Source organism: Lysinibacillus sphaericus (genome assembly GCF_005217585.1).
Classification (GTDB): domain Bacteria; phylum Bacillota; class Bacilli; order Bacillales_A; family Planococcaceae; genus Lysinibacillus; species Lysinibacillus sphaericus.
The window spans coordinates 1-115,343 of sequence record NZ_SZPT01000002.1; the positions used below are offsets into that span (position 1 = coordinate 1).

Below are 115,343 nucleotides of genomic sequence, written 5' to 3' on the forward strand. Positions count from 1 at the left end.
CGTATGTGACGATATATTAAAGGAGTAAAAAGTATGATACAAGATATAAACTATTATTTTACAAGTATTTTCTATCATCTCCATACAACACATGAAGATAATATTTCCCATCAAAGTGTGCGTATTTTACAGATGATTCAAAAGGAAGATGAAGTGACGGTTCGAGATATTGCAAAATTATTAAATATCTCGCAAAATACTGCTTCAGAGCATGTAAAAAAGCTAGAACGACATGGCTGGGTTGAGAAGATTCGAGCAGCCAATGATCAACGTAAAGTGAAGCTTTTTCTTACAGCGGATGGATTACAGATTGTAAAGAAAAATACGGAATTAGATGATAACAAACTAAAGCAGGCGCTACTTCTTTTATCAGAAAAAGAACAACAAAGTGTTTTAGAAGCATTTCAGCTATTAAGCGAGGTGTCGAAATGATTTATACAGTTGTAAAAATTATATGTTCTGCTGCGATTATTGCAGTTGTTACAGAAGTTGCTAGAAGATTTCCTACATATGGTGGTATGATAGCCGCACTGCCACTTGTCAGTATTTTAAGTATTATTTGGCTAACCGTTCAAAGTGAACCAAATGAGCATATACAGCGATTTACGGTTGGTGTAATAGTTGGACTTCCTGCGACAATGGTTATGCTATTTGTTATGTATTTGGCAATGAAATCGTCTATTCATATTGTCTTTGCTATAGGGCTAGGAGTAATGTCATGGGTAATATGTTTAGGTATTCAAAAAGCCATCGCTGGTGTATTTCATATTTCAATATAAAGTAGGTAGATTATTATGCCAATCATCCATCGTTCACAAGTTTCAAAAAAGGATGTTCAAGCGTTTTTTCAAACACATTGGGGAAGTACGGAAATGGTTATTTCCAGTGGTATTTATGATTGTAGTACATTAGAAGGTTTTGTATTTGTAAATGACAATCAAACAATAGTAGGTCTAATAACCTATGAAATTCGGGGAGCTGAATGTGAAATTATTTCCCTTGATAGTATGGAAGAAGGGAAAGGTATCGGCTCATGCCTTGTAAAAGCCGTGGAAGAACAAGCACGTCAGCATCACTGTACTGTTGTTTCGCTCATCACTACGAATGATAATTTACATGCACTAAAATTTTATCAAAAACGAGGCTATTCTCTCGTAGAAGTTCTACCAAATGCGGTAGAGCGAGCAAGAGCATTGAAACCGGAGATTCCTTTGATCGGCCATGACGGTATCCCCATTCGCGATGAAATACGGTTGCAAAAAACATCTGTCTCCATATAAGGCAGATGTTTTTTTATAGTTCACGAATGTATTAGTAAAAATTCTGTTCCGCTACGGTATTTGTCGTTTATACTAATGGTGAAGCTTGAAAGTGAGGAATCTAATGAAAAAAATAATATTTATCCTATTTTTTAGTGTGTTAGTAGTGGGAGCGGCTTTTATCATCTATTTGAAAAGCAATCCACCACTTGTTGTCAATGGTTATACAAACGCTGATGGAAATCCGTCTATTCGATTAATAGAAATTGAGAATAAAGGGCTAAGAGAGCTACAACTACAATCGATACTTGTCGATGAAAAGTTGCCAGACAATGCCAAGCTAGTCATTAGTAAATCAGAACCGTTTGAAGTTGGCGCAAAAATTGAGAACAATCCTAATATGACATTTCATAAACTAACACAAGTGAGTATTTTTCCTAGTCAATACATAGATCGTCAGTCAATTGGTAAACAAGCGCAACATTACGCATTACAAGTACATGCTACAGCAATTCAAAAGATTACGATTCAATACAAATATTTAAACATACCATTTACATTAACGGCAGAGCTTCAATCAAATGCCTAACAAAGAACGGTGACATATCGAAATCGGCATCTTTCAATGGGTTTATCCAATTGTTTTTTTCTCAAATTTTGTCATATCTATTAGGCGCTTGTCTTTTCATAAGATTGTTTGATGAAAAAAACCTGTTATTCCTAAATTGTGGTAATCTAATCGTAATAGTTATTGGAATGATAGGAGGGGTCTAATGGGTTTAGTCATTGTTGGCATCATAGCTGTTATTAGTATTTTAGTGTCCATCTTCATAATTGTTCGGAAACAGTCCAAAGGTGATATAAGGCTACAAGTGGAAGCGATATGTGAAGGAAAAAATGAATTAGATCAAGCAATAATGAGAATCTACTTTACATTTTCGATTGGTAAACTAGCTAGCAGAAGTAAAGAAATTATCGGTAGTATTGATTGGTCAGAAGGCTGGATGCCTGTTAGCTACAATTTGAAAGAACATGGCAGCTATCGAGAAGAACGTATCCTTACTTTGACAGAAGATAAGTACACTACTTTTGAAATAGATGCGACAAATGCGATAGATGACCAAGGGAGCGGTGAGGGTTACGTCGTTTTAGTGTTAGAGAAACCGACACAGACCATGCTATCAAGAGCTGGTGTGATGTTAGTCATAACAGCTAACTTAGTATCCTATCAATTATCAGATTCTATTAGTTGGCATAATGAAGTAATTGTGAACCATATTTAAATTAGAAAAGCTATTCGTAAGGATTAAAACTTATGAGTAGCTTTTTTGTTTAACAAAGTGGGTAATGACAAGGCGATAAAAAATTTTTTCAAAAAAATGTATGCGTTTTACATGTTGGTACGCTCATATTTCAGGGATTTCGAGAATGGAAAAAATTTTTTTCAATTATTGACAACTTTTGAGATGTCCGATATAGTGAATACCAATTTCATGAAACCATGAAAACAGCTATGATAAGGACGAGAGTTTTGATGAACGATTTACAGAGAGGGGAGCCTAGGCTGAAAACTTCCTAATGCAGCGTCAATTCTTACTACCTTTGAGCAGTGCTAGGAAACTTGCACCGTTATTTGCAACGTTACTGCAAAGACAATGAGCCGCTAGTGCATCTAGTGGGAATTTGGGTGGAACCACGGGTAAATGACACATACTCGTCCCTATTTTAGGGACGAATATGTGTTTTTTTTAATTTTTCAGTAAAGGAGAAAAGATCATGTCAAATCAAGTTATCAATATTCAGTTTCCAGATGGAAAGCAACAAGTATTTACAAAAGGTGTTACACTAACCGACATTGCACAAGCGATTAGTCCAGCACTGCGCAAAAAAGCAATTGTAGGAAGTGTCAACGGAACCATTACTGATTTGACGCGCCCTATTTTGGCAGATGCCCAAATCAACCTATTTGATGCTAGCACACACGAAGGAATTGAGGTTATTCGTCATTCCACAGCTCATTTAGTAGCACAAGCGATTAAACGCTTATATCCAGAAGCCCAATTTGGCGTAGGACCAGTAATCGAAAACGGTTTTTATTATGATATTGAATTATCACATTCTCTTGTGCCAAAGGATTTACAAAAAATAGAAAAAATGATGCATCGTATTGTGCAAGAAAACATTCAAATACAACGAAAAGAACTAACACGTGAAGAGGCAATCCGGTTGTTTCAACATGATAAACTGAAATTAGCATTACTAGCTGATATTCCAGAAGATGATTTCATAACGCTTTATGAGCAAGGTGATTTTTATGATTTATGTCGTGGCCCGCATGTATCCTCAACAGGTAAATTACAGCACTTTCAATTAATGCATGTATCAGGGGCATACTGGCGCGGCGATAGCCAAAATCAAATGCTTCAGCGAATTTATGGTGTTGCATTTGCTACAAAAGAAGAATTAAATGATTATTTTATCTTTTTACAAGAAGCAGATAAACGCAATCATCGTACATTAGGAAAAGAACTCGAATTATTCATGTTTTCAGAAGAAGCGCCAGGTATGCCTTTTTACCTAGCTAATGGCCAAATACTTCGAAATGAATTAGAATCTTTTTTACGCAAATTACAAACAAAATATGATTATCAAGAGGTTCGTACACCATTTATGCTGAACCAGCGTTTATGGGAACAATCAGGACATTGGGAGCACTATAAAGAGAATATGTACTTTACACAAGTAGATGCCCAAAGCTTTGCGTTGAAACCTATGAACTGTCCAGGACATATGCTGATATTTAAAAATGCAAGACACTCATACAGAGATTTACCGATTCGTATGGCGGAATTTGGACAAGTGCATCGACATGAGTTTAGCGGAGCATTAAATGGACTGCTACGAGTTCGAACTTTTTGCCAAGATGATGCCCATATTTTTGCCACACCACAGCAAATAGAAGATGAAATCAATTTAGCGCTGCGAATCATCGATCATATGTATCAAGTATTTGGTTTCCAATACGAAATTGAATTGTCGACGCGTCCTGCTGATTTTATGGGGCATATTCAGCTCTGGGATGAAGCGGAATCGGCATTGGAAAATGTCCTGAAAAATGCGGGTTATTCATATAAAATAAATGAAGGAGACGGAGCGTTTTACGGCCCTAAAATTGATATTCATATAAAGGATGCTATTAAACGAAGTCATCAATGTGCAACGATTCAACTGGATTTCCAACTGCCTGAGAAATTCGATTTAACATATTTAAACGAACAAAACGAAAAAGTAAGACCTGTTGTAATTCATCGCGCTGTTTTCGGTTCGATTGACCGCTTTTTAGGTATTTTAATTGAACATTTTGGTGGAGCCTTTCCGACGTGGTTAGCACCACAACAAGTTATTGTGATAGGGGTGGCTAAGATACACCAAGAATATGTTCAGCAAGTAGTACAAGCTCTTGAAAAAGAACATATACGGGTGCGTGAAGATAACCGCCAAGAAAAGTTAGGGAAAAAAATCAGAGAAGCTCAATTGAAAAAAATACCGTATATTCTCGTATTGGGCGATCATGAATGCAACAATCAAAGTGTAACAGTGCGGAACTATGGTCAACAAGTGTTGAATGAAAAACCATTACAGCAATTTATTGAAGAAATTAAGCTCGAAATTAGCGAAAAAGCGTTGCCTAATAATTAAATGCAATAAAATAGAAGCCTGATAAGATGTTCAATCAGGCTTTTATTATTTTTAATAAAATGATTTAGTATGCACATGTATTAAAGTAAGAATTTTCGTATAGATACAAAAGTATAATCGTTACTTCTAGATATGTTTTTTCATGCATATTATATAGTGTAGATAGAAGATTATTTCATTTATTATTATGGAGTATTGGCAGATTTTATTATTGGTGAGTAGGTACTACCCCCTATAAGTAAATTTTTTGTTTCTGCATCAATCACTGCATATTTATGAAATTCTTCTTGTGCATGTTGGCGATAGGAAGCCAAGAAATACACTTGTCTGTTTGGATGAATCATTGTGTGATTAGAGAGATCCATTTCTTGACTGACAGTATCTGTTTTCGTATAAAAAAAATTACGAGTTTCTGGCACGTCTTTAAATAATATTTTTTCACGCATGCTGAATGTTGCACCATGATATTCTTCATAGAGTGATTTATCTAATTGCTTATAAAATTCGTCTTCTACAAGAAAAGTTTGAAAGTGATTACTAGGGTATTTTAGCGTAGTGTTTGTTGTTGTGATTGGTTCACAAATAGTAGCAGTCGACTCTTTTGGTATAGACTGTGAGTGTGAAAATAGATTAGAAAAAACGACCAAGGTTAAAAGAAGTACTTGCATAATTTGGCCTCCTATAATTAGCGTTATAGGTAGATTTCCCAATTTCTTGTTATATATACGTTTCATTACAATAACATACAGAATTCTGGGAAAAGGCGATATAGCTTTTTAACGAGTGAAGAAATTGAATGAAAAGCCAGCCAAGAAAATACTCTTTTTGACTGGTTTTATCCAAAATGCGCGTTTTTTATAAAATGTATTGATAATGACCCCTCCTTTTTAGGAAGCTTGTTTAAAATATCTGTTTAGCAACACATCTAGCTCTTGGCTATAGTCAACTACAGCAGGGTGTGTAAATCCTAAATCTTTTGCCTTTTTATACATAATTCTCCTTTTAATCTCGATTTCAAACTTCAAGAATTGTTTAAACAATAAATTTACCAACTTTTTCTCCTCCTAATTTTTCTACATATTCTTGATTTAAAATTCTCATGGCTTCGATTCAGCTTTTTCATTTTATATCAGTTAAAACAAAAAAATTGTCACATTGTGTATAGGAAATGAAATTCGTAATTTAGTCACATATAAGTCTATGTATGGATCATACTAATAAATAATAGACTAGTTTCATTTCTCCTTATTTTCAGCTTTTAAGTTACATAATTAGCGCATATAACGAGATTTTCTTTAAGAAATCGTTAAGAACTTAACGCGTATGATATATGTCTTTTTTACTAGATGAATTATTCTTCCTACCTAGAAAAGAAATTGCTAATAGTTACATTCATTCATATATTGTCGCAATTTATCAAATCCTATTATTTGCTGTTTAATTATTAGGGATTTTTCTTTTTTAAAATATTGAACTGAACAGTTTATAAACAACTGTTCATAATGTGATGGTTTTGGGAATCGAAATGCTCAAAATACAAGTAAGTAGCAAATGAGTAACGCACACATTCATTATTTTGAATGTGTGCGCTTTTTTAGCTACGTGGGGGCCATTCTTCACGTAATAGGCCAAATAAGAGAATATCGTGAAATTTGCCAAAGCGGAAAATTTCATTCCGTAGTATCCCTTCTTTTGTAAATCCACATTTTTCATAAGAGCGAATGGCTCCTACATTAAAGCTGAACACTTGTAGTTTAATTTTGTTGATTGCAATGTAATCGAATATGAAGGTGATAAGTGTTTGCATTGCATCTGTTCCTAATCCTTTACCTTGCCATTTTTCACTTACTGATATGCCTACTAAGCAAGTGCTGTTGGTCCAATTGATAGAAAATACACCACATGATCCAATAAGCTGTTGCGTCGTCTTTTCAAAAATGCCGAAGAAAAATTCTTCTTTTTTTCCACTAATATTTCGAAAGAATGAAGAATGGTCTTCAACTGTATGTGGGAATGGTATCTCATCATTAGCAAGTAATAAAGTAGGCTTTTCATTCTCTATTTGTATATACTCTTCTAAATCAGAGGATGCCATTTGTTTTAATATAATTGATTGTCCATTTAGAAAATCTTTAAAATATTGTTCCATATAAAATCTCCCTTATCTAAGGGTGCAGTTTGTGTACTATCCCTTTGAAAATTAGTTTTTTTCAAACAACGTTTCTACTGCGTTAATTACAATCATATTCACAGCTCCTTTAATTTGAATAGTATAATAATAGCATAGTTTGGAATTTTAAGTAATTACATGAAAAAATAAAATGCAATCAAACTTTGTCAAATGATGGTTGGGTTTTGCTAGTAATTCCCAAAATAGGTTAGAATTTAATAATAAAAAATGTACTAGTTGGAAGAAGGGGTATAATGCGGTTAAAGTTTTATGATCAAACAGATTATTCATTAATTGAACAATATATGTTATCACAGGAGCAACTTCTCTATACAATGTCCCCAATGGCAAGTCTTAAACTCTCCGAAACCGATATCAATCGGCATGCCATTTTAGCAATGAAAGGTGAGAAGCTTGTCACTTTTTTTGTTCTTCACGAAAATGAAGGAGTAAAACCTTATTCAGAAAATAACCAAGCCATTTTAATTCGTGGATTTTCAACAGATATGCATGAACAAGGAAAAGGGTATGCCAAAGAAGCATTACAATTATTGCCTACATTTGTACGACTGCATTTTCCTACAATCAATGAATTAGTGTTAGGTGTTAATTTTCCGAATACAGCAGCTCAGGCGCTCTATAAAAAATGTGGCTTTGTCGATGAAGGCATATGTGCAGTAGGCATCAAAAGCGAGTTGAAAGTGATGAACTATTATTTACAAAGTGATCATTGAAGTGAGGAGGAATGCAGATGTACATAATAGAAGCAAGTATGGAACACTTCACTTTTCTCTGTGCATTGGATAAAGAAGTAATAGGTGACTATTCAAGAAGTGATCGCATTAAGCATGCAATAGTAGAAAGACGATGCATGATTTACAAAATACAAAGTTGTATTGCAGGATTTTTAATTTTTACAACGGATTTCTTTGATTGTAGTTTTATTTCATTAGTTATAGTCAAACCGTCTGAACGTAGAAAAGGTGTTGCTACCGCACTATTAGTAGATTTTATTGAAAGAGCACCCACTGCCAAAATTTTCTCGTCAACGAATCGTTCCAATACAAAGATGCAAAACATATTTAACGCTACAGGATTTAAAAGAAGTGGCTATATAGAAAACTTAGATGACGATGATCCAGAAATTATTTACTTTACATTAAAATAGCAATCTTCGTATTCTTATTCATGGACAGGAGGGGGGACTAGCGTAATTTGCTCCCTTTTTCTCTGTCATAATTTTGTAACATTATCTATTAATTAGGAAGGATGAGCTTCAAAAAGGGCACTTAATGTTTGGCATGACGTTCTATTATGGAGAAGCAATTTACAGCTTCTACAAAAAAAGGATGTTGGAGGTCGTTGTGTTGAGTACTGAAAATTTAATAAGCTTAAGTGGGTATTCGTTATTTTTTGCTTTTATCTTGCTGTTAATTGCGATTTTACCGTTAGGATTAGCAGTAAAATCTGCAAGGCGTTCGTTTAGGAGACTAGGTCTTATACTTACATATTCAGCTTTCATCTTGCAATTAGTGTATTTTATTTTAAGATGGATTGCAGTCGAGCATGCACCTGTTAGTAATATGTATGAGTTTATGACGTTTTTTGGCATTATGCTAACAGCTAGCTTTCTTATTATTCATTACTTATATAAACAAATTGTCGTAGGGTTATTTGTAATTCCAGTAGTACTAATTATTTTGGGCTATGGAAGTGTTTTTACAAATGAGGTGAGACCTCTTGTACCTTCGCTGCAAAGTAACTGGTTAACAATTCATGTTATGACAGTAGCGTTTTCAAGTGCTATTTTATCGATATCATTTGCAACAGGTATTATCTATTTACTGAAATCTTTGGATGTTCATAAAAGGACGAGTAGTACCGTTGCGTTAGAGTTTGTTATGTACTGTTTGATTGTGGTAATTGGATTTAGTGCTACAGCAACGGTATTTAGTGTAACGACGGAAGAAGTACACATTCAATTTGAAAATGCGCAAGGTATGAAGGAAAAGGCAGTCTATACGATGACACCACTTATTGTTAATGAAGGAGCGGTCACAGAAAGTGGAGAGACAATCGGCTGGTTGAAGATTACGCCATCAATTGATGCCAAAAAGTTAAATTCTATCGTATGGGCATTTATGGTAGGAACCATCTTGTATGGTGCCATCCGACTGCTCTTGAGAAAGCCACTCATCGTGCTATTAAAACCATTAACAAGCCGTGTACAACCAGCTTTAATGGACGAAATTTCATATCGGGCGGTAGTGATTGGCTTCCCATTGTTTGCTTTAGGCGGTTTATTATTTGCTATGATTTGGGCACAAATTGCATGGGGAAGGTATTGGGGGTGGGACCCAAAAGAAGTCTGGGCGCTCATTACGTTTTTATTTTATGCGGCATTTCTGCATCTTCGTCTGTCAAAAGGATGGGAAGGGGAGAGAACAGCCTGGCTATCTATTGTTGGCTTTGGCATCATTGTATTTAATCAAGTTTTCGTCAATTTAGTCATTGCTGGTCTGCATTCTTACGCATAAAAAATAAGGAAATGAAAAGAGACATCCGTAAAGGATGTCTCTTGGACTTTGAACTGTTAATTCTTGAACGAGAATTAAAGTTTTACAACGTTTGTAGCTTGAGGGCCACGGTTACCTTCTTCAACGCCGAATTCTACTTTTTGTCCTTCTTCAAGTGTTTTGAAACCTTCAGATTGGATAGCAGAGAAGTGTACGAATACATCGTTTCCACCTTCTACTTCGATGAAGCCAAAACCTTTTTCTGCGTTAAACCATTTTACTGTACCTTGAGTCATTTAAAAAACCTCCAAAAATAAATTCAACAATCATATTCCTTCAATCAGTATAAAATAATACCATAATCAGAAGCTCGCTAGAACACGTTACTATTGAATACGTGGTTTCATTGTTTACGATGAAGCAATTTAATTATTACTTTCATTATATAACAGATTCATACATTTATCCAGCAAATGCCGTTTTTTAGTAAGAAAAAATTACATAATATCATTTTTAACTATAATGATAATAAAAAATGCTAAAAAACAAAGGTATAAAGTGCTTGGTATACTAAAAAAAACACTAAAAATCGTTTTATATTACCATTTATTTGATTTTCGATATAACTTTATAAACGACATGTAGAAGTTATTGGAAAAATCCGAGTGACTGTCACCGCTCAATTAGTCAATCCATGCTTTTTCTTTGGCAACAATGACTGCTTCAGCACGTGATTCCACATGTAATCTGACAAAAAGTTTTGATAAATAATTTTCCACTGTACGCTGGGTAACGCCTATTGCAGAGGCAATGGCTTTATTGGTACATCCTTGTGCAACCAGCTGCAAAATTTCCTGTTCTTTATGACTTAGTAATACTTCCTGCTTAGCATTGGAACGATTCGAGTGCTGTTGGACAAAGTCTAAAAAATCTGCTGATAATAATATTTCCCCTCGCAAAGTGGCTTGGATTGTTTGAATTACCTGTTCTTTTGTAGCGAGCTTCGATAAAAGCCCATCTACTTTTTTTTCTACAAGAAGCTCGTAATAATCGGATAATTCGTAGCCTGTATAAAGAATAATTAGCGCTTCAGGCTGTTGTTTCTTAATCATTTCAGCTAGTTGAATGCCGTTTAACGGTTTCATATTAATATCAATTAAATAGAGCTGAAAGGGGTGTGATTCCATTCTAGCCAGTACATTGGCACTTTCTTGTTCTGTTTCAATATGGACATTTTCTAGATCTTGTAATAATGTTTTTGTTCCGTCTAAAACGACAGGATGATCATCTATTATCAATATTTCAATCATTTGTAGGGTTCCTCACATTCCTCTTGAATTTGAATATAAATATGCATGCCATCATTGGGTTTGGAGGTAATGGTCATATCTCCGTTAAAGGCTCGAACACGTTCTCGAATGCCGTTAATGCCCATAGAAGCGGAGGATTGCATTAAATCTTCAATATCACAGCCGATACCATTATCGTCATATTGGAGAACAAAACCGTGGTTTATAGCAAGTAGTTTAAGTGAAACTTTAGATGCATCGGCATGTTTAATAGCGTTATTTAGCAATTCTTGAACTAGACGATAGACAACTAAATGTAAAGTTGGATCTTGGAACTGAACTCGATCGATTTGTGTATTTAATAGAAAGTTTGCACGTATTTTCACTTTTTGTACGAGTTTTTTCAATGCCATTTCTAAACCAAAAGTATCAAGTAAAGGAGGGCTCAGATTTTCGCAATACTCCCGTAAATCTTTCGAGGCATTTAACAGTTGTTCCCGAATATCTAATACTTTCTTTTCCTCAATAATCGGAGAGCTAGCGATAACATCTAATTCTCTCGCTAAATGTAATTGCTCCTGTAAAATAGTGTCATGTAATTCCTGTGCTAAAATACTCTTTTCTTTCTCAATAATATTCCATAATAATTTATCAAGCCAAGGAAGTTGGGTGTTTTGGGTGTCTTTCATGTGCTGAATATCTCGTACTAAATCTTCAATTAGTTTTAAATTATCTATAAACATAGAGACGTATAATGCTAGTAACTCCAACCATAGAAGTTCTTCTTTTTGTAAAGTGTGTCTAATTCGTATAAGAATCTTTTCATCTACTGTATCATGGATCAGAAGTTGTGTCAGTTGGCTCTCTACTTGAATTTCACCACGAGAAAATGGGACATCTTCCATGATTGTTTCAAGCGTAAATGCAGTTGTCCCGAGTTTTTCGGTAATTTCATATTTGAGACTTGAAAGTAATTCCTGTTGGCTTTTAGCTTTACTAATACGTTTAACGGCTGCATATAAATTATGGACATAATCACCAGATGATGAAAATATAATTTTTCGATGTTTAAAGTCAAGTTGCTCTTTGACATAAAAACTGGCTATAAAACCAATGAAAATAATAAGAAAGACAATAATCATCAATTCAATTGAAAGATAGTCCAAAAACAGGATGGCTAATAAAGACGATAAAATAAATGAACTGAAAAAAGCGAGTGATGAATAATAGCGAAAACGAGATAATTGGTATTCAATATCAAATAAGCGTTCGTTCACTTGAATAAAAATAAAGGAAAAAGGTATAAACAAAATAAATAAAACACTAATTTCAGGTCGTATTATCGCGTTATACCCTAAAATTTCGGGTACAACAAACAACAATAGAAATGGCAAAAATGGGACGATACAAGAAATAGCGATTAAGCGTATTTTAGCTAATCGGGTTTGTAAATAGCTCGTTAATAATATATAGATTGCATAGAGTACCAATACCGCAAATAGACTGAGCGTTACAATCGGGGTAATAACCCTAAATTGTGGAAATAGCATTTCAATGATAAAGCAACATACAATAACAAACGGGAGCAAATAGAGCCACTTTACATCTATATACTTCCATTTTATGTGTAAAAAACGATAATATTGTTGTAGGAAATGAATGATAAGCACTAAGCACAAAACTAAACAAATACCGTTTACAATCATGCCAATGATGTTTCCTCTACTTGAAGCCCCTACACTTGTATAAGCTAAAGAGCAGGTTAATAAAAATAGCATTAGTAATTTCGTAATTAAAGTATGGTTATTTCGCTTCCATAAATAGATGGCAACACTTAAACAAAGGATGAAATAAAACATCGGAAAAACAATATGTAAATATAACTCTTCAGGTAAATCCCTATGTTTAATTTGGACTGTTCGAACAGTACCATCTGGTTTTAGTAGTGTTAGCTCTTTCGCCGATGTAATATAAATATCTGTTTGAGAAGTGCCAAAACCTTTAGCGGGCTTTTGATCGATTGATAGGATCATATCACCTTGCTCAATCTTTTTTTGTTGAGCCCATTCTGAGTAATAAGGATGAATAATAACAGGTAGTGTATTCGATGTATCGACTAAAATATTAATATAAGGACCACGAATGGCAACAACCAGAACATAAATGCCAAGAAGTAAATATGTTAAAAAAATACTAAAAGTTAATTTGCTCATAAAAGACGCTCTTTAAATATTATAATCATAGTATAGTGCTCCGTTTCATCATGAAGTATCTACTATATTATCCATAATTTTTAATTTTTTTGGAATACCGAAATAAAGTGTTTCGGAAAACCACTAACATTTTTTCGGAATAACGAAATAGTCTTTTCGGTATAAGCTGTGATAATGTGAATCTAGCCTAAGTGACGGAAAGGGGGAGCACTGTGTGAAATGGAGTGTGCTGTCACTCATCCTAATTTTCCTAGTCGCCATAGTGGCGTATCCCAAAACGACATTTGCTCAAACTTTTAATAAAGATGCAATAGAAGTAGATATTTGTATCATTGGAAGCGACAATCATTTTGTCTATAAGATTCCAAAACAGTTACATAATGATACGCCTTATTTTGAAATGCAAAATGATATCGAAGCTTCCTTAGCTAGCCATTGGAAAGTGCAAGGGGGTCATGTTGAAACAAATCATTCGAATATAGCGTATACTTTTTTTATCGAGGATTTATTTCAAGAAAAACAAGATGGTCATTTGAAGTTATCTATACCATATCGCACTTTAGTAGGCATGTTTCGTGAAGATGAAGCAATTCAATTGCGCATTATGGCGAGTAAATTAATGAATTGGCAAGTAAACGCAAAAGAATGGGCGTCACTAGGATTTGTTCAGCCACTGACTTTTTTGAGTGAAAGTGAATATGTCTACAATGGGGCTGTTAACGAATTGTTGCAACAACGAGTTGCCCATTTTGATGGGGCGATTGCTAAGCGTCAAATGTTGTTACGCAGTGTTATGTATTTTAGTTTTATTATTGTTCAAATTTTTGCGTGTTTACTATTATCCAGACGTTTGAAAAAACGAATCATTCAGCACCCTGAAGAAATGCATCAATTTAGAAAACTAAATTATATGTACCAAATCATTCCTTTATTTATTGTTATTGTGCAGATTATATATTTAGTGATGTCTGGTCTGCTAACAGCATTTGGCCTTTACTTTAGTCCTGGCATTGATTTGTTGTTTATTATTGGGCCAATTCTTTTTACAATTATATTGTTGCCGATGTTTTTTGTTCCGACTGAAAATGAAATTGCAAAAGAATTACAACATAATAAAATGGATTCACACTTAGAATAGTATCCCTGTTTGTAATTAATACAATAAAATGCGATGTAGCTGTTGGAAAGTAGTTTGTTTTTGTAATTCGACGTTCACTCCTCAATATAAGATGGTATAATGGTCAACAGCATATTTGAAGGAGCTGGTGACAAATTGACGCATCCAGAGACTGCGTATTTAAATTTACTACAACATATATTAGAAAATGGGATAAAAAAAGAGGACCGTACGGGGACAGGTACGTATAGCATCTTTGGCCATCAAATGCGTTTTGACTTAAGTCAAGGCTTTCCGCTTTTAACAACTAAACGCGTACCATTTAAACTTGTAGCTAGTGAGCTTCTTTGGTTTATTAAGGGAGATACAAATATCCGCTACTTATTACAACATAATAACCATATATGGGATGAGTGGGCGTTTAAAAAATGGATTGAATCCGATGAATATAATGGACCTGATATGACGGATTTTGGTCGTCGATGCTTAACGGACGAAGTGTTTAATGTTGTTTACCAAGCTGAGCTGGCATCATTTTGCGACCGTATTTTAACGGATGATGATTTTGCAAGAAAGTACGGCGATCTTGGGAATGTCTACGGCAAGCAATGGCGCAATTGGACAACGTCAAACGGGGAAAGTCTTGATCAACTACAAGATGTTATTCATCAAATTAAGCATAATCCAGACTCACGTCGTATTATTGTCAATGCATGGAACCCTGAAGATGTCATTAATGCAGGGGCAAAAGGAAGCAAAGCGGCTTTACCACCTTGCCATGTTATGTTTCAATTTTATGTGGCAGAGGGCAAATTAAGCTGCCAATTAATGCAACGTAGTCTAGATACATTGCTTGGCTGTCCATTCAATATTGCCTCTTATGCATTATTAACACATTTAATTGCGCATGAATGTGGGCTTGAAGTCGGCGAATTTATTCATAGTATTGGCGATGCACATATTTATGCAAATCATGTGGAGCAAGTGAAAGAACAGCTTTCACGTGAGCCGCGGGAACTACCAACCTTGAAAATAAATCCGAATAAAACGTCGATTTTTGACATAGAACTTGAGGATCTATCCATCGAGGGCTATAATCCACATCCAGCAATTAAAGCACCGATTGCGGTTTAGTCAAAAGTAAGCAGCAGCCATTTTGGTTGCTGCTTTTTTGATGGCGTGGACTAGGTCCAAATAATCTATTTTGATAAATAGGCAAGTTGGTGGATGTTTCGATAGGGGGCGTTCTATTATAGTATTTATGGTATTATAAGGTATATTTTCTAATAAAAGCTTTAGGGGTGGCTAGGTTGAGAGAAAGAATAGTGCTACAAACGACAACAAAAGCAAAGATTCTTCGATTGCGCGAAAATGGGGAGTCCTCGTTCCCAAAAAATCAGCAGCCTCAACAGGATAGTCCAGCTATTACCACTACATTAACACAAGAACAATTAGTAAAAATGATGCAAATTATTGAGGAAATCCGTGTGAATGGTACTAAATAAAAATGTAAGCGCCTTCGATAAATAAAGACAACGCTAATTACCTTAACTCTTGTCCGGTTGTATCATAAAAAGTAAATATGGCAGGAAACGTATCTTCTGCATCAGGAGGTAGTTTAAATGTTTTCATAAATGGCGCAGAAGTATCAACTTCGACTTCTTTTTCAAAATTCATCCAGTTTGTCAATTGTATTTTGGCAACATTGCTGTCTAATTCGTGTACATATAGTGTGCCATAGTTGCCTTTATTGGTTTTATATTGTCGATAGGTTTCTGAGGGATCTGTTGCTAAATAAATAAATTTAAGTTTGCCATTCCACCCTTTATTAAAACGTGCATGACCATACTGATCACCGTTAATTTTCAACTGGGCTAACCACATATTTGTTTCTTCTATTCGTTCAAAATGCATGATTTGTATACTACTGTCAATAAATTCTTCTAAAAATTCTTTCACTGTTGTTTCGGATGATTTTAGATGATAGTCGTTATAATAAGCATTTCCGTAAATGAAAAGTCCTAATAATAGTAATGGTGAAAATGAGCATATTACTATTAATATTAATTTGATTTTCATACTAAATATCCTCCTGTCTATAAAAGTTCTCACATTTAATCTTTATTCAATTATATCGATTTTTACTTTTACTCGTCTATCGATTATATTTTGATGATGATTTCTAACTTGTGTAGTAAGAAATCATCACTATAAATTCAAGCGCCTTCTAAGCTATAATGGCGAAGGAGGTGTTTTTAGATGAACGTAATTTTTATAGAAACAATGACAGGGACAGAGCTTTTACAGATGGTATCACATGATGTGGCTGGCATACTAGCTGCGGCTCAAGGAGAAAGTGTAACGTTCCCCGTTGGTCATTATAAATATGAATTTCACAATCTAGATTTCTATGAAGAAAATGGTCAAATCCAACAAGAGCTCGTTATTTATATGACTAAAATTTAAATTCGATAGCGGGTGTATTTTTGTGAATAATGAACAGGTTAAGATATGAGCATATGACTTGTAATTATCTTAACCTGTAACTATAATAGTTACAACAGGTGGTGATTCGTATGGTCAATAGTCGATTTTCAGTCGCTATCCATATACTTTCGCTCATTGCTACAACATCTGATAAAAGTCAGCTTACATCTGATTATATTGCAGGTAGTGTCAATACGAATCCCGTAGTCGTACGACGAATGATTGGGAAATTGAAAAAAGCAGGCTTGTTAACTTCTCAGTCAGGACTTGCCGGTTATGGACTTGTTATTGAACCAAAGGATTTGTCATTGTTGAGCATTTACCGTGCGATTGACGGTCCAGAGCAACTATTTGCAATACATGATGAACCGAATCCTGCATGTGCTGTCGGCCGAAAAATACAGCATACGTTGGAAACCGTTTATCTAGATGTTTGGCATGCAATGGAAAAACAGTTACAAGCACAAACGTTACAAGATGTGCTAGATCAACTTCGTTAAAAGTAACGAGGTCGGTCTTACTGTATTCAACCTGTAACTAAAATGGTTACAACAAATTATAGGAGGAATTTATAATGAAAATAGGCGTTATTGGAGCAACAGGAAAAGCAGGGCAAAAAATAGTGGAGGAAGCATTACAACGTGGTCATAACGTTACAGCCATTGTTCGTTCAGCTTCTAAAGTAAAAGAGGATATTCAAGTGATGGAGAAGGATGTATTGGATTTAACGCAAGAAGATGTAAAGGGTTTTGATGTTGTTGTGAATGCGTTTGGTGCACCACTTGGACAAGAAACATTACATGTTGCTGTAGGTCGTCATTTAATCGCTACCTTTAACGGCATTGCCACAAAACTATTCGTAGTGGGGGGAGCAGGCAGCCTATTTGTAGACCCAGAAAAAACGATTCGTGTTATGGAGACGCCTGATTTTCCGGAAATGTTTTTGGCAACTGCAAAAAATCAAGGTGAAAACTTGCAAGACTTACAAGCATCAAATATTTCGTGGACATTTTTAAGTCCTTCTGCCCTATTTGATCCAGAGGGGCCACGTTCAGGTAGCTATACAACAGGAATAGATCATTTGTTAGTGAATGCTTCAGGTGAAAGTTATGTCAGCTATAGTGATTATGCGATTGCTGTGTTAGATGAAATTGAAAATCCACATTATATAAATAGACGTTTTACTGTTTCTTCAACTAAATAATCCTACTGCCGAGCGTGTGAAATATGCTCGGTTTCTCGCTATTTATCGTCGTTTACGAAAAAAACTTTCATTTTACTGATAAATGACTGTTTACAAGACGGCATTTATTAGCTACTATCAGTGTGAGTATTAGTTCAAAGGAGACGACAATAATGTCCACACAACGTATAGAAAAAGATTTTTTAGGTGAAAGAGTATTACCAGCAGATGCTTATTACGGGATTCAAACGCTTCGTGCAACAGAAAACTTCCCAATTACAGGCTATAAAATTCACCCAGCCCTAATTAAAGCAATGGGTATTGTAAAAAAAGCAGCAGCATTAGGTAATATGGAAGTACACCTATTATCAAAAGAAATTGGAGAGGCTATTGTCGAGGCTGCACAAGAAGTCATCGATGGTAAATGGGATGCTGAATTTCTAGTAGACCCAATCCAAGGTGGTGCAGGCACTTCTATCAATATGAATGCGAATGAAGTTATTGCGAACCGTGCTCTTGAAATTTTGGGTAAAGCAAAAGGGGACTATCAAACGATTAGCCCGAACAGTCATGTTAATATGTCACAATCAACAAACGATGCCTTCCCTACAGCGATTCATATTGCTGTATTAAATTTAATCGATGAGCTTCTGGTGACGATGGAAAATATGCAAGCCGTATTCCATCAAAAAGCAGAGCAATTTGCACATGTTATTAAAATGGGACGTACGCACTTACAAGATGCTGTACCAATTCGCTTAGGACAAGAGTTTGAAGCTTATTGTCGCGTAATTAACCGTGATATTGTTCGTATCCGTCAAACACGTCCAAACTTATATGATGTCAATATGGGGGCAACAGCTGTCGGTACTGGGCTTAACGCTTTCCCAGACTATATTAAATCTGTAGACCAACATCTAGCTGAAATTTCTGGCTTACCATTAAAAGGTGCTACACATTTGGTAGACGCTACGCAAAATACAGACGCTTATACGGAAGTGTCAGGGGCACTAAAAATTTGTATGATTAATATGTCTAAAATTGCGAATGACCTTCGTTTAATGGCATCTGGTCCTCGTGCAGGTTTAGGAGAAATTATTTTACCAGCACGTCAACCTGGTTCATCTATTATGCCTGGTAAAGTAAATCCTGTAATGCCAGAAGTGCTAAACCAAGTTGCATTCCAAGTAATTGGGAATGACCATACAATTTCTTTAGCATCTGAAGCGGGTCAATTAGAATTAAACGTAATGGAACCAGTGCTTGTATTCAACTTAATTCAATCAATTAGCATAATGAATAACGTTTTCCGTGCATTTACAGAAAACTGTTTAAAAGATATCGAAGCAAATGAAGAACGTATGAAGGAATATGTAGAGAAAAGTGTGGGTGTCTTAACAGCAGTCAATCCACATATCGGTTATGAAGTAGCTGCTCGTCTTGCACGTGAAGCAATTCTTACAGGTCGTTCAATTCGTGAACTTTGTATTGAAGCAGGTGTCTTAACGAAAGAGCAATTGGATTTAATTTTAGATCCATATGAAATGACACATCCAGGTATCGCTGGTTCTAGTATGATGAAATTAAAATAATTTCTAAAGAGGCTGGGACAAAAGAGAAAAGGTGTTAGATTGATGGCAGTCAATCTAACACCTTTTTGTTGCGCCGATGTTGTTCGCTTCTGCGGTGCTTTGCGCGGGCACACACGTAAGCCGCAACCCTCGCTAACGCGGGGAAATGCCCGCGTCTTACGCTGTGTGCGTTCTGAGCAGAAGTCACCGCCTCCGCTACTAACAACTAGTGAACTCTTCTAATTTTTTATTTATTGTAAAAGCAAGAATAGCTAAGTTCTCCATATAGAAAAATTTATGAACACCTTTCCTCTGTTCCTTAAATTATTTTAGTTTTGTCCTAACCTTTATCTTTTTTTAGTATACCAATATACATATAAAAGATGGGCGTATTTCTATCAATCTTAGGATAAATAAACTATAATAATGGTATTATAGTAATATTATAGTTAGGGGATTTTGGTATGACTTTACGAAAAAAAAGTATTTTTGGGTTTTCATTATTAAATTTAATAATGATTGTAGTATTAATTATAGATCTTGCTAATTTAACAGCATTAGCATGGCTATCTACAATATTAACGATTATTGGTATCTCCATTACTTTATCCTATATCTTCTATGTTAAATATAAAGTGATTCAACCTATTAACCAATTATCTAATGCTGCGAAAGCAATTTCAGTAGGGAACTTTGACTCTGATGTCATTACTGTACAAGACAATAGTGAGATTTCAGAATTAGCAAAAGCTTTTATAGAGATGAAAGAGCAATTGCGTACGATGACACTAACAATTGCCAACAGTTCGACAGATTTATCTGCCAGTATCGAAGAGTTGTCTGCAAGTACAAATGAAATTACAATGGCTGTGGAAGAAGTTGACCATCAAATGGAAAAAACGTCAAATGGCCTTAAACAAGCCGCACAATCGGCAAACAATAGTGCTGTTGCAATGCAGGAAACAGTAGATGGCATTGAGCGTATTTCGATTGCCACACAGGATGTTTTCAACCACGCGAAAGAAGCGAATGATATCGCAGGAAATGGTGCAGAAATTTTGCATGTTGCGAAAAACCAGATGGAGTTTATTTCATCGTCAACAGATAAAACGAGTACCTTAATAAAACACTTATCAAATAAAATGACAGATATTAAAAAAATGACAGAAATGATTACAACGATTACAGATCAAACGAATTTACTTGCTCTAAATGCTGCGATTGAAGCGGCACGTGCTGGAGAACATGGGAAAGGTTTTGCGGTCGTTGCGGAAGAAGTTCGTCATTTAGCAGAGCAATCCAAGCATTCTGCTATTCAAATTGTGGACCTTGTAGTAGGTATTGAAAATGATACGAAACAAGTTGCTGTGGCTGTGGAAGAAGACCTAAAAAATGTTCAACAGGGGGTCTATGTCATTGATGAAGCAACAAAATCTTTTGGCAATATTTCGCAGCACGTGAGCCAAATGACTGACCAACTCGAAGGCATTTCGACAACTGTAAATTACTTGTCAAATCGTGCAAATGAGGTAGCTAATCTCGTGTCAACAATTGCAGGGGGTATGGATCAATTGTCCAGCTATACAGAAGCTGTGCTACAGTCAATGGATGAGCAAACGGCTTCCATGCAAGCAGTCAATCAAGTTTCACAGGAATTAACGATACAGGCTGATGATTTACAAAAGATTACAAATCAAATTCATGTATAAATTAACAACGGATAGTTATTTAGGTGATAGATAGTCATTTTAGCAAGTGCACATACATTTAGGCTGCTGTTTGACTTTAAAATACCACTACTTTACAATATAATGTAATAGTTTAGTAGGAATTTTCCAATAAATTCCTTAACAACTGAATAGCGTGTAGTAAGAGGTGTAAATTGCATGCAATTTACTTAAAAGGGAAGTCGGTGCAAATCCGACGCTGTCCCGCAACTGTGAATGTGAGCGTCTTTTCAAATTATGACCACTGTCAAACGACGGGAAGGTGAAAAGAAGCGATGACCATAAGTCAGGAGACCTGCCTGTTACGAGTACACACCATAAACCTACGAGGAATAGGAGGTGGCATGTTGACAAAACAGAATAATCTGTTCGTCACAGTACGTCAAACGACCAACACCAAAGGATATAAAGGGATACGGCATCAAGCCAAATCGCTTCCATTGGTGCACTGTTTGATGTTATCGGATGAATGATATTTTTTAAGTACGATAGCCATAATCACGGATTTCCTCTACATTTTTAGGAAATCCGTATTTTTTATGTAATCGATACCTTTGTTTTGAAAATATGTACGAGAAGAGGTGCAAGTATGACAAAAATTCAGGTATGTTCAACACGAGAAAAGAAAAATGTTGATATGAAGATTTGTAAGCAACCGCGCATGGAAGTTGCCAAGCAACGAAAAACGAGAATGGTCATTGAGGCGCTAGTTGATCAGTTTTTAGCCACAGGGCTTATTCCGCACGAACGATTGTTTGACTGCATTTTTTATAATAAAGACATTATTTGGATTCAAAATGATGTCTATGAAGGATACCTATTTGCAAAAGCAAGTGTGGCTGATGAATTGAAAACAAAAAAGAATGGTTTTATGATGTATATGCCGACCAATCCGATTGTTTATGAAGTAAATGAGGAGGCCTATCATTTAATTACACGCATCGATTCAATTCGAGCTAAACCCAATCTGGATCGCCTGAATGTAGAGCCAAAACCTATTTTAAGTGCAGCAAGAGTCAATGATTTACTATGTTCGATGGTAATGCGTTTTTATCAAACGTATTTGCAAGACTTATCGTTATTAATTCAGGAAAATCAAGATTATAGTAAAATACAACATTTAATAGACTATATAGAGCGTGAATATGCTCAGTTTTTACAAAGTGTAAAAGAATTAAATGATTATCATTTAAATTGGCATCCTCGTGGCAATGGTCATCAATTGTTGCTGCAACGCATTGAGCAATTACAGATTTTAAAAAGTAAACCTGGGTCGGTTCTTGTGGATTTCTCAAATCATCATGGGTATGTGATTGTGGAGTCAGCGAATTCTTTGAAAAGGAAAATGAAAAAAGCGTTGTAAATTTTTATATCTGTATCGATATGCATACTATGCAATATTCGATTTTTTTCTGAAAGGCATCGAGAAAATTCGATGCCTTTTTATTTTATAGACAATGCATGGCTGCTTTTGCCTCATACCATGGAACTGCATAGCCTTTTCCTTTTGCACAAAAAATACTCGACGACGTATAGTCAGGATCAGCCTGTTTATTATAATTGATTTGTGCGATTATTGCCTCGCTATTATGACATATATCATAGCCATCGAATTGTAAAGATAAAGAGCCTTTGCCGTTTGTGTAAGTAGCAAAAGTAGTACTATAGTGCATAAATGTTGCAACTGGTACACGTCCTGTTAAAATGACTTGCTCCTCTGACAAGATCGGTGAGTCAAAAGTACCGTCTGCTTGTTGGATATCGTTCATCATTCGGCCGATAAAATCATTGGATGCTTTCATTTTGAAGCGGTAATAGGGCTCAAGTAAGATATTTTCGGCTTGTTCTAGCCCTTGTCTTAATGCACGGAAAGTAGCTTCCCGAAAATCTCCTCCTTCGGTATGCTTGATATGAGCTCGTCCTGTCAACAGTGTAAAGCGAATATCAGTAACAGGAGAACCAGTTAATAAACCGTGATGCTCGCGTTCAAATAAATGTTTTTCGATAAGGCGTTGGTGACCTACTGATAAATCATCAGCATGACAGGCATTAACAAACGTATTCCCAGTTCCGCGGATGTTCGGCTCCATGAATAAGTGTACCTCGGCATAATGCTTGAGCGGTTCGAAATGTCCGTAGCCTGTTACAGTCGTTGCAATAGTTTCCATATACAAAATTTGAGGTTTATCAAAGGTAATAACAAGTGAAAAGCGATTTTTTAATACTTCAGCAAGTACTTCAAGTTGTATGATACCCATAATATGTACATGAATTTCTTGGAATTTTTCTTGCCAAACGACTCGTAACGATGGCTCCTCGGCTTCTAGTAAACGAAAAATCTGTAAAATTTCCTTTATATGCTGTTGCCCTTCATACAGTACTTTTGCTTGTAATGTAGGCACAAGTTCATAAGGTTTTGGGAGTAGTGTACTTCCTAAAATGTCTCCTATCTTCGCCATGCTAAGCCCTTTCACTGCAAAAATGTCTCCTGCTTGTACGGCTTGGGCTGTCTGAAAACGACGCCCATTATACAGCCTAATTTCAGTTATTTTTTCGGTAACATCGCCAAATGCAAAGTCATCACGAGTATGCAATGTTCCTTGTAAAGCTTTTATAAAAGTTAAGCGTTGTGTGCCATCATGGCGAATTTTAAATACTTCCCCTTGAAAGGGTGCTTGATGGTCGAAGTGTGTCTCTGTCAGGAGAGGAAGTTGTGATACAAATTCCTTGATCCCAATATCTTTTAAAGCAGCACCAACAAAGCAGGGAAATGCTCGCTCTTCGTTAATCATCTTTTGTAATTGTGACAGGCACGTTGAGGCATCGAGTGTATCTGTTAAAAAGGCCTCGAGTAGTTGTTCATCACGCTCAGCTAGCCACTCTGCAATATAGCTTTGTATAAAATCTTTGCGTAATGGGGCATCGATTAACAGGATGTTGTCGGAACAGTCTTTTTGTAATTGGTTCATCACCGCATTGATATCTGCCCCTTCGCGGTCGATTTTATTTATAAAGAAAAAGGTTGGTATCTGGTATTGACGGAGCAATTGCCAAACCGTTTCTGTATGACCTTGTACACCCTCTACTGCACTGACAATAATGATGGCATAATCCATTACACGTATAGCACGCTCCATCTCAGGTGAAAAGTCTACATGCCCGGGTGTGTCAATCAGCGTATATGTATCATTTTCTATTTGCATCCGTCCTTGTTCCGCAAAAATGGTAATTCCTCGGGCTTGTTCAATTGCATGATTATCTAAAAATGTATCTTGATGATCGACTCTTCCACGAGATTGGATACTATTTGTGTGGAATAATAATTGCTCACAAAAAGTTGTTTTTCCTGCATCGACATGTGCGAGCACACCAATCGTTTTATACATAAAAATCCTCATTTCTAATGTAGTCTCTTCTCATTGTACCAGAATGATCGCTCAAACATTTCGTGACAAATAGTTCGCATTCGTGCTTAAATAGTGATAGTTTATTAACAAGTATTATTTATGGATTTTTTTGTGTGATTGAAATCAAAAATACCTTCTGCTAGTCTATTTTTATAACTAAAAACTGCTATATATTGGTGCAAATGGCTTTAGTCATTTGCTTAAAAGGGAAATCGGTGAAATTCCGATGCTGTCCCGCAACTGTAAATGGGGAGTTTATACAATAGTCACTGTAGTTGAACTATGGGAAGACGTATAAGCGATGAACCTAAGCCAGGATACCTGCCAATATGTATTTTTTACTTAACACCACGAGGATGGTGATAGTGATTGTTTAAATACCCAATGTATTTATCACTATGACACCCTCTTGGAAACAAGGGGTTTTTTTTATGTGCTAGTAGCAAGGAAATCATTGATTTCTTCGTATACAAATCCAAATACATAACTAAAGGAGAAATGGAACCATGAACAAATGGAAAGGCATGTGGCTAGTTGTTGCCATTGCGATTATAAGCATTTTAGGCGCTTGTAGTGCGAAAGACAATTCGCAAAGTGCTGCACAAAGTGAGCATATCGAACCTGCACAAAGCGAAACGACAGAAGTAACCATTGACAATAATGGTACTACACAAGTTTATACAGAAGCACCTAAAAAGGCGATTAGTTTAAATCAGCATGTAACGGAAATTATGTTAGCTTTGGGCTTAGAAGATTCAATGGTTGGTACAGCCTATTTGGATGATAAAATTTATGAACCTTTACAAGCTGCCTACGAAAAAGTACCAGTAATAGCAGAGCAGTATCCAACAAAAGAACAAGTGATAGATAGCGAAGCCGATTTTTTATACGCTGGATGGAAAAGTGGCTTTAGTGAAAAGGGTGTTGGTACACCAGAAGAATTAGAGACACTTGGTATCCACACATATTTACATCAATCTTCAAGTATAACGAAACCAACATTAGATGATATTTTTAGGGATATTCGCAATATCGCAAAAATTTTCCGTGTTGAAGATCGAGGAGAAGCATTAGTCGATCAAATGACAAAAGAAGTTGATGCAGTACGTGCAAAGTTACCGCAAGGGGAAAAGGAGCTACGTGTGCTTGTCTATGATAGTGGAGATAAGGAAGTCTTTACTGCTGCTCAAAATTTTATGAATGAGCTTGTCACTGTCGCTGGTGGTAAAAACATTTTTGGTGAAGTTGAATCTGGATGGACAACTGTCTCAAAAGAAGAAACAGTAGAACGCAATCCGGAAGTAATTGTCGTGATTGATTATGGTTCTCAAAGTGCTGAAGACAAAATACATTTCCTGAAAAATGATCCTGCATTAAAGGAAACAGATGCTGTGCACAATGAGCGTTTTGTCATATTACCACTTTCAGCTGCTTCAGAAGGGGTTCGTGCGGGAGAGGCTATCAACATTTTGGCTAAAGGATTCTATCCGGAAAATTTTTAATAACTTCAGAGAGCTAGCTATATGCTAGCTTTTTTTAAGGAGAATAAAAAATGAATGCATTTCGTTCAAATATACCAGAATGTACATTTGAAAAATTAAATATAGATGGTCAATTTACTCGTCTAGCAGTAAGTCCTGGTATTATCAATAAACATTATACACCCGCGCAATTTCAAAAAATTGCAGAAGTCGTAGGGGACAGTGGGGCCATTAAATATTCAGCATCCTATAATCTATTGTTGTCTATCCCTACGCAAACAGTTCAAGACGTTATAAGTGAACTGCAAGAAGCGGGCTTATATATGACACCATCAGGCTCCATCGTTGCGTTCAAGGCTTGTGATTTTTGTGATGGAGAGAGAATGGAAGCGGCGGAGATAACAGAACAATTATACATTGAGTTGCAGGGACAAACGGTGCCTTCCAGACTGCGTTTAAATGTCAATGGCTGTGCATCCGCTTGCTATAATGCCGTCTATGATGATATTGGACTTGTCTATCAAAAAGATAGCTTCGATGTTTATTTAGGTGCTATTCCAATGGGGGCAAAAGCACAGGCGGGTACACTATTTGCTAAAGGCGTTTCCGCGCAAGAGATAGCCAGCTTTTTACAGCGTATAATTGGGGTATATCAACAACATGCACGGCCAAATGAGCCGTTCTATAAATTTTATCGCAGAACGAATACTGCTGAATATTGGCAAATAATGCATAATGTAAAATAAAGTAAAGTTATCCTTTTCGTTGTTTATGTACGATGACAGTATCGTTAGCCAAAATGATAGATAGACCCTATGGAGCGAAGAACGGGAAGCAACGTGTACTCAAGTGTTAGATTGACTAATGTCAATTTAACACTTTTTCTTTTTCTTAAATTGGACATATATACCGGCAGTTTAGTTGAATAAATCATATGTCATGTGCTCACGCTAAGTCGATTACATTTTAAGGGGATGTAGAAATGTTTAATCGTTTATCAGCACAAAATGGTGTGTTTCGATTACCGCCAATACAGCGCAAAAATAATAAAGAGTTAGATGTTGCTATTGCAGATCTTGAAGCAAGAGGATTTCGTTTAGTAAGACGCGGGATTCAAAATGAGAAAAAGCAACCCCATTCATCGTACAATAAAGTTTGGGCTATTATGGAAAAATTGATGACTTGAAATATAGGGAAAAATAACAAAAAGCTGCTTTGATTTCTCTCAGCAGCCCTATAAGTAGTGAAACACTACGAACTTATATTTTGTCTTTTTATTGTCATTCTATACTTTAAATAATGCATAGACATAATTGAAGATTTTGACAAACTGTTTTTGACTGATAGTAACTGTTACTAGAAGTATTAGATAAGGTATATATGTATACAGTTTTGTCAATCTAGTGCTATACGGGAATCCGCATAAGAAAGAATTGTATTGCTTGATGGCATGCCAAAAGTTAGCAGCATTAAAGCCTAATGTAATGATCACTGCTCATGGTGTACTAATGGTTAGTGAAGAATTGAGTGCGGCACTGCGAAAATTTTGTGAATGATTTCGTTCACATTGCCCACACTAAAAATTATAAGAATGAAGTGATAGGTCCCTAAAGATTGAAGATTTTAGGGGCTTTTATTAGTGCCAATTATTAACTTCATTTGTACTATTTAATTGAAGGTGTAATCGCTGTGACATTAGGGAATAATAACACAAACTTAGAGAAAGAAGGAATGATTATAAAAACCTATGAAGAGAATAATCGTTCAATGCTAAAAAATGGACATCCTTATGCAAAGCGAAATGTATGGTCAGGGTTTCTTTTTGGTATAGGATTAGTTGCATTTATAGATGAAACCTTTTTTCATCAACTATTACGCTGGCATCATTTTTACGATAAATCGACAACTGATATTGGTTTAATATCGGATGGTTTTTTTCACGCATTTAGTTGGTTTACGACAATTGCAGGTTTATTTTTATTTGCAGATTTACGTCGCAAAAATGGACTAAGGTTAGCAAGATGGCTAGGTGGTGCATTTTTAGGAGCAGGAGGGTTTCAATTATATGATGGTATTATTCAACATAAGTTAATGCGGACACATCAGATAAGGTATGTAGAAAATGTAATAACATACGATTTAATTTGGAATATCTTTGCTGCAATACTACTCATTATAGGGATTTATCTTACTATGCGTACTAAAAACGCTTATCACATACAAGAGGCTACATCTTATGAGCGCTAAACATAGTAATCATATTGCTCAGATGAATCAGGACGGCTTTCTACACGATTATGCACAACTATTTTTTTTATTGTTATTTAGTATTTTATTAATCATGTATATTAGTGCTATTGTTATTTCAAATCGTCATTATAAAACGTGGCCACTTTATCGCATTGTATGTTTTGTTTTAGGGATAGTATTAGCGGTTATAGCGGTTGCTGGGCCTTTAGCAAATCGTGCAACGATGGATTTTACGGCACATATGGTAAGTCATTTACTTTTAGGCATGTTAGCGCCATTGCTTATTGTGATGGCAGCGCCTATGACACTTTTACTAAGAACTTTGAGTACTTCATTAGCACGTGCACTTACCAAAATACTAAAAAGCTGGCCTCTCCGTATAGTTACACATCCAATAGTTGCGACTTTACTGAATATCGGAGGGCTTTGGTTATTATACACGACTAACCTATATGCACTTATGCATGACAATAGTTTCTTACATGTAGTTGTCCATTTACATGTATTTCTAGCGGGGTATGTATTTACGATCTCTATTCTTTATGTAGACCTCGTACCTTACAGAAAATCCTTTATATACAGAGCAATCGTTTTAATTATAGCATTGGCCGGACATGGAATTTTATCAAAATATATTTATGCGCATCCGCCTGAAGGTGTGCCAATAGCACAAGCAGAAATCGGAAGTAAGGTTATGTATTATGGTGGAGATGTAATTGATGCGATGATCATTTTCATGCTTTGCTTACAATGGTACAAAGCAGTAAGACCGCGAATAGTTGAACCGATGCAAAAAAGCGATAGTTTAGAAAATCGACAAATTGATTCGCACCATTTTTACTGAATATGTTTTCAGCGCATTCGCGTAAAAATTGTTGATAATGAAATGGGGAATGCTTATAAATTTGGCGTCTATACGTTCAAAAAAAGTGTTAGGTTGACTGAAGGAAGGTGATCTAACACTTTTATTTTTTTATGGATTGGTAGTCATAAAAAGGGAATAAAACTTTTACTTTCACTCTCGCTTTTAGATGTTGAGTCAAAGCTTTTGCTATGTCAGATAAAGAACTTAATGGAAGCTTGATTTAAGAAAAACTAGTAGACAAAGTTGAAAAATTCGACTTTGTCTACTAGTTTTGTGAGTGACTTTACTTAAGTCACACTTTTTAGTTTAGCTTTTGAATAAAAACAACTTTTAAGTAGTTGAATTCAGGATGCTCACGTGGCACACGGAAATCCTTTGGTAAACCGTATTCCTCCACAATTTTATAACGAGTATGCGTGTCATTAAATGCTTGCTCGATAAATCCTTTAAATTTTTTCATACCAAAGCTTGCATTATTCGTAGAAGCCACAATAATACCATTTTTTTCAGTAATTGCGATTGCATCCTTTAATAGCTTAGGATAGTCTTTAGCAGTTGAAAACGTAATTTGTTTTGTTCGAGCAAAGCTAGGAGGATCTAATACAACGAGGTCAAATTTCAACTGATGGCGTTGTGCATATTTGAAATAATGGAATACATCCATTACCTTAATATCCTGTGCTTCATAGTCAATATCATTGACACTAAATTGCTCAATTGTTTTGGCTAAACTACGTTTGGCTACATCGACACTTGTCGTTTTTATAGCTCCACCTAGAGCTGCTGCTACAGAAAACGCACCTGTATACGAAAATGTATTTAACACAGTTTTAGCTTTTGAATAGCGTTCACGAATAGCAAGTCGTACTTCACGCTGGTCGAGGAAAATGCCTGTCATAGCACCATCATTTAAATGGACAGCGTAATTCATGCCATTTTCCTTCACGATTAGTGGAAACTCACCAGGCGTGCCCATTACAAAATCGTCTTGTTCGATATATTGCCCTTTACTATCAAAACGCTTTTTCTCATATATCGCTTTATAGTTTACGGTTTCTGAAAGTGCCTCATAAATGACCTCTTTAAATGAATAAATGCCGGCACTATACCAACTCACCATATAATAGCCATCAAAGAAGTCAATTGTTATACCTCCGATGCCATCACCTTCGCCATTAAAGACACGAAAAGCAGTCGTATTAGGATTGTTAAAGAATAATTCACGATTTTGAACGGCTTTTTTAATTTTTTTTGCAAAAAAGGTCTTGTCAATTTCTTCATCGGCATCGGTTGTTAACAGCCAGCCAATGCCTTTATTTTGGATACCATAATAGCCAGTCCCAATAAACCGGTTATGAATATCTAATAGACGAAGTAAGGCACCTTCTTCAGAGGGTAGTTTACGTGTATCAACGGCATCTTTTAAAATAAGCGGATAACCCTTTTTTAATGGTCCTGCAAATTGATTGTTAATTTGTAAAGCAATAGTTTGTGTCATGTTGTCATCCTTTAAAAAACATTTTGCTCTATTATCGCATTGTTTAGTAGCATTACACAAACTTATTTCACGAATGTCGCAATTTTTTCAACTGTTTCAATTGTGGCTGCTTCAAAAAACGCCATTTTACTGAAGTAACTATGAATCAAACCAGCCATAGGGATATGTTCTACATAAACACCCGCCCTAGCTAATTTTTGAGCATATGCAAGTCCTTCATCGTAGAGTACATCTGCTTCTGCCGCAATAATCATTGTTTTGGGAAGAACGCTCAAGTTTTCAATGTGCAAAGGGGAGACAAGTGGATTCGTAAAGTAGTTTGTCTCCGTATATTGCCCTGCAAACCATTGCATCCCTTGTTTATCTAAACCAAAGTGTTCGCCATAAGCATTATAAGAAGCCGTCGTAAAATCAAGATTTACAACAGGGTAAATCAATGCTTGCGCAGTGATTTTAGGGCCATTAAATGTAGCAGCTAAATAGCTAACAACAGTTGCTAAGTTTCCTCCTGCACTATCACCAGCTACTGATAATTGGCTATTATCACCACCAAAAGTTGCAATATTATCAAAAACCCACAGTAAACCATCATAGGCATCGTGTAAAGGTATTGGGAATGGGTATTCTGGTGCTAAGCGATAATCAATGGATACGACAATGGCATGGGCTTTGTCTGCAAGTAGCCGACAACCTGCATCAGCGGATTCTAAATTGCCGAATACCCAGCCACCACCGTGATAATAAATAATTACGGGTAATTTTTCTGCCTGTTCCGGAATGTAAATACGAATATTTATTTCTTGGCCATCACGCACGCTAATTTTTTTATTTTCTATAGAAGCAAGTTGTGGTGAATGGCTAGATTGCCATGGTGGAACTGTACGTGAGTTTCTTGCTTCCTGTGGTGTCATTTCATAATAATGGGGTGTTCTAGCTGTTTCTTGAATATAGCGAATAGCCTCTTTTGTTAAACGTGTCATGATCATCATCCTTTAATCGTTTAAGTATTAATCCTTATTATAAACTATTCTTATAATTTTACTAGGTTTTAGTATTAATTAAGAAAATTATTTTAATAATGAGCAGAAATATTCCGATAGTAAAGTAAAAATATGTTTATAATAGAATGAAGGATATAACTTGGAGGGTAAGCATGATTTCATTAATAGTAGCACATGATCATAACCATGTTATTGGCTATGAAAACGGTATGCCATGGCATTTACCGGGAGATTTACAATATTTTAAGGAAAAAACGATGGGCAAGCCTATGATTATGGGACGTAAAACATTTGAATCGATTGGACGACCGCTACCAGGACGACGAAATATTGTCGTTACACGTGATGCAAATTATCGTGCAGATGGAATAGAAACGGCGACAAGTATTGAGGAAGCTCTTGCGTTAGCAGGGGACGTGCCGGAAATCATGATTATTGGCGGTGAACAAATTTTTAGACTATCTATGGAGCTAACGGATCGCATATACATTACAAAAATTAATCATGCTTTTAAAGGGGATACTTTTTTTCCAGCATATGAAGAAGAGTTTGTTTTAGTTGCGTCACAAGAACCAGAAACAGCACCTGAAGGTTACACATTTCAATATCAAATTTTTGAACGCAGACAATGACATGGGATTCTAATTTAATATCACACATTATATATAGAAATTAAAAGGATAGAAGAGCTTACATAAATTGGCTCTATCTATCCTCTTTTTTAACTCAGATGCCCCAAATTACTACAACATTAAATCAATCTAATGTTGCAGTAATTTAAAAGGAGCTTATATCAATTATTAATTGTACATTAAAGCCTAATTCTTAAACTTCTATGTAATAATATAGGTTGTTTTCTAAAAAATTGTTGCTATTCAACTAACAGTGCAGGTTAGTGGAAGAATGAAGTTGAAGCTGCTGTATAATTGTAAAATAGAAATAGTTTTTGAAATAAATTGCTATTTATTTTTATGAGGGGGAAGTATAACTATGAAATTTAGTAAAACATATATGGATAACTTTTTTAACAACATCAATGATTACCATTCAATGGTTGAATTATTTACTATTGCATATTTTAAATTAAGAGAACAAAGTACCTTACCTGATTGGTATGTTGAATTAAGAGAGATTATGAATTGGAAATCACAGTCCAATAGGTCGGGAGTTTGGACATATTATGAAATATTAGATGATACTTCAGCCTCTACACTTATAGGTAGACTTAAAGCGAAAGAAGAAAATAAAATCCTTACTATATATATGATGGGGATAAATAAATATAGTGATGAAACCATAATGGAACATATTGATAAATGGATTTGGGAAAATGAAGATAGAATTTACGGATATTTAACTGATGTATTTATAAGCAATAAAGACTGGTTCTATATGATTGACTCAAAACTATGAAAGTACAGCAGTTTTACGGAATTGTACTTAAACTAAAAAGTGTAAGAGCTTAAGAACAAGGTTGCTAATAAGCAGTCTTATTTTTACGATTAGCTTGGATGACTATGAATTATCCTTTGGTTTCATTAATAAATGGTGAGCAAACAGAATGTGGTTGTTAAAAATAAATAAGATTGATTATGCAAAACAATTAAAAAATTAGGATGCGTAAAGCTTAAACTAACGGCGGTTATACTTCAAGTTGGGATTTAACAGGTCTCATCTTTTTCTTCTTCAATTAACGGAGCAGGTTAGTTGAAGAGTGTTGTTAACTCTCACACAACAAACTTTCTATTTTTTCCTTTATTGGTATTATTGTTGGTTTCGCAACTACCATGAAGTACAATTAAATATGTGGGAAATTTAAACCGCATTTAAAGAAAAACATACGCAGGGAGGATATAATGATTAAGAATAAATTTCTAGAGATGATTGAACAGTCAAATATTGCAAATCATAAAGAGTATTTATCTCAAGTATTGAGGCCAGCAATTGATATACTTAGACATACAGATGCCGAACCACAATTGGGCTGTAGTCGTTTTGGTGGAGCACCTGATTTACCAATTGGTAGCGAATGGCCAACGTATGATAAGAAGCCTTATCGCTTCCTTGGCCAGATTAATTTCGCAGAAATCACTTCAACTGAAAGAGGTCTGCCATCGAAAGGACTCCTAAGTCTCTTTGTAGCAGATGATTATGATAATGAAGATGATGGTTATCTAGAGGCGTTTGAGGACGGATATATTCATGGTATCTATATTCCCGAAACAACGAATCTTGAGACGATGATGCCACCCCATTCAGATATTGGCAAGACCACAGTGATTGAGTTTCTCCCGACTATTGATATTCCTTATGACGAATACCAGTTGAAGAACTGGCCTTTCGATGATGCACAGAGCGACATATACACCGAAATCCGGGATTCTCTACATAAAAGTTCAGACTATCTTCTAGGTTACCCTTCGCATTCTACACTAGCATATGATCCAACGCCTGGAGCAGAATGGATCTCACTTTTAACCGTTGATTCGGACGAGAGTCTTGAGTGGTGTTGGCATGACGGCGATAAATTAATGATATTTATTGAAATAGAACGACTGAAAAACTTGGACTTTAGTAAGCTAAAGTCAGATGCAGGCTAAAGAGCAATTGGGAAAAAGAGATTTATGAAACATTTCACTTAGTGTAACGGGGTGCTTTAGTTGAAGAAGAGACAGCAATCGCTGTCTCTTTTTACTCCTTAAATGATTCAAAATAAGCTTTAACCCATTTATTTTCGTTTTCTGAAATATACTGTTCAGCAAGAATTAGTCTTTGTGCAAGTTCTTGCTTTGATAGTTTCATATACTTCCTATGAAGATTGTCAAGATAACGATTGGGTTTAAGTATTTGGAAACTAACGTCCAGATTCAAGTTGTTTGTTTTAATTCCTTTGTTTTTTTCTCTCTGTTTAAAGGTTTTACTATGTTGCTTGTAATATTCATACAACTCTTCATTTGACTGTATTGTATTTTCGTGAATCCCTTTACCTTCGGTATCGACTTCTTTAGACCATTGAGCAACATTGGCAAAAGAGACAGGTATACCCTTGTTTATTAACCAATCAATTGTTTCTTTGCCTATTCGTATCGCCCAGTCACTAAGTCTTTTATGATTTTCGGTTAGCCAAGGCCGTTTATTTTTTGAATTGAATGTCGGGGTCGTAGTCTTCCTCTTTTCTATACTGTTCAATCAACTCAATTTCCTTCAGTTCAGTACGAGCGTGTTGACTTCAGATTTTATAGTACCTTTCTGTTCAAACTCACTAACTGGAATCATTTTATTAAGTTTCAATAAATCAGATTCAATAACTCTCCAACCTTCTTTATCGCTATTTCTATATGCGTTAGGGAATTTGCCTGACCGTATCCAACGTTTAATAGTTTCTTCGTGGTTATCGAATAAGTCAGCCACTTCTTTTACTGTATATTCTTTCAGGCTATTGCCTCCAAATGGAATGTATGTTTCGGGAATATTCGTTCTGTTTTGCCATTAAATTTAATTACTGTAAATATTTGCTTATAAAGGGTAGAGGTGGTGATAAACGCGGTCTTTAGAGGTCTAACAAACAAAAAAGTACACCACTATATTATGAGTGATGTACTAATTATTTAATATAATGTGTGACATTAAAGACAACCTCTTGATATTACTGTTTAAATTTTATCGAGTAACACCGTGCGTTGTCTTTTATATTCGCTGTGGATGCATTAATTTATAAATACAGATACACACAAGCATACATTGAACCACACCCTGCTAACACAAAAAGATGCCAAATTGTATGATTATAGGGCAGTGAGCGCCACGCGTAAAAGATAGCGCCAATAGTATAGAACAAACCACCAGCTAATAAATAAGCAAAACCATGACTTCCTAAGTACAGATAGATTGGCTTAATGGCAAAAATAATAAGCCAGCCCATAACAATGTAAAAAACAAGAGATAGGATGTCAAAACGATGAATAAAAAAGCATTTAAATAGTACACCAAGTAAAGCAAGTGTCCATATAATACATAATAGTGTTATTCCCAATGTACCCCCAATTGCGATTAATAAAAACGGTGTATAAGTCCCAGCAATTAAAATATAGATAGAGGCATGGTCAAGAATAGAGAAAAAATATTTATATTTTTCAGGCAGACTATGGAGTAAGGTTGACATCATAAACAAGATAATGACAGACGCACCGAAAATACTAAAAGTTGTAATATACAGTGCTCGCCCGTTGTGAACAGCCGTTAATAGTAACATTACAAGTGCTGGAATACTTGCGAGCAACCCTACCCCGTGAGTAATGGCATTCCACAATTCTTCCTTCCGTGTTTTATAGTCAAATGAATTCATCATTGTACACCCTTCCTTCGTTCTATATTTACAATAGCCTATTCAGTGGACTATTCCTATGTATGTTTGTCATATATTTACTTATCTAAAATGTCATGTCGATTTATAGAGGAAAATGTTAGACAAATTTAATGAAAAAAGGCTATAGTATCCAAGGTAGCGTAAATGAAAAGACTTGAAATAGACAAGTCAGATGACAAATGTCATGTTTACATATGGAAACATTAGTCTATATAATAATTTCAATGAAGTAAAAGGATGTGTCGAAGTGGGACGAATTCATATTGTAACGGACTCAACTTGTGATTTAACAAAAGAAGAAGTAATGCAACACGGTATACATATTGTGCCGTTAACCATTCAAATTGATGGGAAAACGTATATAGATGGAGTGGATTTAGAGCCACAAACTTTTTTAGGTTTAATGAAAAATGCGAAAGATTTGCCGAAAAGTTCTCAACCTGCACCAGGGAAATTTAAAGAATTGTACGACGAGCTTGGAAAAGATGGAGATCAAATACTTTCCATTCATATGACAGGTGGCATGAGTGGAACAGTCGAATCAGCTCGACAGGCGGCACAAATGACAGATGCAAATGTAACTGTCATTGATTCTCGCTTTATTGCAATTGGGCTTGCGATACAATTACGAGAGGCCATTAAAATGCGCGATGCAGGAGCGACTGTGCAAGAAATCGTCGCACGTTTAGACAAAGTACGTGAAAATACACATTTATATGTGATTGTTGATACACTTGAAAATTTAATTAAGGGCGGTCGAATTGGTAAAGGAACAGGCTTTATCGGTTCTTTGCTCAACATAAAAGTAATTGCGAACTTAGAAGGTGGCGCATATAATCCTGTGTCTAAAGTTCGTAGTCACAAACAGGTTGTCAATTACTTATTCAAGCAATTCCAAGCTGATACTGCTGGTAAATCAGTAAAAGCAGTAGGAATTTCACATGCTGACGGTTTAACAACAATGGGTGGTCCCTTAAAAGAATTAGTAGAAGGAACAGGCTTTGATGAGGTAGAAATTGCCTTTACCTCTCCCATTATTTCTACACATACCGGTCCAGGTGCAATTGGTTTTATTTATTTTGCCGAATAATTGATAAGAGCTGCTACATAAGTAATTGTAGTAGCTTTTTACTGTTCTTAGTCAGCTTGGAAAATGGTTAACAAGTATTGAGATGAATATGCTTAGATTTTTCTTGATAAATTGGAGCATCGTCACTTTTCTTTGTCGTGACAACTATCTATAATAGAACTAACAGCAAATGATGGAAGGTGGTCAAATGGGCATCTGGCGAATTATTTTGTCATGTTTGACCGTCTTAATACTAAGTGGTTGTGCAATATCAATAGATGAACCGAGTCCGCAGGCTGACGATAAACATGAACAGTCAGGGACGGAGCAAGATATGAGACAGGATGAGCAACAAGCAGAGGAAGAGACAAAGCACTCTAGTAATGTATTGACGCAAATTTTTGAACATTTTTTTGAGCCTACACCAGAGGATTTACGGCAAATTGATGATGACAACGCAAAACAACTACATTACTTGGCACTTGGAGATTCATTAACAGACGGTGTCGGGGATGAGTATAGTCAAGACGGTTATGTTGGAAGATTAGCAGATTCAATGTTAGCTTGGACTTCGATATCAGAAGTTAAGGTTGAAAATCGGGGAAAAAGAGGAAGACGTAGCGATCAGCTATTAAAATTATTAAAAAAAGGGCATTATGATGAAGAGTTACAACAAGCACAGCTTATTTCATTAACAATGGGTGGCAATGATGTAATGAAAGTCGTCAAAAAGGACTTGTTTAACTTAAAAAGAGATGCCTTTGATAAGGAATTATTAACCTATGAGAATCGTTACAGTAAAATAATTGGCAATATACGTGCAAAAAATCCAACTGTACCGTTATTACTTATCGGGTTTTATAATCCCTTTTCAATTGTCACCAATGAGGCCAATGAATTTGATACGATTATTACAGAATGGAATAGCGTTATCAAAGAAATAGCAAGTAAGGATTCAAACGCTTGTTATGTCTCTGTAGAAGACTTGTTTGATTCAAATGAAGAACTGGTCTATCACACGGATTTTTTTCACCCCAATGCAAAGGGGTACGATAAAATGACGGAGCGAATTTTAGCAGCAATGGAGCAATGTAAAATGGAACAAAAAATTAATAAGGAAATAGGCTTCGGGGAGTGAAAAAATGAATAAATGGAAATTCGCATTTTTTGCGTTAGCAGGTATGGTTATTTTTTCAATTCTCCTCGTCGTTTATTTAGCAACGAAGCCAGTTGAAGGATTTGAATTAGCAAAGAGTGCAGACAGTGAAGAAAACGTAACAGGTAATGTTCTTGTAGTACAAACGACTACTAAAGAGTTGGAGTCAATTACCAAAAAATATTTAAAGGACACAGCTAAAGGCTCACCATTGCCATTGGATTTTACCATTGGAGATGATATTGAATTACGAAGTAAATTAACTGTTTTTTATACAGAAATTCCGATTTCAATGAATTTTGACCCGATCGTTGATGAAAAAGGCAATATTATCTTAAAGCAAACAGGGATGAATGTAGGGCTTTTAAACATTCCGCCGGAGACGACCATGAAAATTATGCGAGATTCGGTGGATTTCCCCTCATGGATTACGGTCAATCCAAATAAAGCTGAAATTTATATTGATTTATCGCGAGTAAATATTGCTTCAGGTTCGAGGGTTCGTGCGAAGGAATTAGACTTACCGAACGATAAGATTTTATTGGAAATTATCGTCCCAGGAAAATAAGGAGTGAAAATAAATGGCAATACAATATGCGACATTTGCAGGCGGCTGTTTTTGGTGTATGGTCAAGCCATTCGATGAAACACCGGGCATTAAAGCTGTCGTCTCTGGTTACACTGGTGGACATGTTGAAAATCCAAGCTATGAACAAGTCTGTTCGGAAACAACAGGTCATGTAGAAGCGGTTCAAATTACATTTGATGATGACATCTATTCATACGAGCAATTATTAGCTACATTTTGGACATTAATTGACCCAACGGATGCTGGTGGGCAATTTTTTGATCGAGGACAATCCTATACAACGGCCATTTTTTACCATGATGAAGAGCAGCGTGAATTAGCTGAACGTTCAAAGGCAGATTTAGAAGCTTCTCGTAAGTTTGATAAGCCGATTGCTGTAAAAATTTTACCTGCAAGCACATTTTATGCTGCGGAGGACTACCATCAATATTATTATAAAAAAAATCCAATGCACTACGAACGTTATGCAGTAGGTTCTGGTCGCAAGGCATTTCAGGAACAACATTGGGGGCATAAAAAATGAATAAAGAGCAACGTTTAAAAGAACTAACAGATATGCAATACTATGTAACGCAGGAAAATGGGACTGAGCCACCGTTTCGTAATGAATATGATCAACATTTTGAAGAAGGAATTTATGTAGATATTGTTTCAGGAAAGCCACTCTTTAGCTCCCATGATAAATTCAATTCTGGTTGTGGATGGCCAGCATTCGCAAAACCAATTGCACAAGAGCATGTGACGGAGCATTTTGATACTTCTCATGGAATGCGTCGTGTAGAGGTAAGAAGTAAGGAAGCTGATTCTCATCTAGGACATGTCTTCCCAGACGGTCCTCAAGAGTTAGGTGGTTTGCGTTATTGTATCAATTCTGCATCACTTCGTTTTATTCCAAAAGCGGATTTAGAACAAGAAGGCTACGCTGAATATAGCGCCTTATTTAAGTAACAAGCAAAACGCCTAGTACGCTTCTCGTGCAGGCGTTTTTTTTGGGGAAAACAAAAAGAGGGTGGGGTATAACTAGAACGATATAGCAAAAAAGTGTTAGATTGAACTGCAATCAATCTAACACTTTTTCACTTTGCCTGCGCCTCTTGTCTTAAATTTTAAACGTACCTACAACACTACGTAAACTATCTGCTTGATGCGCCAGTTCAGTTGCCGCTGCATTAATTTCTTGCATGGACGCAGAACCTTGTGTAGCAGCAGCAGCAGACATCACCGTATTGGAAGCTGTTTGTTCAGCATAGGCATTTATATGCACAAAATCACTTGCTACAGCATTACTATAATCAAGCGTATGGGCTATTTTATCAACCATTGTGGTAATAATCGCAGTCGTTTCTTGCGTTTGCGTTAAAATATTGGACAATGACTGGTTAGTTTCATTTGTCACCTCAACGCCTCGAATAACCGTTGTAACACCTTCTTGATTTTGTGTAATAATTGATGCCACTTCCTCTTGTATGGAATTTACAATAACTGTGACTTCTTTAGCCGCAGTTTGTGATTGCTCAGCAAGCTTGCGTACTTCATCTGCTACAACAGCAAAGCCACGACCATGCTCTCCAGCACGGGCTGCTTCAATCGCCGCATTTAATGCAAGTAAATTTGTTTGCTCAGAGATTGCAGTAATCGTACTGATTATAGAGGTTATATCGGCAGATTTGCGGCCGAGTGCCTCAACAGTTGTAGAGGTAGAAGCAATTGTTTCTTCAATTGACTGCATGACTAAGGTAGATTGTAGGACAGAACGACTTCCTTCATCTGCTGCTTGTTGCATGGCGATTGAAGCTCGTTGTACAGCATTGGCTTGTTCATTCAACTGATGCATAGAATGGTCTAAATCACTCATTTTTTGTTGAGCACTATTCATGCTATTGATTGTATTCTCACTATCACTTGCGATATCTGCACTTGCATCTGCAATATTTTGAATTGTGCGTGCATTTTCATCAGCTAGCGTCATGAGCTCTCGGCTACTATTTGATACATGATCTGCAAGTTCACTGACGCGTTTAATAAGGTTTGAAATAGACAAAATAAGTGTATTCGTCGAGTTAGCAATTGTAGAAAATTCATCATGGTTACGTACACGGACACGCCTTGTTAAATCACCACCCGCTTGAGCAATATCTAAAATGGAATGGTTAATCGCACGCGTATTATTTTTTAATGAATTAAATAGCATATAACCAAAAATGATAATGGCAATAAGACTGATAATCGAAAAAATAAAGAAATAAGTATTGGATACAGTTACCTGTTTGTTCAATTTATTAAGTTTTGTTTTGTTCGATTCATCCATTACTATATTGATGGCGTCAATATTATTATCAATATGTAATTTCATTGTTTCGCCAGTGCCTTCAATCATGAGCTTCCTTGCTTGTTCAAGACCAAGATCATCTCGCATTGTCATGACCTTTTTTGAGTATTCAAGGTAGTTTTTATAATACTGGCTAATTGCTTGTATATGCCCAAGTTCCACTTCGCGGTCTGCAAATTTTTCTTGTAAGGCAGCTATTTTTTTATTAATAGAATCAATTTTCATTTTGTAAGAAGTGGAATAACTACCATTACCGGTAATAAGGTAAGCTTGTTCGAGGTTGGTTAATCTAGCAATTTCATAGGCAAGCTGATTTACTGTAAGCTGTTCTTGTACATTCTTCTCAGTGAAATCCTCCATTTGTTGTTGAAGATTTGTAATATTGATATAAGACAATATACCCATTGTTGCATTAATGAAAATAAGCAAAGTAAAAATGATAAGTACTTTTCCTCGAATTAAATGATAAAAACGTTGTCGTTTTTCTGTAGTAGGAGGGAGATTGTGCCTACTAGCTTTAGAATCTATAACTTTCTTTTTTCTAAAAAAGTTAGAATCTAAGAGAGACGGGCGGTTTCTCATAGGTTTACTAGCCTGACTCTTGTTTTTCATCGCCATCACCTTCCTAATTTTTGCATTTATTGACTTCAATTCTATCGTATTATACTAAAAAATTCTATCCTAATTTCACAAAATTTTCATTTTTCAGATAAAAAGGCGTAATATTTTTGCATGACAAAAGTCATTAAGGTGAAAAAGGATATTCAGTTTTTCTTCACTAGTAAAAAATACTTAAAGAAAAAAATGATACATTTTATGACGAAATGTATTTTTTTTGATAAACTAGCGGAAAGTAAAAATGAAAAGGGGAGGCATTTTTCAATAATGAAAAAGAGCTTTTATTTATATGTATTAACATTCAGAGGGGGAGAGTGGTCAGATGCAAAAGTTCGATTTGCTGAAGAAGTTTTTCATGAACATAACTTTCCTAAACAAAGCATGGATTTTGATGAGTTATCTACATATATCGAAACGTTTGCAACAGAAAATTTAACAACTGAAGTGTTTGATGAGTTATGGGATTTATACAGTGAACAAGGACGATAATGATTCGCAATACTTTCATTATTCGTACTTTTATAGTTGCTAGACGTCTAGCATTGCGTAAATACGTGAAACAAAGTATTATTTATAGTGATAACTGACAGAAAAGAGGGATTGCAGTATGAGTATTCATATTAATGCAAAAAAAGGCGAAATCGCTGACACTATTTTACTTCCGGGAGACCCACTACGTGCAAAATACATTGCTGAAACGTTTTTAGAAGATGTTACATGCTATAACGAAGTCCGCAATATGTTTGGTTATACTGGTACGTATAAAGGTAAACGTATTTCTGTACAAGGTACTGGTATGGGCGTGCCTTCCATTTCCATTTATGTAACAGAATTAATGCAAGAATATGATGTACAAAAGTTAATTCGTGTAGGTACTTGTGGTGCAATTCAAAAAGATGTTAAAGTTCGTGATGTTATTTTAGCACAAGGAGCAACAACGGATTCACGTATGAATCAAATTATTTGGGGCAACAACATTGACTTTGCACCAATCGCTAATTTTGACTTATTATTAAAAGCTTACAATGCAGGTAAAGATGCAGGCTTAAGTCTGCAAGTAGGTAATATTTTCACAGCAGATCTATTTTACTCAGACGAGCACCAAAATGAAAAGCTAGCTAAATACGGTGTACTAGCTGTAGAAATGGAATCAGCAGCACTTTACACATTAGCAGCGAAATTTGGCCGCCAAGCACTTTCTATTTTAACAGTAAGTGACCACATTATTACTGGTGAAGTGACAACATCAGAAGAGCGCCAAACTACATTCAACGACATGATCGTTGTTGCGTTAGAGGCTGCTATTCAAGAGTAGTTGATATAGCAAGGTTTATAACAAGTTTAAAGTTATAAGAATAAGAGCAACCGACCTAAAACCGACCATTTTATAAAATGGAATCGAAGAAGTCGGTTGCTTTTTCTTTATCTTTCATGGTTAGGTGGCTATAGGTATTAACAGTCTCTTGAATATTAACATGTCCAAGTTGTTCTTGGATAAATTACTTTTAGGTAAAGAACAATTGGAACTAATTTATGAATGGGGATACATTTTTAGGATACTATCCCAAAAATAACAAAATGTTAAAGAATAAAACAGATTGAATAATCGAGATATGATGGTAATGTCAACATGCTCACAGAAAAGCGTACAAAACTTTCTTATAATAATAAGTGTGTTTCCTTGTCTATTAATATCTTAATTACTTTTATGGTACAGTAAAATTTAATATTCAAAAGAGGGAGACTGAACGATGACAGAAAAAATAATTGTTCGAAAAGTTAAAGAAGCACTATCAGGTATAGCTATTGGATATTTTGACATCGCCATAAATCGTAGTTTTGATGAATATTATAAATATTTTAATGTTGATGATAAAGAGACTCGAAAATATGCGATATTACTTTTTACATCTATGTTAGGTAACTGGTATAGTAAATCGTCTTTTGCTTTTAAACCACAGAAAGAGCGCTTAAAATATGATAATGGAATAGATACTGATTTTTACAATTTAGAGTCTTATTTATCTTCACTATTAGATTGTTATCAACATATTGAAAAAGACTTTCCTTATATGTATGAATATATTGTAGTATATTTAATCTTAATTGAAAAAGATAAAGGTATAAGCTATGAAGAATGGTTTCCTGAAATCAATTCAGATATTTTTAAAAAACTTCGGGAGAAGATTTTAATTCCTAACAGCAATTTGGCTCATGGTGGACATCCAATAAAATTTTTATTTAGAGAAGTTGGAATTGAACCATTTTTTTTAACAGATTTTTTTGAAGAATAATTTTTTTAGTAAGTCATATTTAAGTGTGGACAAGGAGCCGGGGAACATTTGGATTTAACAAACGATGCCGGTGGGGAAAGAACTCCATAAGATGGAGCTAAATCTGAAACAATCTATGAAATGGGAAGCTTTTTCGCTCGACAAACGATGCCTATACCTTTTCAAGATTTCGATTCTATAAGTAAACAAGAGCTATTAGAACTTTAAAAAGAACTTGCATTAACCTATCCTTTAAGAACAGGTTTTCTTTATTTTAGAATATCTCTGATGTTTTAGTTATTTTTTCATTATGAAGGTTTATAAATAAAAAAATAACAATCAAAAATCAGACGCATAACTATTCAGACTCAATGAAATAAATGGTCCCAAATGTAAGCTTGGTAACACTTAAAACAGTACTAGACACTGTGAGAAATTATTTTAAAGAAGGACTGCTCGTTCCACTTGTTCTGAATGGCTGTAACATCTAAATAGACTTTCCTTGAGATGTGCCTAAAGGAAGCTTGAGGAACCATATAATTACAATTTATGATACGTATAGTGATGTTTGTTTCACTTTTAAATCTAAACTTCGCCCTTACAATATATTGAAAATTTCGAGTTAAAATCAGACAATATGGATATTGATTATAGACATGTAGGTAAACAGCACCTTTTCTCATAGGTATACCCGGAATAATGGAAAAAGAAGTAGTCATTAAAGGGGGAAAGACGGTCTTATTAAGGTTATATGGCATGACGATAGCCAAGTAACTGCGTTATTTGTTCGTAAATGTATTCGGATAATTCAAGAGCAGAGGTGACTATTAAATAGTCCGCAAAAATTGGGGAAATTAAATCAAAAACCGACAGGGAAAATCTGCCGGATAAACAATTAATTTAAGTTATTTCCAAATCCATAATTTGCTTTAGGGCCAGAAGCTCCTTGGATGTAGTCTGCTTCCGCATTTTGGACTTGTTGTCGAACTTGTTTCGCATCAGTCTCAGTTCCGAATTCTACGTTGTTCGTTGTATTCATAAAATTTTGATTAAAAAAACGACCAGAAGCTTGATTTTTGTTAGCTTCAGCTTGCTGGATTTTTTGTCTAATTTGGTCAATAGTTTGGTTCTTGTTTCGATTTTTTGACATATTTTCACCTCCTCAAATTAGTTTGTTCAGAAGAGGTTTACTTATCCCTAGAAACTTTTATGTAAAGAAGGGAGGTCGTGACGGTCAACCAACGCCACAACCTAATAAGTGCGTGCGATACACTCAATAATAATTTGTTCAATTTAAGGTTATTTATACATTAAAAAAGCCACAGCGTTGTCACAAACAAGGGCAAATTAAAGTAACGAAAGAGTATTTACTTCAGTGGATTGAAAATTATTGAGAAGGGAATAGAGAGGTTGGAGTCCTTCATAGATTGTTAGAAGGGGATAGTATGCGTGCAATTGGGAAGCATGTGAGATTATCTAGTACGACAATTTATAGAGTAAGAAATATTTTGAGTCAGATTATGAAGTAGCCAATGTGCTATTTCTTTTCAATCGACCATTTCTAGATGGTTCAAAAGACTTTTACTTAAACTCCGGTTCTATTAGAATTAAAGTAGAAAAAGTTAAAGGGGGATAAATTTGATTAAAAAAATCGATATAACTAATCTTAAACTTGCTGAAGAAGTTTTAAACATTCAAATACCTTCATATAAAATAGAAGCAGAAATAATAGACTTTTATGATATACCGCCATTGAAGGATACAGTTTACACGTTACAACAATGTGGTGAGACTTTTTTTGGTTATTACGTAAAAGAAGAATTATGCGGCGTCATTTCTATAAAAATAGAGAATGGTATAATCGATATACATCGGTTAATGGTACATCCTAAACATTTCAAAAAAGGAATTGCCAAGATATTATTGGATTTTATTGAAAACGACAATGAAGGATTGGAAACAATAATAGTATCAACTGGATCCAAGAATACACCAGCAGTGACTTTCTATTTGAAAAATGGATTTTCAAAAACAGAGGAAATAAGTATAACAGAACGCCTTTCCTTAACTTCTTTTAAAAAAGATCTAATATAGTTTTATATAAGCAATTAAGTACTCTCCTGGAATAAGGAAAGTGCTTTTTTCATTAAAGAGCCAGGTTGTTTATTGGCAAGAGGATATCAAAAATAGCGAAATGAAGAAAAGTAGCACATGGTATAGTAAAGAAAAGTATCTAAGGAAGGATGTTTTACGAGCAATTTAGCAAGTCATTTTTTAAACAAAAACAAATAGCATAGGTATTTTAATAGGCTTGAATGATTATGGATAAAATAAGTTAGGTAAAAACACGCAACTTTTGTTGGGCTATTAACATCCATTGGTAGATATTAGATTACCGGTATACAATAATGAGATATTATGTTTGTTTGAAATAAAACAGTTAGGGGAGAATGATGAAAAAAATATTTATTTTGTTACTAGTAGCATGTGTATTTGTGATAGTAAATCCTACAAAATCAGAAGCAAAAGTGATGTATGATGGAGCAGAAGTTGTAAAAGGGCAAACAGGAAAAATGACCTTTAAAAAAGACATAAAAGTATATAAGAAAAATCCAAATGGTACGTTTGATTCTTTATTGGTTAAGCGAAATAACTTTTTTAAAACGTATGATATTGAAAAATATGATGGCAAAACATTTTATCAAATGGGGCAATATCGGGTACAAGCAACGGATTTGGTAGTTTTCAAAGAAGTACCGATCGATATACGTTCATCATTCTATAATAATCCAGCTTATGTCATGATTAATCATCAGGGTGTGAAAACGAATGGTATGGATACTTTCATTGAATATGGCACACTTTTTAGAGTTGGAAATCGAGAAGAGGTTTGTAGACCACAAGTATCATTAGTATCTATTGAGAATGGTAAATTCAATTACCATTATTGTATTGGAGACATTGAAGGTGGAGATGTAAGCAGTACAGGTATTCTCGATAGCACTGATATTCGAATTTTTGAAAAGAAAACAAGAAATAAAGGCTCGTATATATTAACAGAAGATACAGAACAATATAATGGTCCGATGATAACAAGATACTATGGTAAAGAGTTGAAGGGAACAGTCTTTTATTCACCAGGAATTGAGATCAATGGTTATTTGATGGTGGGAGATGTGAACTTTGGTTTTATTCCAGCCAATCTATTGAAGCCAGTTGAAGAATAGACTAGAAAAAAGACCACTCAATGGGAATTTACTCGAAAATAGGGATAGACAAAAAAGCATTTTCAATTGAAATTTGGGTGTAACTATCTTAATTTCAATTTGGAGGTGTTTTTTTCTAGGGAAAAAGAGTAAATTTTCCTTGAGTTAAAATAAAAACCATCGGGGTGCACTACTTTCTTAAATTGAAATTGTATCTACTGTAATAAAATGAATATTGTAATATGCTATTATAAATAGGTTAACAATGTTAATAGAGTTCTAGAATGTTCAGAAAAAACAATTGTAAGGAGTCCCATAATGAAAAAGAGAATAAACTATTTAATCTTACTTGTAACTGCCATTTTTATTGTTGGTTGTACGAACGTAGAAGATGCATCCGTTACAGTGAAAGAAACAGATTCACAAGAATTAACAACAACTACGGTAACAGAAAAAACAGCATCAGAAAATACAGCAACTCAAACAAAAGATGAACTGTTCAAAGGGTACAAACTGATTGAAGTGGATGGTGGCGATTTGTCAGGACATCGCGAACCTAACGTCGTCGTTGACATTGGCTTTGGGGACCGCCATTACTATGCATTTACGAATGAGGCAGGGCAATTGGTTCGTGTCATTGCTGACGAAATCGTTCTACAAGATGACCGTACCGAACCCGTAACATCAGCTGGCAGATACTACGCGGATGAAGCAAAAGTTCCTGGTGTAGAAAGAGCAGATTTAGATGAAGGACATATTATTGCAGATTCCCTTGGTGGGGTATCAAACGCTTATAATATTACGCCACAAAATAGCACCCTTAATCGACATGGTGATCAAGCATATATGGAAGACGCTATTCGTAAAGCTGGTGGAGCTACTAATTTTGAAGCTATTATTACATATCCTAATAAGGAAACGCAGATTCCTTCTCATTACAAGTACACTTACACTTTAAAAGGGAATAAAATTGTAGATGAGTTTGCTAACGGTAACCCTGATGAAATAAATAAATCTCTCGGATTAACTGAAAGTAAATCAACTAAATCTACTAACTCAACAAGTTCGAATAAGTCCAATGCTTCGAGTGGCACTGAAGATATTTCGAGTGTTGATACAGATGGAAATGGACAAGTGACGATTAAAGAAGCAAAAGCAGCAGGTTATAGCATGCCAATAACTCGTGAACACTGGTTGTACAAATATATGCAAGACCGTGATAACGACGGTTTGGTAGGTGAATAAGCTTCTTGAACTTGAGGATAAAAAACATGCTTGTCCTTGGACGATTTATAAAAATAGTGCTCAATAATGAGCGCTAATCAGGCTATAGACAAACTCAATGATTTTTGAGTTTGTCTAGCTGAATGTTGAAGTTGTCAAAGCGACTATGTAGGTAGTGTATGAATAGATTGAAGATGTCTGGTTCTAAAATACCTCTGTATTTTTTTAGGAACCAGACATCTTGTATTTTATATTGATTTACTTTCAGTATTAGTGTTTTCCAAAAATTGAAATATAAAAGGGTTCACTGTAACCTATTTAAATGATGTTTTTAATATCATTTTTAACAAGGTTTCTAAACGTTTTAATAGTAAATATGGTTAAGATTCTTCTCTTATTAGTAGAGCAGAGAAGGAAACCGGTAAATCGACATATACCTTTCCAACATCTGTGATTTCATAAGGTCTATAAATAAAACCACTTCTATCAACAAAAGGCAGATCAATCCCTTGACTATATACTTCGCCAGTACTAGAAGAAGAGCGACATGTGCATTTACGGTTACATGAACAGTTATTCGCACAACATCCAGGTGATTGAACTTGCAAATCTATAATGCTAATTTCAATCCCACCTCTAAGCAGCGTCCTTACTTGTAACTCAGGTTTGAACCTAACTCTATAAAAGCCTGGTTGACAATCATTTTTTTCTACTGTAAACGCATACTCTTGACTACATTCAAGTGTTGTTCCATCCAAAATAGCCCCTTCACTGCTGATTATTCCTGAAATAACATCTGTAACACCTTCTCCTGTCCCGAATCCAGGCCTACCTACTTGTACGTTTACTGGATCAGGTATTATTTCTAAAGTAGGTTCTTGATCAGGAGAGACGATGGAAAAAGGTTTAGTGAAAATAACTCTGTATGTCCCCGTATTTGGAGCGTGAGAGACAGTGAAACCGACTGATCCTGAGGGAATAGTTCCATCTCTTCTGACTATTCCAGAAATTGTACGAGGGTGCGGAAGTATCCCGTCAGAGTTGAAATCAATCCCAAAGACACTAAATGATACAGCACGTTCTATACTTTTTCCGCCTTGGCTAAGGACATAGGTAAAACCAGACGTATTAAATCCGAAAATATTTATTTCTATAGGACCTCCTCCGCCCACATTTCCGCAACATGAACATTGACAAGGCTGGCATTGGTGACAGCATTTTTTTGAACAACGGTTAGAGCAGTTAGAATGATTCTGACAATTGCAATGTTTAAGCGAGTTGTTAAAATTTTGATTGCCATTATCTTTGTTTAAATATCCCATTTTTTTACCTCCCTTCATATCAGATTCACCTGGTAAGTTAAGTTTATTTGCCAGGATACTATAGGATATGAAATAAGAAGAGTAACGTGTAGTTAGTAGTCTATTATTTGTTTAATTAGTTAGTAATGGTAGTTTTGTCTATATGCTAATCACCTGAAACAATTGAAAAATCAAAGCTAGTAAACGTTCAACTTAGTAGTTGGAGGATGTATAACTATAGAAAGACAGAAGATTGTAAAATAAATCTAAGATGAAATTTAAAGCATTTGCGGCATTTGGTTGAAAAATGGTGGGGCGAGGAGCGACAAAAGCTCGTGGACGACTTGCTGGGCGCCACGAGAAGGGGGGATTAGAAAATATTGAGATGATGAAGGCTTTAATTGAAAGAGGGATATCATTAAAAAAATGGGCTTGTCTATAAATGTTTTTTACTATTTGTATACTAAGGTAGTGAACATCCCACCTGTTCCATCCGTAAAGTTATTAGAAACATGATGTGCGATATGGCAGTGAAATGGCCATATACCTGGATTATTGGCTTTAAATATCACATCCCAAGTTTCACCAGTAGCTACTAAAATAGTGTTTTTAAATATTCTATTATTAACTATAGAGTTACCATCAGATTTTTCGATTAAAAATTGATGGCCATGAATATGCATAGGATGATGATTAATCTGTATGGCTCCTAACCTTAAACGAACAATATCACCATATTCTATTGCCATAGGTGTGGTAGATGGAAAACTCTTTCCGTTAATCGTAAACATGTTAAATTCCATCGCAAATGGATTAAGATGATATTGACCAGTTTTGACTTTTTCCCCCTTTTGCAATCCACTAAGACTCCACTCCTGCATAAGTAATAGATAGTCCTTATTCACATTTATTTCATGTGGATCCAGAATAACGAACCCCCCTAGTAATCCCAGCATATCTTGCTTTGCAACATTCACATGAGAATGATACATATGGGTTCCAGGAGGGTTATTTATGTGAAAGTGATAATCAAAATAATGCCCTGGTTCAATTCTAGGAGAAGGTTCTACCTCTGGGACACCATCCATGACGTTAGGAACGTTCAGCCCGTGCCAATGAATACTGGTAGCTTCAGGGAGTTGGTTTATTACTCTTATACTGATATAGTCCCCTGGATAAACTTGAATGGTCGGTCCTGGAATACTACCGTTGTATCCCCAACCTTTAATAAAAACACCCGGCAGTATTTCTTGATTTACAGGTTCTGCCACTAATTCGAAATATTTAATACCATTTTTCATCGTATATTCTAGAGTAGAAATATCCGGTGTTATGACCATAAAAACACCTCTTTAAATTTTTGATTTGTAAACAATAAAGAACGCTACATTATATTCAAAAATATATTGATTTAATACAACCTGTTACTCCTAAAAATACGGTAGTCAAATTTAAAGAAAAATGAAACCATTCTTTGATTTCAACAAATAAATATAATTTTACGTCACATTACTTTGTTGTAATGAAATATAAATTTATTGATTTACGATATATTTTTGTTGCAATGTAATTTGTTTTATATTACGATAAAAAACATCAAAAGGAGTGGTTGACAGATGGGGAAAACCGTATTGAAATTAACCGACGTGCAAAAAAGCATCGGCGATAAAAAAATTGTCCATGGCTTAACTTTCGAGGTAAAAGAGGGCGAGATTTATGGCTTTTTAGGACCGAATGGCAGTGGAAAAACAACGACAATCAGAATGATTACAGGGCTAATTAGTATGACGCGAGGAGATATTCAAATTTGTGGCCATAGCATTGCTACAGAGCGAGAAAAAGCGCTCATGAATATTGGTGCAATTGTAGAGAACCCTGAATTATATGGATATATGACAGGTAGACAAAACCTAATGCACTTTGCCAATATGGCGAATCATAAAGTTTCGAAGGCGCGCATTGATGAAATAGTTCAGCTCGTAGATTTAGGAGAATCTATACACGCGCTTGTGAAAAACTACTCGCTTGGTATGAAGCAGCGCTTAGGGATTGCACAAGCCTTGTTACATCAACCAAAAGTTTTAATTTTAGATGAGCCAACAAATGGCTTAGATCCTGCCGGTATTCGCAAAATTCGGGAGTATTTACGCGAGCTTGCACAGAAGGAAAAAATAGCGGTCATTGTATCAAGCCACCTATTAAGTGAGATTGAGCTAATGTGTGACCGTGTGCTCATTATTAATAAGGGCACCTTTATTAAAGAGCACAATTTACATGAAAAACAGGCGGGCGAGCATCGTGTGCAGATTAAAACGACACAAACAGAGGGCATTGATGAGCTAATAGACTGCCGCATTATAAGTGACACATCATTTGAGGTAACAGCAGATGAAGTAGAGGTTGCCGCCATTATTGCAAAGCTCGTGTCACACAATATTGCGATTTATGAGGTTATTCCCAAGCAAAAAACACTCGAAGATGAATTTTTAGAAATTACCAAGGGGGCAACTTCATGATTAATTTAATCAAAAATGAGTTAATGAAAATTTTCGTAAAAAAGAATGTGAGCGTGTTTTTAACGGTACTTCTTACGTTGCAAGTAGCGACTGCCTTTATTATTAAAAATTGGCTACCACCAGCGGAGAGGTTTTCAAGCTATGTAACATTTTCTCATTTCAACTTTACGATTACAGCGATGTTTGTCACGATATTTAGCATTTCGTTAATGGTAAAGTCGATTGCTGATGAGTTTCAGCAAGGTACGATTAAGCAATTATTAATTCGTCCAAAGACGCGGGTAGCTATTTTGCTATCCAAGTATTTTGCAATCCTGATTACCGTTGTTCTGTTTATTGTCACGGCACTACTGGTTTCGATGCTTGTAGGAGGCTTACGTTTCGGTTGGATGGCAGATGATTTTACACTTGCCATACTGCTTAAAATTATCATGTACGAGTTAGTGCCCATCGTCTTCTATATTACGTTAGCACTTATGCTTGCGAGTTTGTTTACCACAACAATACTACCTGTAACAATTACAATGCTTATATTTTTATTGCAGGGTAATATCGTTAACATTATGACAATTGTGTTGAAGAAATATTCGGATGTTGTTGTGTTTAAGCATTTAAGTTTAAGAGATTTGGATGCTAACCCGCTAATTGGAAACGGAACGAATATGCTATCAGAGCACTTAACGTTAACAACGTCCTTTCTTTATGTAGTTATACATCTGCTTGTCATGTTAGTCATAGCAAGTGTGGTGTTTAAAAAGCGCGACATACTGTAAAAGGAGTTGGCAATATGAAGAAGTTAGCAATGTGGTTAAAGTTTCTGATTATAATGGTTGCATTTTCGGGTATATTATTTTGTTTCTTAGTTGTGCCCCAAATGGCAATTAAAATTGAAGGTATGCCGATTATGCTATTTATGTGGGTAACTGCCATCCCTTTTTATCTAGCGTTATTGTTTGCTTGGAAAATTTGCTCAGGAATTACTAAAAAGCTCTTTAGTGAACAGTATGTTAAACATTTTACATACATGAGTTATTTAGCAATGAGTGAGATTGTGCTGTATGCAATTGGCATTGTTTACATCATTATTAGTGAGCAAGCTACGACAATTATCTTCTCATTTTGTTTATTATTTTTTGGAATGGCAGTAACATTAACCGTATTTTTACGTGTATTAGCGAATGTATTTCAACAGGCGATACAGCTAGAGGAAGAAGCGAAATTAACGATTTGAGGTGGGAGTTATAGCAATCATCGTCAATCTCGATGTCATGTTAGCAAAACGAAAAATGTCGGTGACAGCATTATCAGAAGCACTTGACATTACGATGGCTAATGTGTCGATTTTAAAAACGGGAAAAGCAAAAGCAGTAAAATTTTCAACGTTAAATAAAATTTGTGAAGTGTTAGATTGTCAGCCTGGTGATCTTTTAGCTTATGAAAAAGGGGAGGAATGATGTCATATGAAAAAAATAATCGTCGCATCTGTTCCACTAATACTAGGCGTAATATTGATGATTGCGTCAGCGTTCGCACCTTCCAGTGTACAGGAAGATGGCATGCTGTATGAGCCGTACTTCTTCTTAGTGCCAGTAAGTGTGCTATTCATCATTATCGGTGTCATTGCATTGATGATTATGGCTATTACAACGATTAAGAAAAACATAAAAAACCGATAAAAGTAGAGGAGAAAGTATTTATGAAAAAAATGATTTTTGCTGTTGTACCCCTTGTGTTAGGGATTATATTATTAATCGCATCAAAGTTTGCGCCTGTCACAGTACAGGAAAATGGCATGATAGACGAGCCATACTTCTTCTTAACGCCAGTAGGTGCGTTGCTGATTTTCGTGGGTGTCGTGGCATTAATTATTACGATTATTTCAAACGCTAAAAAAGCATCACAATAAAATAAATGCTAATAGACAAGCTGATATTTCATCATGCTTGTCTATTTTTTATTCACACATAAGCTAAGTTTGTTTAACTATATAGTTTATTAGTAAAGTCACGAAGCGTTCATTTAAAAACATTCGTGACTTTTTGATGTGTGCCCAAATTTAGTTTATTGACTGTTTAAATTCAAAAAATCATCAAAAGTTTATAAGAATTATATTTTTTTACTTTAACCTTGTATCTATAATTGAAAGGGGCAACTAGAAAATGAAAAAAATTATGAAGTGGTTTTCAGTAGGTTTCTGTATGTTATTGCTTGTGCTTAGCGTCTCTGTCTTTAGCTTCCATAAGTTCAAAGAAAATAAAGAAAGTTTGTTATTAGAGAATAATACGGGCAAACTAATCGATTTTAACGGAAAGAAGATGAATGTTTATTCTGAAGGTCAGGACAATGATACATTTGTATTTATGGCTGGCTCAGCAGTAGCAGCACCGATGTATGAATTAAAAAGCTTGTATCGTCATTTTTCAAAAGAAGATAAAATTGCCGTTGTGGAAAGAGCGGGATATGGGTATAGTGATGTATTTAACGACAATCGGGATATAGATGTAATACTAGAACAAACGAGGGAGGCACTAATGAAAAGTGGGAATAAGCCCCCTTATATTTTAGTACCACACTCTATTTCAGGAATCGAAGCCATCTATTGGGCGCAGAAATATCCGAAAGAAGTAAAAGCCATTGTGGCGTTAGATATTGGTTTACCATCTCAATATATAAAACATCCCGTAGGTTTCGCAGAAAAGACTTTTATGAAAATAGGGAATGCTTTAAGTGAATTAGGATTCCAAAGAGTGTTTCCGAATTTAGCATATAACGATGCCGTCTTAGAGAAAGATTTTCTGACTTCAAAAGAAAAAGAAATATTTAAGGCGATTTCAAATAAACAGGGCATCAACAACGATATCGAACAAGAAATGCTTCATGTCGTAAATAATAGTAAAAAGTCTACCGCATTACCTATTCCCAAAACAACCCCAATTTTATTTATTGATGCTTACCTTGATAAAAATTCTAAAGCTGCTAAAGCATCACTAAAAGACTATCAGGATTTTGCAAAGCAGTTAGACGTTTCAACTGTAATTCAAATAAAAAGCAAGCACAGTATTTACTTGTACCATTCTACTGAAATCTATGAAGAAACCCAAAAATTCTTGCAGGAGATGGTTGAACAATAGTGAGGAAAGGACGAAAATGTTGTTTACAATTTTACTGGTAGAAGATGATAAAATGATTGGAAGTTTATTAGAGAATATATTACAAAAAGAAGGGTATAACGTAATCTGGTTAGAAAATGGAGCTTCATTATATACCGTTATTAAGCAAGTCGACATTGTCATTATGGATATTATGCTACCGGGGGAGGATGGGTATCAAATTTCCATGCGAATTAATCAGCTAGGGCATAATATCCCTATCATATTTTTAACTGCTAGAAGTGATATTGAGAGTAAATTAAGAGGGCTTGAAATTGGCGAAGATTATATGGTAAAGCCATTTGATCCGAGGGAATTATTAATACGAATAAAAAATAAATTAGTTGCTACTTACGGTATTCACAAACAAATACAACATTTATCAATTGATGTTACGCATATGCGTGTTGTTAATCATCAACATCATAAAGAAGTCGAATTGACAGCGATTGAAAAGAAAATATTCTTTTATCTCTACGAAAACGCAAATTTTATTTTATCTAAAGAACAATTCATGGAATACCTTTGGCCGCTAGAGGATCGCAATTTAAATTTAATTAACGTATATATCAAAAAGTTACGCAGCAAAATTGACGATCGAGATGGTGTTATTATTCAAAATGTATATGGAGAAGGGTATCGTATGAACACTCATATGAAACAATGAAACTAAAAAAGAAATATCAACTATTGCTATTGACGGTTATAGGCAGTGTTCCACTTTCTGTTGTCGTGATTAGTGTTATCGTAACGATCATTTACAATCATTTTTCAAATGATGCACAAACCCAGTTTTATGAGTCAAAAGCTTACCCAATTATGCTAGGATTATTTATCGTCAGTTTCTTTGCTTTGGCTATTCTATTCTCTAAATCTATTAATACATTGATTAAACGGATCAATGTATTAAACAAAACAATTATGGAGTTGGCAAGTGACGACAAGAAGAGGCTTCAAAAGATTCCTTACGCTAGAAATGATGAATTAGGTGATTTAACCAATGCAGTAAACCTCCTTATTGACCGGACGATATCAAAGGAAATTGAAATACAGCAACAGGAGCGAATGAAACAAGAACTTTTAACTCAGTTGCGCCATGATATTAATACGCCTTTAACAGCGATGCGCTTACAACTGTACACAATCGAACATGATTTTTCACAACATCAGGATATTTTCAATTCTTTAAACGAACAAATAAACTATATTTCAAAGTTATCCAATGAATATGACTTTGAACGCTTATCTCGTGTTGATAATTCGTATGTAATCATGGAAAAAGTAGATGTTCTAAAACTTCTAAATACAATTATTTTAAAGTGGAATTTTTTATTTAAAGTCAACCAAATCTCTATTGTGTTAAACAATTGCGCAACTAACTGCCAATGGCGCAGTAATGAAATTTGGTTGCACCGATTATTTGATAATATCTTCCAAAATATAGTGCGTCATGCAGCGTGTGATACATTGGAAATCACTTTGCAAACAAACGCAATTAACTTTAAGGATAATGGGATTGGGTTTAATGTGGAGGAAAAGGGTACTGGTTTACGTATCATCGAAGATATTTGTCGAGTACTTGAACTACAGAGTACAATCCAATCCAATGAAAACGGTACTCAAGTGACCATATGCTATGCGCAATATTAATACTTTCAGTAAAGGCAACGGTTCGAAATTAAAAGCTGGTCAAAATCGTATTAAAACAGCTTATTACGTTCAACATGTATAACTGCTGTCACCCATATACAACAATCGGAAGCTATTCATACAAGAATTGTGCCTTCTTTTGCTAAAGGTCATATTATAGAAAAATAATTTATTAAGCTTCTTTTGACCTAAACGACGCTTTAAGAATTTTAGATTGCAACAGTAACGCACTTGCATTAACACAAGGTTGCTTATTATCTTTGTTTACGCTACATTGCAGTGAAATCCATTTATATAAAGGGGTGTAAAGGTGGACCTATTACTCTGGATAACGATTGCTTTCATCATAATTGGAATTGTTGTTCTCACTTCTATGAAAAAAGAAATGGAAAGTAAGGTCGAGTATATAAAAGCAAATATGGACGACGAAGAAAATTCATCAAAAGCTAAATCTGTAATTTGGTGGATATGGAGCACTGCTGCTTGGGGGATAGTGAGTATATTTCTTATTGTTTGGTGTTTTCATAATCGCTTCGGATAATTGTTGGCTTCAAATGTGCTAAAAAACAGGTACTTATGTAAACACGGAATAAGTATTACTGAAATGTCTATTTTTGAATAATATCGTACCTAATATTTATTATCTGTATCGAAATGAAGGTCAATCTGCCACAATCGGACACGATTCTGTAATTAAAAAAGGAACTATTCTTGTAGTTTTTCAACGCTATCTATTCAGGATAAATTAATAAGAGAGATATAAAGTTTAAGTCCTATAAAGCTAGTCTATTATAGTTATTCATAATTTTTCACTATACAATTAATTAAGGAGTGGAATGATGTTTTTCTTAACACGTGAACGACAGGAAGTATTCAACGCAGCACAGACATATCCATTTGAGGAAGAGATCGATGCTAAATTTGAAAATCATTTGTATGAGCATTTAAGCGAGTATGTAGGGATCTTACCAAAAAAGTTTCAGCAGGAAATTATTGAACGAACTTTATTTCGAAAGGATACGCTAATGGAAGAATTTGAAGAATGGTGCAATGTGACAATTGAGCAGTTCACAGCTAAGAGCCATGCTATTTATGAAAAGCGTGAAGCACTTGTTGAACATTTTAATCCGTCCGCACAAACCGTTTTTTCACAGTCATTTCATGATGGTAAAATTTTGAATGCTGAGCAACAAGGAACTAAATTTACACTTCTCCTAGATATGAGTGGCGGGTTTACAGTCGAATCAATTGTACAGTTAGAGTTTCAACATGCACAAACAGAAGGTCAACTTGAAGGATATTACGTATATGACGAATTAATAAAACAAGAGGATAGATTTGCATTACGAGTGTTATCTAGTTTTGGTAGCCCTTATGCTGAATGGACAATTTTCTTTAAAGATGTGACAGCAAACTACTTGTATCGTCCTGCAGTTTATATTGAACCAGGAGAAATTGCTACATGGGATGATTATGTGCTGGCGCTAAATGCAGATGACAAATACTATATTGTAAAAGATATGCACTTTGTAGAAATTGATTTAGCTAATCTTTCGCAAAAAGATAATGCGATTTATGCTGAAGGGGTATTACTAGGGCATACCTTTGAGGAAGCAAGAGAGCGAATTTATTGTGCTACTTACGAAAATCCGTATGCTCATTTTAGTGAGCCTATTCCGACTGATGAGTTGTCATTGGCTATGTTTGATTTAGACCAAAATATACGCGTTCGTGCTTTCAACACAATTTATGCACTAGGAGAGGATGCTGCAAATATCGTTAATGATACGCTACGTAAAGTCGATGTAAATACAGATGAAAATATGTATTTTGGTATTATAGCAAGTCATTTCGATCAACTCGGTTGTTTAGAGGATGATGTAAAACTGAAATGGCTTAAGGAATAACAAGAGTAAAGTTTATGGAACGATGGCGTAATCATCTAATTTATAGGCTATATATAAACCACCTTAAAGTTGTTTCAACATATTATCAATATGTATTATAGGGAAATACCCTAGGATGATTTAAGAGATTTGTTAAAAGCGGATTGTTTTATGAAGTTTATAAAAAGATATAAATCACAGTGTGCAAAATATATGAAGACATAATACCAGCGTAGCAACATCTAGTACGGTAAGAGGTTCGGGTCAAAATGATATTGATCGTAAAAGGAGATTTATAAATAAAAAACCGACTTATAGTCGGTAAGAGCATTGTCAATATTGGTTTATAAAGAATAAAAACCAAACTGCGTGATTTTGTTCGTCTGAAGCATTTGAACTAAATTGGTTGCTAATATAAGGTATTGTATATTGTCGAGCCACACGATGATAAAATTCGACCGCTTCTTGTTCGTCTTTAAATGCAGTTAAAATTCCGCTTTTAAAATTTAATGGCAATGGCTCTGTTATTTGTGGAGAAGGGTGCTGACCAGTAAGGGAGGTATACATATAAGCAAAACCTTGGTAATGTCGCATTTCATCTTTTCTTATCTCTAGAATACGTTTTTTAACATCCTCATTTGGAGCAAGCTGAGCCAAGTGCTCATAAAATCGTATAGCATTATATTCGCCATTAATGGCTTTAACAAGATCGACAAGAAATTGATTATTTGAAGTTGGTTGTACGCCGTATTGCAATCGTTCACACTCCTTTTTAATAAGCTTTATAAGTAACTGGAAGTAACATGTAATTATTGCATCATTTTTTTTACTTGTTTTAGTTCAATGATTATTTGGTCTATCTGTTTTTGCAAATTATCTACTTCTTTCGATTTATCACTATTTTGGTTTTGAGGATCCTGATTATTTGATTTTTCTAAAGCATTTAGTGCTAGACCTGCTGCAACTGCAGAAAGACCGTCACCCAATGTTGCGATGGATGCTCCGATATATGCTAATCTTGCTATTTCAATTTCCGTCGTTTCTAGATTTTGTTGTGGATTTTTTTTATGTCTATTCATTACTATATCCCCCTTTACTTTTATAGTGGAAAATAATCTTAACCGTATCCTATGTATTAAGGAAAAGAAAGGTGACGACCTAAATTTTTTGCAGGAACATTGTTGTAAAGAATAAGTCAAATGAATGTACTCTGGAAACGGATTTAGAGCGTCTATACGACAATGGTTGCTAATTATGATAATTTAGGAATGCCAAGAGCTAGTGGCATAGTGACACAACTGGTAAACGGAGAAGCACGCTGCCCTGATGGCTAGTTAAGAATTGTGTACTCCCCTGAGGCCTCTTTAATTCAGAAAATTCAATTAAATAGATAAAGATTTCATTCATCATGATAACAGTTCAATTTTTGTTTCATTATATTAATATTTTCAGTTAAATTTCATTGATAGTGGATAGACTATTTTATAACAAGTGAAATAAACGTTGAATAAATTTTCTTGATGTTTGTTTTGATCTATTGTGTAAATTTTTTTAAAGAAGGAGGCAATTACGTGCCACTACACCCGTCCATTGTGCATTTTCCAATTGCATTATTATTAACAGCAACAGTAATTGAAGTCATCAATTTGTTTTTAAAGAAAGAGTATTTATTTAAGACAAGTACAATTTTGTTTGTAACAGGTTTTGTAACCGGTTTGGTTTCTTTTATGACAGGTGATGCAGCAGAAGAATTTGCTGAACAAAAATGGGGAGAAGTTATCGAATCGACAGTTGAATTACATGAAAATATGGCTTTATTATCTTTAATATTGTTTGGTGCAATTTCAATATTAAAATTATTTGGGCAGAAACTGAAAATTAATACAAAATGGATTGTAACTTTAGTAGTGATTTTAGGTATCATAGGTTCTTCTACATTAGCATATACCGGTCATCTGGGAGGTAAGATGGTGTATGAAAGTGAAAAATTAAGTAATACAAACAATTACGAATTGCCAGATCGTGATTAAAAAATTAGCGTGTATTCCCTATCTGTAAATGCTAGTTTTGCCAATTTCTCATAGCAAGTAATGTTATTTTGCGAATATTTGTTAGATCGTTAAAGTTGAGTACCATTTCTCAAATGATCATAATAAAAGCATTGATACTTGAATTTTCTACTTTTTTCACCTTCACCTACTTAGGGTATTGAAAGTTGTGCAAGTTCATAGCTCCTTGTGCCTTAAATGTTCATTACTACCTCTAAATAATACATGCTCTACAATGAAACACTTGAAAATAATCCCTCTCTTAGGGGGGAGAGGGATGCCCTTATTTTTCTATTTTAACGTGTTATTTTCAAGTGAATTCTGACGGTGGCGTGTGTCATTAATCATTTTTATTTTCCCATTACATAGTAATATGTAGAACAAAAGATTAAAAGAAATGGTTTTACATCATTTTTCAACATACATTAAATGAAAAAACAATCATCCTCTTTTATTTTTTCTACAATACGATATATTAAAATAGAATAATTGAAAATATTCTAACCAAAGAGTAGGTGTTAATTAGATGGAGAATCACCCTTTAAATCAGGCAGAAATAGAAATGAAGCAATTAAAATATGCCCAGCAACATTTGGCAAATGAAAGAACATATTTAGCATGGATTCGAACGGCCATTTCCATTTTAGGGGTTGCTTTCTTGGCAACGAGTTTGCACTTTGCTATAGGAACGGTTCGGAATTTTTGGGTAGATTTTTTATCAGCCATAATTGGCTTGTTAGCTTGTTTATTTGGGATTTTAATTATCTTTACAGCTACATTTAATTATTCTGCAAAAAGAAAACAGATAGTGAATGAAGAGTTTGTTCCATCAAATAGACATATCATGTGGATTTCTTATTTTTTAATTATCTTAATATTATTGGTGATTATTTACTTTTTGATGATTAGTTTATCATAGATCAAAGTCTATCCTCTTTTTTCACCAAATCTGACCTTATAGGTTTGAAAACACATAAAAAAGCCACAAATGTTATTCAATTAACGTTTTGTGGCTTTTTGGTATGTATTAACCAATTTAGTCATTGTTCGTTTTACAGCTATTTGGTAAAATAATGAAAAAATCAGGAGAGATAAATATGATTAAATACCCGCGCTTAGAAAAAGATGCAACAATCGGAGTCACGGCACCTTCATCAGGGGTTCCGGAGGGGCTACATGAGATGTTTAAACAATCCTGTGAGCGTCTGAAATCGAAAGGTTTTCATATTATTTGTGGTGATACGGTTTGGACTCAAGAAAAAGCTAAATCAGCTTCTGCCGAAAAACGGGCGGATGAGTTTAATGAAATGATGAGTGCCGATTATATAAATATCATCATTCCTCCATGGGGTGGGGAACTGTTAATTGAAATACTAGATAAAATTGATTTTGAACAGATAAAAAACAAATGGGTAGTAGGATATTCAGATATCAGTGCATTATTATTAGCAATTACATTAAAAACAGGTATAGCTACTGCTCATGGTACTAATCTTGTAGATTTAAGAGGCGAATATTCAGATGACACTACTGCCATGTGGCAGGCTGTATTATCGACTAATAGTGAGGAATCTATCCTGCAATATTCATCATCTAAATATCAAAAGGAATGGCAACACAATGCTCCCACGCCATGTGTTTTTCATTTAACAGAACAAACTTATTGGAAAACTGTGTCCAATCAACAAGTACAGATACAAGGCCGTTTACTTGGCGGATGTATAGACGTGATTAGACATTTGATTGGGACAGCTTATGGTGATGTCCAAACCTTTAGAAAACAACATATCAGTGGGGAGCCTGTGTTATGGTATTTAGAGAATTGTGAATTAAACACACCAGATTTAAAAAGGTCATTAGTTCAAATGAAGCTTGCTGGTTGGTTTGAGCAATGTGCAGGGATTATGTTCGGTCGAAGTGATGCGAATACGCCTGTAAATAATTACACAGTGGAAGATGTTTATAAAGAGCTGTCATATGAGCTTGGGATACCTATTATTTATGATGTAGATTGTGGTCATGTTCCTCCACAAATAACTTTTATCAATGGTGCTTATGCTGAAGTAGAGGTAGTAGAGGGCAAAGGAATTGTTTTGCAAATCTTTAAGTAAAGTCAGAGAAAGGGAGGCGAGATGCTATGAAATATACTTGTCCTTGTTGTGGATATAAAACATTAGACGAAGAACCCCCAGGAACTTATGACATATGTACAATTTGTTTTTGGGAAGATGATGGCGTTCAATTTGATGACCCTGATTGTGAAGGAGGAGCTAATCTTCCATCTTTAAGGCAAGCACAAATAAACTTTATGGTATTTGGGGCTTGTGAAGAAAGGTGTATGGAGTTTGTCAGAAAACCAAATGATAAAGATGAAAAAGATCTTAATTGGAAACAGTTAATTTAGAAGAGAGTTAATGTGCTAATATAGCGATTGTTTAATAAGGGTCGAATTTAGGAGGAAGTTGAACTGAGTTATTGTTCATTTATCGCAACAAATTATGTAATGCCAGAAGTGGAAACAAAAGCGAAGACGATTACTGTTAGGGAAGCTATGGAATTAGCAATCAAACCACATGAGTTGGTACCTTGGGAGAAGATGGACCCTAGTGCCCAAATAGTAGTAGTTGAAAATAAAGAGGACTTAAATGAGTTGGTCATTAAAAAGGATGCTTACTATGATGTCAGTGGATATACAAGTTATTCATTCATTTATGAAGTTACTTTTATGTATTCGGAATTGAGGGCAAAGCAATTACTGGCGTACCTAAAGGAAAATATTAGAGAAGAGCAAATAGTGGAATTATGGAGGGTGTGGATTGGTCATGACGAGAATGACCTACATATACCGTATGTTAGCGTTAATTACGAAGAGCTATCCTCGATAATCTCGTACAAATGTACAATCCGAACTATGAAAAATTTAAAGAACAATATTGTATAGTAATAGAAAGATAAATTAATGAATATTACAAAAAAAGGGTGAAAAATAGTGCGACTGCTTCATGACGTTGCAACAAAATGAACAGCATCATCCGTGACTAAGAAAGCTTATTGCTGGTAGCTTAGTCTTTTTTATTTCCACTATTCTATTTTTATGAAAATACATATGTTTGAATAAAGATACTGTCTTTTAATTGTCGAGGACCAAAGGGTGGTCGCTATTCGTGTTATAATAAAAACATCTTGTTTGACGAAGTATCCATTGAAAGTAAATGGGTTGTCGGTGTGTTTTTTCTTTGGTAGCACCACAACCATCCATCATGAAGCTGTCACGTAATAATGCATGCGGTCTAATAAACGAAAATAAGGGAACTTTTTTTCTCGTCTGGAGTGATAATATGTTTATTACAATAAGTGATGTTTTGAACATGGAGGGATTTGAAGATGTAGAAGTCCTTGCAGGAGAGGCTGGATTGAGCCGCAGAGTTGAAAATGTCTATTTTATGGAAGTTCCGGATATTTACGCATATATCGATCAAAACGGATTGCTACTCACTACCTTGTATCCTGTTGCTGATAAACCAGAGCATATTGAAACACTAATTCCAAAATTAGCTGAATTGAATCTTGCAGGAATTGCCATTAAGCCAGGAAGATATGTCGCTGAAATTCCAACCATTATGGTGGAGCAAGCAAATGAACTTGGTATTCCGCTAATGAAGCTACCAGATGGTGCAAACTTATCTACACTCACTAATCAAGTACTGACAAAGTTTTTAGACGTAAAGACATCGCTGTTGGAATTTCGAAATAAGATGCATCAGCAATTACTGGAGTTATTATTGGAGGGCACAGATGTCAACAAGTTCGTGCATTCGATTGCTAGTCTTGTTAATGCCCCAGTCTTGCTTCTTAACAATGATTTTGAATATGTCGGGTCTTCACTTCACAACGAACATAAAATTTCAATCCAACACAAGGCGTACAATTCAGATGCGAGCAAAAGCACATTTTCTGTGCAAGTCGATGATACCGTTTATGACAAAAATGATTTGTTTATTCAGTGCATTTTTGCAGGAGGCAATGACTATGGCTTTTTGGTCATATTGTTAGAAAAAGAAAAAAATCTAACAGAGGATTTAATTATTGCTATTGAACAAGCCTCCTTTATAATCGCTTTTTTATTTCAAACAGAGCAAACATTGCTTCAAAAAGAAAGAAATCATTTAAGCAGTTTTGTCCGAGACATTTTTCATAATCAATATACTTCCCAAACAGAAATGATTGAAAAAGCGAAAGTGTTTAGATGGAACTTGCAATTTCCGCTTGTTCTAGTAAGTATCAAAACAAATGAGAAAGATAGCGAAAAGAAATTGGCGATATTTCACAAAATGCTTGATTCAGGTCTAATTGAGGGCTCGGCTTCTAAAATGGTGGATGTTCCGATAGAAAATTGCAAAGTTCTTTATATTAATGACTCTTTAGTATGTTTTATTAGTCTGGTGTCTGAAAAGAATGTTCGGAAAAAACTCCAAAATCTAGGGGACACAATAGTCACGCTGTTTGAGAAAAATGGACATCTTGGGGTTAGTATATCCGATACAGTCCATCATTTTAACCAAATGAAAGAGTACTATGACAATTCAACATTAGTGTTTCAAGTTTATAAAGAACATTTACAAAAACAGTCCTACGTTCATTTTTATGGCGATATCGGCTTGTTCCGACTGTTTCATTATGTTGATAATCTTTACATGCTGGAAGATTTCGTAACCGAAAAATTAGGGAAAGTGTTCGAATATGATAAAAAGAAAAATACAAATCTTTTAGAAACGCTTAAGTACTACATTAAAAATAATACAAATGTGCAAAAAACGGCAGAGGATATGTTTGTTCATTATAATACGATGCGTTACCGAATCAATAAGCTGAAAGAACTTGGCATCGACGGTGAGGACGGCTTCGAATTAACAGAAATTTCATTAGCTTACCAATTGCATCAATACTTACAACTGAAAAAAGGGTGAGGGTGAAGAACCCTAGCGACGACTTTACGTTGGACATTGTCTTCTCGACAATGTCTTTTTTTTGTAAAAAAGGCGTTATGCTTTGTAGAAAGTTGCCAATTAAAAGTGAAATAAATATCAACTTCTTACAATGATTAAAACGCTTTCAAATGCTATCATGTAGGTATTGAAGGAGGGAGGTTTCAATAAACAGCAGTCATCATAGACGATTTAGGTATTTAGTTTCTGTATTACACTTTGGAATACAAGGAGTGTTGGAAATGCGTGACTATCTTTTGTCTTTAGCCGGTGGTTTGATTGTAGGGATATTATTTTCTTTAGTTAAGTTACCGTTACCTGCCCCTCCTTTGGTAGGTATATTTGGAATGGTAGGTATATTTTTAGGAGGTGTACTAATGGATTCTCTTTTCAATTCTCTCAAAGAAAAGAGAAATGTGAGTACGTAAACGAACCACCAGAAAATGTTTGGTTATGCGGTTTTTAATGAATACATCCCACTAAAAAAGGAGAATGTAAGATGTTGCAGATTATCTTGTCATTCATAGGAGGTTTACTTGTAGGCATTTTATTCAAATTCATCAAGCTACCAGTGCCGGCTCCCCCTCTTATTGGTATTGTTGGGGTAGTAGGAATCTTTCTAGGTGCTGAGCTAGTAAACGCTGTCCTGCGTCTTTTCTAAAAAGACATAAAATCTTCTTCCTTCATTAGGCTAACTTATAACGTCGGACTATAAACGTTTGAGTTAAGTTGCCTATCTCCATATAATGGACTCAAGTTTTTCCTGTATTATTTTCCGTTTCATCAAAAAAATCATTGCGGTCAGTTTTCTAAAGCTAGATGTTTTGAATACCATTCGAGAGGGAGATCTACATGAATCAAGTATATACAATAGAAGCGAAACCTTATAGTTTTGAATTTGAGTTAGAAACAACAGCGTTAATCATTATTGATATGCAGCGTGACTTTTGTGCACCGGGTGGCTTTGGTGAAAAGCTAGGGAATGATATTACGCTAACACGCTCTATTATTCCTACTATTAAGACGGTTTTGGAAGTTGCACGTGAGAAGGGCATGATGGTTATTTACACTCGTGAAGGGCATCGCCTAGATTTATCAGATTGCCCGCCAAGTAAATTAAAACGCGGCAGCAAGCAAGGAGCAGGCATTGGTGATGAAGGTCCAATGGGAAGAATTCTTATCCGTGGTGAGTATGGTCATGATATTGTGGACGAGCTAAAGCCTGTTGAAGGCGAAGTTATTATTGATAAACCTGGAAAAGGTTCTTTTTATCAAACAGATCTTGAAGTGATTTTAAACAATAAAGGTATTACACATTTGCTTGTTGCAGGGGTAACGACTCATGTCTGTGTTCAAACGACGATTCGTGAAGCGAATGACCGTGGATTTGACTGTTTACTACTTGAAGATTGCTCAGCAGCATTTGATCCAAAAGACCATGAAGACTCCATTCACATGATTAACCAGCAAGGTGGCATCTTTGGGTGGACAGCTCCATCGAAAAATTTGCTTGTTGCACTTGAAGATTAACGAAGAAAGCATTTGCACGAAGTATTTACTAAAGCGTTTTCATTTAAGAGAATAAACAGTTGAGGGCATGCTACATTCACATGTCCAATGCATGCCCGTATCCGTAATTCTACTAGCTATCATGAGAATATGGTGATATCTATGATTCCAACATATACAGGTAAAATCAATCAGATGGACGGTCGTCTACTTGAATGGATGCGCCAACAATCAATTGGTGAACCAATTGGAGTAGTCCACAGTGTTTTCGATAATGTAGTAAATTTCACAACTGATGACGGTACAATGCTCTTTTCTTTAGCAAAGAACGAGGTGATTCAATCACCTAGCATGATGAAAACCTGTCAGAATGACTATTTTTCTATGATGTGTTCGACCATAATGTTGACTAAATCTATTTGTTTAATTGATTATAATTTATTGAAAATCAACGATTGGCAATGGGATTTTTCCAATGCGGCCATTTGGAATAGGAATATTAAGCCGCACTGTCAAGCAAAGCTAAAGCCAACTGTATCCCGCTTGCGGCTATTAAACAATTTTATCCTACAACACGGAGCAACAGGAGGAATCTACGCGGCGTGGAAAAGCTTCACGTATCCAGACTGGGAGGTTCCTATGGCTACACGAAAAAATATCTATTTCTCCCCGTTTCTTGAAGGGTTAGAGCAGCTAAAAGATGATATGAAGGCAGATAAGTTTGACAGGTTTTTTGATAACTTTGCGGGACTTGGCATGGGGTTAACACCGTCTGGCGATGATTTTCTAACAGGGTTATTAGCTACCTGGCAGTATTTTGAATCCCCACTATATAAAAAAATGGAAAGCTGTAGCGCAAAATGGTTGCAGAGATTGAAAGGTAGAACGACTACGGTAAGCTATTTTATGCTAAAGCAATGCCTGGAGGGACAGGTCAACGAAGCTTTACTTAATGTATTGGACAACATAGATGGTAATCCAATCCCTCATTTACAGCGTATTTTAGAAATGGGATCGACCTCTGGGACAGATATGCTGACTGGTGTTAGCGTAGCATATCAACAGCTTATCGACCTAAAGGAGGAAAAATAATTATGACATCTAAAGTATTGATAGAAAGTAACGCCTATCATGACTCGGTAACATTAATGTCACTATCAAGCAAAATAAATCGTATGGATGGCGTCGAGCAGGCCGTTGTTTCGATGGCAACCGAAATGAACAAAGAGTTGCTAGAAAACATTGGTCTGCTAACGGATGAGGCGAAAGTAGCTACGGGAAATGATTTAATTATTGCCTTGATTACAGATACAGATGAGCGAGCAGAGGAAGTGATAACACTTATCCACACAGAATTAACTTCCAAAAAGGTAAAGAAAGGAAAAGACAATTATCATACAGCGAAAACGCTGACTTCTGCATTGCATCTCTTACCGAATGCTAATATGGCGATTATCTCCGTTCCAGGAAAATATGCAGCGCGCGAAGCGAGTCAAGCCTTAAAAAAAGGCATGCACGTTATGTTGTTCAGTGACAATGTAAGTATGGAAGATGAAAAAGTTTTGAAGGAAATAGGGAGAGACAACGGTTTATTCGTTATGGGGCCAGACTGCGGGACAGCAATTATCAATCGCAGTGGACTGTGCTTTGCCAATAAAGTAAGCGAAGGAGGCATTGGACTAGTGGCAGCCTCTGGAACAGGGCTACAGGAAGTGACGGTACAAATTGATCGACTTGGTTACGGTATTACACAGGCAATTGGTACGGGAGGTCGCGATCTCCATGAATCAATCGGCGGAATTATGATGCTTCAAGGGCTTCAAGCATTGGAGAACGATGACAATACAAAGGTCATCACATTAATTTCTAAACCTCCAGCGCGAAATGTTCAGGACAAAATTCTTGCAGAAGTGAAAAAATGCCGAAAACCCGTTGTAGTTTGCTTTTTAGATGGTGATGCAAAAGCAGTTGAGGCAGCAGGAGCCAACTTTTCTCCTACATTAATTGATGCTGCCCGCAAATCTGTTCAATTACTTGATACGCAAGCCGTAATCGAAACGGACATTGCAAAGAGCGTTCAACGATGGATTGCTGAAGAAAAAGCAAAATTAGCAGATGTTCAGCAAGACATTCGTGGATTATTCTGCGGTGGTACGCTGACAGCAGAAGCATTATCCATTCTCCGTTCTTCAGGAAAAAGCGTCAAAAGTAATGTCGCTAAAAAAGAGGAAGAGAAACTTAACGACATTACCTATAGTGTAGGTCATACGTTGCTTGATATGGGCGATGATGAATTTACAAAAGGTAAACCACATCCGATGATAGAGCCTTCACTTAGAAATGAGCGGATTCTTCAAGAAGCACGAGACCCTCAAACTGCTGTTCTGTTATTAGACTTTGAATTGGGATATGGTGCCCATGAAGATCCGGTAGGTGTAACACTAGAGACGCTTCAATTAGCAAGAGACGAGGCTACACAGGCAGGAAGGCACTTGCCAATCGTTACTTATATTTGCGGCACTTCTAAAGATAAACAAGATTATCAGCAGCAACTAAAGAAACTTCAATCTATAGGCGCTTTTGTTGCCGATAGCAATGAAATGGCAACAAGAATTGCCGCGATGCTTGTACAAAAGGAGGTCAATTAAATTGAGTACAGCGAATGAGCTTTTTAATCAGCCATTACAAGTAATTAATATCGGCACATCCAAATTTAAAGAAGATTTGGAGCTGCAAGGCGTTGAAACCATCCAAGTGGACTGGCAACCGCCTGCAGGGGGCAATCTACAATTGCTCGAAGCATTAGATTTCTTTCAGGAAAATGAAAAAGTGGAAAAGGCGAATCAAGAATCGATACAACGCATAAAAGATGCACACCCTTTCTTAATTGATATTGGACTAGCTATTGATGTCATACCTGGAATGCACAGCAAAAAAATACTGCATGCTGGCCCTCCTATTGCATGGGAAAACATGGCGGGTCCGATGCAGGGGGCAGTGATTGGCGCACTTATTTTTGAAGGGATGGCAGCGGATGAGGAACAAGCAAGAGCATTGATTGAGGCTGGAGCAATTGAATTTGGCTCATGCAATGAGCATTCAACAGTGGGACCAATGGCGGGCATCGTCTCTCCTTCCATGCCAGTGCATATCATCGAAAATCGAACACATGGAAACCGGGCATATTGTACGATTAATGAAGGTCTAGGCAAAGTGCTACGTTTTGGTGCTTTTTCTAGCGATGTAATTGATCGGCTAAAGTGGCTGCGCGATGTTTTTGCTCCGGCTTTGAAAAAGGCACTTGTCCTAACAGATGGCATAGATTTAAAAGCCATCATCGCGCAGGCTCTTCATATGGGAGATGAGTGCCACAACCGCAATAAGGCAGCAACAAGCCTTTTCTATAGGGAAATGACTGACTATTTTATGCAAACAGATTGCAAGACGGACACATTGCGAGAGGTCTTGCGCTTTATTCAAAACAATGAACACTATTTCTTGAACCTGTCCATGCCAGCATGTAAAGCTTCACTTGATGCAGGACACGGCGTTCCATATTCCACGGTTGTTACGACAATGGCGAGGAATGGGGTTGAATTTGGTATTCGCATTAGCGGGCTAGGTGACAAGGAATGGTTTACCGCACCGGCAAACTTTATTAAAGGCTTATATTTCCCAGGCTATTCAGAGCAGGATGCAACTAGGGATTTAGGGGATAGTGCCATTACGGAAACAATGGGAATTGGTGGGTTTGCGATGGGCGGTTCGCCTGCAATTGTTCAATTTGTTGGAGGAGAGGTAGAAGATGCTATTCAATATAGCGAACAAATGTATGACATTACAGTAAGTGAAAATAGCAATTATGCTATACCAACGCTAAATTTCCGCGGAGCTGCCTTTGGAATTGATGTTCGAAAAGTGATTGAAACAAACATTCTTCCTGTTATTAATACCGGCATGGCACATAAAGTAGCAGGAATCGGGCAGATTGGCGCAGGCATTGTCCATCCTCCAAAGGAATGCTTCGAAAAAGGATTGCTTCGTTTCTATAAACTATATGGAGAGGAAGAGGCAAATGAGTAGAATATTAATAGCGCTTGGAGGAAATGCACTCGGTTCTACTCCTGAAGAGCAACTACAATTAGTACACGATTCAGCCAAGCCAATTGTTGATTTAATTGAACAAGGTCATGAAGTAGTGATTGCCCATGGTAACGGGCCGCAAGTCGGTTCTATCAATTTGGCATTCGAAAAGGGCTCAAAGGAACATGCAAATATTCCTAGTATGCCATTTGCTGAATGTGGGGCAATGAGCCAAGGGTATATTGGCTACCATTTGCAAAATGCACTCCATGAGGAACTGTTAAAACGCTCAATTAACAAATCAGTTGCAACAGTTGTCAGTCAGGTAGTAGTTGATAAGAACGATCACGCCTTTCAAAATCCAACAAAGCCAATTGGTCCTTTTTATTCAAAAGAAGAGGCTGAAAGATTAATGGCTGAAACGGGTGACCATTATATAGAAGATTCAGGACGTGGCTACCGTCGGGTTATTCCATCGCCTGCTCCGGTTAAAGTCGTTGAAAAAGATATTATCCAAGACTTAGTCAATGCAGGGCGTATTGTCATCGCTGTTGGTGGTGGGGGTATACCTGTAGTGGAGGAAAAGAATCATGCTTTAATCGGCGTAGAAGCGGTTATTGACAAAGATTTAGCAAGTAAATGTTTAGCGGATGAGTTGAATGTAGATTTTCTGTTCATATTGACAGCTGTCGAAAAAGTCGCAATTAACTTTGGGAAACCAAATCAGCAAAACCTGAATCAGTTATCGATCGAAGAGGCAGAAAGGTTGATGAAAGAAGGGCATTTTGCACCAGGCAGTATGCTTCCAAAAATTCAGGCAGCCATATCATTCGTCAAGGGGAAACAAGGTCGCAAATCAATCATCACTTCGCTAGAGAAAGCAAAGGATGCCATTCTTGGTAAGACAGGCACCGTTATTTTCAACTGAATCAGCTATTACAAGTAAATGAAAATGTATAGTAAGGAGAATTGGAAATGAACGAAAACAAAACGAAAGTAAAAATTGGCGAAGCATTAAAGTGGAATGTATTTACAGAGCACCGTAAAGTCTATCACCGCGAGCTTCTAAGTGCCAAAGAGGCAAATGAACTCGGCGTCAGTGTTAGCTCGGTCTTAAGAGAACGCATAGAAGTAGGTGGAGCCGTATTGCCCCATTATCACGACGTGGCAGAAGTAATTCATATTACAAAAGGGAAAGTAAAACTTCTGCAAAATGGGGAGTGGAAATCCTATCAAGAAGGGGACACTTTCCTTGTACCAAAAGGGGTCGTTCACTCGGTTGCCAATGACGATGTCGAACCTACCGAGCAGGTTAGCATCTTCATCCCTGTTCATGAAGAAATCCATAACGAAAACTTTGCATCCCATATGGTGGACGCAGAGTAGCACGTGAATAAATACGAAAGAGCAATCCGAAAATATGAACGGATTGCTCTTTTTATTGTGACGGGCATGAAGCATGAAGGGGGAACGCTAAACGGAAAATTAAATTGTTTAGCACTCTCGCAACACAATAAAAGAAATTGATAAATCATAGCAAGTAGTTTATAGTTTAAATATTTGATTTAGAGGAGAAATAGTTGAAGCCCTATTTAAAGAATTTTTGCTTTTAAGCAGTTTTTGGTATTGTGCGAAATACAATAATAAATTGTACATGGCAAGCTGTTTTTTTAGCGATGTTCATTCCATGGGATTGATAGTGTTATGGTTGTCCATGGAGTCCTACTTAATTCTAATTTTTGTAATATTAGAAAAACAAAGAACTTAGTTATGTCCGGATTAATTGACCCAATATACTAGAAATTGCTGTTTTTCACACTGAAGGACTAATTTTAGTGTAAAAAATGTTATTTGCGCGAAAACAGTATTTATTTATGAAAAAATAACTTTATAATATAATTTTACTCAACTTTCACTCTAGTAATTCTATTGCGAAAAAACTTGACTAAACAAATAGGAATTAAGATAATAACTAAGTAGTTTTAATTATTATATAAATAAAATTAATCTAATAAAGTGAGGAACATAATGTTTGCAGCGATTAATGGAACGAAAATTTATTTTGATGTAGAAGGTTCAGGGTATATTCCACTAGGACCAAAGATGGTAAAAAAACCGGTGCTTATTGCAGTACATGGTGGTCCAGGGAGTGATCACTCCGATTTTAAGCCGTGGTTAACGCCACTAGCCGAATACTACCAGATTGTTTATTTAGATCAACGATGCAACGGTCAATCAGAGCGTATCGATGTGACGACAGCAACATTCGAACAGTTAGCGGATGATATTGAAGCGTTACGTAATTATTTAGGCTTAGATAAAATTGCTGTACTAGGACATTCTTTTGGTGGAATGATTGCCCAAGTATATGCTACGCGCTACCCACAATCGGTAAGTAAGTTATTACTAGTTAACACTGCACCAAGCTATGATTTCTATAAAGAAGCTAAAGCGTTTGCGCAACGTATTGGAACGGAACAACAAGTTCAAACTATTCCAGAGTTATTTGAAGGAAACATTCGTGATGACAATCATTTAATCCAATGGTGGGATATTTGCTGGGATTTATATTGGTACGATTATCAAGAGGAACTAGGTGGTGATACAGGAAGCCGTCCAATTGGATCTTTAGAAATTACAAATTATACATTCAAATATTTAATGCCACAATACGATGTGCGCGCACAAATTGCTAATCTTGAAATACCTACTTTGATTGTAGCAGGCCGTCACGATTGGATTACGCCATTAACACAGTCAGAAGTAATGCATTCATTAATTAAAAATTCACAGTTGGCTGTATTTGAAAAGAGTGGTCATATGCCATTTATCGAGGAACATAAAGACTTCTTAAACGTTGTACGTGAATTTTTATTAAAGGACTGAGGCAAATATGTATACCGAACAATTACAAGCCTGGCATAAGCAACGCCATATAGACGTGACGGGTGCACAAGGTGATTTAACTTTAATCGCAATGCATGAGTTAATGCGTGAAACAACAGTGAAACAAATTGCTGGAAGCTGGAAGCCGACAAGTCCATCCCAACTAGGGCTTACATTAACGGCAACTGCTGAAGACCAATTATTCATTAACGGCGTGCTAGTGGAAAGTGAGGTGCATATAATTGCGGATGAAACAATCGTGCAAACGCGGAATGGCATCTCTGCAATGGCAACTAGTCAGCCTGGCTCTATGCATTTATTAGCCATTTGGGATGAAAACAGCCCTGCACTGCAAACGTTTAGCCATATTGCTGCATACGAAATGAACAAACAAGCAATTTATAACGGAAAGCTTATAAAAGATGATGCGATGATTGAATTTTCTCATACGGGTGATGCTCATCGTGCAGCGCGTAGCCATGCTTCAATAGGGGTCATTGAAGTGGAAATTGGCGGAGTACATTATAGGCTTCGACCATTTCAATCTGGGCGATATTCAATTATTATTTTCCGAGATGCAACAAGCGGTAACGAAACATATAGTATGGGTCGTATGTTAGTCATCGAACAATTAGACGATGATACGGTACTTCTTGATTTTAATAAAGCCTTTTTACCGCCATGCGCATTTTCATCTTCTTTTAACTGTCCGATGCCTCCTTTAAGTAATCGTATACAAAGTAAGATTGAAGCGGGCGAAAAGCAAATCATTTCATTACATTCATAATGAAGCACCTAATTTAGAGAAATAGGAGAAATAACAATGTTCAAAAACTCGAAAAATTTTATGTTAGCGTTATTAACAATGGCAGTACTAGTGGTTTTAGCAGCATGTGGTAACGATGAACCTTCTTCTAAGGGAAAAAGCAGTGATAAAAATGTTGTCAATATCGGTGTTACGTACCCAGCTAGTAACATTAATCCATTACAACCAAGTGGATTAGTTTCTACTTATGTTTCAAATCTATTATTTTTACCATTAGTTGATTTAGATTCAAAATTAAACTATCAGCCAATGTTAGCTGATTCTATTACAACACAAGATAATCAAACATTTACAATTAACTTAAACAAAGAAGCAAAATGGACAGATGGTACAGATATTACAACAGATGACGTAATTTACACATTGCAATTAATGGCAAATCCTGTCGTAGCGTCAAATTATGCGTACATGTTTGCTATTGTGGAAGGTTTAGATGATAGCGGTTATTTACCACAAGGTTCTAGTTCTATTTCTGGCGTGACAAAAGTAGATGGAGATACAATTCAAATTAAAACAAAAAAACCAACAACGTTATCGATTTTCCAAGATACAGTAGGGCGTTATTTATTAACATTACCAAAGGCACAACTTGAAAAAATTGCAGTGGAAGAGCTAAATGCAAGTGATTTTATGCAAAATCCAACCGTTACATCTGGTCCATTCATCATTTCAAAAATGGATCGTTCACATTATGTAGAAATGGTACCCAATAAAAATTACTTCAAAGGTGCCTCTTCTTTAGATCAATTAAACTTTAAGGTATTACAAGGAAATCAAATTGCTGCTCAATTAAAAAGCGGTGAAATTGATATGAACATACCGTCTGCAGGTGTTATTCCGGTATCAGATTATGCAAATGTGCAAGGTTTAAATACATTAACAACGGCTTATGGTGAACCATTAGCTACACAATATATGTATATTAATGAAAATGTTGTAGCGGATGCCAAGCAACGTCAAGCCATTTCATATGCGATGAACCGTCAATTAATTATTGATAATCTATTAAAAGGTGCGGGTGAAGTAACAGATGGCTTCTTCCCAAGCAACAGCCCATACTTAAATGAAGATGTTAAACCCGTTAAGTATGATTTAGAAAAAGCCAAACAATTATTAGCGGAGTCTGGATGGGATTCAAGCAAAAAGTTGAAATTAGCTGTGTTATCAGGTGATGCAACATTAGAGCAGGCTGCAAACATCATCGTAGAAAACTTACGTGAAGCAGGTATTACAGCTGAAATCCAAATGATGGATTTCGGAACGATTATTGATGAAATTGTAAGTCAGAAATATGATTTAGCGATTTTAACAGTATCGATTACACCGATTAATCCACTTCCTGATATTTCTTACTTCTTAGGGGAAGGCAATCCAAACGCTTATCACAATGCACGTGTGAATGAAATTTTAGCTGCATTAGCGACTGAAGTAGATGAAGTGAAAATAAAAGCGTTGTATGGTGAATTACAAGAAATAACACAACAAGAAGTACCAATGCCTTCCATTTATGCAACAACAGCATTAGGAGCAGTAAATAAACGTGTTCAAGGCGCTACACCAAGCGACTTCGGTATGTTTATTAACGTACATGAGTGGACTGTTAAATAGAGAGATAGGACGTGTTTATATGGAGAGTTTGCTGAGCGTAAAACAGCTGAAAACGGCTTTCGAAACTGAATATGGAAAAGTAGTCAGTGTCGACGATGTAAGCTTTGATGTGAAAAAAGGCGAAACATTGGCGATTGTAGGAGAGTCGGGAAGCGGGAAGAGCGTAACGGCACTTTCTATTATGCGTCTATTAGGGAAGCGCGGTTCAATTGTGCAAGGTGAGATTAATTTAGAAGGTAAAAACTTAACAGCACTTTCTGATAAAGAGTTTCAACCGTTACGTGGGAATGAAGTTTCAATGATTTTCCAAGAGCCAATGACCGCCTTAAATCCTGTTTTTACAATTGGTCATCAGCTAGTAGAGACCATTTTACTCCATACAGATGTCGATAAAAAGGAAGCAAAAGCAATTGCGCAAAATATGTTAGATAAAGTGGGTATTCCTAATGCTACACGCGTGATGAAGCAATTCCCATTTTCATTATCAGGTGGAATGCGTCAACGTGTCATGATTGCCATCGCCTTAGTATGTAAACCAAAACTATTAATTGCGGATGAACCAACAACAGCACTTGATGTCACGGTACAAGCGCAAATTATGCGCGTAATGAATGATTTATGTACGGAGTTACAAACAGCTGTCTTACTTATTACCCATGATTTAGGTGTTGTTGCAGAAATGGCAGATCGTGTCATCGTTATGTATGCAGGGCAAGTTGTCGAAGAAGCTGATGTTTTTACATTATTTGAGCGACCATTACACCCGTATACACTGGGCCTAATGGATTCTATTCCATCCATGGATTTTGACGGTAAACAATTGAAGGCAATACCAGGGACGATACCGGGACGGTACCAAAATATTGTAGGTTGTCGTTTTGCAAATCGTTGCGCTTTTGCAACAGCGCAATGTAAAAAACAACAACCACCATTAATTGAAGTCGATAGTGGCCATAAAACGAGATGCTTCGAATGGCAAAAGGTATTGCACAAGGAGGAGAGTAGTCATGACAATCAAAGCTGAACGAAATAACTCTCCGTTACTTGTATTAGAAGATGTTAAAACTTACTATCCATATAAAACGGGGTTTATGAATTTAAAAACCGATTATGTAAAAGCGGTAGATGGTGTTTCATTCGAAATCTATGAAGGTGAAACAGTTGGGCTTGTAGGAGAATCAGGCTGTGGAAAATCAACATTAGGGCGAACAATTATTGGCCTAGAACCGAAAACAGGTGGCCGAATTTTATTTGATGGTCAACAAATGGATTATCGAACAGGTCGCGTAAGTCTAAGTCAACAAATTCAGATTGTTTTCCAAGATCCCTATTCTTCACTAAATCCAAGACAAACAATCGGATCATTACTTGCAGAACCGCTACGCGTACATAAAATTGTCCCCACGCATGAAATACAACAGGAAGTAGAGCGATTACTTGCGTTAGTGGGGCTTCCAGCGACGACCAAGGGACGGTACCCACATGAGTTTTCTGGTGGTCAACGCCAACGTGTCGGCATTGCTCGGGCATTAGCTGTAAGACCTAGATTATTAATTTGTGATGAACCTGTATCTGCATTAGATGTATCGATTCAAGCGCAAATTTTAAATTTGTTTAAACAGCTTCAAGATGAATTGGGCTTAACGTATTTATTTATTGCGCACGGTTTAGGTGCAATGAAATATATTAGTGATCGAATAGCTGTAATGTATGCAGGCAAAATTGTGGAGATGGGTACGACAGAGCAAATTTTCTTAAACCCACAACATGACTATACAAAAAAATTATTAAGTGCTTATCCAAAGCCAGATCCGACGAAACGAAGTATTATTCAGCGTGAAAAGGGGATAGATGCATGATAGGCTATATTTTAAGACGATTATTAATCGCCATCCCCGTGCTATTTGGTGTATCGGTTATTAACTTCATTATTATGCGAATGGCACCAGGTAATCCTGTTGATATGCTTGTAAGCCCCAAGCTACCAGATGCGGCAAGAGAGGCTAAAATGATAGAACTAGGGCTTAATGACCCAGCCTACATTCAATATTGGCATTGGTTAAAAAACTTAGTGTTAAATGGCGATTTAGGCTATTCGATGATTACGTATGAGCCCGTAACAGAGTTAATTGCCAGCCGCATGGGTCCGACCGTTATTTTAATGGGAACAGCTTTAGTATTAGGGTTAATGATTGCGATTCCAATTGGCATTTATAGTGCGACGAAGCAATATTCAAAACTTGATTATACATTTGTAACGGGTTCATTTTTAGGGATTTCCATACCAAATTTCTTTTTCGCTTTATTATTAGTTTATATTTTCTCGATTCAATTAAACTGGTTGCCTTCAGGCGGTATGAAAGAATTAGGTTCTGAAGGAAGCCTTGGCTCACTTATATGGCATATGATTTTACCAGTGACGGTGCTTGTCGCAAACGTTGCTGGGCGGAACATTCGTTATGTGCGCTCGGGTATGCTTGAAATTATGGGACAAGACTTTTTGCGTACGGCTCGTGCAAAAGGTGTGAAGGAATTTTATGTCGTGAATAAACATGCGTTGCGAAATGCTTTAATTCCAATTGTCACAATTGTCGGTTTAGAGGTTTCGATTTTATTTGGTGGGGCAGTTGTCATCGAACAAATTTTCTCTTGGCCAGGAATTGGTCAGCTTACACTTTCATCCATTATGAGTCGAGATTACTCAACGATTATGGGATTAAACCTCGTTGCAGCTTTCGTCGTAATAGCTGCCAATATTTTAACGGATATTGTATACGCATTTGTCGACCCACGTATTCGTAAAAGCTATGTTGGGGGTGGCAAACGATGAGTATATTTAAGCGATATTTTAATAAAAAACAATATGATACAGAGCAAACGGTCACTTGGCGTGAAGATTCTGCTATATCGAATACGAAGGGCATGTTTTGGAAACGATTCAAACGGCACAAATTAGCTGTAATGGGACTTTGGTTTTTAGCGATTGTAACGATGGCAGCCATTCTTGCGCCGATTTTTGCTCCATTTGACCCTGCTGAAATTACTGGTGAATTTAGTGCACCACCTTCTTTGCAGCACTTACTAGGAACTGATCAAGTGGGACGAGACGTGTTGAGTCGAGTTATTTATGCAGCACGTGTTTCGCTAGCTGTAGGTATCGGAGCTGTGGCAATTTCTGCGATTATCGGTACGGTGTTAGGTTTAATTTCTGGGTATTTTGGTGGCATGATAGATGGGGTTGTAATGCGTATTACAGATATGTTTATGTCATTTCCATATATTTTGTTTATTTTAGTTGTAGCAAGTATTGTAGGGCCTGGGTTAACGAATATCATTTTAATTTTAGGGGTATTAGGTTGGCCTGGTATTGCTCGACTTGTGCGCGGAAATGTCTTAGCGATTAAGCAATCAGACTATGTGAAAGCGAGTATTGCATTAGGATATAGTACGCCACGTATTTTGTTTAAGCATATTTTACCGAATACGGTTGCACCAATTTTGATTTATGCAACATCTGGCGTTGCAGGGGCAATATTAGATGAAGCAGCATTAAGCTTTCTAGGCTTAGGTGTACAGCCACCAGATGCAAGCTGGGGAAATATGCTGTCTAATGCCCAGTCGATTTCGATTTTAACGGATCAACCGTGGCTTTGGATTCCACCAGGTACTTTCATATTATTGACAGTGTTAGCCATTAACTATATCGGGGATGCATTGCGAGATGCACTGGACCCACATAATTCAAAGTAGTAAAGGGACAAATCCGTAAAAGTCATTAGTTTTCGGATTTGTCCCTTTTTGCATTTAGCATTTTCCGCTTACATTTTTCCCCTCTGCAAACGAAAAAACGGATTTGAAAATTTAATTCTTCAAATCCGTTTCGTTTTTTATTCGACTTTACCGTAATAATCAACAATTTTTAAGAATATTGTCGCGATATTTAACAATGCCCGTTCATCAAAATCAAATTTCGGATGGTGGTGAGGGAATTGTGTAGTTGCCTGTTCATTCGCAGAGCCGACGTGAATAAAGTTTCCAGGTACATGTTGTAAGTAATAGGCGAAGTCTTCCGCGCCTAATACGGGCGTTTTCATATCAAACGCTTCTGCTGTAAAGTGCTCTTTTATTAATTGTTCCACTACTACAGATTCTTCTTCTGTATTAATTAACACTGGATAGCCTTTTAAATAATCGATTTCATAGTCTACATAATTTGAAACTTTTAAGCCTTCTAAAATAGCGAAAATCTCTTTTTCAATCTGGTCACGTACATTTTGATTTAATGTACGAACAGTACCTTCTAATGTAGCAGTATCTGCAATAACATTAAATGCATTTCCTGCGTGTAAACTACCAACAGTGACAACTGCAGCCTCAGTTGGATTTACTCGGCGGCTAACAATTTGCTGGAAGTTTTGAATAAGCTGAGTCGCTGCGATGATTGAGTCCTTCGTTGTATGTGGATAGGCTCCATGTCCACCTTTCCCGAATAATTTAATCGTAAATGCGTCAACAGAGGCCATAATTGGACCAGCGGCAGTTGAAAGTTTTCCTAAAGGTAAGTCCGACGCTAAATGAGCGCCAAATACATAATCCACACCATCAAGTGCGCCATCTTCTATCATAAATTTTGCGCCACCTGGTGGTTTTTCTTCCGCAGGTTGGAAAATTAAACGAATAGAGCCCTTTAATTGCTCTTTATTTTGTTGCACGATTTTAGCGAATGCAAGTAGTGCAGCGGTGTGTCCGTCATGTCCACATGCGTGCATAACGCCAGGTACAGTGGATTTATAGGGCACGTCCTTTTCATCATTGATTGGAAGAGCATCGAAATCGGCACGGAACGCGATTGTTTTTCCTGGTAATGCGCCATCAATGCTAGCGACGATTCCTTTTTTACCAACTCGTTCGCGGAATGAGATACCATATGCTTTTAAAGTCTCGGCAATAAAAATGGCTGTATTGTCTTCTTCAAATGATAATTCAGGATGCATATGCATATAACGACGATTTGCTACAATTTCATCGAAAAGTGTATGTAATTGTGCTACTTGATTTTGAAAATTCACCAGATCACCTCTAACTAATATATGAAGTTGATAATACGGTTATTAAACCAAGTTGTCAAGTATGATATAAAGATTTAACCTGGGAAACTGGGAGTGACAGGCACGGAAAAAATTCTGAAAATTAAATGCATTTATCTGGTGTGTGTAAATGACCATTAGTGCAATCCTTTTGAGTTATTTATTGCTTTCCCATTTTTGCGAAGTTTTTGAGATATAAAATACCAACAATCATCATGAAAAAGCCAAAACCTTTATAAGTCATTGTTTTCATTGTTTCATTATAGACGGTTATATTTATGAAAATAGACCCAATAAATATTATCAATATTCCAATAATAGAGTTCAGCATTTTCAAAATCACTTATATACCTCCAATCACTATTCTACTGTTTTGATGCTTAAACAAAAGGACTTAGCCGATTACACTTAATGTAAATGGCATAAGTCCTAATTCGTAGAATCATAATTAAAGTGTTTCGCTCTTTAAACTTGCATCCTGACTAATTTGCTTCTTCTGAATACATACAATAACAAAGGCTTGTACCGTCATTGCTATGATGATGAATAATAAATGGGTATTTTGATAAAACCATTGTGACATAAAATAAAATATAGGTGCCGATGCTAAATAGGAAATATATTTGTTTTTCGTGGTGAAGAAAATAATTGTGGAAATGCAAGTAGTAACTAAAATAAGTTCTAATAACAAACCAATAGAACTACTATCTAAATAATATTGTAAATCGTTTAGATAAGCCATACCAATTTCACCTCCTTTGCTAGCAATTATTTTCAAATAATTGTAACATAGCACCGTTTTTATTGGTAGTTAATGGTTAAAAACAGGAGGCTAATGAAAACGACTTCATATTATATAGTGACAATATCTTTTTATAAAAAACGGTTATCAAAGTAAAGTAAAACTTTGAATAGCTACAAAAAAAGAAAAAAGACATATGATGATTAATAACCAACCTGTAAATTTCTTTTGGTGTTGAAATTCTTGTATACCCATTATTAACATCATTAAGCCTAAAAATAGTATCATATATGCTTGAAACTTATAGTCTTTTGTAATGAAGCCATACAATGCCAAACATATGCCCACTATTGAAAATAATATACGTAATATTTTAACAATGTGATTCCCTCCAAATCATTTCTTTTTCACTTTTTCAAACTTTAGCTAAATCTATTAGTGTGATTTTATGTGATAGTGTCCATATGATGGCATTGGTCTTTACGTTTCCCCATGTCAGATAGACCAAGTCTCCACTTTGTCCTCCTCCAATCCATTTTGTTGTATATACGTTATGTAAATTGTTTTAAATATTTCACGCGTCTCCACTAATACTAATATAAGTTTTTTGAATTGGATTGCCAATGTGGATGCTGTCCTTGTCCTTTGCATTCTTTGGCAACCGAAAATAAAATCCACTATTTTAAGCTTTCTCCACAATCTACTAATATTCTTATTGAAGCACTTAATCACTACAATTAGCATAACGAAAGCCTTGTAGTTTTGTAAATGAGAGTATATAAAAACACAAACAAAATGAGTGCGAACACATACTATAAAAGAAAGCACGATAGTCTATACACTCTATTTAAGGAAAGTAACACTACAATAAATACGTCATTTTAGAAAGCGAAAACGAATCTACTTTTGGAAGGGGGGAATCGCGTGGTATCAATACGTCAAAAATTAGTCGCTGCGACTCAAGCTGCAAAAATTACAAATGGCAAAAACAATGCAAAAAAATATATTGTTGTTCATGAAACAGACAATACAAGCGTTGGTGCAGATGCAGATGCCCATGCTCGACTCCAAATAAACGGTAATAGTAGAAATGCTAGTTGGCATTGGCAAGTCGATGATCAAGAGGCCATACAATCTTTTGAACATTATTGGGAATGCTGGGGAGCTGGAACGTATATAGGCAATACACAAGGCATTCAAGTTGAAATATGTGTTAATAGCGATGGAGATTATAATAAGGCAGTAAAAAATGCGGCGAGTTTAATAGCAAAAATAATGAATGATGAAAATATAGCTATCGAAAATGTCGTGCAACACCATTATTTTAGTGGCAAAAACTGTCCTAGAAATATGCGTGCAGGGAAAATCTCATGGACTAATTTTTTGCAAATGGTAACAAGCAATGATACGCCAAAGCCCGAAAAACCACCTACCGAGTTATCGAAGTATCGAATTATTACAGGAACATATAGTACACGAAACGCAGCAATAAGCGTGTTAGATGTGATGAGAAAACGTTTTGGCTGGGTTGCTTATATTGAGCAGGAGGGGTCTAAGTTTCGAGTGAAAACAGGGACTTTTACAGGAATTAGTGCTGCTAAAAGTGCAGAAAATAAAATAAAGGCTGCTAAATTAGCGCAACTGACATACATTATCGATGCATAATGGCTCATCAGCTAATAATATGAGTATTTTAGTTGACTGCTTTTAGGAAATGAGTAAAATAGAAAGGCAGTACTATTATATACTTGAAACTTAGCAGCTAAGGGCAGTGCCTCAGAAGGTATCTGAGGCACATTTTCATGGAAAATTGTAAAATAGGAAGTTTTTTAGACCATTGTGCTATTAATAGCGAGCGTATGGAATCTAAAAAAGTAGCTTATTAATGTACAATTTTATGAAGTTAGTAGGGGGGACAAGAGCTGTCATGAAATTTTGACACTCTTTTTCTTTTCGTCTCCTCTATAACCTGTTAAGATGGTAATAGTGTGACAACAAGTTAGTGTATATGAGAGTGGTGACAATCAAGATGGATGAACAGAAAAAAGATGGTTTGGAACAACAGCAAGAGCAAAAACAACAAGTAGAGGTAAAACCTGCAGGCCAATTTATTCAGATGAAGCCGTTTAAGTTTATTATGCTGATGTTCTTTACAATCTTAATTACCGCGGGCTTAACCATTTTTGCGTTAACTTTCGGTGAAAAGAAAGTGGTAGAAGTAAAAGTCCCAATTGAACGTGCGGAATTTACAAAACTATACGAAGCATTTGATATGCTTAAAGGCAAGTATTACAAAGATATCGATGATGAAAAAGTAGTGGATGGCGCCATTAACGGCATGTTTGATGCATTAGGAGATCCTTATTCTGATTTTATGGTAAGGGATGAAGCAGAAAAATTTAACTCGGGGTTATCTTCAAGCTTCCAGGGTATCGGTGCTGAAATTCAAGAACGTAATGGTTTTATTACTGTTGTGTCACCTATTAAAAATTCACCCGCTGAAAAAGCAGGGTTATTACCAAAAGATATTATTTTAACAGTAGATGGTAAAAGCATTCAAGGTTTTAGCGCTTCAGAAGCAGTAGCACTTATTCGTGGCGAAAAGGGTACACCTGTAAAGCTTACAGTGAAACGTGGCGAAAATGCTGAACCTATTCAAATGACGATTATTCGCGATGAAATTCCTGTTGAAACGGTTTATGGTGAAATGCTAGATGGAGATATTGCACATATCCAAATTACATCATTTAATGAAGAAACAGCAAAAGAGCTAGAGAAAATCCTTGTTGAGTACGAAGGAAAAGGCATGAAAGGGATTGTCCTTGATTTACGCCAAAATCCAGGTGGATACTTAGATGCTGCGGTTGAAATTTCAAATTTATTTGTACCAGAAGGTAAAGCGATTGTACAAGTGCAGCAAAAAGACGAGGAGCCAGTTATTACAAAAGCTGTCGCAGGGAAAAAATATAATGTACCTGTAACCGTTCTAGTGGATAATGGCAGTGCATCGGCATCGGAAATTTTAGCAGGTGCTTTAAAAGAATCTGTAGGTGCTAAAATTGTTGGTGAAACATCGTTCGGTAAAGGAACTGTACAAAATGTTACACCTTTAAAGGATGGTTCTAATTTAAAATTCACAACTGGTAAATGGTTAACACCAAATGGTAACTGGATTAATGAAAAAGGCATTGAACCGGATGTAAAAGTAGCGTATCCAGCTTATGCTTCTTTACCAATTTTAGACCCGACGATTGAAATGAAAGAGGGCTTGCAGTCAGACTCTGTCAAAGTGGCTGAAGAAATGTTAGAAGTGCTAGGTTATGAACCTGGAAAAGCTGACGGTATCTTTGACCAATATACAGAACGAGCTGTGAAAAAATTGCAAGCTGATAATAAGCTTGAAGAAACAGGCATTATAACGAACGAAACAACTTACGCATTGATGGATGCGTTACGTGAAAAAATGAAATCAGAAGATCCGCAACTGTTAAAAGCAAAAGAGCTTGTCTCTGGTGTAAAAGAACAAACAGAGGGAACAACAAACTAACACTGTAGCTGTCGCAGAAGTCGTCTCGTACGGCAATGCGACAGCTTTTTCTTTAGGAGGAATGAATTGTGAAGGATGTATATTTATTTAGTGGATTTCTTGGAAGTGGTAAGACATCTATGTTGACTGATGTTATACGACAACTAAAAGAAAAAGGGTTAAAGCCGGCTGTAATTATGAATGAACTTGGCAAGCTGCCATTTGATTCTCAAGCTGTAGAAGAGGACGTGCCGCTCAAAGAGATGCTAGAAGGCTGTATTTGTTGTTCAGGAGCTGAAAAAACAGAGGCTCAAATTCAGTCTCTTCTATTAGATAGTGAATTTGACGTTCTAATTATTGAAACAACTGGAGCGGCTCACCCTGTAGAAGCATTGGATGCTGTCTATTCCCCTATCTTTGCTGAGCAGTTAAATGTCAAGGGGATTGTTACAGTTGCGGACTCGAAGCTTTGGTTACATCGTGATACATTAACACCGCAAGTGCGTACATTGTTTATGGAACAAATTCGTCACGCGCATTTATTACTAGCCAATAAAACCGATTTATTAACAGAGGCGGAGCAAGCGCAAGTCGTTTATGAGCTACAAGGTTTTAATCCCCAGGCATTTATTTTGCAAACAACAAATGGGCGTGTACCGTACCATTTACTAGAAAATTTATTTGCCACCGTTAAAATCGATAAGCAACATATTGTGAAAGCCCCGATAGCCTCCATGCATTTAGGCTCTCGTTTAGTTGAATTTGAAGGTGTTCACTTTACACAAGAGCAAATTGAAGAGTGGGTACGTGGTTTACCAGATACGGTGTACCGAATGAAAGGCTACGTTCCAATAGAAGGCGTTAAAAATCCAATGCTGTTTCAGTATGCCTATGGAATGGTACAATGGTTGCCAGAATTCATTAAAATGCCTGCAAAGCTTGTTTTAATAGGTGAAAACATTGGTCATGTTCATGTCATAGGTATTGATTAAATAATTAGTGTACCATGCTTTACTTTAGATAATAAACTTCATCTGCCCGTGTTCTTTCTGAAGATTTAAGTCATTCAGTGGAGCCGAGCAGATTTTTTTATAGGCATAGCCAAAAAATGATTTTGCTCACTTTTTATTTTCGACAGGCAATTTTAGTGATTGGCCAGTGTGCTATTCTATTAAAATCGTAGTCAAAATACGAACAAAAATTGAATACTGTCAACCCTATTTAAAACGTAAGTATTTCATAGGTTGGTGAAACTTGCTAAAAAATATAACAAAAAAACCCCTGTTTAACGGAAACTACTTTTCTATTGGACATGCTAGCAGATGTTGGGAAGATTTTTTATAGAATCATACTTTACGATAGGTTGCAGATAGGAGGAATTGCAAAATGAAAAAAACACTTACTGCAATTTGTGCAACATTTCTTTTAGCAGCTCCAATTCAATTGGCTTCTGCTGCTTCTAATACTACAGAAGGGAACACAGCAAATCAGACAACGAACTGTAAAGTTTACTATTATAATAATTGGTCAAATCACAAGTGGGTTGTAACTAAACCAAATACAACTGCACCGTCAAAAGATACGCAAACAAATCAACAAACAAATAAACCAACAAATCAACAAAATACGACAACGACAACACCACCAACTACATCTAATCCGACTACAACAACATCGGATGTGAATGCTTTTGAACAAGAGGTAGTGAAATTAACGAATGCTGAGCGTACGAAAGCAGGATTAAAGGCTCTACAAACAGATGATAAACTGATGGCTGCAGCACGAGAAAAATCTCAAGACATGCAATCAAAGAAATATTTTTCACATACGAGCCCAACATTTGGTTCACCATTTGATCGTATGAAAGCGCTAGGCATCACTTATAAGAGTGCGGGTGAAAATATCGCCCAAGGTCAACGTTCTCCACAAGAAGTTGTACAAGCTTGGATGGATTCACCGGGTCACCGTGCCAATATTTTAAATGCTAATTATACACATATTGGTGTAGGGTATGTGAAGTCAGGTAACTACTGGACGCAACAGTTTATCCAAAAGTAATATTGTGAAAATTTAATAGAAACAACGTATCTAAATAGGATGTCCAATAAGTCTTCAAGGCTTATTTGGATGTCTTTTTATTTTTTAAGGTAAAAAAATTACAAACAATGAAGAAAACAGGATAATCCAAAGGCATTGCCGTTTGAAATAAGCCATTTTTGCCTATACTTCCAAGTATAGGAGGCGTTTTATGAATAAAGTGGAATTAATGATGAAAAGCTTACAAAAAGCATTTAATCAATCATCCGATTTTACAGTAAGACAAGTAGACTGGCGAGAAGGAACGTCTGCTATTTTATGCTTTTATTCCTCGCTTGTAGATGCAAAAGAAGCGCAAAAATTACTCGATACAATTTATGCACGTTTAGATACAAACAAGCCGTTCTGGAGTGAAACGATAATGACGACTCTGAAGCCATTTTCGTTACCACAAGCCATCGAACATATTTGTAATGGTGAAACGCTAATCATTATTCCTGATACAGGTGAAATGCTTTCACTTACGATTGTCAATCAAGTACACCGCAATCCTGATGAGCCGAATAATGAACATGTTCTGCGCGGATCACATGAAGGATTAGTAGAAAGCGTTGAAACCAATTTAGCCTTATTACGCAAACGAATTCATAATCCTTCGCTGGTCGTAAAATCCTTTTCAATTGGCAAAGAGACAAATACAAAAGCTTATTATCTTTACATTGACGGAGTCATTAAAGCAGAAACGTTAGCTGAAATTGAAAAGCGTATCGATGGCATTAACATAGATTATTTTTATAGTGTTGGTCAACTAAGTGATGAGTTAGAAGATTCCGTATGGTCGCCTTTTCCTCAATTGCTTAATACGGAGCGTCCTGACCGGGTTGTTGCTAATTTAGTTGAAGGTAAAGTGGTGTTGATAACGAATATCTCTCCAACAGCATTGATTGCACCTGTTACGTTTTTTTCCTTTTATCAATCACCTGACGATTATAATGGTCGAGTGTTGGTAGGTTCTTTTTATCGCATGGTTCGGTTATTTTCATTTTTTGCTGCTGTTTTTTTGCCGGCATTTTACATTGCAATTATCAGTTTTCATTTTGAAGTATTGCCATTAGAGTTGAGTAATCAGGTAAAAAATGATGTGAATGAAATCCCTTATCGACCATTAATAGAGGCGCTAATATTAGAAATTATTATGGAGCTTATACGAGAATCTAGTATTCGATTGCCTCAATCAGTGGGGCAGACCATAGGGATTGTCGGAGGATTAGTTATAGGTGATGCCATTGTAAGTGCTGGATTAGTGTCGAACTTAATGGTAATTGTCGTCGCTTTAACTGCAATTTCTAGCTATGTTGTACCGTCAGTAGAGCTGAACACCTCTATCCGTATATTACGATTTCCATTTATGGTACTAGCCTCACTATTTGGCTTTTTCGGCATTGTTATTGGTGTCGTTGTATTGTTAATTCACCTTATTAATTTAAGCTCTTTAAAACAGCCATACTTTGCTCCAATTGTGCCGTTCCAACCAAAAGAAATCTATAAAGTGTTCGTGCGAGGGCCGTTCTTTAAACCTACCGTCCAAGTAACATCTTTTAGTTCACCGAAAGATGATAGTGTAAAGAATGGTGATACACCTTGAATTTTTCCTTATCTAAAGGGCAATTTTTTTTACTAATGTTTTTCATTGAAACAGGGATTATTTATATTTCCTTTCAGACGCCTTTAATAAGCGAAAGTAAAAATAAGGCCTGGGTGCTATTTATCGTAGCAACCACATTACATTATTTAGTATTACTATTTTTTGAGCGGTATTATCGATATTTTTACTTGAATACATTTTTTCAATGGGTGTATAAGGTGTATTGGTTTTTAATGATAGCGACATTTTTAGCCTATATGGTGTATGTTTTAGCATCATGGGTTTTGCCTCAAACGCCCGAGTGGATAATCATCGTTTTCATTGTAGCACTGTCGTTATACGGTAATGTAAGTCGACCAGAAACCGTTATTAATATTGGTGTTATGTTTATTCCGCTTATATTTATTTTTATCATTTTTTTAATGCTTGCGGTTCCAGATCTTACATGGACAAACTTATTACCGCTCGAATTTAATAATTATAAGGAAATAATTCAAGGGATTATTCATAGTGTTTTTGCATTTATGGGAGCGGAAATGTATCTGATTTATCGTCCTTTTTTACAAAAGGAATTGACTTTAAAAAGCAAGCAAATATTGATGTATCAGCTCATCATTTTTGTCTTTTATTTGATTTCCGTTATGTTTTCCCAAATGTTTTTTACTATCGAAGAGATTAAGTTAGTGCCAGAGCCAATTATCTATATTTTAAAATCTCAAGAAGTTACATTTGTAAAGCGACTAGATATTTTCTTTGTTTATATTTGGTTATCCTGGTCCATCATCACAGTATTAATTTTTAATTTAACGATAAGGGTCGTCCATTTTGGAATAGGTAAGAAAGGAACTAAAAAGACAACCGTTTTTTATCATCTATTGCTTGCGATTGTGCCAATTTTTTTAGTTAAGTTTAAGGTGATTGAATTAATGAAAAATTCCTTCCATTATATAATATTAATTTTCACTTTTCTCTTACCGATTCTCATCATTTTATGGAATAAATGGAGGGGGAAAACGTGTATCGAAAAGCAATAATCGTTCTGTCAGTTGTACTACTTGCGGGTTGTTGGGACGAACGCTTATATAAAAATTCATCAGTCGTATCCCTTGCTGGTATAGAAGGGACAATGGGCGAATATAAAGGATATTATGCTTATCCGAAAACAATTAATAAGCAAAGTCAGATTATGTTAATTGAAGCAAAAGGTATTTCTCCACGTGATGTACGAAATAATGCCGATTTGAAGGTTGAACAAACACTTGACTTGTCTGAACTTTCAACATTGCTTATTTCAATTGAAACGGTAAAAGAACCTTTATATGACCTATTAGATATTTATTTTCGTGATCCTCAAAATCCAATTTCTATTAAAGTGGCATTGACTGAGGGGAGTGTAAAACCTTTTGTTGAGTTAACAAAAGAAGTAACGGATAATGCAGGAGGTTATTATCAACGCTTTATTGAAAGTACAGAAAAAAATACAATTTACCCTAAACTGAACTTACAAATGATCGGATCGACATTGTTTGATAATGCCAAAGATATTGCCATCCCTTATATTAAAATGGATGAAGAAGAACATAGCGCGGAAGCTGCAGGAGTGGCATTGTTTTCTGGGCAAGTGTTTACTGGGAAAATTTTGGATCCTAAGCAATCCTTTTATATGCTTTTATTAATGGATAAAGCGAGTCAACATGCACGTATACAATATATGCTCAAGCTCAATAACGAGGATGTACCTGTCACTGGGGAGGTAATCCATTTAAAAAGAAAATGGATCATCAATGAAGAAATGAAAAAAATAACAATGGATTTTAAAATTGACGTAGAAATAGAAGAGTTTTCAAAAGATCATTTGTATAAAGAGGAGACGTTTAAAACGATAGAGGAGATGTTCCAACAAAGAATACAAGCTGATTTTGAGGAAGTAATAAAAATACTGCAAGAACAGAAGTCCGACACGTTAGGGATAGGACGTTATATTCGCGCTTATCATCCCAAATTCTTCGAGGAAGACTGGCGCGAGCAATTTGCTTCACTTACGATTGAACCAAAAGTGAAAGTAACGATTATTCGTACAGGCATACTCCGTTAATAAGGAGCTTGCATCTATTGTTTAACTAACAAAACGCAAAAATGTTGATGTTGAATCACCATTTTTGCGCTTTTTTCATTATAGGGCAAATTTTCTTTGTACGCGTAATAAACGGATTAATAAGGTAATAGCGCCTGCAGATAGACCAGCTACAAGCCCTAACCAATAACCAACTGGACCTAAATCAGTATAGTTAGCTAGTACATAACCTGTAGGCAATCCAATAATCCAATACGAGATAATAGCCATGATAAATGTGATGGTCACATCCTTGTATCCTCGTAATGCGCCTTGCACAGGTGCTTGAATAGAATCAGATAGTTGGAAAATGGCAGCATACACTAAAAAGACTTGCGCATTTTTTAAAACTAGCTCATCGCTTGAATACATTGTAGCGATTTGTTCGCGAAGTAAGTAGAGAATGCAAGCTGAGAAAAAACTAAATAGTATTGCTGTACCTACGCATAAATAGCTATAGATTTTTGCATCACGTAAACGTCCTGCACCAATTTCAAAACCTACTAAAATCGTTACACCCATTGAAATACTTAGAGGAACCATATATAACAACGACGTAAAGTTAATGGCGATTTGATGGGCAGCGATGATTTCTGTGCTAAAGCTACTCATCATCATTGTGACGGCAGAAAAAATACTCGTTTCCGCAAATAAGGAAATACCGATTGGCACACCAATAACTAAGATTTCTTTCCAGCTAAGCCATTGTAACTTTGGCCATTCACGGAAAATAGTAAAGTGTTCAAAAGGCACGCGTTTAGCAATAATCCAAACCGTAATAAAGAAAATTAGCCAATACGTAATGGCTGTTGCAACACCTGCACCAACACCACCAAGCTCAGGTGCACCGAACTTTCCGAAAATGAAAATATAATTTAAGAAAATATTAATAGGTGTTCCTAGCAGTGTAATAATCATGGTTACTCGTGTTTGACCTAACGCATCGATAAAACAACGTAGAACAAAAAATAAAAAGAGTGGAATAAGACCAGCGCACATTGCATGAATATAAGATTTAGCAATGTTATGTACAGCGGCGTCTAATTGCATATTTCCCAGTATCCAATCGAGCCCGATAAATAATATGATAAAAATACATGCAGAAAGTACAAGTGCGACATATAAGCCTTGCTGCACTGCTTGTTTTGCTAATTGTTCTTTCTTTGCGCCAACAAGCTGGGAGACAATCGGTGTTATTGCTAATAATATACCTGAAAGCCCAGTATAGATAGGCATCCAAATGGACGACCCAATGGAGACTCCTGCCAAATCAGAAGTACCGTAGCGGCTAGACATTAAAATGTCGAAAAAAGAAATGAGATAAATGGCTACTTGGGTAATTAGAATAGGTACAATGATTTTTAAAATGAGTGAATACTTTTGCTTTAACGTTGTCGTTTTATACATAGTGAGTAACTTCCTTTTATAAGCATGATGAATTAGTATAGCATATAGTAAACATCATATGATGAAAAATTAAAGCTTCATCTATATCTTTTCTTTCGCATATAGTAAAATAAAAGACTGTAAACAAAAGTGGCGTTTGCTACAATGGCTTTTAAGGAATAGGAGAATTTACGTGAAACAACAAACAATCATTTTAACCGGTGGTGGGACAGCAGGCCATGTATCACTTAATCAAGCGATATTACCTTCTTTACTTGAACTAGGTTACGATGTCCACTATATTGGTTCAGAGCAAGGTATTGAAAAAGAATTAATTGGCGAGGCATTTCCTGACGTCCCGTTCTATGGGATTGCTAGCGGGAAATTGCGTCGTTATTTCTCTATGAAAAACTTTACAGATCCTTTTAAAGTACTTGCTGGCATTATGCAAGCATTTCGCATTATAAAGAAAGTAAAGCCAGAGGTTATTTTTTCAAAAGGTGGTTTTGTCTCTGTACCTGTCGTGATGGCAGCTAAAGTGGCAGGCGTACCGGTTGTCATACATGAATCCGATGTAACGCCCGGATTAGCTAATAAAATTGCACTTCCATTTGCTTCGCATATCTTCACTATTTTTGAAGAGACGCTTCAGCACTTGCCAAAGGAAAAGGCTACTTGTACAGGTTCCATTATTCGTCAAGAATTATTTAATGGGAATAAAGCAAAAGGTCTTGCTTTCTGTGGCTTTACGGCGTCAAAACCTGTTCTTTTAGTGATGGGGGGAAGTCTTGGCTCGGTTGTGTTAAATGATGCATTACGCCATAATTTACCTGAACTACTTCAAACATTTCAAGTAATACATCTATGTGGAAAAGGAAATAAAGACGACAGCTTAGAGTCAATGAAAGGCTATAAACAGTTTGACTATGTTACGACGGAATTACCGGATTTACTGCATGCAGCAGATTTTGTTGTTTCTCGTGCAGGGTCTAACTCTATATTTGAATTTTTAGCCCTGCATAAGCCAATGCTATTAATTCCTCTATCTGCACAAAAAAGTCGTGGCGATCAAATTTTAAATGCAAAGTTATTTAAAAAGCAAGGGTACGCTGAAGTTTTACAAGAGGAAGAACTAACAAAAGAAACATTTATGAAATCAGTTTATACGTTAACAGCGCGTAAATCAGAAATCATACCAGCAATGGAAAAGACGCAAAGACCTAAAACGCCAAACGAAATGGCGAAGTTAATATTGCAATATAAAAAATAAAAAGCTATGTGTACTGTTATAATAAACAGTGCACATAGCTTTTTTTGTTGGTTATTACATTGCTTGTTCTTCGCCTTCTTGCGTTTGATTGGCAGTTGTTAGATAGAACAAGTCACGTGGTATTTTATATAGATTAAATTGTGCTTCTCCGCTGTTAACTTGTGCTAGTAATGTTGGGTGACTATCATTTGCACTTACAACATAAGGCAACTTTAAAGCGGCACGCTGTGATTTACTATTTTCTACTCGTATACGGAGGAAAACCGTATGGAAATTATAATCAAAAAATAATTCATTTAAGAAGAGCATTTTTGCTTTTTGGTTGTAACCTTGCCCTTGATAGGGGAGTCCTATCCACGTTCCGAGGAAGCCAGCACCGTCTTCCACATCATGAATGCTAATGGTGCCAATCGGTTGACCCCAATCATCAGTTATTGTCCTGGAGATAGCGAGCCCTCTCGCTTCTTCTTCGATTAGTTGCTTGGTCATAAACCAGTATTCGTCCGCAGATTGTGCCTTTTGGCGAACGAAGGGAAAAACAGATGGATGCGATAATAGCTCATAAAGCTCTGTACATTCATGTAGGTCTCGATGTTTAAGCATACGAAACGCCTCCTTTGCAAGGGTAGTTAAAACAATTCCGTTAAAGCATAAAGAATAAAACTAAAATTCGTACTGGAATTAAAAACCCAAAGAACTAGACGTTATAACTATGAAATCCATAATCTCCCGCTGTCTTACTGATTTTGCGACCATACCGAAAAATGGCTAGTTTTATTAATATAATATAACAAGTCTACTGCTTGGTGCAATCATTTTGCTCTTTTAAACGAAAATTAAGTTTAATTGTCAGTTAATTCAGAAAAAAGGTGAAAGATATCATTTCCCTACTTTTGTTATATATGATTTAAAGTCTATTAAAGTTATATGTTTCATAAAAATGACGAAAAAAAGTATTTCCTTAGTATTGTTTTGCCTTGTGAAAAGTGAAATATTATCAAATTTTACTCGAAAAAGGATAGAATCTTTCGTAATTCAACAAAGTTAAATGATTGTAAATATGTTATAATACTAGTGTAATTTTTATTTTATAAATAAATACATTTATAACGAATTTATATATATATGTGACTTTATAATGGGGAGTGACATCATGGAATATCTTTTAAGCGAAAAACTATTCAATCAACTATTTATTGGAGAAGATTTCGTCTATTTAATGAAAAGAGTTGGAGACGATTATCAATATATTCGCTTAAATCAAGCTGCCCAAGCACTGTTATCCAATAACGCCATTGGAAAAATGCTATCTGCTGTTACTTCTAGTCGGAATTTTGTCATTATTCAAGAAAATTATCATCGAGCAATCGCTCAACATCAGCAGGTCGATTACGTCGATTATGCCTATGTTGAATCGGAAGTGCGAAAATATGAGACATCTGTCCGCCCGATTAAAGACGGAAATGAATACTATATTTTAGCTATTACAAAAGAAATCTTATATGACAGAAGTGTTGAAGATAAGTTTTTATTTATGCGGTCTATTTTTGATCACGCTTTTTTTTCAACCGTTATTTTATCTGCTGAAGGTACTATATTTGAAGTAAATACAAGCTTCATGGAAGATTTTGATTTGGATAACGATATGGTGAAACATCAGCCATTTATCGATTTGCCCATCATTCCAAAAGAGGAAATAGAAAAAATACAAGACTATTTACAAAGAGCAGCAATGGGGGAAAATATTGCAGAGAAGCTTATTAAATTACATACGTTGGATCAACAGGAGCGCATGTATTTAGTATCAATGTCACCAGTAATGCAAGGAGACAATTCCTTTGCTATTTTCTTAATCATGCAAGATTTTACGCAATTCACAGAACAACAGGCCGCATTGCGTTCGACATCCCATGGCCTTGAAGTGTACAAGGCAGCTTTAAATTCTGCCACTTCCATTGCTATTTTAGATATCGAAGGAAAAATCGTGGAAGTAAATGATTTATTTTTAAATGCTTCGGGATTTACAGCCAGTGAATTGCTAGGCCATCCTTATGACCTTATTGAACCCCGTAATAATAAAAAAAGCGTGTTTCAAGCAATCAATGAAACCCTGGCATTAGGAGAGGTGTGGCGAGGTGAGCTGTGCTACCGCACTAAATATCATGCAGACTATTGGGTAGAGGCTGCTATTGTGCCCTTGAAAAATGAATTTGGCCAAGTGGAGCAATATTTATCCATTAACTATGATATTACGGACAAGAAAAGAATGTTAACGGAATTAAAAAATATTGAACGGACATTCCGATTAATTACTGAAAATACAAATGATTTAATTGTCATCTTAAATGAAGATGGTATCATTATTTATGCCTCACCGTCTTACAGAATGTATTTAGGTTACGCAATTGTTGAATTACAAGGCCAGTTTTACAGTGATATTATTGATGAGCAAAGTAAACCAGCGTGGCAAGCGTTTCTAAATGATTTTACAGAGAAGACTGATACACAATTTGAGCTATTGCTTCAAGGGAAAGATGGTACACCAGTTTGGACAGAAGGAAATGTAACGGTCGTTCATGATACAGAACGCGAAACAATCTCACAAATTATTATGGTTTCACGTGAAATTACCCATCGTAAAGAACGAGAAAATGATTTACTTTACCTTGCTTATCATGATAGTTTAACGCAGCTACCGAATCGAAGGTATCTAACAAAGGAATTTCCCAAAATACTGATGGACGCACATGCCAAAAACGCTTGTATTGCCATGTTATATATTGATGGAGATGACTTTAAAGATGTAAATGATCAATTCGGACATGATATGGGGGATGATTTTATCCGCAAATTTGGTAATGTGTTAATTACCTCTGTGCGTAGTCACGATCTTGTTATTCGAATGGGTGGGGACGAATTTATCATTATTTTAACAGGTTTAACGCGTAAACCTGAAGCAAGGCAAGGTCAAATGATGCATATCATTAACCGTATTCGCAATGAATTAAAAAAAGGTTGGACAATCGAAAATCATTTCTTTGCACCTACTGCCTCTATAGGAATTGCCTATTATCCAGACCATGCAACTACATTAGAGGAGCTAATGGATTTAGCAGACCAAGCATTATATAAAGCAAAGGAAAGTGGGAAAAACAATTTATTTATAACTGGCCCACTTTAAAATAAGTCTGTACAAACGAGTATTTACTTGTGGTACAGGCTTTTTAAATGATGTTATGCTAGAAAAGAAGTTATTAGATTGAAATAGAAGGTGATTAGATGCCTAAAAAAATACTATTGGTAGAAGATGAAAAACATATCGCTCGTTTTGTTGAACTGGAGTTACAGCATGAAAGCTATGATGTGACCGTAGCCTTTGATGGGCGGGAAGGTCTTGCACTTGCTACAACAGAAAACTATGATGTTCTATTATTAGATGTCATGCTGCCGGGGATTAATGGAATTGAGATTTGTCGCCGCGTTCGTACGCAGTCACAAGTACCCATTATTTTACTTACTGCGAGAGATGCAGTGATGGATCGAGTTGCAGGTTTAGACGCAGGAGCCGATGATTACATCGTGAAGCCTTTTGCCATTGAAGAATTACTGGCACGTATACGTACCATTTTACGCCGTGTGGAGCCTAATGAAAAAATGGTGGGTCATACATTACGTTTTCGAGATATTGAAATTGATATTGATGCATATGAGGTATTGGTGCAAGGGCAAAGACTTGATCTTACAAAAACCGAATATGATTTGTTGAAGTTATTAATAGAACATAAAAACCGCGTATGTACAAGAGAGCTTATATTAACTTCTGTCTGGGGGTATGATGCAGATATTGAGACAAATGTGGTGGATGTATACATCCGTCATCTAAGGACAAAACTACCTGGTGATTTAAATGCCTATATCGAAACCGTACGTGGGGTAGGATACGTGATGCGTGAATGAATAAAATAAAAGCCTATTTCAGCAATCTTTCTTTGCAAAGAAAGTGGATGTTGACATCGAGTGCGGTCATTTTTATTAGCTACGCTATAATTTGTATCGTCGTCTATGTTTCACTGCATACTTGGCTACTAAATGATGAAGTTAGTAAAGTGAAACGAACTAGAGATGATGTCGCTTCATTTTTAGAATCACAAGGACCCAATATATCTATCCAACAAATCCAGCAAAATACAGGATTATTAAAATCGATAGTTGATCGCGAGCAAACGGTTAGACTATATAATAATGATGGTATTGAAATTTTGCGAATTAATAATGCCTCCAAAGCTGCACCTCTTTCTCCCATGCAGAAAATTGTGCAAATGACCATTGATAAAAAAGAGGCATATGTCGTCAATGAGCCAATAAAGCTTGGTTTTTTTCAAGTATATATTCAAGTGATTCATCCGTTAACACGTTTTGAATCCTTAATGCGTTATTTGTTGACCGCCATGCTTATAGCAGGAGTCGGTGCATTGTTCCTTTCAGGTTCCATTGGGTATTATTTAGCGAATTATTTAACGAAGCCACTTCATGCATTGCGTGCATCAATGAAAACTGTAATGGACCAAGGTTTTAATGAACCAATACAGCTATCCTACTCATCACAAGATGAAATTGGTGACTTATTGAAAATGTACAATGCAATGATGAATGAGCTACAAATATCATTTGCTCAACAGCAGCAATTTGTTGCGGATGCTTCTCACGAACTGCGGACACCTATTCAAGCAATTGAAGGCCATCTCTCACTACTCAAGCGGTGGGGTAAGGATGATCCAGTGATTCTAGAAGAATCGATAGATACATCATTAACGGAAATTACTAGGATGCGAAAAATGATTGAAGAGTTACTTGAACTCGCACGACGTGAAGAGAAAGATGACACCAGTGAAGCAAATCCGGTCGCGGTCATTGAAGGTGTCATAAGTGAAATGGCGAAATTGTACCCGAATGCAACTATTACGCTGTCGAAAAATGACGAAATAGGGGCTGTCTTTATAACACCGAATGCTCTTGCTCAAGTAATTCGCAATATAGTAGAAAATGCCATTCGTTATTGTGAAAAAGTTCCGGAAGTAAATATTTCCCTTTTTGTGAAGGATGAAAAAGTAGAATTTCAAATAACAGATAATGGGATTGGAATAGCTGAAAAAAACCTTCCCTATATTTTTGATCGTTTTTACCGTGTAGATGAAGCAAGAAATCGTCAAATTGGCGGTACAGGCTTAGGGCTAAGTATTTCTAAAATGTTACTTGAAAAATATAATGCTTCAATAGAAGTCAAGAGTGAAGTAAATGTTGGAACCGTTTTCTTGTTGAAGATACCGCTAAAATATTAAGAAAAATACACGCTTTATTTAAGAATTTTAGCCTTCGAGAAAAAAATTGCTTAATTTGCTAAAAAGAGTTGTATTTTCTGTGAAGAGTAGTAAGATTGAGATGGAAAAAACGTTCTTTAAATTATGGATAAGTTGTGTCAAACATCCTTTTAATGAGCGGGAAAATATTATATAATTAATTGTAATTTAATTAATGGAACTGCCGATAGGCAAAATTTGGAGGTCATTTTTCATGTCGAACAACGTTACAACTGTAAGTTCTCCATGGTCAGCTTTCTCTGGTCCTAACTTAGGATATGTGATGGAGCAATACGACTTATTCTTACAGTCTCCTGAAGAAGTAGAACCGGAGTTAGTATCATTATTCCAACAATTTGGTGCACCAGTCGTAGTAGAAGGTGATGTAGCTGTAGTAAGTGGTTCAGCAGCTCCTGCTGGCGATTATAAAAAGGTATTGGCAGCTGTTAAATTAGCTGATGCAATTCGTTCACAAGGACATTTAGCAGCAGATATTTATCCTTTGAAAAATCGTGCACTTCAAACAGCGCAAATTGAAGAAAGTGCGTTCAACTTAAGTCCTGCGGATTTAGCAGAAATTCCTGCTGCTATCTTCTTCAAAGATGTGCCAGCGGGCGTGAAAAATGGTAAGGATGCAATTGATTATTTAAAATCTGTTTATACAGATAAAATAGCTTTTGAATATGGGCATGTTGTCGTAACTGAAGAACGTGATTGGATTCAAACTCAAATTGAATCTGGTTCTTTAAAACAAGCACTATCTTCAGATGAGAAAAAAGCGTTATTAGACCGTTTAACACGTGTTGAGAACTTTGAGAAATTTATTCACAAAACATTTGTTGGTCAAAAACGTTTCTCAGGTGAAGGTTTAGATACTCAAATCGTCCTTTTTGATGAAATTTTAAAAACAGTAGAAGCGAACAAAGTAGAAAATGTTCGTATTGGTATGGCACACCGTGGTCGTCTAAATGTGCTAACACATATTTTAAATAAGCCATATGACATGATGTTCTCTGACTTTGCACATGTTTCAAACGATTTATTTATGCCAGAGCACGGTCGACTTGAAATTACAAAAGGTTGGACTGGTGATGTGAAATACCACATGGGTGCTTCTTATACACGTGAATCAGGTATGAATGTCAAACTAGCGTATAACCCTTCACACTTAGAAGTTGGAAATCCGGTAGTATTAGGTTCTACTCGTGCAACACAAGATGAGACATCTAAGCCAGGGCAAGCTGTGCATAACCCAGCAAAAGGACTAGGTATCCTTGTGCATGGTGACGCTGCATTCCCAGGTCAAGGGATTGTAACAGAAGTGTTAAACTATTCTAAAACTGAAGGTTTCTCAACTGGTGGTACAATTCATATCATTGCGAACAATATGATTGGTTTCACTACGGAACTACAAGACTCACGTTCATCTGTTTATTCTTCTGACCCAGCAAAAGGTTACGAAGTACCAGTTGTACATGTCAATGCAGATAGCCCAGAAGCTGTAGCACAAGTAGGTCGTTTTGCTGCTAACTATCGCCAAAAATTCGGTAAAGATATTATTGTTGACTTAATTGGTTACCGTCGACATGGTCACAATGAAACAGATGACCCAACTGTAACAAATCCAGAAACATATAAACTTGTTGCAAAACATGATACAATTCGTACATTGTATGGTGCGCAATTAGTGTCTGAAGGCCTAGTTACTGCTGATGAAGTAGCAGCACTTGATGCAGCAATCTATGCTGAAATGCAAGTGGCTTACGATCATGTAAAAGAAATGGCAGCTAAAGATGAACATAAACAGATAGAGATGCCAGAAGAATTAAAAATTGAATTCCCACAAATTGATACAGCAGTAGGTGCTGAACGTTTACAAACAATAAACGAAGAACTTTTAGTGTTTGAACAAAACTTCGAGCCACAAAAGAAATTAGGTAAAATTTTAGAAAAACGTCGCGATGCATTTACTTCTGCTAAAATTGACTGGGGTCATGCTGAAACATTAGCATATGCAACAATTATTCAAGATGGCACACCTGTTCGTTTTACTGGTCAAGATGCGCAACGTGGTACATTCTCACAACGTCATTTAGTGTTACATGACAAAAATAACGGCAATGTATTTACACCACTTCACCATATCTCAGGTGCAAATGCTTCATTTACAGTTCACAACTCTCCATTAACTGAAGCTGGAGTTGTAGGCTTTGAATACGGTTACAATTTAGAAAAAGGCAATGTTTTATCTGTATGGGAAGCACAATTTGGTGACTTTGCAAACATGGCACAGGTGATGTTTGATAACTTCATTTCAGGTGCACGTTCTAAATGGGGTCAAAAATCAGGCTTTGTCATCCTTTTACCACATGGTTATGAAGGTCAAGGTCCTGAACACTCTTCAAGTCGTATGGAACGTTATTTACAAATGTCAGCAGAAAATAACTGGTTTGTTGCGAACTGCTCGAATGCAGGTAACTACTACCACTTATTACGCCGTCAAGCAGCAATGTTAGAAACAGAGGGTGTACGCCCATTAGTTGTTGTATCACCAAAATCTTTACTTCGTCATCCATTAGCTGCAGCAAGTGCTGAGCAATTAGCAGATGGTTCATTCCAAGAAGTAATTGAGCAACCAGGATTAGGTACAAAAACGGAATCTGTTGAGCGTATTGTATTAGGTACTGGTAAAGTAATGATCGATTTAGCAGACCGCGTGAAAGATGGAGAAGGCTTCGATCACTTACACATTGTGCGTGTAGAACAACTTTACCCATTCCCAACAGCGCAAGTAGCTGATATTATTGCTAAGTATCCAAATGTAAAAGAAATTGCATGGGTGCAAGAAGAACCTAAAAACCAAGGTGCTTGGAATTACGCATTAGAAACATTATATGAGCTATCTGAAGGTAAAAAGCTTCGTTATGTAGGTCGTCCTGCAATGAGCTCAACTTCAGAAGGCGATGCAGATTCTCATAAAGCAGCTCAGTCTGCTGTCATTGAAGAAGCAGTGGCTGAAACGGTTAAAGTTAAATAAACATATCAACATTACTGGAAGCTGGGCTACTTGCCTAAGGCGGTAGCCCTTTTATGTGCATTATGCACGTTAATCAAAGGAGGAAATGAAAGTGGCTGAAATTAAAGTCCCTGAATTAGCAGAATCGATTACAGAAGGTAGTATTGCACAGTGGGTTAAAAAAGTGGGCGACCGCGTGGAAAAAGGTGAATTTATCGTTGAACTTGAAACAGATAAAGTAAACGCTGAAATCATCTCTGAAGAAGCTGGTGTACTAACACAAATTTTAGCTGAAGAAGGCGATACTGTTCTTGTAGGTCAAGTAATCGCAGTTGTAGAAGCTGGCGAAGGTGCAGCACCAGCACCAGTTGCAGCAGCACCAGTTGCAGCAGCTCCAACACCAGCAGCGCCACAAGCAGCAGCTCCAACACCAGCACCAGTTGTAGAAGAAACTTCAGGTGAGCGTGTCATTGCGTCTCCTGCAGCACGTAAACTTGCTCGTGAAAAAGGTATTGACCTTGCAGCTGTATCTCCAGTAGATCCACAAGGCCGTGTACGTGTTCAAGACGTTGCAGCTCATGGTACAGCACCAGTAGTAGCGCCACAAGCAGCGCCAGCAGCACCAAAAGCAGTAGTAGCTGTTGACGAATCTCGTGTTACAATTGAAAAAATGAGCCGTCGTCGTCAAACAATAGCTAAACGTCTATTAGAAGTGAAGCAATCAACTGCTATGCTTACAACATTCAATGAAGTAGATATGACAAACGTAATGGCATTACGTTCACGTAAAAAAGAACAATTCTTTGAGTCAACTGGCTCTAAGCTTGGTTTCATGTCATTCTTCACAAAAGCAGTAGTAGCTGCACTTAAAAAATACCCATATGTGAATGCTCAAATCGTTGGCGATGAAATTCACTTAAATAACTTCTTTGATATTGGTGTAGCTGTATCAACTGAAGAAGGTTTAGTAGTACCAGTTGTTCGCGATGCTGACCGTAAAAACTTTGCTGAAATTGAAGATTCAATTGCAGATTTAGCTAAAAAAGCTCGCGATAAAAAATTAGGTATCGCTGATCTTCAAGGCGGTTCATTCACAATTACAAATGGTGGTGTATTCGGTTCATTAATGTCAACACCTATTATGAACGGTACTCAAGCTGCTATTTTAGGTATGCACTCAATTAAAAAACGTCCAGTAGAAGTGAACGGTGAAGTAGAAATTCGTCCTATGATGTACTTAGCACTATCTTATGACCACCGCATTATCGATGGTAAAGATTCTGTAGGCTTCCTTAAAACAGTTAAAGAATTACTTGAAAATCCAGAAGATTTATTATTAAATTCTTAATACAGAAAAATATGTGTTCAAGCCCTGCAAATTTAACGGTTTGCAGGGCTTTTTGTTGTCCTTGTATAGGGAAGCTTCGGTTCTCAAGGAATAGACGAAATTTCGCCTTATACAATTGGTCTAAAGGCCTTTAAATATAGAGAAATACTGAATCTTTTGTATTGTCGGTAGTATTGAACATGATAATATTTTATGGAAAAATATTAAATAATAATTACAACACTTCTACTTTCTTAGATGTAATTTATGGATTTTAGAAGGATAATAACCTAATTTTGTCATTAGTCAGAAAAATGATAAAACTATCTTGACGAATAGACTAGCTTTATAGTAATATCTAAATATCAATTAAATAAACAAACCTCACTGTTATCTATGTGAGGTAGAGGCGCGGTATTTATTAGTCCATTGCTGAGTTAAAGCAAGCGAAGACGTAATGGAGAAGGAAATATCGCCGAAGTATAAAAGGAGCTCGTACTTTTATGCTGGGTCTGCAGTGAATAAGTGCAGGACTGTCCTAGTAAATCTAATTCCAGTTTACTAGGTTGTGCTATCTCAGAATGATGGAAATTATAGTGAGGATTTGGGCAACTGTCAATAAAAGGTAAGACCTAAGTTCAAAACTTAGGTCTTTTTTTGTACAGTTGCTTTATTTTTTTTACAGAAAAGGGGAGTTTTAGATGAAAAGAAAATGGTTGCTATTTATGTTAACGGCAATGACAGCGATTTTGTTAGCAGCTTGTGGTGCTGGAGACAAATCGGAAGACAAAGCATCAGGTGATGCGGCGAAAGAAGAAACAGGTGGAGAATTCCGCATAGGTATGGAAGCAGGTTATCCTCCATTTAACTGGACACAGCAAGATGATTCAAATGGTGCAGTAAAAATTGCTGATAATGCAGAATATGCAGGCGGCTATGATGTACAAATGGCGAAAAAGATTGCTGAAGGTTTAGGAAAAGAATTAGTTATTGTCAAAATGGAATGGGATGGTTTAGTTCCAGCACTACAATCCAAAAAAATTGATGCGATTGTAGCGGGGATGTCCCCAACTAAAGAACGTAAACAAACAATTGATTTTACAGAAAACTACTATACTTCTGATTTCGTCATGGTAATTAAAAAAGGTAGTAAATACGAAGATGCAAAATCTATTCAAGATTTCTCAGGTGCAAAAGTTACTTCACAGTTAAATACGTCTAACTACAATGTAATTGATCAAATTAAAGGCGTAGAAAAACAAACAGCAATGGAGAATTTCTCTGCAATGCGTGTCGCTTTAGAAGCAGGCAAAATTGATGGTTATGTAGCAGAGCGTCCAGAAGGTATTTCCGCTGCAGCAGCGAATGACAAATTTACATTTGTATCATTCGAAGAAGGCTTTGATACAGATATTTCAAATACTTCAATTGCAGTTGGTTTACGTAAAGGTGATGCAAGTCTAGATAAAATCAATGAAATCCTAAAAGGTATTTCAGAAGATGATCGCCAAAAAATTATGGAAGAAGCAATTCTTCAACAACCTGCAGCACAGTAATTTCGTTGAGGTTGCGCCAAAATGGAAAATAGTATACTGGAAGTATTTCTAGTATGCTATTTTTTGATATAAAAGTATGAATCCTTGGAAATAAAAAGGATTTTTATTAAGCGGTGCAGCCTCAATCATTTTCGTTTATATAGAAGGGTAGCACCTTCTGATAAATGCTTATGTCTATGGTGTGTATCACATAATTTGAATAAAGCAACATCATTCAAATGAAGAGATGATTTCGCTAAGGCATATTTGATATCAAGCAACAACGCGTTGTTAGGAGGAACATCATGAGTTTAGATTGGATCATTTCTATAATAGAAAACAACTGGCAAATGTTTTTACGAGGTGCGTATTATACATTACTTATTTCAATTATCAGTACAGTCATTGGTGCATTTATCGGATTTTTTATTGGGATTATGCATACCATTCCAGTACGTAAAAAGGGTATAAAATATTATGTATTAAAATGTGTTAATTTTATACTGACATGCTATGTAGAATTTTTCCGTGGTACACCAATGATTGTACAAGCAATGGTAGTATTTTACGGACTAGATATTGCTTTTGGGATTGATATGCACTTTATTACGGCAGGTATTTTAGTCGTTTCGCTTAATACAGGTGCTTATATGGCAGAAATTGTTCGTGGAGGGATTGTTTCCATTGATAAAGGACAGTACGAAGCTGCTTCTGCTATTGGGATGGGACATGTACAAATAATGATGTATGTCGTATTACCACAAGTTGCGCGTAATATTTTACCGGCGACAGGCAACCAATTAATTATGAATATTAAAGATACGGCTGTTTTAAGTGTGATTGGCGTAACGGAACTATTTTTCCAAACGAAATCAATATCAGGTAATAACTTCCGCTATTTCGAATCATTCTTTGTTGCATGTGTGCTGTACTTTATCATGACATTTACGGCATCAAGAATATTATTATACGTTGAAAAACGCCTTGATGGACCGGATGCTTATCAAAAAGAATTAAAGGAAATTGACTAAGGGGGACGAACAAATGGCAATCATTCAAATAGAGCATTTAAGTAAATCATTTGGACGTAACCAAGTGTTGAAAGATGTGAATTTTAAAGTAGAAAAAGGAGAGGTTGTATGCTTAATCGGTTCATCAGGTTCCGGTAAATCAACACTCTTACGTTGCATTAATTTACTTGAAACGCCAAATGGTGGCGAAATTATTTATAAAGGGGAAAATATTTTAAACGAAAAGCATAATATTAAAGCTTATCGTACCCATTTAGGAATGGTTTTCCAACAGTTTAATTTATTTAACAATCATAATGTGTTAAAAAATTGTACAGTAGGGCAAGTAAAGGTGCTCAAACGTTCAAAAGATGAAGCAGAGAAAACAGCCTTGAAATATCTGAAAATCGTCGGTATGGATCAATACGTCAATGCTAAGCCACGTCAACTTTCTGGTGGTCAAAAGCAACGTGTAGCGATTGCGCGGGCATTATCGATGAATCCAGATGTGATGCTATTTGATGAACCGACATCTGCGCTAGACCCAGAAATGGTCGGGGAAGTCTTAAAAGTTATGCGAGAGTTGGCGGATTCAGGAAATACGATGTTAATCGTAACACATGAAATGGAGTTTGCGAAGGAAGTTGCAGATCGTGTTGTATTTATGGATAAAGGGGTAATTGTGGAAGAGGGACCACCATCGAAGGTGCTAGTAAACCCAGAACATGAACGTACAAAAGAGTTTTTAAAACGAACGCTGAAGTGAGTGTAGCGTTCATTTATCTTCAGCATCAATGGATTTCAGTCCGTGCTGACACTTGATAATGCTTCAGTCACATCTGTAATAGGAAAGTACTCCGTATCGGAAATCTACATGTAAAATGTAATAGCACTAGGCAAGCCCCACCATGAAAAGTCGTGGTAGGGCTTACGAGTGCTAGGAAAGTATTTTTAAAGTAAAAACAAGTTTCGACAGTCTTAAGGGAGTTCCATAACATATGGACTCATTTATTTTCTAGAATTCCATTCTGCATATAAAATAAAGCAAATGGCAAATGCAACAGCGATGATAAAAAACCATTGCGGAACACCACCAAAACTCATAACAACACCTCTAGTATCATTTTATTAGGGTAAATGTGTAAATAAAACGTCATTAAGTACAAAATATAGACTTCTATAGTTTTTTCTCCACAAAAGAGCTAAAATCGTATAAAATAAACAATAGACGTTAGCTAAGTGCTAGTAAAGAGAGGTAGAGAAATTATGTTACATTTAAAATGGAAAGATGCGCCAACACTTCGTAAGGTTACTTGCAAACATACGAATGCATCAAAATATTTAGTATCCAACGTATTAACAGTAGGAAAAGAGTATGAAGTGAAAAATGAAACAGAAGAGTTCATTTTCATTATTGACAACACGGGTAATATCGGTGGTTACTACAAAGAGTATTTCGCATAAAATGAGTAGGGGTGTCACAGAGAACTTCTGAGACACCCCTTTATATATTTAGCGACCCAGTATATTATTCCTTCGTTGTTTTTTTCATCCCAGCAACATCTAGTTGAAAATGTTGTCTATCCTGTTCTGTCGCAGTATGCAAAGCAAAAACATCTTGAATAGCCGTTTTAAGCTCCTGCTGTGTTTCTTTAAATTTCATTACTTGCTGTTCAAAAGTAGGACTAGTAAAGCGCTCGTTTGTTCGTGCCAGTCTTTCTTCCAATTGATTGTAATGATGATCCATATTCATGGATAACATCATAGCCAATTGATTTTTCCAAAGAGGAATGAGTGTCACAATTGAAAACTCTATTTTCTCAGCAAGCGTTTGATTAGCTTGTTGAATCATGCGTATTTGAGGGGCAGTTTGTAATGCAACCTGCTGGGACACTTGTAAATCATAAATACGTTGGTCGAGTCTTTCCAGTTGTGCTGTGAAATCATTGAGCTGTTGAATAGCTAGCGGTTGTTTAGTTGTTTGTACAATATCCACTTTTGTAGGTAACTCTACTTCAATGGCTTGCTGTTTTTTCATCAGTCCAGCTGCAATGGCAGTTGCAAGCTCTTCAAAAAATCCTCTATTGTGTGCATATAGCTGTTCTAACATTTCTACGTCTTTTAACAGTTGTAGTTGAGCACGTTCGAGTTGAACACCAATTCGTTCGACTTGAATACTAATGCGTTCAAATTCCGTTAATGTTTGTTTGACGCTAGGACTCGTTTTACCGAACATTTTTTTAAAGAAGGAAGGTTTTTTTGGCTCTAGTGCCGCAGGGTCTACACGGTCTAATGTTTGCATTAAGGAATCTAGCATTTGACCAATTTTTGTGACATCTTTATCCTTCACTTGGGCAAGCATACGATCTGCAAATTGAGAGACTGCACGTTGAGAGTCTTGACCTAATGATAATACGGATTCAAAACTACTTAGGTCAATTTGACTTGCATATAAAAGTGCACGACTTTGGGCAAGAGGTGACAATGTCTCATAGGTGTCCATCGCTTCTTGATTTGACGATGCTAAATAGCTTTGTACAAGAGGTGAGATTCCTTGCAATGAATCTAAATGGACGAAAGCATCTCTGTTAGCTGTCATTTTTCCTCGCCTCGCCATTCCAATTGTTCTTTCCGTTTTAAATTGGAACGGTTTGCGAATTCAATTTCCATTTGAAGATGATCGATATCATTAGAGAGTGCATCCTTTAAGTCAATTTGAAACGTGGAATTTAAATCCGCTAATGTTTCACGCGTTTTTGATAATGTAATTTGGATTTCTTTATCTTTGACAGGCTGTTTTGACAACATAGTATACTTTTCAGTCAATTCAACAGCAGAAGGAAGATGCGCATAGAAAAATGGCTCCACATTGTAAAACTTTCTTGGATCAGTTTTGACAATTTTGATAATGTTTTTTGAAATACGTGTCATTTCGAGTAATTGCTTAAAGGCTGACACGGAACGTACTCGTAAATAGTTTTGGCTTAATGTTTGAATATGTTTGTTAGCTGTCGATAGCTGTAAATCAATATGTTTATACTCATCCTTTGTAATTCCTGCTATGTGCATAACTTTTCTTTTTTGATTTAGTTTTAGCAAAGTTGTGCTCGTTGCATAGGTGCCAGCGAACAAACAACCACCAAGGAAGAATCCTGGATTTGCCGCAAACGCTGTAATAGAAACAGTTGATAGAGAAATTAAAAGGCTAGCGGTATGTCTTGAGAAAAACTGTCCGATACTGAGCATCGTTTCTTCCTCCTTGCTTTTCAATATGTCTATCTTTTAATACGTTAAAATCGACATAAAGTTTCAATAATTATCTTAAGACTTACATAAATTTTACTGCTAATTGCTAAGTTTCTCAATAAATACACTTGTCTAATGAGTAGAATTCACATTTTGCTAGGCGTGTATTCTTTATAGTATGTTCGTTTTATAGAAGACCATTAGCAAAAGTCCGTCACTTACTGTTTTTTCTTGTGTAAAATGACAAGTAGAAAAAAGAAGTCAGACTTAAACAATGTCCGACTCCATACGTACATAACCTTTTAAATCGTCGAAAAGTTCTAAAGCAAAAGAATTTGAATCTGCTTGTAGGCTAACACCCTTTTGAACAAATAGTAGAAATTCATCAATTGCTTTTTTTGAACCTTCTACCTCTACTTCTATTTGCTCTTGAGCATTCAACTTGCAATACCCTTTCAAGCCTAATTCTATCGCTTTTTGTTTGATAAAAAAGCGATATCCTGTTCCATAAACATCTCCAAAAAATTTAATCAGCGCTCTCTTGTTCACGCTAAAACCTCCCAAAAGTAGAGGAGGGTAGTCCCTCCACCTTACTGCATAACACGTTCTTTTTCCAAGTACGCAATTAAATTATTAATATAGAATAGAACACGCTTCGAGGCCTCGTCTACCTCTTGTAAATGGCCATCAGCCTTTTGAATATTGCCTTCTTGATATGCTTCCGCAGCTAACTTAGCCGATTTATGCACTTGTAGGTGATATTCGTCTAATTCACGATAATCTTGTAAATGACCAAAACGTTCCACTGTCCGAGGAGCAGTATACCATTTACCGAGTCGGCATTCAGTATGTGAAGACACGTCACTTGGTTGCACTTTTTCTAAACCAAGGAACATATTATAAATACGCCATTTCCATAAAATATGGTCTGCTTTTGAAAGTTGTAATAAAGCAATGGAAGATAACTGGACATTATTATTTGCGATAATATCATTACGGAAACGATTAATTTCTTGCCCGAGTAAGTGTATATCGCTGGATGTATTATAACTATAATCACGAATATCATCTTGATGGCCTGAAATTTCAATCATTCGTGCTGATACTTCGTCTATGGCAGCAGCTTGCTCCTGCGAAATGGCAGCTGTATTGGTCACATCGAGATTAATCCCTTCAATTGCAGCAACAATAGCATTTAGCAGTGGTAATGATTGTTTTGCCTCAATTGTAGCTTCCTTAATAATCGTTGTTGTTTCCGTTATGGAATGTGATACATCATTGGAGTAACTTTTCAGATGGTGAACATTTGTTGATACTTCACTAAGAGCGGAAACCGTTCCTTCTGCTAATTTACGGACTTCTTGCGCTACTACAGCAAATCCTTTGCCATGTTCACCAGCACGAGCAGCTTCAATTGAGGCATTCAGTGCAAGTAAGTTTGTTTGATCGGCAATTTGGTTTATTAAAGTCACAACGTGTTCGATATCATTGACACGTTTTTGTAACTCAGTAAACGAATCAACGATATTAGTAAACGTTTCTTCCGTTTTAAAAATTTCTGATAAAGCATGCTCAATGGCATTCTTACCTTTGACAGCATGATCAACTGATTCCGTTGTTTTTTCAGAAATATGCGAGGACATCCGAGCAACTTCATTGATTGATGCGGCAATTTCCTCTGTTGCAGCAGTAGAAGATTGTATTTCTTCATTTTGTTTATCTAAACTAAATACTAAATCTTTCATGTACATAATTTTTGCATTTACATCCATAAGTGATGAAATTTCAGCGACAACGTTCTCAATTATACGCTCTGTTAATACTTCCACAAGCAGTTCCTGGTCAACATTGACAGCTGATTGGAAAGATTTCATATACTCAAAAGCTTTGTATGGTTTTAAACCAAAGTTATGTAAAATGTAAGTCGTAATATAAAAGGCAAATTGGTTAAATACTACAATTAACTTACCAGGTTCATATTGGTTTTTTCGAAACAGATTGAAAAACTTTACCGTTTCATCCACATATTCATCATCACGAGTGGCCAAGAAAAATTGTGTTAAATAGCGACTAATATTTTCTTCACTAATCGTTTGTTGAGAGGAGGGAGAGATTTCATTTAAATAATTTTTAAATATTGCATTCATAGAAGGCGTAATATCCTTCAATTTATAAAAGAGAGCTTTTAAATTTTCTTCATCTTGTTTATTAAAATGATTAAATGCCAATGTCTTGTTGAAACGGCCTGTTGCACTTAAGTTGGTCCCTCGCTTTAGCAATTGTTCTAGCTCGGCCTTAGGTCGAATACTTGAAAACATAAAAAAAATACCTCCCAAATTAAATAATGAATAATAAGGTAATAATAGCATATTGCAGGGTGTTTTAATAGACATTTCAGAAGTGTTTGCTAAAATTAGAATATCTTATAACAGCAAGGAATGTGGCAAATATGTATACAATACTTTACATGAAAGCTGACTATGAGCCTTGGTGGAAATTTGAAGGCTGGGAAGCTTTTATTCAAACGCAAGAAACGTTTGATACAAAAGAGCAATTTGAGCAAGCATTACAACGGAAATTAGCGCATTTCCGATCAGTATATGAACATGAAGCGACTAAAGAGGGTGGTTTTTGGGCTTTTTGGTCTGAAGATGAAAGTTTTTACTGCGAAGCTTGTGATGATGATGCGCAAGTATACCATGGCATAATGGCTTTTGAAGGACATTGTTAAATAAATTTTCAAATTAATTAAAAAAACAATTTTCTTTATTTGACAAAATTATGAATGATGGTATACTTAACTTAACAATTTAATTGCTTCACCGGAAACATGGATTCACATATTACAAAAAGTGATCGCGTTAGTTCGGTACTCTTTGTAATATGTGAATTTTTTTAATTCGTTGAAGAAATTACATATTGTTCACTTTTATTTTTTTGGAGGTTTTTTTAAATGAAACAAGGTACAGTAAAATGGTTTAACTCAGAAAAAGGTTTTGGATTCATCGAAGTTGAAGGCGAAAACGACGTATTCGTACACTTCTCAGCTATCCAAGGCGAAGGTTTCAAAACACTTGACGAAGGTCAAAAAGTGGAATTCGAAGTTGTAGATGGCAACCGCGGACCACAAGCTGCTAACGTAACTAAACTTTAATTCTCGGTAATTAAAATTACTTTCGTTAAAAAAAGGCACCCTATTTTTATAGGGTGCTTTTTTTGTATACTTTTGCGCTAGTTCGACAATAGTAAGGGCAGGTATTTTGCTATGGACTCGTTTTCAATAGCTCATTTTTAATTATTAATAGGATTATTTTTTCGTTTTGGGGTAATAGGAAATTAAAGTAGAAGGAGGCAGCTCAACATGGATAACAACGGAAACAAACAGAATAAGCAGGAACATCATGATTATTATCAAACATTGCGGAAGAAACTTGTACAATTTTTCACTTCAAAAACAGGGAAGAATCATCGATATGCTGATTATTTATTATTTGTACCTGATATATTTCATTTACTAATTAAAATCGTGACAGATCCTGCAATTGACTCTAAAAGTAAAACATTAATTGGGGCAACCATTACGTATTTTATTTTCCCAATGGATGTTTTACCAGAAGGTATATTTGGTTTTGGCGGTTTTCTGGATGACTTGATGTTAGCCACGTATGTTCTTAATATGACGATTAATAAATTGGGCCCTGAAGTGATTGAAAAACATTGGACTGGTGATGAGAAATTGCTTGGACTTTTACAAAAACTAACAGAAACAAGCGAGGAACTTTTAAGTAAAATGCCTGCAAAATCAATTGTTACAAACTATCTGCACAAAAACAAAAAATAATTATATTATGTTAACTTAAATTGTTCCGAATTAAAATCCCCCATTCTTTTAGAAAGGGGGGATTGTTCGCTTTGTTCACTGTACCTTCTCCACGTACTGCAAACTATAATTTAACCTTCACTTCAGTACCATCATTTGCTTTGACATCCACTAGTACGATTCCTTTATAATTTTTCAGCTCCCGAACAATAGGTTTGAGCACTTCTCTATCTATTGGTGGAAAAGTGAAGTCTATTTTTTTTCTTTCGAAGTGATCTTTTGTCCATTTGTTTGCCATTAGCTGGATAAACTTTGAAGTTAAAATGGAAATAGCGATATTGACAAATGCATATGGAATAGGAATGGTGAAGCGCACACCTTTTGCTTTTACTTTGACATACATCATAAGCGTTTCACTATTCAATAATAACTGAAACGGTATCCCCGTCTGCAGATTTAATATCAACAATTTGGCCATCTAATTCGTTTTCGATTGCTTCTAAGATAAGGTTGATATCTATATCTTTAACATATTTTTCTGATTGAGGTATGTTTGCAGCAATGCTGTGACCTGCCATTAATATTACTTTTACAAGTTTTATAGGCAAATTAACTGTAACATTATCATTTTCGGCAGAAATCACACGAATTTTTAATGTTTTATCTAAATAGGTAGTTGGTTTTTCTAACGATATATTTCCCGTTTCTTCTTTATCCTTTAATGCTTGAATTAGTTCAGATCCTTTGTCTGCATCAATTTTTCCTTCTTGAATCATGGTTAACACTCTTGAAATTTCTTCTTTCATCATTGATTCCTCCTTATTCTTCTTTTAAAAGTTTAATGGCTTCTTCAGCTGTGATTTCGCCATTTTCCAACATAGTGACAACTTTTTTTTCGTCGATTTCATTTTTCTTTTTTGGCTCATATCCAAGGGATGAAATAATGTCTGTTAACTTGCCTCTTACCGTTGGATAGGAAATACCCAATTCTTTTTCAACTTCTTTAATATTCCCTCTGCATGTCAAAAATACTTCCACAAAATGCAGCTGATCCTTTGATAAGGAAGCCAGCTTTGATAATTCAAATTCATTTTCAATCGTAGTGTGACAATGAGAGCATTTTAGCCTGGTTATTTTTAATGTTTTACTACAGACCGGACAATTTGTAATTACTTTATAAGCCATAGTGTGACATCCTTTCTATTTGTTGATTAAA

At 35.9% G+C, this 115,343-nt stretch carries 120 protein-coding genes and 3 riboswitches; of the genes, 89 read left to right on the forward strand and 31 right to left on the reverse strand.

The window, feature by feature from the left end; translation table 11 throughout:
- Positions 1-33: 33 nt before the first annotated feature.
- From FC748_RS05660 to thrS, 6 genes are all read left to right on the forward strand, one after another.
- Positions 34-432: a MarR family winged helix-turn-helix transcriptional regulator gene (locus FC748_RS05660; RefSeq protein WP_108030274.1), complete on the forward strand. Its 399-nt coding sequence runs from the start codon at positions 34-36 to the stop codon at positions 430-432.
- Positions 432-779, forward strand: coding sequence for a DUF3147 family protein (locus tag FC748_RS05665; RefSeq protein ID WP_024364083.1), 348 nt, complete (start codon positions 432-434; stop codon positions 777-779). The genes FC748_RS05660 and FC748_RS05665 overlap by 1 nt, the downstream gene beginning before the upstream one ends.
- Positions 780-794: 15 nt before the next feature.
- Positions 795-1,280, forward strand: coding sequence for a GNAT family N-acetyltransferase (locus FC748_RS05670; protein WP_108030275.1), 486 nt, complete (start codon positions 795-797; stop codon positions 1,278-1,280).
- A 103-nt stretch (positions 1,281-1,383) separates the two neighbouring features.
- Complete coding sequence (locus FC748_RS05675) at positions 1,384-1,848, forward strand: hypothetical protein (RefSeq protein ID WP_108030276.1); 465 nt, start codon at positions 1,384-1,386, stop codon at positions 1,846-1,848.
- Positions 1,849-2,032: 184 nt separating this feature from the next.
- Positions 2,033-2,542 carry a hypothetical protein gene (locus FC748_RS05680; protein ID WP_024364086.1) on the forward strand — a complete coding sequence of 170 codons (510 nt, stop codon included), beginning with the start codon at positions 2,033-2,035 and terminating at the stop codon, positions 2,540-2,542.
- A 493-nt stretch (positions 2,543-3,035) separates the two neighbouring features.
- On the forward strand, positions 3,036-4,958 hold the full coding sequence (thrS, locus tag FC748_RS05685; RefSeq protein WP_108030277.1) for a threonine--tRNA ligase: 1,923 nt from the start codon (positions 3,036-3,038) through the stop codon (positions 4,956-4,958).
- 185 nt (positions 4,959-5,143) lie between these two features.
- On the opposite strand, the gene FC748_RS05690 is transcribed toward thrS, so the two are convergent.
- From FC748_RS05690 to FC748_RS05700, 3 genes are all read right to left on the reverse strand, one after another.
- Positions 5,144-5,626: a hypothetical protein gene (locus FC748_RS05690; protein WP_238600173.1), complete on the reverse strand. Its 483-nt coding sequence runs from the start codon at positions 5,624-5,626 to the stop codon at positions 5,144-5,146.
- 219 nt (positions 5,627-5,845) lie between these two features.
- Positions 5,846-6,010 carry an aspartyl-phosphate phosphatase Spo0E family protein gene (locus FC748_RS05695; protein ID WP_024364089.1) on the reverse strand — a complete coding sequence of 55 codons (165 nt, stop codon included), beginning with the start codon at positions 6,008-6,010 and terminating at the stop codon, positions 5,846-5,848.
- A 542-nt stretch (positions 6,011-6,552) separates the two neighbouring features.
- Entirely contained in the window at positions 6,553-7,107 is a 555-nt protein-coding gene (locus FC748_RS05700; RefSeq protein WP_024364090.1) for a GNAT family N-acetyltransferase, read from the reverse strand.
- Positions 7,108-7,382: 275 nt separating this feature from the next.
- On the opposite strand from FC748_RS05700, the gene FC748_RS05705 reads away from it, so the two are divergent.
- The 3 genes from FC748_RS05705 (at position 7,383) to ccsB (ending at position 9,665) form a co-directional block, all read left to right on the forward strand.
- Positions 7,383-7,862: a GNAT family N-acetyltransferase gene (locus FC748_RS05705; protein ID WP_108030278.1), complete on the forward strand. Its 480-nt coding sequence runs from the start codon at positions 7,383-7,385 to the stop codon at positions 7,860-7,862.
- Between the two features lie 11 nt (positions 7,863-7,873).
- Positions 7,874-8,296: a GNAT family N-acetyltransferase gene (locus tag FC748_RS05710; RefSeq protein WP_024364092.1), complete on the forward strand. Its 423-nt coding sequence runs from the start codon at positions 7,874-7,876 to the stop codon at positions 8,294-8,296.
- Positions 8,297-8,495: 199 nt separating this feature from the next.
- Complete coding sequence (gene ccsB / locus FC748_RS05715; RefSeq protein WP_108030386.1) at positions 8,496-9,665, forward strand: c-type cytochrome biogenesis protein CcsB; 1,170 nt, start codon at positions 8,496-8,498, stop codon at positions 9,663-9,665.
- Between the two features lie 74 nt (positions 9,666-9,739).
- Here the strand turns inward: ccsB and FC748_RS05720 are convergent, their stop codons facing one another.
- The 3 genes from FC748_RS05720 to FC748_RS05730 all read right to left on the reverse strand — a co-directional run bounded on the left by FC748_RS05720 (position 9,740) and on the right by FC748_RS05730 (position 13,146).
- Positions 9,740-9,940, reverse strand: a complete 201-nt coding sequence (locus FC748_RS05720; protein WP_010859201.1) for a cold-shock protein — start codon at positions 9,938-9,940, stop codon at positions 9,740-9,742.
- Positions 9,941-10,327: 387 nt separating this feature from the next.
- Positions 10,328-10,954, reverse strand: a complete 627-nt coding sequence (locus FC748_RS05725; RefSeq protein ID WP_024364094.1) for a response regulator transcription factor — start codon at positions 10,952-10,954, stop codon at positions 10,328-10,330.
- Positions 10,951-13,146: a sensor histidine kinase gene (locus tag FC748_RS05730; protein ID WP_025219616.1), complete on the reverse strand. Its 2,196-nt coding sequence runs from the start codon at positions 13,144-13,146 to the stop codon at positions 10,951-10,953. Before FC748_RS05730 ends, FC748_RS05725 begins: the two co-directional genes overlap by 4 nt.
- 214 nt (positions 13,147-13,360) lie before the next feature.
- On the opposite strand from FC748_RS05730, the gene FC748_RS05735 reads away from it, so the two are divergent.
- The 3 genes from FC748_RS05735 (at position 13,361) to FC748_RS05745 (ending at position 15,768) form a co-directional block, all read left to right on the forward strand.
- Positions 13,361-14,284, forward strand: coding sequence for a hypothetical protein (locus tag FC748_RS05735; RefSeq protein WP_025219615.1), 924 nt, complete (start codon positions 13,361-13,363; stop codon positions 14,282-14,284).
- A gap of 99 nt (positions 14,285-14,383) precedes the next feature.
- Entirely contained in the window at positions 14,384-15,397 is a 1,014-nt protein-coding gene (locus FC748_RS05740) for a thymidylate synthase (protein WP_174412974.1), read from the forward strand.
- A gap of 176 nt (positions 15,398-15,573) precedes the next feature.
- A complete protein-coding gene (locus tag FC748_RS05745; protein WP_024364098.1) occupies positions 15,574-15,768 on the forward strand; it encodes a hypothetical protein in 195 nt (64 codons plus the stop codon).
- A 37-nt stretch (positions 15,769-15,805) separates the two neighbouring features.
- Here FC748_RS05745 and FC748_RS05750 read toward each other — a convergent pair whose 3' ends face one another.
- On the reverse strand, positions 15,806-16,342 hold the full coding sequence (locus tag FC748_RS05750) for a hypothetical protein (protein ID WP_108030279.1): 537 nt from the start codon (positions 16,340-16,342) through the stop codon (positions 15,806-15,808).
- A gap of 180 nt (positions 16,343-16,522) precedes the next feature.
- Between FC748_RS05750 and FC748_RS05755 the strand changes: the two genes are divergently transcribed.
- From FC748_RS05755 to FC748_RS05780, 6 genes are all read left to right on the forward strand, one after another.
- A complete protein-coding gene (locus tag FC748_RS05755) occupies positions 16,523-16,729 on the forward strand; it encodes a hypothetical protein (RefSeq protein WP_025219612.1) in 207 nt (68 codons plus the stop codon).
- Between the two features lie 110 nt (positions 16,730-16,839).
- The gene (locus FC748_RS05760; RefSeq protein ID WP_025219611.1) at positions 16,840-17,250 is read left to right on the forward strand and encodes an Rrf2 family transcriptional regulator; all 411 of its coding nucleotides are present in this window, start codon (positions 16,840-16,842) and stop codon (positions 17,248-17,250) included.
- Positions 17,251-17,324: 74 nt separating this feature from the next.
- Entirely contained in the window at positions 17,325-17,954 is a 630-nt protein-coding gene (locus FC748_RS05765; protein WP_025219610.1) for an NAD(P)-dependent oxidoreductase, read from the forward strand.
- A 152-nt stretch (positions 17,955-18,106) separates the two neighbouring features.
- Positions 18,107-19,525, forward strand: coding sequence for an aspartate ammonia-lyase (gene aspA / locus FC748_RS05770; protein WP_024364103.1), 1,419 nt, complete (start codon positions 18,107-18,109; stop codon positions 19,523-19,525).
- A 443-nt stretch (positions 19,526-19,968) separates the two neighbouring features.
- On the forward strand, positions 19,969-21,213 hold the full coding sequence (locus tag FC748_RS05775) for a methyl-accepting chemotaxis protein (protein ID WP_024364104.1): 1,245 nt from the start codon (positions 19,969-19,971) through the stop codon (positions 21,211-21,213).
- A 147-nt stretch (positions 21,214-21,360) separates the two neighbouring features.
- Positions 21,361-21,548: riboswitch (cobalamin riboswitch) on the forward strand.
- Positions 21,549-21,820: 272 nt separating this feature from the next.
- Positions 21,821-22,594: a hypothetical protein gene (locus tag FC748_RS05780; protein WP_108030280.1), complete on the forward strand. Its 774-nt coding sequence runs from the start codon at positions 21,821-21,823 to the stop codon at positions 22,592-22,594.
- Between the two features lie 85 nt (positions 22,595-22,679).
- Here the strand turns inward: FC748_RS05780 and FC748_RS05785 are convergent, their stop codons facing one another.
- The gene (locus tag FC748_RS05785; protein WP_108030281.1) at positions 22,680-24,617 is read right to left on the reverse strand and encodes an elongation factor G; all 1,938 of its coding nucleotides are present in this window, start codon (positions 24,615-24,617) and stop codon (positions 22,680-22,682) included.
- 178 nt (positions 24,618-24,795) lie between these two features.
- Positions 24,796-24,981: riboswitch (cobalamin riboswitch) on the forward strand.
- A 163-nt stretch (positions 24,982-25,144) separates the two neighbouring features.
- Here FC748_RS05785 and FC748_RS05790 point away from each other — a divergent pair.
- From FC748_RS05790 to FC748_RS05810, 5 genes are all read left to right on the forward strand, one after another.
- Complete coding sequence (locus FC748_RS05790) at positions 25,145-26,140, forward strand: ABC transporter substrate-binding protein (RefSeq protein ID WP_108030282.1); 996 nt, start codon at positions 25,145-25,147, stop codon at positions 26,138-26,140.
- A gap of 50 nt (positions 26,141-26,190) precedes the next feature.
- Positions 26,191-26,865 (forward strand): precorrin-3B methylase, encoded by a 675-nt coding sequence (locus tag FC748_RS05795; protein ID WP_108030283.1) that lies wholly within the window; start codon positions 26,191-26,193, stop codon positions 26,863-26,865.
- Between the two features lie 236 nt (positions 26,866-27,101).
- Positions 27,102-27,305, forward strand: coding sequence for a hypothetical protein (locus FC748_RS05800; RefSeq protein WP_024364109.1), 204 nt, complete (start codon positions 27,102-27,104; stop codon positions 27,303-27,305).
- Positions 27,306-27,850: 545 nt separating this feature from the next.
- Positions 27,851-28,366: a DUF2243 domain-containing protein gene (locus FC748_RS05805; protein WP_108030387.1), complete on the forward strand. Its 516-nt coding sequence runs from the start codon at positions 27,851-27,853 to the stop codon at positions 28,364-28,366.
- Between the two features lie 22 nt (positions 28,367-28,388).
- Positions 28,389-29,213, forward strand: a complete 825-nt coding sequence (locus FC748_RS05810; RefSeq protein WP_108030388.1) for a cytochrome c oxidase assembly protein — start codon at positions 28,389-28,391, stop codon at positions 29,211-29,213.
- A gap of 322 nt (positions 29,214-29,535) precedes the next feature.
- Here the strand turns inward: FC748_RS05810 and FC748_RS05815 are convergent, their stop codons facing one another.
- Both FC748_RS05815 and FC748_RS05820 read right to left on the reverse strand, forming a co-directional pair.
- Positions 29,536-30,732: a class I SAM-dependent rRNA methyltransferase gene (locus tag FC748_RS05815; protein WP_108030284.1), complete on the reverse strand. Its 1,197-nt coding sequence runs from the start codon at positions 30,730-30,732 to the stop codon at positions 29,536-29,538.
- A gap of 62 nt (positions 30,733-30,794) precedes the next feature.
- Positions 30,795-31,712 carry an alpha/beta hydrolase gene (locus FC748_RS05820; protein WP_108030285.1) on the reverse strand — a complete coding sequence of 306 codons (918 nt, stop codon included), beginning with the start codon at positions 31,710-31,712 and terminating at the stop codon, positions 30,795-30,797.
- A gap of 173 nt (positions 31,713-31,885) precedes the next feature.
- Between FC748_RS05820 and FC748_RS05825 the strand changes: the two genes are divergently transcribed.
- From FC748_RS05825 to FC748_RS05835, 3 genes are all read left to right on the forward strand, one after another.
- On the forward strand, positions 31,886-32,365 hold the full coding sequence (locus tag FC748_RS05825; protein ID WP_024364114.1) for a dihydrofolate reductase: 480 nt from the start codon (positions 31,886-31,888) through the stop codon (positions 32,363-32,365).
- Positions 32,366-32,723: 358 nt separating this feature from the next.
- Positions 32,724-33,146, forward strand: a complete 423-nt coding sequence (locus tag FC748_RS05830) for a hypothetical protein (protein ID WP_025219600.1) — start codon at positions 32,724-32,726, stop codon at positions 33,144-33,146.
- Between the two features lie 443 nt (positions 33,147-33,589).
- Positions 33,590-34,333, forward strand: coding sequence for a YwqG family protein (locus FC748_RS05835; protein ID WP_202974236.1), 744 nt, complete (start codon positions 33,590-33,592; stop codon positions 34,331-34,333).
- Positions 34,334-34,424: 91 nt separating this feature from the next.
- Here FC748_RS05835 and FC748_RS05840 read toward each other — a convergent pair whose 3' ends face one another.
- From FC748_RS05840 to trhA, 3 genes are all read right to left on the reverse strand, one after another.
- A complete protein-coding gene (locus tag FC748_RS05840) occupies positions 34,425-34,922 on the reverse strand; it encodes a hypothetical protein (protein ID WP_025219598.1) in 498 nt (165 codons plus the stop codon).
- Between the two features lie 15 nt (positions 34,923-34,937).
- Positions 34,938-35,204 carry a helix-turn-helix domain-containing protein gene (locus tag FC748_RS05845; RefSeq protein ID WP_338016131.1) on the reverse strand — a complete coding sequence of 89 codons (267 nt, stop codon included), beginning with the start codon at positions 35,202-35,204 and terminating at the stop codon, positions 34,938-34,940.
- 241 nt (positions 35,205-35,445) lie between these two features.
- Positions 35,446-36,081 carry a PAQR family membrane homeostasis protein TrhA gene (gene trhA / locus FC748_RS05850; RefSeq protein WP_025219596.1) on the reverse strand — a complete coding sequence of 212 codons (636 nt, stop codon included), beginning with the start codon at positions 36,079-36,081 and terminating at the stop codon, positions 35,446-35,448.
- A gap of 265 nt (positions 36,082-36,346) precedes the next feature.
- On the opposite strand from trhA, the gene FC748_RS05855 reads away from it, so the two are divergent.
- The 5 genes from FC748_RS05855 (at position 36,347) to msrB (ending at position 39,861) form a co-directional block, all read left to right on the forward strand.
- Complete coding sequence (locus FC748_RS05855) at positions 36,347-37,189, forward strand: fatty acid kinase binding subunit FakB (protein WP_025219595.1); 843 nt, start codon at positions 36,347-36,349, stop codon at positions 37,187-37,189.
- Positions 37,190-37,376: 187 nt separating this feature from the next.
- Positions 37,377-38,306, forward strand: coding sequence for a GDSL-type esterase/lipase family protein (locus FC748_RS05860; protein ID WP_227665351.1), 930 nt, complete (start codon positions 37,377-37,379; stop codon positions 38,304-38,306).
- 4 nt (positions 38,307-38,310) lie between these two features.
- Positions 38,311-38,892 (forward strand): YpmS family protein, encoded by a 582-nt coding sequence (locus tag FC748_RS05865; protein ID WP_024364120.1) that lies wholly within the window; start codon positions 38,311-38,313, stop codon positions 38,890-38,892.
- Between the two features lie 13 nt (positions 38,893-38,905).
- A complete protein-coding gene (gene msrA, locus FC748_RS05870) occupies positions 38,906-39,436 on the forward strand; it encodes a peptide-methionine (S)-S-oxide reductase MsrA (protein WP_024364121.1) in 531 nt (176 codons plus the stop codon).
- Complete coding sequence (msrB, locus tag FC748_RS05875; protein WP_025219593.1) at positions 39,433-39,861, forward strand: peptide-methionine (R)-S-oxide reductase MsrB; 429 nt, start codon at positions 39,433-39,435, stop codon at positions 39,859-39,861. The genes msrA and msrB overlap by 4 nt, the downstream gene beginning before the upstream one ends.
- A 151-nt stretch (positions 39,862-40,012) precedes the next feature.
- Here msrB and FC748_RS05880 read toward each other — a convergent pair whose 3' ends face one another.
- On the reverse strand, positions 40,013-41,860 hold the full coding sequence (locus FC748_RS05880) for a methyl-accepting chemotaxis protein (RefSeq protein ID WP_420798347.1): 1,848 nt from the start codon (positions 41,858-41,860) through the stop codon (positions 40,013-40,015).
- 267 nt (positions 41,861-42,127) lie between these two features.
- On the opposite strand from FC748_RS05880, the gene FC748_RS05885 reads away from it, so the two are divergent.
- The 3 genes from FC748_RS05885 (at position 42,128) to FC748_RS05895 (ending at position 44,154) form a co-directional block, all read left to right on the forward strand.
- Positions 42,128-42,349, forward strand: a complete 222-nt coding sequence (locus tag FC748_RS05885) for a YozE family protein (protein WP_024364124.1) — start codon at positions 42,128-42,130, stop codon at positions 42,347-42,349.
- Between the two features lie 118 nt (positions 42,350-42,467).
- Positions 42,468-43,175, forward strand: a complete 708-nt coding sequence (deoD, locus tag FC748_RS05890) for a purine-nucleoside phosphorylase (RefSeq protein ID WP_024364125.1) — start codon at positions 42,468-42,470, stop codon at positions 43,173-43,175.
- Between the two features lie 436 nt (positions 43,176-43,611).
- Complete coding sequence (locus FC748_RS05895; protein WP_108030287.1) at positions 43,612-44,154, forward strand: hypothetical protein; 543 nt, start codon at positions 43,612-43,614, stop codon at positions 44,152-44,154.
- A gap of 874 nt (positions 44,155-45,028) precedes the next feature.
- Here FC748_RS05895 and FC748_RS05900 read toward each other — a convergent pair.
- Positions 45,029-45,283: a hypothetical protein gene (locus FC748_RS05900; protein WP_025219591.1), complete on the reverse strand. Its 255-nt coding sequence runs from the start codon at positions 45,281-45,283 to the stop codon at positions 45,029-45,031.
- A 488-nt stretch (positions 45,284-45,771) separates the two neighbouring features.
- On the opposite strand from FC748_RS05900, the gene FC748_RS05910 reads away from it, so the two are divergent.
- The 3 genes from FC748_RS05910 to FC748_RS05920 all read left to right on the forward strand — a co-directional run bounded on the left by FC748_RS05910 (position 45,772) and on the right by FC748_RS05920 (position 48,584).
- Entirely contained in the window at positions 45,772-46,227 is a 456-nt protein-coding gene (locus tag FC748_RS05910) for a GNAT family N-acetyltransferase (RefSeq protein ID WP_024364136.1), read from the forward strand.
- A gap of 359 nt (positions 46,228-46,586) precedes the next feature.
- Positions 46,587-47,360: a hypothetical protein gene (locus FC748_RS05915; RefSeq protein WP_024364137.1), complete on the forward strand. Its 774-nt coding sequence runs from the start codon at positions 46,587-46,589 to the stop codon at positions 47,358-47,360.
- Between the two features lie 297 nt (positions 47,361-47,657).
- Positions 47,658-48,584 (forward strand): DNA/RNA non-specific endonuclease, encoded by a 927-nt coding sequence (locus tag FC748_RS05920; protein WP_024364138.1) that lies wholly within the window; start codon positions 47,658-47,660, stop codon positions 48,582-48,584.
- Positions 48,585-48,943: 359 nt separating this feature from the next.
- Here the strand turns inward: FC748_RS05920 and FC748_RS05925 are convergent, their stop codons facing one another.
- Together FC748_RS05925 and FC748_RS05930 are read right to left on the reverse strand one after the other, a co-directional pair.
- Positions 48,944-49,885 carry a hypothetical protein gene (locus tag FC748_RS05925; protein WP_137034889.1) on the reverse strand — a complete coding sequence of 314 codons (942 nt, stop codon included), beginning with the start codon at positions 49,883-49,885 and terminating at the stop codon, positions 48,944-48,946.
- Between the two features lie 431 nt (positions 49,886-50,316).
- Complete coding sequence (locus tag FC748_RS05930) at positions 50,317-51,204, reverse strand: multicopper oxidase family protein (protein WP_024364140.1); 888 nt, start codon at positions 51,202-51,204, stop codon at positions 50,317-50,319.
- A gap of 276 nt (positions 51,205-51,480) precedes the next feature.
- Between FC748_RS05930 and FC748_RS05935 the strand changes: the two genes are divergently transcribed.
- From FC748_RS05935 to FC748_RS05985, 11 genes are all read left to right on the forward strand, one after another.
- Complete coding sequence (locus tag FC748_RS05935; protein ID WP_025219588.1) at positions 51,481-52,380, forward strand: ABC transporter ATP-binding protein; 900 nt, start codon at positions 51,481-51,483, stop codon at positions 52,378-52,380.
- Entirely contained in the window at positions 52,377-53,153 is a 777-nt protein-coding gene (locus FC748_RS05940; protein WP_025219587.1) for an ABC transporter permease, read from the forward strand. The genes FC748_RS05935 and FC748_RS05940 overlap by 4 nt, the downstream gene beginning before the upstream one ends.
- 14 nt (positions 53,154-53,167) lie before the next feature.
- Positions 53,168-53,611: a DUF2975 domain-containing protein gene (locus FC748_RS05945; protein WP_024364143.1), complete on the forward strand. Its 444-nt coding sequence runs from the start codon at positions 53,168-53,170 to the stop codon at positions 53,609-53,611.
- Positions 53,612-53,621: 10 nt separating this feature from the next.
- Positions 53,622-53,834, forward strand: a complete 213-nt coding sequence (locus tag FC748_RS05950) for a helix-turn-helix domain-containing protein (protein ID WP_024364144.1) — start codon at positions 53,622-53,624, stop codon at positions 53,832-53,834.
- Positions 53,835-53,840: 6 nt separating this feature from the next.
- Positions 53,841-54,056 carry a DUF3955 domain-containing protein gene (locus FC748_RS05955; RefSeq protein ID WP_108030288.1) on the forward strand — a complete coding sequence of 72 codons (216 nt, stop codon included), beginning with the start codon at positions 53,841-53,843 and terminating at the stop codon, positions 54,054-54,056.
- Between the two features lie 20 nt (positions 54,057-54,076).
- Complete coding sequence (locus FC748_RS05960) at positions 54,077-54,286, forward strand: DUF3955 domain-containing protein (protein ID WP_024364146.1); 210 nt, start codon at positions 54,077-54,079, stop codon at positions 54,284-54,286.
- Between the two features lie 253 nt (positions 54,287-54,539).
- Positions 54,540-55,511 (forward strand): alpha/beta fold hydrolase, encoded by a 972-nt coding sequence (locus FC748_RS05965; RefSeq protein WP_108030289.1) that lies wholly within the window; start codon positions 54,540-54,542, stop codon positions 55,509-55,511.
- 19 nt (positions 55,512-55,530) lie between these two features.
- Positions 55,531-56,196: a response regulator transcription factor gene (locus FC748_RS05970; protein WP_420798346.1), complete on the forward strand. Its 666-nt coding sequence runs from the start codon at positions 55,531-55,533 to the stop codon at positions 56,194-56,196.
- The gene (locus FC748_RS05975) at positions 56,193-57,179 is read left to right on the forward strand and encodes a sensor histidine kinase (protein ID WP_108030290.1); all 987 of its coding nucleotides are present in this window, start codon (positions 56,193-56,195) and stop codon (positions 57,177-57,179) included. The genes FC748_RS05970 and FC748_RS05975 overlap by 4 nt, the downstream gene beginning before the upstream one ends.
- 310 nt (positions 57,180-57,489) lie before the next feature.
- Entirely contained in the window at positions 57,490-57,720 is a 231-nt protein-coding gene (locus tag FC748_RS22250; RefSeq protein ID WP_108030291.1) for a hypothetical protein, read from the forward strand.
- 298 nt (positions 57,721-58,018) lie between these two features.
- Entirely contained in the window at positions 58,019-59,086 is a 1,068-nt protein-coding gene (locus tag FC748_RS05985; protein ID WP_167492640.1) for a DUF4085 family protein, read from the forward strand.
- A gap of 312 nt (positions 59,087-59,398) precedes the next feature.
- Here the strand turns inward: FC748_RS05985 and FC748_RS05990 are convergent, their stop codons facing one another.
- Both FC748_RS05990 and FC748_RS05995 read right to left on the reverse strand, forming a co-directional pair.
- Entirely contained in the window at positions 59,399-59,821 is a 423-nt protein-coding gene (locus FC748_RS05990) for a ferritin family protein (RefSeq protein WP_024364152.1), read from the reverse strand.
- Between the two features lie 53 nt (positions 59,822-59,874).
- Entirely contained in the window at positions 59,875-60,144 is a 270-nt protein-coding gene (locus FC748_RS05995; protein ID WP_024364153.1) for a hypothetical protein, read from the reverse strand.
- A gap of 492 nt (positions 60,145-60,636) precedes the next feature.
- Between FC748_RS05995 and FC748_RS06000 the strand changes: the two genes are divergently transcribed.
- From FC748_RS06000 to opp4C, 21 genes are all read left to right on the forward strand, one after another.
- Positions 60,637-61,095: a DUF2231 domain-containing protein gene (locus FC748_RS06000; RefSeq protein ID WP_024364154.1), complete on the forward strand. Its 459-nt coding sequence runs from the start codon at positions 60,637-60,639 to the stop codon at positions 61,093-61,095.
- A 544-nt stretch (positions 61,096-61,639) separates the two neighbouring features.
- Positions 61,640-62,032, forward strand: coding sequence for a YidH family protein (locus FC748_RS06005; RefSeq protein ID WP_025219581.1), 393 nt, complete (start codon positions 61,640-61,642; stop codon positions 62,030-62,032).
- Between the two features lie 178 nt (positions 62,033-62,210).
- Positions 62,211-63,224 carry a S66 family peptidase gene (locus FC748_RS06010; protein ID WP_108030293.1) on the forward strand — a complete coding sequence of 338 codons (1,014 nt, stop codon included), beginning with the start codon at positions 62,211-62,213 and terminating at the stop codon, positions 63,222-63,224.
- A gap of 26 nt (positions 63,225-63,250) precedes the next feature.
- On the forward strand, positions 63,251-63,517 hold the full coding sequence (locus tag FC748_RS06015; protein ID WP_108030294.1) for a CPCC family cysteine-rich protein: 267 nt from the start codon (positions 63,251-63,253) through the stop codon (positions 63,515-63,517).
- A 99-nt stretch (positions 63,518-63,616) separates the two neighbouring features.
- Positions 63,617-64,054 (forward strand): magnesium transporter, encoded by a 438-nt coding sequence (locus FC748_RS06020; RefSeq protein ID WP_238600174.1) that lies wholly within the window; start codon positions 63,617-63,619, stop codon positions 64,052-64,054.
- A 397-nt stretch (positions 64,055-64,451) separates the two neighbouring features.
- Entirely contained in the window at positions 64,452-66,080 is a 1,629-nt protein-coding gene (locus FC748_RS06025; protein ID WP_025219577.1) for a PucR family transcriptional regulator, read from the forward strand.
- Positions 66,081-66,340: 260 nt separating this feature from the next.
- On the forward strand, positions 66,341-66,526 hold the full coding sequence (locus FC748_RS06030; RefSeq protein WP_024364802.1) for a XapX domain-containing protein: 186 nt from the start codon (positions 66,341-66,343) through the stop codon (positions 66,524-66,526).
- Between the two features lie 71 nt (positions 66,527-66,597).
- Positions 66,598-66,759 carry a XapX domain-containing protein gene (locus tag FC748_RS06035; RefSeq protein ID WP_024364803.1) on the forward strand — a complete coding sequence of 54 codons (162 nt, stop codon included), beginning with the start codon at positions 66,598-66,600 and terminating at the stop codon, positions 66,757-66,759.
- Between the two features lie 191 nt (positions 66,760-66,950).
- Positions 66,951-67,628: a cysteine hydrolase family protein gene (locus FC748_RS06040; RefSeq protein WP_025219576.1), complete on the forward strand. Its 678-nt coding sequence runs from the start codon at positions 66,951-66,953 to the stop codon at positions 67,626-67,628.
- Positions 67,629-67,769: 141 nt separating this feature from the next.
- On the forward strand, positions 67,770-68,699 hold the full coding sequence (locus FC748_RS06045) for an oxamate carbamoyltransferase subunit AllH family protein (protein WP_167492641.1): 930 nt from the start codon (positions 67,770-67,772) through the stop codon (positions 68,697-68,699).
- Between the two features lie 2 nt (positions 68,700-68,701).
- Positions 68,702-70,255, forward strand: a complete 1,554-nt coding sequence (gene fdrA, locus FC748_RS06050) for an acyl-CoA synthetase FdrA (RefSeq protein ID WP_025219574.1) — start codon at positions 68,702-68,704, stop codon at positions 70,253-70,255.
- Between the two features lies 1 nt (position 70,256).
- Positions 70,257-71,690 carry a YlbE family protein gene (locus FC748_RS06055; protein ID WP_024364807.1) on the forward strand — a complete coding sequence of 478 codons (1,434 nt, stop codon included), beginning with the start codon at positions 70,257-70,259 and terminating at the stop codon, positions 71,688-71,690.
- The gene (gene arcC / locus FC748_RS06060) at positions 71,683-72,618 is read left to right on the forward strand and encodes a carbamate kinase (RefSeq protein ID WP_024364808.1); all 936 of its coding nucleotides are present in this window, start codon (positions 71,683-71,685) and stop codon (positions 72,616-72,618) included. Before FC748_RS06055 ends, arcC begins: the two co-directional genes overlap by 8 nt.
- 47 nt (positions 72,619-72,665) lie before the next feature.
- On the forward strand, positions 72,666-73,076 hold the full coding sequence (locus FC748_RS06065) for a cupin domain-containing protein (protein ID WP_025219573.1): 411 nt from the start codon (positions 72,666-72,668) through the stop codon (positions 73,074-73,076).
- A gap of 642 nt (positions 73,077-73,718) precedes the next feature.
- Positions 73,719-74,576, forward strand: coding sequence for an alpha/beta fold hydrolase (locus FC748_RS06070; protein WP_025219572.1), 858 nt, complete (start codon positions 73,719-73,721; stop codon positions 74,574-74,576).
- A gap of 7 nt (positions 74,577-74,583) precedes the next feature.
- Positions 74,584-75,363, forward strand: a complete 780-nt coding sequence (locus tag FC748_RS06075) for a DUF1684 domain-containing protein (RefSeq protein ID WP_108030296.1) — start codon at positions 74,584-74,586, stop codon at positions 75,361-75,363.
- A gap of 36 nt (positions 75,364-75,399) precedes the next feature.
- Entirely contained in the window at positions 75,400-77,010 is a 1,611-nt protein-coding gene (locus tag FC748_RS06080) for an ABC transporter substrate-binding protein (protein ID WP_108030297.1), read from the forward strand.
- Between the two features lie 19 nt (positions 77,011-77,029).
- The gene (locus tag FC748_RS06085; RefSeq protein WP_025219570.1) at positions 77,030-78,034 is read left to right on the forward strand and encodes an ABC transporter ATP-binding protein; all 1,005 of its coding nucleotides are present in this window, start codon (positions 77,030-77,032) and stop codon (positions 78,032-78,034) included.
- Positions 78,018-78,869 carry an ABC transporter ATP-binding protein gene (locus FC748_RS06090; protein WP_024361614.1) on the forward strand — a complete coding sequence of 284 codons (852 nt, stop codon included), beginning with the start codon at positions 78,018-78,020 and terminating at the stop codon, positions 78,867-78,869. Before FC748_RS06085 ends, FC748_RS06090 begins: the two co-directional genes overlap by 17 nt.
- Entirely contained in the window at positions 78,866-79,840 is a 975-nt protein-coding gene (locus FC748_RS06095; protein WP_025219569.1) for an ABC transporter permease, read from the forward strand. The genes FC748_RS06090 and FC748_RS06095 overlap by 4 nt, the downstream gene beginning before the upstream one ends.
- The gene (opp4C, locus tag FC748_RS06100; protein WP_108030298.1) at positions 79,837-80,760 is read left to right on the forward strand and encodes an oligopeptide ABC transporter permease; all 924 of its coding nucleotides are present in this window, start codon (positions 79,837-79,839) and stop codon (positions 80,758-80,760) included. Before FC748_RS06095 ends, opp4C begins: the two co-directional genes overlap by 4 nt.
- A 137-nt stretch (positions 80,761-80,897) precedes the next feature.
- Here the strand turns inward: opp4C and FC748_RS06105 are convergent, their stop codons facing one another.
- From FC748_RS06105 to FC748_RS22395, 3 genes are all read right to left on the reverse strand, one after another.
- Entirely contained in the window at positions 80,898-82,079 is a 1,182-nt protein-coding gene (locus tag FC748_RS06105; protein WP_024361617.1) for a M20 metallopeptidase family protein, read from the reverse strand.
- A 466-nt stretch (positions 82,080-82,545) separates the two neighbouring features.
- Positions 82,546-82,839, reverse strand: coding sequence for a hypothetical protein (locus FC748_RS06110; RefSeq protein WP_024361620.1), 294 nt, complete (start codon positions 82,837-82,839; stop codon positions 82,546-82,548).
- Positions 82,840-82,986: 147 nt separating this feature from the next.
- Positions 82,987-83,127 carry a DUF3953 domain-containing protein gene (locus FC748_RS22395; protein WP_227665460.1) on the reverse strand — a complete coding sequence of 47 codons (141 nt, stop codon included), beginning with the start codon at positions 83,125-83,127 and terminating at the stop codon, positions 82,987-82,989.
- Positions 83,128-83,763: 636 nt separating this feature from the next.
- On the opposite strand from FC748_RS22395, the gene FC748_RS06120 reads away from it, so the two are divergent.
- From FC748_RS06120 to FC748_RS06150, 7 genes are all read left to right on the forward strand, one after another.
- Complete coding sequence (locus tag FC748_RS06120) at positions 83,764-84,504, forward strand: N-acetylmuramoyl-L-alanine amidase (RefSeq protein WP_024361622.1); 741 nt, start codon at positions 83,764-83,766, stop codon at positions 84,502-84,504.
- A 364-nt stretch (positions 84,505-84,868) separates the two neighbouring features.
- Positions 84,869-86,386, forward strand: coding sequence for a lmo1851 family serine protease (locus tag FC748_RS06125; protein ID WP_108030302.1), 1,518 nt, complete (start codon positions 84,869-84,871; stop codon positions 86,384-86,386).
- A gap of 68 nt (positions 86,387-86,454) precedes the next feature.
- Positions 86,455-87,357, forward strand: coding sequence for a CobW family GTP-binding protein (locus FC748_RS06130; RefSeq protein ID WP_108030303.1), 903 nt, complete (start codon positions 86,455-86,457; stop codon positions 87,355-87,357).
- A 394-nt stretch (positions 87,358-87,751) separates the two neighbouring features.
- On the forward strand, positions 87,752-88,423 hold the full coding sequence (locus FC748_RS06135; protein ID WP_024361625.1) for a YkwD family sporulation-associated protein: 672 nt from the start codon (positions 87,752-87,754) through the stop codon (positions 88,421-88,423).
- Positions 88,424-88,613: 190 nt separating this feature from the next.
- On the forward strand, positions 88,614-90,047 hold the full coding sequence (locus FC748_RS06140; protein WP_024361626.1) for a spore germination protein: 1,434 nt from the start codon (positions 88,614-88,616) through the stop codon (positions 90,045-90,047).
- Positions 90,044-91,081 carry a GerAB/ArcD/ProY family transporter gene (locus FC748_RS06145; protein ID WP_024361627.1) on the forward strand — a complete coding sequence of 346 codons (1,038 nt, stop codon included), beginning with the start codon at positions 90,044-90,046 and terminating at the stop codon, positions 91,079-91,081. Before FC748_RS06140 ends, FC748_RS06145 begins: the two co-directional genes overlap by 4 nt.
- Complete coding sequence (locus tag FC748_RS06150; protein ID WP_024361628.1) at positions 91,063-92,142, forward strand: Ger(x)C family spore germination protein; 1,080 nt, start codon at positions 91,063-91,065, stop codon at positions 92,140-92,142. Before FC748_RS06145 ends, FC748_RS06150 begins: the two co-directional genes overlap by 19 nt.
- Before the next feature lie 78 nt (positions 92,143-92,220).
- Here FC748_RS06150 and FC748_RS06155 read toward each other — a convergent pair whose 3' ends face one another.
- Entirely contained in the window at positions 92,221-93,567 is a 1,347-nt protein-coding gene (locus FC748_RS06155) for an MATE family efflux transporter (RefSeq protein WP_024361629.1), read from the reverse strand.
- Between the two features lie 172 nt (positions 93,568-93,739).
- Between FC748_RS06155 and FC748_RS06160 the strand changes: the two genes are divergently transcribed.
- Positions 93,740-94,816 carry an undecaprenyldiphospho-muramoylpentapeptide beta-N-acetylglucosaminyltransferase gene (locus tag FC748_RS06160; RefSeq protein ID WP_108030304.1) on the forward strand — a complete coding sequence of 359 codons (1,077 nt, stop codon included), beginning with the start codon at positions 93,740-93,742 and terminating at the stop codon, positions 94,814-94,816.
- Between the two features lie 54 nt (positions 94,817-94,870).
- On the opposite strand, the gene FC748_RS06165 is transcribed toward FC748_RS06160, so the two are convergent.
- Positions 94,871-95,419: a GNAT family N-acetyltransferase gene (locus FC748_RS06165; protein WP_024361631.1), complete on the reverse strand. Its 549-nt coding sequence runs from the start codon at positions 95,417-95,419 to the stop codon at positions 94,871-94,873.
- A gap of 550 nt (positions 95,420-95,969) precedes the next feature.
- Here FC748_RS06165 and FC748_RS06170 point away from each other — a divergent pair.
- The 9 genes from FC748_RS06170 to FC748_RS06210 all read left to right on the forward strand — a co-directional run bounded on the left by FC748_RS06170 (position 95,970) and on the right by FC748_RS06210 (position 108,525).
- Positions 95,970-97,997: a diguanylate cyclase domain-containing protein gene (locus tag FC748_RS06170; RefSeq protein WP_025219558.1), complete on the forward strand. Its 2,028-nt coding sequence runs from the start codon at positions 95,970-95,972 to the stop codon at positions 97,995-97,997.
- Between the two features lie 98 nt (positions 97,998-98,095).
- Positions 98,096-98,773, forward strand: coding sequence for a response regulator transcription factor (locus FC748_RS06175; RefSeq protein WP_024361633.1), 678 nt, complete (start codon positions 98,096-98,098; stop codon positions 98,771-98,773).
- Complete coding sequence (locus FC748_RS06180; protein ID WP_108030305.1) at positions 98,770-100,155, forward strand: sensor histidine kinase; 1,386 nt, start codon at positions 98,770-98,772, stop codon at positions 100,153-100,155. The genes FC748_RS06175 and FC748_RS06180 overlap by 4 nt, the downstream gene beginning before the upstream one ends.
- 232 nt (positions 100,156-100,387) lie before the next feature.
- Positions 100,388-103,210, forward strand: coding sequence for a 2-oxoglutarate dehydrogenase E1 component (locus FC748_RS06185; protein WP_025219556.1), 2,823 nt, complete (start codon positions 100,388-100,390; stop codon positions 103,208-103,210).
- A gap of 91 nt (positions 103,211-103,301) precedes the next feature.
- The gene (gene odhB, locus FC748_RS06190) at positions 103,302-104,537 is read left to right on the forward strand and encodes a 2-oxoglutarate dehydrogenase complex dihydrolipoyllysine-residue succinyltransferase (RefSeq protein WP_108030306.1); all 1,236 of its coding nucleotides are present in this window, start codon (positions 103,302-103,304) and stop codon (positions 104,535-104,537) included.
- A gap of 375 nt (positions 104,538-104,912) precedes the next feature.
- Positions 104,913-105,098: riboswitch (Lysine riboswitch) on the forward strand.
- Positions 105,099-105,217: 119 nt separating this feature from the next.
- Entirely contained in the window at positions 105,218-106,072 is an 855-nt protein-coding gene (locus tag FC748_RS06195) for a transporter substrate-binding domain-containing protein (RefSeq protein ID WP_108030307.1), read from the forward strand.
- Between the two features lie 284 nt (positions 106,073-106,356).
- Positions 106,357-107,082 carry an amino acid ABC transporter permease gene (locus FC748_RS06200; RefSeq protein WP_024361638.1) on the forward strand — a complete coding sequence of 242 codons (726 nt, stop codon included), beginning with the start codon at positions 106,357-106,359 and terminating at the stop codon, positions 107,080-107,082.
- A 13-nt stretch (positions 107,083-107,095) separates the two neighbouring features.
- Positions 107,096-107,827 carry an amino acid ABC transporter ATP-binding protein gene (locus FC748_RS06205; protein WP_024361639.1) on the forward strand — a complete coding sequence of 244 codons (732 nt, stop codon included), beginning with the start codon at positions 107,096-107,098 and terminating at the stop codon, positions 107,825-107,827.
- Positions 107,828-108,327: 500 nt separating this feature from the next.
- On the forward strand, positions 108,328-108,525 hold the full coding sequence (locus FC748_RS06210; RefSeq protein ID WP_024361640.1) for a DUF6501 family protein: 198 nt from the start codon (positions 108,328-108,330) through the stop codon (positions 108,523-108,525).
- A 64-nt stretch (positions 108,526-108,589) separates the two neighbouring features.
- Here FC748_RS06210 and FC748_RS06215 read toward each other — a convergent pair whose 3' ends face one another.
- From FC748_RS06215 to FC748_RS06230, 4 genes are all read right to left on the reverse strand, one after another.
- Positions 108,590-109,660: a toxic anion resistance protein gene (locus FC748_RS06215; protein ID WP_108030308.1), complete on the reverse strand. Its 1,071-nt coding sequence runs from the start codon at positions 109,658-109,660 to the stop codon at positions 108,590-108,592.
- On the reverse strand, positions 109,657-110,307 hold the full coding sequence (locus FC748_RS06220; protein ID WP_024361642.1) for a 5-bromo-4-chloroindolyl phosphate hydrolysis family protein: 651 nt from the start codon (positions 110,305-110,307) through the stop codon (positions 109,657-109,659). Before FC748_RS06220 ends, FC748_RS06215 begins: the two co-directional genes overlap by 4 nt.
- A gap of 267 nt (positions 110,308-110,574) precedes the next feature.
- Positions 110,575-110,856 (reverse strand): acylphosphatase, encoded by a 282-nt coding sequence (locus FC748_RS06225; RefSeq protein WP_024361643.1) that lies wholly within the window; start codon positions 110,854-110,856, stop codon positions 110,575-110,577.
- Between the two features lie 41 nt (positions 110,857-110,897).
- Positions 110,898-112,625, reverse strand: coding sequence for a globin-coupled sensor protein (locus FC748_RS06230; RefSeq protein ID WP_108030309.1), 1,728 nt, complete (start codon positions 112,623-112,625; stop codon positions 110,898-110,900).
- A 131-nt stretch (positions 112,626-112,756) separates the two neighbouring features.
- Between FC748_RS06230 and FC748_RS06235 the strand changes: the two genes are divergently transcribed.
- The 3 genes from FC748_RS06235 (at position 112,757) to FC748_RS06245 (ending at position 114,148) form a co-directional block, all read left to right on the forward strand.
- Positions 112,757-113,038 carry a DUF1033 family protein gene (locus FC748_RS06235; RefSeq protein ID WP_024361645.1) on the forward strand — a complete coding sequence of 94 codons (282 nt, stop codon included), beginning with the start codon at positions 112,757-112,759 and terminating at the stop codon, positions 113,036-113,038.
- Between the two features lie 222 nt (positions 113,039-113,260).
- Positions 113,261-113,461, forward strand: a complete 201-nt coding sequence (locus tag FC748_RS06240) for a cold-shock protein (protein WP_004230088.1) — start codon at positions 113,261-113,263, stop codon at positions 113,459-113,461.
- A 207-nt stretch (positions 113,462-113,668) separates the two neighbouring features.
- Positions 113,669-114,148, forward strand: coding sequence for a YkvA family protein (locus FC748_RS06245; RefSeq protein WP_024361646.1), 480 nt, complete (start codon positions 113,669-113,671; stop codon positions 114,146-114,148).
- A 103-nt stretch (positions 114,149-114,251) separates the two neighbouring features.
- Here the strand turns inward: FC748_RS06245 and FC748_RS06250 are convergent, their stop codons facing one another.
- Genes FC748_RS06250 through FC748_RS06260 form a run of 3 tightly spaced genes read right to left on the reverse strand, consistent with a single transcriptional unit; the run spans position 114,252 to position 115,312 of the window.
- Positions 114,252-114,533: a hypothetical protein gene (locus FC748_RS06250; protein ID WP_024361647.1), complete on the reverse strand. Its 282-nt coding sequence runs from the start codon at positions 114,531-114,533 to the stop codon at positions 114,252-114,254.
- A 10-nt stretch (positions 114,534-114,543) separates the two neighbouring features.
- Positions 114,544-114,933 carry an SHOCT-like domain-containing protein gene (locus FC748_RS06255; RefSeq protein WP_108030310.1) on the reverse strand — a complete coding sequence of 130 codons (390 nt, stop codon included), beginning with the start codon at positions 114,931-114,933 and terminating at the stop codon, positions 114,544-114,546.
- Positions 114,934-114,946: 13 nt separating this feature from the next.
- Positions 114,947-115,312: a DUF2089 domain-containing protein gene (locus tag FC748_RS06260; protein WP_024361649.1), complete on the reverse strand. Its 366-nt coding sequence runs from the start codon at positions 115,310-115,312 to the stop codon at positions 114,947-114,949.
- Positions 115,313-115,343: the final 31 nt, after the last annotated feature.

Coding starts and splice junctions, on each gene's coding strand:
- msrB (WP_025219593.1), top strand. CDS start 39,433: ATGAATAAAGAGCAACGTTTAAAAGAACTAACAGATATGCAATACTAT.
- FC748_RS06250 (WP_024361647.1), bottom strand. CDS start 114,533: ATGATGTATGTCAAAGTAAAAGCAAAAGGTGTGCGCTTCACCATTCCT.
- FC748_RS05925 (WP_137034889.1), bottom strand. CDS start 49,885: ATGGGATATTTAAACAAAGATAATGGCAATCAAAATTTTAACAACTCG.
- FC748_RS06020 (WP_238600174.1), top strand. CDS start 63,617: ATGCCAGAAGTGGAAACAAAAGCGAAGACGATTACTGTTAGGGAAGCT.
- FC748_RS06235 (WP_024361645.1), top strand. CDS start 112,757: ATGTATACAATACTTTACATGAAAGCTGACTATGAGCCTTGGTGGAAA.
- FC748_RS05740 (WP_174412974.1), top strand. CDS start 14,384: ATGGTCAACAGCATATTTGAAGGAGCTGGTGACAAATTGACGCATCCA.
- FC748_RS05920 (WP_024364138.1), top strand. CDS start 47,658: ATGAAAAAGAGAATAAACTATTTAATCTTACTTGTAACTGCCATTTTT.
- FC748_RS06025 (WP_025219577.1), top strand. CDS start 64,452: ATGTTTATTACAATAAGTGATGTTTTGAACATGGAGGGATTTGAAGAT.
- FC748_RS06260 (WP_024361649.1), bottom strand. CDS start 115,312: ATGGCTTATAAAGTAATTACAAATTGTCCGGTCTGTAGTAAAACATTA.
- fdrA (WP_025219574.1), top strand. CDS start 68,702: ATGACATCTAAAGTATTGATAGAAAGTAACGCCTATCATGACTCGGTA.
- FC748_RS06205 (WP_024361639.1), top strand. CDS start 107,096: ATGGCAATCATTCAAATAGAGCATTTAAGTAAATCATTTGGACGTAAC.
- FC748_RS05830 (WP_025219600.1), top strand. CDS start 32,724: ATGAAATTTAGTAAAACATATATGGATAACTTTTTTAACAACATCAAT.
- FC748_RS05985 (WP_167492640.1), top strand. CDS start 58,019: ATGTTTTTCTTAACACGTGAACGACAGGAAGTATTCAACGCAGCACAG.
- FC748_RS06030 (WP_024364802.1), top strand. CDS start 66,341: ATGCGTGACTATCTTTTGTCTTTAGCCGGTGGTTTGATTGTAGGGATA.
- FC748_RS05930 (WP_024364140.1), bottom strand. CDS start 51,204: ATGGTCATAACACCGGATATTTCTACTCTAGAATATACGATGAAAAAT.
- FC748_RS05965 (WP_108030289.1), top strand. CDS start 54,540: ATGAAAAAAATTATGAAGTGGTTTTCAGTAGGTTTCTGTATGTTATTG.
- FC748_RS06200 (WP_024361638.1), top strand. CDS start 106,357: ATGAGTTTAGATTGGATCATTTCTATAATAGAAAACAACTGGCAAATG.
- thrS (WP_108030277.1), top strand. CDS start 3,036: ATGTCAAATCAAGTTATCAATATTCAGTTTCCAGATGGAAAGCAACAA.
- FC748_RS06215 (WP_108030308.1), bottom strand. CDS start 109,660: ATGACAGCTAACAGAGATGCTTTCGTCCATTTAGATTCATTGCAAGGA.
- deoD (WP_024364125.1), top strand. CDS start 42,468: ATGAGTATTCATATTAATGCAAAAAAAGGCGAAATCGCTGACACTATT.
- FC748_RS05765 (WP_025219610.1), top strand. CDS start 17,325: ATGAAAATAGGCGTTATTGGAGCAACAGGAAAAGCAGGGCAAAAAATA.
- FC748_RS06140 (WP_024361626.1), top strand. CDS start 88,614: ATGAATAAAGTGGAATTAATGATGAAAAGCTTACAAAAAGCATTTAAT.
- FC748_RS06070 (WP_025219572.1), top strand. CDS start 73,719: ATGTTTGCAGCGATTAATGGAACGAAAATTTATTTTGATGTAGAAGGT.
- FC748_RS06175 (WP_024361633.1), top strand. CDS start 98,096: ATGCCTAAAAAAATACTATTGGTAGAAGATGAAAAACATATCGCTCGT.
- FC748_RS05730 (WP_025219616.1), bottom strand. CDS start 13,146: ATGAGCAAATTAACTTTTAGTATTTTTTTAACATATTTACTTCTTGGC.
- FC748_RS06220 (WP_024361642.1), bottom strand. CDS start 110,307: ATGCTCAGTATCGGACAGTTTTTCTCAAGACATACCGCTAGCCTTTTA.
- FC748_RS05800 (WP_024364109.1), top strand. CDS start 27,102: ATGTTTAATCGTTTATCAGCACAAAATGGTGTGTTTCGATTACCGCCA.
- FC748_RS06245 (WP_024361646.1), top strand. CDS start 113,669: ATGGATAACAACGGAAACAAACAGAATAAGCAGGAACATCATGATTAT.
- FC748_RS05670 (WP_108030275.1), top strand. CDS start 795: ATGCCAATCATCCATCGTTCACAAGTTTCAAAAAAGGATGTTCAAGCG.
- FC748_RS05945 (WP_024364143.1), top strand. CDS start 53,168: ATGAAGAAGTTAGCAATGTGGTTAAAGTTTCTGATTATAATGGTTGCA.
- FC748_RS05880 (WP_420798347.1), bottom strand. CDS start 41,860: ATGGCGATGAAAAACAAGAGTCAGGCTAGTAAACCTATGAGAAACCGC.
- FC748_RS05705 (WP_108030278.1), top strand. CDS start 7,383: ATGCGGTTAAAGTTTTATGATCAAACAGATTATTCATTAATTGAACAA.
- FC748_RS05690 (WP_238600173.1), bottom strand. CDS start 5,626: ATGCAAGTACTTCTTTTAACCTTGGTCGTTTTTTCTAATCTATTTTCA.
- FC748_RS05675 (WP_108030276.1), top strand. CDS start 1,384: ATGAAAAAAATAATATTTATCCTATTTTTTAGTGTGTTAGTAGTGGGA.
- FC748_RS06090 (WP_024361614.1), top strand. CDS start 78,018: ATGACAATCAAAGCTGAACGAAATAACTCTCCGTTACTTGTATTAGAA.
- FC748_RS05750 (WP_108030279.1), bottom strand. CDS start 16,342: ATGAAAATCAAATTAATATTAATAGTAATATGCTCATTTTCACCATTA.
- FC748_RS06005 (WP_025219581.1), top strand. CDS start 61,640: ATGGAGAATCACCCTTTAAATCAGGCAGAAATAGAAATGAAGCAATTA.
- aspA (WP_024364103.1), top strand. CDS start 18,107: ATGTCCACACAACGTATAGAAAAAGATTTTTTAGGTGAAAGAGTATTA.
- FC748_RS06125 (WP_108030302.1), top strand. CDS start 84,869: ATGGATGAACAGAAAAAAGATGGTTTGGAACAACAGCAAGAGCAAAAA.
- FC748_RS05680 (WP_024364086.1), top strand. CDS start 2,033: ATGGGTTTAGTCATTGTTGGCATCATAGCTGTTATTAGTATTTTAGTG.
- trhA (WP_025219596.1), bottom strand. CDS start 36,081: ATGATGAATTCATTTGACTATAAAACACGGAAGGAAGAATTGTGGAAT.
- FC748_RS05975 (WP_108030290.1), top strand. CDS start 56,193: ATGAAACTAAAAAAGAAATATCAACTATTGCTATTGACGGTTATAGGC.
- FC748_RS05785 (WP_108030281.1), bottom strand. CDS start 24,617: ATGTATAAAACGATTGGTGTGCTCGCACATGTCGATGCAGGAAAAACA.
- FC748_RS06110 (WP_024361620.1), bottom strand. CDS start 82,839: ATGGCTTATCTAAACGATTTACAATATTATTTAGATAGTAGTTCTATT.
- FC748_RS06255 (WP_108030310.1), bottom strand. CDS start 114,933: ATGAAAGAAGAAATTTCAAGAGTGTTAACCATGATTCAAGAAGGAAAA.
- FC748_RS06195 (WP_108030307.1), top strand. CDS start 105,218: ATGAAAAGAAAATGGTTGCTATTTATGTTAACGGCAATGACAGCGATT.
- FC748_RS05995 (WP_024364153.1), bottom strand. CDS start 60,144: ATGAATAGACATAAAAAAAATCCACAACAAAATCTAGAAACGACGGAA.
- FC748_RS06065 (WP_025219573.1), top strand. CDS start 72,666: ATGAACGAAAACAAAACGAAAGTAAAAATTGGCGAAGCATTAAAGTGG.
- FC748_RS06155 (WP_024361629.1), bottom strand. CDS start 93,567: ATGTATAAAACGACAACGTTAAAGCAAAAGTATTCACTCATTTTAAAA.
- FC748_RS05795 (WP_108030283.1), top strand. CDS start 26,191: ATGAATGCATTTCGTTCAAATATACCAGAATGTACATTTGAAAAATTA.
- FC748_RS05900 (WP_025219591.1), bottom strand. CDS start 45,283: ATGTCAAAAAATCGAAACAAGAACCAAACTATTGACCAAATTAGACAA.
- FC748_RS06040 (WP_025219576.1), top strand. CDS start 66,951: ATGAATCAAGTATATACAATAGAAGCGAAACCTTATAGTTTTGAATTT.
- msrA (WP_024364121.1), top strand. CDS start 38,906: ATGGCAATACAATATGCGACATTTGCAGGCGGCTGTTTTTGGTGTATG.
- FC748_RS05885 (WP_024364124.1), top strand. CDS start 42,128: ATGAAAAAGAGCTTTTATTTATATGTATTAACATTCAGAGGGGGAGAG.
- FC748_RS05860 (WP_227665351.1), top strand. CDS start 37,377: ATGGGCATCTGGCGAATTATTTTGTCATGTTTGACCGTCTTAATACTA.
- FC748_RS06165 (WP_024361631.1), bottom strand. CDS start 95,419: ATGCTTAAACATCGAGACCTACATGAATGTACAGAGCTTTATGAGCTA.
- FC748_RS06240 (WP_004230088.1), top strand. CDS start 113,261: ATGAAACAAGGTACAGTAAAATGGTTTAACTCAGAAAAAGGTTTTGGA.
- FC748_RS05760 (WP_025219611.1), top strand. CDS start 16,840: ATGGTCAATAGTCGATTTTCAGTCGCTATCCATATACTTTCGCTCATT.
- FC748_RS06230 (WP_108030309.1), bottom strand. CDS start 112,625: ATGTTTTCAAGTATTCGACCTAAGGCCGAGCTAGAACAATTGCTAAAG.
- FC748_RS05865 (WP_024364120.1), top strand. CDS start 38,311: ATGAATAAATGGAAATTCGCATTTTTTGCGTTAGCAGGTATGGTTATT.
- FC748_RS06080 (WP_108030297.1), top strand. CDS start 75,400: ATGTTCAAAAACTCGAAAAATTTTATGTTAGCGTTATTAACAATGGCA.
- FC748_RS06185 (WP_025219556.1), top strand. CDS start 100,388: ATGTCGAACAACGTTACAACTGTAAGTTCTCCATGGTCAGCTTTCTCT.
- FC748_RS05805 (WP_108030387.1), top strand. CDS start 27,851: ATGATTATAAAAACCTATGAAGAGAATAATCGTTCAATGCTAAAAAAT.
- FC748_RS05725 (WP_024364094.1), bottom strand. CDS start 10,954: ATGATTGAAATATTGATAATAGATGATCATCCTGTCGTTTTAGACGGA.
- FC748_RS05955 (WP_108030288.1), top strand. CDS start 53,841: ATGAAAAAAATAATCGTCGCATCTGTTCCACTAATACTAGGCGTAATA.
- FC748_RS05935 (WP_025219588.1), top strand. CDS start 51,481: ATGGGGAAAACCGTATTGAAATTAACCGACGTGCAAAAAAGCATCGGC.
- FC748_RS05820 (WP_108030285.1), bottom strand. CDS start 31,712: ATGACACGTTTAACAAAAGAGGCTATTCGCTATATTCAAGAAACAGCT.
- FC748_RS05720 (WP_010859201.1), bottom strand. CDS start 9,940: ATGACTCAAGGTACAGTAAAATGGTTTAACGCAGAAAAAGGTTTTGGC.
- FC748_RS06045 (WP_167492641.1), top strand. CDS start 67,770: ATGATTCCAACATATACAGGTAAAATCAATCAGATGGACGGTCGTCTA.
- FC748_RS05775 (WP_024364104.1), top strand. CDS start 19,969: ATGACTTTACGAAAAAAAAGTATTTTTGGGTTTTCATTATTAAATTTA.
- FC748_RS05940 (WP_025219587.1), top strand. CDS start 52,377: ATGATTAATTTAATCAAAAATGAGTTAATGAAAATTTTCGTAAAAAAG.
- FC748_RS06170 (WP_025219558.1), top strand. CDS start 95,970: ATGGAATATCTTTTAAGCGAAAAACTATTCAATCAACTATTTATTGGA.
- FC748_RS06210 (WP_024361640.1), top strand. CDS start 108,328: ATGTTACATTTAAAATGGAAAGATGCGCCAACACTTCGTAAGGTTACT.
- FC748_RS05895 (WP_108030287.1), top strand. CDS start 43,612: ATGACAGAAAAAATAATTGTTCGAAAAGTTAAAGAAGCACTATCAGGT.
- FC748_RS05835 (WP_202974236.1), top strand. CDS start 33,590: ATGATTAAGAATAAATTTCTAGAGATGATTGAACAGTCAAATATTGCA.
- FC748_RS05825 (WP_024364114.1), top strand. CDS start 31,886: ATGATTTCATTAATAGTAGCACATGATCATAACCATGTTATTGGCTAT.
- FC748_RS06135 (WP_024361625.1), top strand. CDS start 87,752: ATGAAAAAAACACTTACTGCAATTTGTGCAACATTTCTTTTAGCAGCT.
- FC748_RS05810 (WP_108030388.1), top strand. CDS start 28,389: ATGAATCAGGACGGCTTTCTACACGATTATGCACAACTATTTTTTTTA.
- FC748_RS06035 (WP_024364803.1), top strand. CDS start 66,598: ATGTTGCAGATTATCTTGTCATTCATAGGAGGTTTACTTGTAGGCATT.
- FC748_RS05915 (WP_024364137.1), top strand. CDS start 46,587: ATGAAAAAAATATTTATTTTGTTACTAGTAGCATGTGTATTTGTGATA.
- FC748_RS05755 (WP_025219612.1), top strand. CDS start 16,523: ATGAACGTAATTTTTATAGAAACAATGACAGGGACAGAGCTTTTACAG.
- FC748_RS05710 (WP_024364092.1), top strand. CDS start 7,874: ATGCAGATGTACATAATAGAAGCAAGTATGGAACACTTCACTTTTCTC.
- FC748_RS05960 (WP_024364146.1), top strand. CDS start 54,077: ATGAAAAAAATGATTTTTGCTGTTGTACCCCTTGTGTTAGGGATTATA.
- arcC (WP_024364808.1), top strand. CDS start 71,683: ATGAGTAGAATATTAATAGCGCTTGGAGGAAATGCACTCGGTTCTACT.
- FC748_RS06095 (WP_025219569.1), top strand. CDS start 78,866: ATGATAGGCTATATTTTAAGACGATTATTAATCGCCATCCCCGTGCTA.
- FC748_RS05660 (WP_108030274.1), top strand. CDS start 34: ATGATACAAGATATAAACTATTATTTTACAAGTATTTTCTATCATCTC.
- FC748_RS06075 (WP_108030296.1), top strand. CDS start 74,584: ATGTATACCGAACAATTACAAGCCTGGCATAAGCAACGCCATATAGAC.
- FC748_RS05780 (WP_108030280.1), top strand. CDS start 21,821: ATGACAAAAATTCAGGTATGTTCAACACGAGAAAAGAAAAATGTTGAT.
- FC748_RS06010 (WP_108030293.1), top strand. CDS start 62,211: ATGATTAAATACCCGCGCTTAGAAAAAGATGCAACAATCGGAGTCACG.
- FC748_RS06085 (WP_025219570.1), top strand. CDS start 77,030: ATGGAGAGTTTGCTGAGCGTAAAACAGCTGAAAACGGCTTTCGAAACT.
- FC748_RS05790 (WP_108030282.1), top strand. CDS start 25,145: ATGAACAAATGGAAAGGCATGTGGCTAGTTGTTGCCATTGCGATTATA.
- opp4C (WP_108030298.1), top strand. CDS start 79,837: ATGAGTATATTTAAGCGATATTTTAATAAAAAACAATATGATACAGAG.
- FC748_RS22395 (WP_227665460.1), bottom strand. CDS start 83,127: ATGATACTATTTTTAGGCTTAATGATGTTAATAATGGGTATACAAGAA.
- FC748_RS06180 (WP_108030305.1), top strand. CDS start 98,770: ATGAATAAAATAAAAGCCTATTTCAGCAATCTTTCTTTGCAAAGAAAG.
- FC748_RS05815 (WP_108030284.1), bottom strand. CDS start 30,732: ATGACACAAACTATTGCTTTACAAATTAACAATCAATTTGCAGGACCA.
- FC748_RS05700 (WP_024364090.1), bottom strand. CDS start 7,107: ATGGAACAATATTTTAAAGATTTTCTAAATGGACAATCAATTATATTA.
- FC748_RS06015 (WP_108030294.1), top strand. CDS start 63,251: ATGAAATATACTTGTCCTTGTTGTGGATATAAAACATTAGACGAAGAA.